The sequence below is a fragment of the Chitinophaga polysaccharea genome (genome assembly GCF_007829335.1).
GTDB lineage: Bacteria > Bacteroidota > Bacteroidia > Chitinophagales > Chitinophagaceae > Chitinophaga > Chitinophaga polysaccharea_B.
This window is the reverse complement of the sequence record NZ_VIWO01000010.1, coordinates 57,672-173,014: the sequence shown is the minus strand read 5'-3', so window position 1 is coordinate 173,014 and position 115,343 is coordinate 57,672. Positions and strand designations below refer to the sequence as shown.

The 115,343-nt window shown below is 47.9% G+C and carries 94 protein-coding genes, 1 tRNA gene and 1 riboswitch (2 of these 96 cut by a window edge); of the genes, 46 read left to right on the top strand and 49 right to left on the bottom strand.

Going from position 1 to position 115,343, the window contains the following annotated elements:
* The 4 genes from FHW36_RS26455 to FHW36_RS26440 all read right to left on the bottom strand — a co-directional run.
* A protein-coding gene (locus FHW36_RS26455) for an error-prone DNA polymerase (RefSeq protein WP_145673691.1) crosses the window boundary here: on the bottom strand, positions 1-155 show its start. The gene continues 3,028 nt to the left of window position 1, outside the view; only the first 155 of its 3,183 coding nucleotides appear in the window; the start codon lies at positions 153-155; its stop codon lies beyond the left edge, outside the window.
* Between the two features lie 18 nt (positions 156-173).
* Positions 174-1,676, bottom strand: coding sequence for a Y-family DNA polymerase (locus FHW36_RS26450; protein WP_145673689.1), 1,503 nt, complete (start codon positions 1,674-1,676; stop codon positions 174-176).
* Position 1,677: 1 nt separating this feature from the next.
* On the bottom strand, positions 1,678-2,412 hold the full coding sequence (locus FHW36_RS26445; RefSeq protein WP_145673687.1) for an ImuA family protein: 735 nt from the start codon (positions 2,410-2,412) through the stop codon (positions 1,678-1,680).
* Positions 2,413-2,595: 183 nt separating this feature from the next.
* Positions 2,596-5,466, bottom strand: coding sequence for a TonB-dependent receptor (locus tag FHW36_RS26440; RefSeq protein WP_145673685.1), 2,871 nt, complete (start codon positions 5,464-5,466; stop codon positions 2,596-2,598).
* Positions 5,467-5,576: 110 nt separating this feature from the next.
* Here FHW36_RS26440 and FHW36_RS26435 point away from each other — a divergent pair, with 110 nt between their 5' ends.
* Together FHW36_RS26435 and FHW36_RS26430 are read left to right on the top strand one after the other, a co-directional pair.
* Positions 5,577-6,296, top strand: a complete 720-nt coding sequence (locus FHW36_RS26435; protein WP_145673683.1) for a DUF6882 domain-containing protein — start codon at positions 5,577-5,579, stop codon at positions 6,294-6,296.
* A 12-nt stretch (positions 6,297-6,308) separates the two neighbouring features.
* Positions 6,309-7,367, top strand: coding sequence for an ankyrin repeat domain-containing protein (locus FHW36_RS26430; RefSeq protein WP_145673681.1), 1,059 nt, complete (start codon positions 6,309-6,311; stop codon positions 7,365-7,367).
* A 107-nt stretch (positions 7,368-7,474) separates the two neighbouring features.
* Here the strand turns inward: FHW36_RS26430 and FHW36_RS26425 are convergent, their stop codons facing one another.
* Positions 7,475-7,759: a DUF6138 family protein gene (locus FHW36_RS26425; RefSeq protein ID WP_145673679.1), complete on the bottom strand. Its 285-nt coding sequence runs from the start codon at positions 7,757-7,759 to the stop codon at positions 7,475-7,477.
* 337 nt (positions 7,760-8,096) lie between these two features.
* Here FHW36_RS26425 and FHW36_RS26420 point away from each other — a divergent pair, with 337 nt between their 5' ends.
* The 4 genes from FHW36_RS26420 to FHW36_RS26405 all read left to right on the top strand — a co-directional run bounded on the left by FHW36_RS26420 (position 8,097) and on the right by FHW36_RS26405 (position 13,178).
* A complete protein-coding gene (locus FHW36_RS26420; RefSeq protein WP_145673677.1) occupies positions 8,097-9,239 on the top strand; it encodes an FIST signal transduction protein in 1,143 nt (380 codons plus the stop codon).
* Positions 9,226-11,877 carry a PAS domain S-box protein gene (locus tag FHW36_RS26415; RefSeq protein ID WP_145673676.1) on the top strand — a complete coding sequence of 884 codons (2,652 nt, stop codon included), beginning with the start codon at positions 9,226-9,228 and terminating at the stop codon, positions 11,875-11,877. The genes FHW36_RS26420 and FHW36_RS26415 overlap by 14 nt, the downstream gene beginning before the upstream one ends.
* A gap of 61 nt (positions 11,878-11,938) precedes the next feature.
* On the top strand, positions 11,939-12,748 hold the full coding sequence (locus FHW36_RS26410) for a response regulator (RefSeq protein ID WP_186452609.1): 810 nt from the start codon (positions 11,939-11,941) through the stop codon (positions 12,746-12,748).
* A gap of 67 nt (positions 12,749-12,815) precedes the next feature.
* On the top strand, positions 12,816-13,178 hold the full coding sequence (locus FHW36_RS26405; protein WP_145673672.1) for a hypothetical protein: 363 nt from the start codon (positions 12,816-12,818) through the stop codon (positions 13,176-13,178).
* A 93-nt stretch (positions 13,179-13,271) separates the two neighbouring features.
* On the opposite strand, the gene FHW36_RS26400 is transcribed toward FHW36_RS26405, so the two are convergent.
* Positions 13,272-13,769 (bottom strand): YciE/YciF ferroxidase family protein, encoded by a 498-nt coding sequence (locus FHW36_RS26400; protein ID WP_145673671.1) that lies wholly within the window; start codon positions 13,767-13,769, stop codon positions 13,272-13,274.
* Between the two features lie 250 nt (positions 13,770-14,019).
* Between FHW36_RS26400 and FHW36_RS26395 the strand changes: the two genes are divergently transcribed.
* Complete coding sequence (locus FHW36_RS26395) at positions 14,020-14,421, top strand: VOC family protein (RefSeq protein WP_145673669.1); 402 nt, start codon at positions 14,020-14,022, stop codon at positions 14,419-14,421.
* Between the two features lie 85 nt (positions 14,422-14,506).
* On the opposite strand, the gene FHW36_RS26390 is transcribed toward FHW36_RS26395, so the two are convergent.
* The 4 genes from FHW36_RS26390 to FHW36_RS26375 form a co-directional block, all read right to left on the bottom strand.
* Positions 14,507-15,892 (bottom strand): RagB/SusD family nutrient uptake outer membrane protein, encoded by a 1,386-nt coding sequence (locus FHW36_RS26390; RefSeq protein WP_145673667.1) that lies wholly within the window; start codon positions 15,890-15,892, stop codon positions 14,507-14,509.
* Between the two features lie 11 nt (positions 15,893-15,903).
* A complete protein-coding gene (locus FHW36_RS26385) occupies positions 15,904-19,125 on the bottom strand; it encodes a SusC/RagA family TonB-linked outer membrane protein (protein ID WP_145673665.1) in 3,222 nt (1,073 codons plus the stop codon).
* A gap of 96 nt (positions 19,126-19,221) precedes the next feature.
* The gene (locus tag FHW36_RS26380) at positions 19,222-20,271 is read right to left on the bottom strand and encodes a FecR family protein (protein WP_145673663.1); all 1,050 of its coding nucleotides are present in this window, start codon (positions 20,269-20,271) and stop codon (positions 19,222-19,224) included.
* Between the two features lie 77 nt (positions 20,272-20,348).
* Positions 20,349-20,909, bottom strand: coding sequence for an RNA polymerase sigma factor (locus tag FHW36_RS26375; RefSeq protein ID WP_186452608.1), 561 nt, complete (start codon positions 20,907-20,909; stop codon positions 20,349-20,351).
* Between the two features lie 255 nt (positions 20,910-21,164).
* Here FHW36_RS26375 and FHW36_RS26370 point away from each other — a divergent pair, with 255 nt between their 5' ends.
* The 3 genes from FHW36_RS26370 to FHW36_RS26360 are packed head-to-tail and all read left to right on the top strand — an operon-like array spanning position 21,165 to position 25,734.
* Positions 21,165-22,124, top strand: a complete 960-nt coding sequence (locus FHW36_RS26370) for a peroxiredoxin family protein (RefSeq protein WP_145673659.1) — start codon at positions 21,165-21,167, stop codon at positions 22,122-22,124.
* A 29-nt stretch (positions 22,125-22,153) separates the two neighbouring features.
* A complete protein-coding gene (locus tag FHW36_RS26365) occupies positions 22,154-22,960 on the top strand; it encodes a hypothetical protein (RefSeq protein ID WP_145673657.1) in 807 nt (268 codons plus the stop codon).
* 5 nt (positions 22,961-22,965) lie between these two features.
* Positions 22,966-25,734, top strand: a complete 2,769-nt coding sequence (locus FHW36_RS26360) for a TonB-dependent receptor (protein WP_145673655.1) — start codon at positions 22,966-22,968, stop codon at positions 25,732-25,734.
* A gap of 50 nt (positions 25,735-25,784) precedes the next feature.
* Here FHW36_RS26360 and FHW36_RS26355 read toward each other — a convergent pair whose 3' ends face one another.
* Entirely contained in the window at positions 25,785-26,567 is a 783-nt protein-coding gene (locus FHW36_RS26355) for an alpha/beta hydrolase (RefSeq protein ID WP_145673653.1), read from the bottom strand.
* 168 nt (positions 26,568-26,735) lie between these two features.
* Here FHW36_RS26355 and FHW36_RS26350 point away from each other — a divergent pair, with 168 nt between their 5' ends.
* Positions 26,736-27,008 carry a DUF4242 domain-containing protein gene (locus tag FHW36_RS26350; RefSeq protein ID WP_145673650.1) on the top strand — a complete coding sequence of 91 codons (273 nt, stop codon included), beginning with the start codon at positions 26,736-26,738 and terminating at the stop codon, positions 27,006-27,008.
* 176 nt (positions 27,009-27,184) lie between these two features.
* Complete coding sequence (locus FHW36_RS26345; RefSeq protein ID WP_145673648.1) at positions 27,185-27,736, top strand: dihydrofolate reductase family protein; 552 nt, start codon at positions 27,185-27,187, stop codon at positions 27,734-27,736.
* On the opposite strand, the gene FHW36_RS26340 is transcribed toward FHW36_RS26345, so the two are convergent.
* Positions 27,733-28,605 (bottom strand): alpha/beta fold hydrolase, encoded by an 873-nt coding sequence (locus FHW36_RS26340; protein ID WP_145673646.1) that lies wholly within the window; start codon positions 28,603-28,605, stop codon positions 27,733-27,735. The two genes, FHW36_RS26345 and FHW36_RS26340, sit on opposite strands and share 4 nt — an antisense overlap.
* A gap of 219 nt (positions 28,606-28,824) precedes the next feature.
* On the opposite strand from FHW36_RS26340, the gene FHW36_RS26335 reads away from it, so the two are divergent.
* Positions 28,825-31,263 (top strand): ABC transporter permease, encoded by a 2,439-nt coding sequence (locus FHW36_RS26335; protein WP_145673644.1) that lies wholly within the window; start codon positions 28,825-28,827, stop codon positions 31,261-31,263.
* A gap of 69 nt (positions 31,264-31,332) precedes the next feature.
* On the opposite strand, the gene FHW36_RS26330 is transcribed toward FHW36_RS26335, so the two are convergent.
* The 3 genes from FHW36_RS26330 to FHW36_RS26320 form a co-directional block, all read right to left on the bottom strand.
* Positions 31,333-31,998, bottom strand: a complete 666-nt coding sequence (locus FHW36_RS26330; RefSeq protein WP_145673642.1) for a Type 1 glutamine amidotransferase-like domain-containing protein — start codon at positions 31,996-31,998, stop codon at positions 31,333-31,335.
* Between the two features lie 144 nt (positions 31,999-32,142).
* On the bottom strand, positions 32,143-33,852 hold the full coding sequence (locus FHW36_RS26325) for a hypothetical protein (protein WP_145673640.1): 1,710 nt from the start codon (positions 33,850-33,852) through the stop codon (positions 32,143-32,145).
* A gap of 457 nt (positions 33,853-34,309) precedes the next feature.
* Entirely contained in the window at positions 34,310-34,954 is a 645-nt protein-coding gene (locus FHW36_RS26320; protein ID WP_246121233.1) for a hypothetical protein, read from the bottom strand.
* Between the two features lie 102 nt (positions 34,955-35,056).
* On the opposite strand from FHW36_RS26320, the gene FHW36_RS26315 reads away from it, so the two are divergent.
* The 4 genes from FHW36_RS26315 (at position 35,057) to FHW36_RS26300 (ending at position 41,325) form a co-directional block, all read left to right on the top strand.
* The gene (locus FHW36_RS26315; protein WP_145673638.1) at positions 35,057-35,947 is read left to right on the top strand and encodes a winged helix-turn-helix domain-containing protein; all 891 of its coding nucleotides are present in this window, start codon (positions 35,057-35,059) and stop codon (positions 35,945-35,947) included.
* Positions 35,948-36,128: 181 nt separating this feature from the next.
* Positions 36,129-36,962, top strand: a complete 834-nt coding sequence (locus FHW36_RS26310; RefSeq protein WP_145673636.1) for an AraC family transcriptional regulator — start codon at positions 36,129-36,131, stop codon at positions 36,960-36,962.
* Between the two features lie 94 nt (positions 36,963-37,056).
* The gene (locus tag FHW36_RS26305; protein WP_145673634.1) at positions 37,057-38,247 is read left to right on the top strand and encodes an FAD-dependent oxidoreductase; all 1,191 of its coding nucleotides are present in this window, start codon (positions 37,057-37,059) and stop codon (positions 38,245-38,247) included.
* Between the two features lie 690 nt (positions 38,248-38,937).
* Positions 38,938-41,325 (top strand): ABC transporter permease, encoded by a 2,388-nt coding sequence (locus FHW36_RS26300; RefSeq protein WP_145673632.1) that lies wholly within the window; start codon positions 38,938-38,940, stop codon positions 41,323-41,325.
* 272 nt (positions 41,326-41,597) lie between these two features.
* Here the strand turns inward: FHW36_RS26300 and FHW36_RS26295 are convergent.
* The 3 genes from FHW36_RS26295 to FHW36_RS26285 form a co-directional block, all read right to left on the bottom strand.
* A tRNA-Pro gene (locus FHW36_RS26295) sits at positions 41,598-41,671 on the bottom strand.
* Positions 41,672-41,793: 122 nt separating this feature from the next.
* A complete protein-coding gene (locus tag FHW36_RS26290) occupies positions 41,794-43,311 on the bottom strand; it encodes a glycoside hydrolase (protein WP_222429193.1) in 1,518 nt (505 codons plus the stop codon).
* A 319-nt stretch (positions 43,312-43,630) separates the two neighbouring features.
* Positions 43,631-43,798 (bottom strand): phosphatidate cytidylyltransferase, encoded by a 168-nt coding sequence (locus tag FHW36_RS26285; protein WP_145673630.1) that lies wholly within the window; start codon positions 43,796-43,798, stop codon positions 43,631-43,633.
* Between the two features lie 105 nt (positions 43,799-43,903).
* Here FHW36_RS26285 and FHW36_RS26280 point away from each other — a divergent pair, with 105 nt between their 5' ends.
* The 4 genes from FHW36_RS26280 to FHW36_RS26265 all read left to right on the top strand — a co-directional run bounded on the left by FHW36_RS26280 (position 43,904) and on the right by FHW36_RS26265 (position 51,044).
* Complete coding sequence (locus tag FHW36_RS26280) at positions 43,904-44,515, top strand: RNA polymerase sigma factor (protein ID WP_145673628.1); 612 nt, start codon at positions 43,904-43,906, stop codon at positions 44,513-44,515.
* A gap of 67 nt (positions 44,516-44,582) precedes the next feature.
* A complete protein-coding gene (locus FHW36_RS26275) occupies positions 44,583-45,611 on the top strand; it encodes a FecR family protein (protein WP_145673627.1) in 1,029 nt (342 codons plus the stop codon).
* A 57-nt stretch (positions 45,612-45,668) separates the two neighbouring features.
* Positions 45,669-49,208 carry a SusC/RagA family TonB-linked outer membrane protein gene (locus FHW36_RS26270; RefSeq protein WP_145673625.1) on the top strand — a complete coding sequence of 1,180 codons (3,540 nt, stop codon included), beginning with the start codon at positions 45,669-45,671 and terminating at the stop codon, positions 49,206-49,208.
* 27 nt (positions 49,209-49,235) lie between these two features.
* Complete coding sequence (locus tag FHW36_RS26265; RefSeq protein WP_145673623.1) at positions 49,236-51,044, top strand: RagB/SusD family nutrient uptake outer membrane protein; 1,809 nt, start codon at positions 49,236-49,238, stop codon at positions 51,042-51,044.
* Here FHW36_RS26265 and FHW36_RS26260 read toward each other — a convergent pair.
* The 3 genes from FHW36_RS26260 to FHW36_RS26250 all read right to left on the bottom strand — a co-directional run bounded on the left by FHW36_RS26260 (position 51,041) and on the right by FHW36_RS26250 (position 56,934).
* Positions 51,041-51,763 carry a phytanoyl-CoA dioxygenase family protein gene (locus FHW36_RS26260; protein ID WP_145673621.1) on the bottom strand — a complete coding sequence of 241 codons (723 nt, stop codon included), beginning with the start codon at positions 51,761-51,763 and terminating at the stop codon, positions 51,041-51,043. The genes FHW36_RS26265 and FHW36_RS26260 overlap by 4 nt on opposite strands.
* A gap of 5 nt (positions 51,764-51,768) precedes the next feature.
* On the bottom strand, positions 51,769-51,990 hold the full coding sequence (locus FHW36_RS26255; protein WP_145673619.1) for a hypothetical protein: 222 nt from the start codon (positions 51,988-51,990) through the stop codon (positions 51,769-51,771).
* Positions 51,991-52,104: 114 nt separating this feature from the next.
* Positions 52,105-56,934 carry a PKD domain-containing protein gene (locus FHW36_RS26250; RefSeq protein WP_186452606.1) on the bottom strand — a complete coding sequence of 1,610 codons (4,830 nt, stop codon included), beginning with the start codon at positions 56,932-56,934 and terminating at the stop codon, positions 52,105-52,107.
* Positions 56,935-57,119: 185 nt separating this feature from the next.
* Here FHW36_RS26250 and FHW36_RS26245 point away from each other — a divergent pair, with 185 nt between their 5' ends.
* On the top strand, positions 57,120-58,190 hold the full coding sequence (locus tag FHW36_RS26245; protein ID WP_145673616.1) for an NADH:flavin oxidoreductase/NADH oxidase: 1,071 nt from the start codon (positions 57,120-57,122) through the stop codon (positions 58,188-58,190).
* A gap of 192 nt (positions 58,191-58,382) precedes the next feature.
* Here the strand turns inward: FHW36_RS26245 and FHW36_RS26240 are convergent, their stop codons facing one another.
* From FHW36_RS26240 to FHW36_RS26225, 4 genes are all read right to left on the bottom strand, one after another.
* Positions 58,383-58,787, bottom strand: coding sequence for a DUF4267 domain-containing protein (locus tag FHW36_RS26240; protein ID WP_145673614.1), 405 nt, complete (start codon positions 58,785-58,787; stop codon positions 58,383-58,385).
* 84 nt (positions 58,788-58,871) lie between these two features.
* A complete protein-coding gene (locus FHW36_RS26235) occupies positions 58,872-59,447 on the bottom strand; it encodes a Crp/Fnr family transcriptional regulator (RefSeq protein WP_145673612.1) in 576 nt (191 codons plus the stop codon).
* Positions 59,448-59,756: 309 nt separating this feature from the next.
* Positions 59,757-60,749, bottom strand: a complete 993-nt coding sequence (mgrA, locus tag FHW36_RS26230) for an L-glyceraldehyde 3-phosphate reductase (protein WP_145673610.1) — start codon at positions 60,747-60,749, stop codon at positions 59,757-59,759.
* 89 nt (positions 60,750-60,838) lie between these two features.
* Positions 60,839-61,753, bottom strand: a complete 915-nt coding sequence (locus FHW36_RS26225) for an acyl-CoA desaturase (RefSeq protein WP_145673608.1) — start codon at positions 61,751-61,753, stop codon at positions 60,839-60,841.
* A 167-nt stretch (positions 61,754-61,920) separates the two neighbouring features.
* Between FHW36_RS26225 and FHW36_RS26220 the strand changes: the two genes are divergently transcribed.
* From FHW36_RS26220 to FHW36_RS26175, 10 genes are all read left to right on the top strand, one after another.
* A complete protein-coding gene (locus FHW36_RS26220) occupies positions 61,921-62,490 on the top strand; it encodes an HdeD family acid-resistance protein (protein ID WP_145673606.1) in 570 nt (189 codons plus the stop codon).
* A gap of 138 nt (positions 62,491-62,628) precedes the next feature.
* Positions 62,629-65,241, top strand: coding sequence for a M1 family metallopeptidase (locus FHW36_RS26215; protein WP_186452605.1), 2,613 nt, complete (start codon positions 62,629-62,631; stop codon positions 65,239-65,241).
* Positions 65,242-65,332: 91 nt separating this feature from the next.
* Positions 65,333-66,265 carry a hypothetical protein gene (locus FHW36_RS26210; RefSeq protein WP_145673604.1) on the top strand — a complete coding sequence of 311 codons (933 nt, stop codon included), beginning with the start codon at positions 65,333-65,335 and terminating at the stop codon, positions 66,263-66,265.
* A 204-nt stretch (positions 66,266-66,469) separates the two neighbouring features.
* Positions 66,470-67,939 carry a cobyric acid synthase gene (locus FHW36_RS26205; protein WP_145673602.1) on the top strand — a complete coding sequence of 490 codons (1,470 nt, stop codon included), beginning with the start codon at positions 66,470-66,472 and terminating at the stop codon, positions 67,937-67,939.
* A gap of 12 nt (positions 67,940-67,951) precedes the next feature.
* Positions 67,952-68,974: a pyridoxal phosphate-dependent aminotransferase gene (locus tag FHW36_RS26200; protein ID WP_145673599.1), complete on the top strand. Its 1,023-nt coding sequence runs from the start codon at positions 67,952-67,954 to the stop codon at positions 68,972-68,974.
* Entirely contained in the window at positions 68,959-69,915 is a 957-nt protein-coding gene (cbiB, locus tag FHW36_RS26195; RefSeq protein WP_145673596.1) for an adenosylcobinamide-phosphate synthase CbiB, read from the top strand. Before FHW36_RS26200 ends, cbiB begins: the two co-directional genes overlap by 16 nt.
* 392 nt (positions 69,916-70,307) lie before the next feature.
* Positions 70,308-71,141, top strand: a complete 834-nt coding sequence (locus FHW36_RS26190; RefSeq protein ID WP_145673594.1) for a Rossmann-fold NAD(P)-binding domain-containing protein — start codon at positions 70,308-70,310, stop codon at positions 71,139-71,141.
* A gap of 141 nt (positions 71,142-71,282) precedes the next feature.
* On the top strand, positions 71,283-71,648 hold the full coding sequence (locus FHW36_RS26185) for a hypothetical protein (RefSeq protein ID WP_186452604.1): 366 nt from the start codon (positions 71,283-71,285) through the stop codon (positions 71,646-71,648).
* A 3-nt stretch (positions 71,649-71,651) separates the two neighbouring features.
* Entirely contained in the window at positions 71,652-71,936 is a 285-nt protein-coding gene (locus FHW36_RS26180; RefSeq protein WP_145673589.1) for a DUF6881 domain-containing protein, read from the top strand.
* Positions 71,937-71,984: 48 nt separating this feature from the next.
* Positions 71,985-72,200, top strand: a complete 216-nt coding sequence (locus FHW36_RS26175; RefSeq protein WP_145673587.1) for a hypothetical protein — start codon at positions 71,985-71,987, stop codon at positions 72,198-72,200.
* Between the two features lie 18 nt (positions 72,201-72,218).
* Here FHW36_RS26175 and FHW36_RS26170 read toward each other — a convergent pair whose 3' ends face one another.
* Both FHW36_RS26170 and FHW36_RS26165 read right to left on the bottom strand, forming a co-directional pair.
* Positions 72,219-72,911, bottom strand: a complete 693-nt coding sequence (locus FHW36_RS26170) for a uracil-DNA glycosylase family protein (protein WP_145673585.1) — start codon at positions 72,909-72,911, stop codon at positions 72,219-72,221.
* 8 nt (positions 72,912-72,919) lie between these two features.
* A complete protein-coding gene (locus tag FHW36_RS26165) occupies positions 72,920-75,034 on the bottom strand; it encodes an ATP-binding protein (protein WP_145673584.1) in 2,115 nt (704 codons plus the stop codon).
* Between the two features lie 302 nt (positions 75,035-75,336).
* On the opposite strand from FHW36_RS26165, the gene FHW36_RS26160 reads away from it, so the two are divergent.
* From FHW36_RS26160 to FHW36_RS26150, 3 genes are all read left to right on the top strand, one after another.
* Positions 75,337-76,569, top strand: coding sequence for a YdcF family protein (locus FHW36_RS26160; protein WP_222429191.1), 1,233 nt, complete (start codon positions 75,337-75,339; stop codon positions 76,567-76,569).
* Positions 76,570-76,628: 59 nt separating this feature from the next.
* Positions 76,629-77,564, top strand: a complete 936-nt coding sequence (locus FHW36_RS26155; RefSeq protein ID WP_145673579.1) for an NAD-dependent epimerase/dehydratase family protein — start codon at positions 76,629-76,631, stop codon at positions 77,562-77,564.
* Positions 77,565-77,635: 71 nt separating this feature from the next.
* A riboswitch (SAM riboswitch) is annotated at positions 77,636-77,747 on the top strand.
* A 153-nt stretch (positions 77,748-77,900) separates the two neighbouring features.
* Positions 77,901-79,079, top strand: a complete 1,179-nt coding sequence (locus tag FHW36_RS26150) for a trans-sulfuration enzyme family protein (RefSeq protein WP_145673577.1) — start codon at positions 77,901-77,903, stop codon at positions 79,077-79,079.
* On the opposite strand, the gene FHW36_RS26145 is transcribed toward FHW36_RS26150, so the two are convergent.
* Positions 79,030-80,241, bottom strand: a complete 1,212-nt coding sequence (locus FHW36_RS26145) for a dicarboxylate/amino acid:cation symporter (protein WP_145673575.1) — start codon at positions 80,239-80,241, stop codon at positions 79,030-79,032. The two genes, FHW36_RS26150 and FHW36_RS26145, sit on opposite strands and share 50 nt — an antisense overlap.
* A gap of 99 nt (positions 80,242-80,340) precedes the next feature.
* Here FHW36_RS26145 and FHW36_RS26140 point away from each other — a divergent pair, with 99 nt between their 5' ends.
* Complete coding sequence (locus tag FHW36_RS26140; protein WP_145673573.1) at positions 80,341-80,661, top strand: NirD/YgiW/YdeI family stress tolerance protein; 321 nt, start codon at positions 80,341-80,343, stop codon at positions 80,659-80,661.
* A gap of 9 nt (positions 80,662-80,670) precedes the next feature.
* Here FHW36_RS26140 and FHW36_RS26135 read toward each other — a convergent pair whose 3' ends face one another.
* Complete coding sequence (locus FHW36_RS26135) at positions 80,671-81,648, bottom strand: sulfite exporter TauE/SafE family protein (RefSeq protein WP_145673571.1); 978 nt, start codon at positions 81,646-81,648, stop codon at positions 80,671-80,673.
* 175 nt (positions 81,649-81,823) lie between these two features.
* Here FHW36_RS26135 and FHW36_RS26130 point away from each other — a divergent pair, with 175 nt between their 5' ends.
* Entirely contained in the window at positions 81,824-83,110 is a 1,287-nt protein-coding gene (locus tag FHW36_RS26130) for a hemolysin family protein (protein WP_145673569.1), read from the top strand.
* Between the two features lie 10 nt (positions 83,111-83,120).
* Positions 83,121-83,984 (top strand): pirin family protein, encoded by an 864-nt coding sequence (locus FHW36_RS26125; protein WP_145673567.1) that lies wholly within the window; start codon positions 83,121-83,123, stop codon positions 83,982-83,984.
* 49 nt (positions 83,985-84,033) lie between these two features.
* Here the strand turns inward: FHW36_RS26125 and FHW36_RS26120 are convergent, their stop codons facing one another.
* Positions 84,034-84,288 carry a hypothetical protein gene (locus FHW36_RS26120; RefSeq protein WP_145673565.1) on the bottom strand — a complete coding sequence of 85 codons (255 nt, stop codon included), beginning with the start codon at positions 84,286-84,288 and terminating at the stop codon, positions 84,034-84,036.
* 258 nt (positions 84,289-84,546) lie between these two features.
* On the opposite strand from FHW36_RS26120, the gene FHW36_RS30610 reads away from it, so the two are divergent.
* Both FHW36_RS30610 and FHW36_RS26115 read left to right on the top strand, forming a co-directional pair.
* Complete coding sequence (locus FHW36_RS30610; protein ID WP_186452603.1) at positions 84,547-84,720, top strand: hypothetical protein; 174 nt, start codon at positions 84,547-84,549, stop codon at positions 84,718-84,720.
* Positions 84,720-85,346, top strand: coding sequence for a PliI family lysozyme inhibitor of I-type lysozyme (locus FHW36_RS26115; protein ID WP_145673563.1), 627 nt, complete (start codon positions 84,720-84,722; stop codon positions 85,344-85,346). Before FHW36_RS30610 ends, FHW36_RS26115 begins: the two co-directional genes overlap by 1 nt.
* Positions 85,347-85,441: 95 nt before the next feature.
* Here the strand turns inward: FHW36_RS26115 and FHW36_RS26110 are convergent, their stop codons facing one another.
* The 15 genes from FHW36_RS26110 to FHW36_RS26040 all read right to left on the bottom strand — a co-directional run bounded on the left by FHW36_RS26110 (position 85,442) and on the right by FHW36_RS26040 (position 104,199).
* Positions 85,442-87,034, bottom strand: coding sequence for a beta-N-acetylhexosaminidase (locus FHW36_RS26110; protein ID WP_145673561.1), 1,593 nt, complete (start codon positions 87,032-87,034; stop codon positions 85,442-85,444).
* Positions 87,035-87,100: 66 nt separating this feature from the next.
* Positions 87,101-89,998, bottom strand: coding sequence for a DUF4132 domain-containing protein (locus FHW36_RS26105; RefSeq protein WP_145673559.1), 2,898 nt, complete (start codon positions 89,996-89,998; stop codon positions 87,101-87,103).
* Between the two features lie 19 nt (positions 89,999-90,017).
* Positions 90,018-91,157: a VWA domain-containing protein gene (locus tag FHW36_RS26100; RefSeq protein ID WP_145673557.1), complete on the bottom strand. Its 1,140-nt coding sequence runs from the start codon at positions 91,155-91,157 to the stop codon at positions 90,018-90,020.
* Positions 91,147-93,525, bottom strand: coding sequence for a DUF5682 family protein (locus tag FHW36_RS30780; protein WP_222429190.1), 2,379 nt, complete (start codon positions 93,523-93,525; stop codon positions 91,147-91,149). The genes FHW36_RS26100 and FHW36_RS30780 overlap by 11 nt, the downstream gene beginning before the upstream one ends.
* 135 nt (positions 93,526-93,660) lie before the next feature.
* Complete coding sequence (locus FHW36_RS26090) at positions 93,661-94,740, bottom strand: ATP-binding protein (RefSeq protein WP_145673555.1); 1,080 nt, start codon at positions 94,738-94,740, stop codon at positions 93,661-93,663.
* Between the two features lie 10 nt (positions 94,741-94,750).
* The gene (locus tag FHW36_RS26085; RefSeq protein ID WP_145673553.1) at positions 94,751-96,217 is read right to left on the bottom strand and encodes a DUF5691 domain-containing protein; all 1,467 of its coding nucleotides are present in this window, start codon (positions 96,215-96,217) and stop codon (positions 94,751-94,753) included.
* Positions 96,217-97,527, bottom strand: coding sequence for an SWIM zinc finger family protein (locus FHW36_RS26080; RefSeq protein ID WP_145673551.1), 1,311 nt, complete (start codon positions 97,525-97,527; stop codon positions 96,217-96,219). The genes FHW36_RS26085 and FHW36_RS26080 overlap by 1 nt, the downstream gene beginning before the upstream one ends.
* A 116-nt stretch (positions 97,528-97,643) precedes the next feature.
* Positions 97,644-97,970 (bottom strand): iron-sulfur cluster assembly protein, encoded by a 327-nt coding sequence (locus FHW36_RS26075; RefSeq protein ID WP_186452602.1) that lies wholly within the window; start codon positions 97,968-97,970, stop codon positions 97,644-97,646.
* A complete protein-coding gene (locus FHW36_RS26070) occupies positions 97,967-98,395 on the bottom strand; it encodes a SufE family protein (protein WP_145673549.1) in 429 nt (142 codons plus the stop codon). Before FHW36_RS26070 ends, FHW36_RS26075 begins: the two co-directional genes overlap by 4 nt.
* 10 nt (positions 98,396-98,405) lie before the next feature.
* Complete coding sequence (locus FHW36_RS26065) at positions 98,406-99,650, bottom strand: aminotransferase class V-fold PLP-dependent enzyme (RefSeq protein ID WP_145673548.1); 1,245 nt, start codon at positions 99,648-99,650, stop codon at positions 98,406-98,408.
* A gap of 8 nt (positions 99,651-99,658) precedes the next feature.
* Positions 99,659-100,978: a Fe-S cluster assembly protein SufD gene (sufD, locus tag FHW36_RS26060; protein ID WP_145673546.1), complete on the bottom strand. Its 1,320-nt coding sequence runs from the start codon at positions 100,976-100,978 to the stop codon at positions 99,659-99,661.
* 10 nt (positions 100,979-100,988) lie between these two features.
* Entirely contained in the window at positions 100,989-101,753 is a 765-nt protein-coding gene (sufC, locus tag FHW36_RS26055) for a Fe-S cluster assembly ATPase SufC (protein ID WP_145673544.1), read from the bottom strand.
* A gap of 42 nt (positions 101,754-101,795) precedes the next feature.
* Positions 101,796-103,241, bottom strand: coding sequence for a Fe-S cluster assembly protein SufB (gene sufB / locus FHW36_RS26050; RefSeq protein WP_145673542.1), 1,446 nt, complete (start codon positions 103,239-103,241; stop codon positions 101,796-101,798).
* Between the two features lie 13 nt (positions 103,242-103,254).
* Positions 103,255-103,581, bottom strand: coding sequence for a HesB/IscA family protein (locus tag FHW36_RS26045; RefSeq protein ID WP_145673541.1), 327 nt, complete (start codon positions 103,579-103,581; stop codon positions 103,255-103,257).
* Between the two features lie 48 nt (positions 103,582-103,629).
* Positions 103,630-104,199, bottom strand: coding sequence for an NADPH-dependent FMN reductase (locus tag FHW36_RS26040; RefSeq protein ID WP_145673539.1), 570 nt, complete (start codon positions 104,197-104,199; stop codon positions 103,630-103,632).
* A gap of 137 nt (positions 104,200-104,336) precedes the next feature.
* Here FHW36_RS26040 and FHW36_RS26035 point away from each other — a divergent pair, with 137 nt between their 5' ends.
* Positions 104,337-104,993, top strand: coding sequence for a helix-turn-helix transcriptional regulator (locus tag FHW36_RS26035; RefSeq protein ID WP_145673537.1), 657 nt, complete (start codon positions 104,337-104,339; stop codon positions 104,991-104,993).
* Here FHW36_RS26035 and FHW36_RS26030 read toward each other — a convergent pair.
* From FHW36_RS26030 to FHW36_RS26020, 3 genes are read right to left on the bottom strand one after another with little or no spacing between them, the layout of a single operon-like run.
* The gene (locus FHW36_RS26030; RefSeq protein WP_145673536.1) at positions 104,983-105,399 is read right to left on the bottom strand and encodes an EamA family transporter; all 417 of its coding nucleotides are present in this window, start codon (positions 105,397-105,399) and stop codon (positions 104,983-104,985) included. The two genes, FHW36_RS26035 and FHW36_RS26030, sit on opposite strands and share 11 nt — an antisense overlap.
* 60 nt (positions 105,400-105,459) lie before the next feature.
* Entirely contained in the window at positions 105,460-105,960 is a 501-nt protein-coding gene (locus FHW36_RS26025; RefSeq protein WP_145673534.1) for a GNAT family N-acetyltransferase, read from the bottom strand.
* 12 nt (positions 105,961-105,972) lie between these two features.
* The gene (locus FHW36_RS26020; RefSeq protein WP_145673533.1) at positions 105,973-106,527 is read right to left on the bottom strand and encodes a GNAT family N-acetyltransferase; all 555 of its coding nucleotides are present in this window, start codon (positions 106,525-106,527) and stop codon (positions 105,973-105,975) included.
* Between the two features lie 132 nt (positions 106,528-106,659).
* Between FHW36_RS26020 and FHW36_RS26015 the strand changes: the two genes are divergently transcribed.
* The 5 genes from FHW36_RS26015 (at position 106,660) to FHW36_RS25995 (ending at position 114,450) form a co-directional block, all read left to right on the top strand.
* Complete coding sequence (locus tag FHW36_RS26015; protein WP_145673531.1) at positions 106,660-107,340, top strand: response regulator transcription factor; 681 nt, start codon at positions 106,660-106,662, stop codon at positions 107,338-107,340.
* Positions 107,341-107,377: 37 nt separating this feature from the next.
* Entirely contained in the window at positions 107,378-108,742 is a 1,365-nt protein-coding gene (locus FHW36_RS26010) for a sensor histidine kinase (protein WP_145673530.1), read from the top strand.
* 77 nt (positions 108,743-108,819) lie between these two features.
* Entirely contained in the window at positions 108,820-110,127 is a 1,308-nt protein-coding gene (locus FHW36_RS26005) for a TolC family protein (protein ID WP_145673528.1), read from the top strand.
* Positions 110,128-110,145: 18 nt separating this feature from the next.
* Positions 110,146-111,255 carry an efflux RND transporter periplasmic adaptor subunit gene (locus FHW36_RS26000; protein WP_222429189.1) on the top strand — a complete coding sequence of 370 codons (1,110 nt, stop codon included), beginning with the start codon at positions 110,146-110,148 and terminating at the stop codon, positions 111,253-111,255.
* 39 nt (positions 111,256-111,294) lie between these two features.
* On the top strand, positions 111,295-114,450 hold the full coding sequence (locus FHW36_RS25995; protein WP_145673527.1) for an efflux RND transporter permease subunit: 3,156 nt from the start codon (positions 111,295-111,297) through the stop codon (positions 114,448-114,450).
* Between the two features lie 74 nt (positions 114,451-114,524).
* Here FHW36_RS25995 and FHW36_RS25990 read toward each other — a convergent pair whose 3' ends face one another.
* Positions 114,525-115,343, bottom strand: partial view of an AI-2E family transporter gene (locus FHW36_RS25990; protein ID WP_145673526.1) — the 3' portion only. The gene runs 285 nt beyond the window's last position; the window shows 819 of its 1,104 coding nt (coding positions 286-1,104); its start codon lies off the right edge, out of view; it ends in the stop codon at positions 114,525-114,527.

Sequence of the window (115,343 nt, the reverse complement as noted above, 5' to 3'; positions counted from 1 at the left end):
GTATGTGCACGTACAATGCCTGCCAGGCTGTTGATGTCTGTAATGGCGATGGCCGTATATCCCAGTTCTATAGCCTGTTCTACCAGTTCCTCGGGATGAGAACCGCCACGCAGGAAGCTGAAGTTGGTGGTGACTTGTAACTCTGTGTAATGCATACGCTGCTATTTCATTCATCACGCAAAAAATCCATGAATAAACCATTGATGTGGCTGGTCTACATCATAATGCCCCAGCCGAAAAAGCCAGTAGCGCTGGCCTTTTTCATCTTCCACACAATAATAATCGCGGTGGGCGCCTGTTTCCAGCCACCATTCCCGCTCTATCCGTTCGGGGCCGTCTGCTTTTTTTACGCGGTGTAGTTCTCCTTTGTAGCGGAATAGCATAGGAGGATAATCCGGAATGGGAGCGGAGACTTCAATAAGCGCCGGTTCTGCTAATAGCCGGATAGGCCTTGGGCGGTCTGTTCTCCAGGCAATGCCCGGGCTCTCCTGTAGGCTGGGCGCTTGTTTGAAAGAACGTTCCGGCCAGTGATGCTGATCGGGCAAATACCGGTGTACAATACCGGCGCCTATTTTACCGGTAAGGCGGTCGAGCAGTTCTGCCACCATCCTGTCATCGAGGTTGCCGGCGCGCGACCACAGCGCTTCCTGCGCTGTCGATACCGCTTCCACCCTGGAAGCTTCCAGTACAAATAATTCGATGCCCAGCCCTGGTGCAATCTGCGAAATATGCTGGTCAAACAGTTTGAAGAGGTGCCGGCTGTTGTGGGAAGGACGATTGGTGCCGATACTCACTTCCTGCACCTCGTTGTCTACCCGGTAACATTTGAGCCGGGCATTACGCAACCCTTTTTCTTCTTTTTGTAATCGCCTGCAAAGTGCTTCCAGCAGCCGTTCTAAGGCGATTGTGATACCGGTGGCGGTCATAATAGGCTCCAGGCTGGGCAGCCGTTCTTCATAAGGCTCTGGGCGTTGCAGTGGCGCTGGAATTTCGGGTTCCATGCCCAGCGCCTGGTCAAGCCGTTGCAGTAAACCTTGCCCGAAACGCCTGCGTAGGGCGGATCTGGGCATGTTAATGAAACTGCCTACCTGGTAAAGTCCCAGTTTATGTAAGCGCTCCAATACTTCCGGGTCCAGTCGCAATGCAGCAGGCGGCAACGGTAAAAGGTGGGCCTGTTGTTCATACGGAGGTACTACCGGTGTTACACGTCCATAGCGGGCTACCGCCCAGGCAGCGCCGATGGTGTCGGCGATGGCAGCTCTTACATCATAGCCGAAATCTCTCAGCCGGGAGCGTATGTCTTCCAGGTAAGGTACTTCACCACCCCAGAGGTGTGAGCATCCGGAAATATCCAGTATTAGTCCATCGGGTGGATCTATGGCTGCTACCGGCGTATAACGGATACACCAGTGCCCCAGCGCGGTCAGTAATTTTTCGGACAGGCCGGCTACTTCATCCAATACCTGTAAGGAGGGGACCAGGGCGCGGGCATCTGCCACCGCCATGCCGGTATCTATTCCCTGGGCTTGCGCGGGGATGTTGGCCGCGGTAATTTTCATCCGGCCATGATCCGGCGCTGCCAGCACAAAAGGTACCTCGCGTAACTCCGGCTGCCGGCGGATAGACCAATCCGTTTGCAAATGGCGGAACCATATGGCAATAAAGCGGGTCGGCATATTATCCTATTTTACGAAGCGGTGTTAGCGGAAGTGCTGTAACAGCTTCAGGAATGATGTGAAAGCGGTTATCATACCAGGTAAGCCGCCAGGTGCCAGGTTTGCCGCTGCGCATTTTCAACAGCGCTACCTGCCAGGAAGGAAAGCCCGGTCCGGGCATGCGTTCTTCCTGTTCACTCACCAGGGGCGTAATCTGCCACCGGGCTACACAGGTGGTGCTGGTCAACTGCCGGGGCTGGTGCCGGTGCACAAAGCCCGTTACTTTACTCTGTTCTACCGCCAGCTGCAAACGCCGGGAGGCCGTAAAACTGATTTCTTTCAGCTCACCTACTACTGCTGCCAGTCCATTACACTTCAAGGCTTCTTCCATAGCCCACAACGCATCTTTATCGCGGGATACATCTACAAAAACCACCTGGTCAGGTGCAATACCAAAATGCTGCAAGGCTGGTGGGAAAATCATCCGGTTAGTACTAATCCAGATACAGATACCGCCTTCCTGCATCAGGCAGCCCAGTATGCCACTAAGAAAACCTGAAGTGGCTGCCGCATCTTCGGCGCCCATGCTGATCAATTCATGTATATAACCGGTAGGAAATACTCCCCCCGGAAAAGCTTCTCTCAACGGCCCAAGTCCTACATCCACCGCGGCATTATTTAATGTCGGTTGGTGCCCCTGTAAAAGAAGAATATCTTTTTGCAATTGTGCGATGATATCTGCTTTCGTGGTAGGCATCTCTAAAATTATAAGCTAATTATTTTAGCAAAAATACTAATTATTTTAGTTTAAATTGAATATTATTTTTTGCCTTTTGATAGTGATTAGGAGAGAAGAATTTAGGCGGGCACGCAAAGAAAAGGAGCAAAGATTTTTATAAAATTCTTTGCTCCTTTTCTGCTTTACGAGAGAAAATATTATTTAAAAACTAAACGCTACTTTAGTAAACACCCGCATCCCATTAAATCCCATCTGCACAGCATCCCAGGGACCGCCGGTTTCTCCGTCGTAAGCAGACAACTTGGCGCCGGGAACATATCCGAGGGCAGGATGTACATTGAAAATATTGTCAGCGCCCAGGAACCAGCTGATATGTGAAGAAAACCGGAAGCTGGCATACAGGTCGGTCACTGCTTTACCATTGTAGTTGAACTGCTCCGGCACCAGGGTACCGTCGCTATCCAGCGCTACAAGGGGACTAATACCGGTGCCTTCCAGGTTAGGATCGCCGGGCAGCCCGGTACCTTCTTTCGCTGGATCGCCGGCAAAGCCGTATCCCAGCAATACAATTTTACCGTAGTAGGTAACGCGGGCGCCCACACTGAATTTATGAATACCATATTCCAGGTTTAAGCCCAGCTTTACCGGCGGCGCAGATGCCAGCACAAAATGCTGTTCCCGCTCACTGAAAAATTCTCCCCTGTGCAGGTAGCTGTCATTCAGTTTGTCAGGCACATTAATCTTGTCGATGTCCATATGTTGCAGGTTGCCGGTAAACAACGCCCGGAAGTGCTGATCGTTCCATTTCTTATTGTAGTCTATCACGATATCCACGCCATAGTTGGTGGTATTAACAGCATTGGCGAAGAACTGCGCATTGTTGATCCTAAGTGAATTGAGCGTATCCCGGAATTGCGGATCGAGTGTAGCATCACTGGCATCAAATTGCCCGGATAATACAATACGGTCTTTCACTTTTACGAGATAACCATCTATGGTGATGGTCAACGCATTGACCGGCTTCCACGAAAAGCCAAGGCTCGCGTTCACGGATTTTTCCTGCTTCAGATCAGGAATGCCGGCAGCTTTGGCAATAGAACTGTAGTTGGGCGCAATTTTTACTTCTGTGATACGGCCTCCCTGAACGTTGGTAAATTGAGAACTGTAATTGATCTGTTGCAGGGAAGGCGCCCGGTAGCCGGTACTAACGGAACCGCGTATATTAAAATGAGGCGCTACCTTGTAACGGGCTGCCAGCTTATAGTTGCTGGTAAACCCAAAGTCGCTGTAATTTTCGGCCCGGATCGCAGCGCCCAACAGGAACTTCGTAGTTATATCCCATTCTGCATCTACATAACCGGCTATGTTGGAGCGTTTGGCATTTACTACGTCAGTAGGCCGGTACCCTGGAAATCCCTGTGCACCGCTGGCCTGTAGCGTATCGGGGTCAAAGTTGCGCCAGGACTTTTCTTCGCCCGCATAAATCTTATAGTTTTCATACCTGTATTCTGCACCCAGCGCCAGGTTGAATCCGGCGCCCAGGTGAGGAATTTCTTTGGTGAAGGTGAGGTTGGCCGTATTTTGCAGGAAGGAAAAGCCGCCATCATCGAAATGAGTAGGACTGGCAGTACCTATCAATGAAGCATTGAAGGTCTTGTCGCCATAGAAGTGAAAATCATTTCTGCCAAATGTATTGCTGAGATCCCATTTCCAGTTGTTTCCCAGGCTACCCCTTACGCCGGCAGCCAGCGAAGCATCCTGTATATGTGTTTGTATATGCGGGTTGAAAATGGTATCTGGTTGATCGCCGGGAGTAGGAATACTTTCCATAATGCCGGGAACAAAAATAGCGTTGCCATTTTTCTGTGTAATGGGAAAACGGTTTGGATGCCCGCTGGCTAATGGGTTGTAGCCATGCAATGTTCTCGTATAGGCGTAGGCGTCGGATGCTTTATAATTATAACCACCAAACGCATATACCGTGGTATTGCTATGTGCTACGGGGATTTCCATATTCAGCATACCGCCGCCGGTGGTTACGGAGCCATCGCCATGAGCGCGCCGGCCGGTATTGATAGGCAGTCCGCCGGCACTCGTTAAGTTAGTATCCAATACCTGCCGGAATGTTTTGCCTTGTCGCAGGAAATTGCCCGACAGGTTAATAAATCCGCCATTTTTACCAATTGGGAAGCCGTAGTTGGCGCCAATGGTAATGGTATTACCGTCGATAGCGCCGGCAGACTCATATTGGTTTAAACTGCTCTTAAAATGCGTATTAAATTTATGATCGTAATAACCTGCATAGCCGGTATTGATGGTCAGATGATTCACATCTTTTTTGAGGATAATATTGATTACACCGGCAATAGCATCGGAGCCGTATTGTGCAGAGGCGCCATCGCGCAGGATTTCTACCCGGTCAATCGCTGACTCCGGGATGGCATTCAGATCGGTGCCGGAATTACCGCGACCACGTGTACCAAATACGGATACAAAAGCGGTTTGATGCCTTCGTTTTCCATTGATTAATACCAGCGTTTGATCGGGACCTAATCCCCGCAGTGTGGCCAGGTCTATCTGGTCGGCGCCATCACTACCGCTTTGTTTGTTGTAGTTAAAAGAAGGAGCGGCTGCATTGAGCAGAGAGGTGAGTTCCATTTTAGCGCTGGGTAGCCCTGCCTGGTTCACGCTGATCACATCTACCGGTACCGGGGTTTCTGTTTTGGCCCGGCCGCCGCTACGGCTACCCACTAATACCACCTGTGTAAGCTCCGCTACTGCGGGTACCAGTTGTACATTTATTTCCGTTCGCCCATTAATACTCACTTCCTGGGTATTGAAACCTACGGAACTGAATTCAAGTGTACCGGTCGATGGCGCATCGAGCGTGAAAATACCGTCTTTATTGGTTTGGGTTCCTTTAGGGGCAGACTTTACCCTAACGGTAATACCCTCCAATGGTGCGCCGCTGCCGGCATCGGTAACTTTCCCGCTGATTTTCTGATTTTGGCTGAATAAATAACCTGCACATAGCATGAGGATGGCCAGGCAAGGTAGCAGTTTGAGGTTCATATAAGGAGGATTTCAGATAAGTTAAGGAAAAAAAGCCAGACTAACGTAAAAAGTCGGAGAGAAAGCGCTATTTATTTCCCTAATTTTGAACGAGTCTAAATGACCATGCTATGAGTTTTTTAAAACATATTTCAGGAAAAGACCATCACCCCGGTAATCCTGCTACTACAGTACAAGCGCTGCTGGAGCAATACGGCGGCACCAGCCTCGATAAACAACATAATCTTTACGATGTCATTGGTGAACATAATTGGGATGCCGACCTGGATGCAGGCACTATCAGCTTCGGGGAAGGAAAAGTATTTCCTTTGCAGGTACTGGGTACTTTTTCACATAGCGCTCAAACCTGGTTATGGGCCTGGGCCAATGCCCAGTCGGCCATTCCGCCGGCTGTGCTGGAACAAGCCTTACAGTTAAAAGCATATGGTGTGCAACACAATATCGACCTGTTTACCCGCCCCGATTTTGATGCGGAAGAAAACGACCTTCACCGCATTGGTATGATTGCCGCCGGGATATTCGATGCCAGCGCCTACTACCTGGCCGATTATGGACAGGGCATTTTGCTGGCAACGATCAACAGCGAACAGGTAGACCTCGCAGAACGCAATAATCTCGCACGCCCCCTGTCTGTTTTTCCCCAATTGATCAGCTTTTTTGAAATGAATCATAAAAACGCGTTCTCCAATTACCTGGCCCAGATAGGCTATACCATTGAAGAACGGCCCGACGCGTTAACAGCTACCTGGAATGGTCACACCATTACCGCTTCTTTTGATGAGCAGTCGAGGCTTACACAGCTGAACGGCCAAAACCAGTCTATTGCATAAAAGATATCAGCTATGAAATTATTTGGTCCCGGCGCCGAGCTAACGGAACTGGCTACACGAATCATGAATGAAGACCTGGCAGCACTGGAAAATGAGCGCTCGGCAGGATGGGATGTGAATGCCGTCTTTCACGTAACCCGGCATGTAGATGTGCCGCCCCTGACCCTGGCCCTGTCAGCGCATAAAATCAAAGTGATTCACTGGCTACTGGAAAAAAATGCAGACGTTAACAACAATGATTATCCTGCACTGATTACCGCAACGGCCAGTTGTAAACCAGCCATCGTGCAATCGCTGATCGATAAAGGCGCAGTTGTAAATCAATCGGATAAAGTAGGTAAAACAGCCCTGAGCACAGCGTTATATGGAACACGATATGATAATATCCCCGTATTGCTGGCCAATGGCTATAACCTGGCAGCAGATGGCCGCTCATTGCGCCAGGCTGTTTCCAACCGGCAATACCCCGCTATTAAAATACTGCTGGAAGCTGGCGTGGATGTTAACCTGCACCAGCCCGATATGGTATTCCCTTACAATCCAACACCGGTATGCGTAGCCGCGCAGAACAACGATTTCAATACGGTGAAGTTACTGGTGGAAAAAGGTGCGGATGTAACCATTAAGGATAAGTATGGAGAAAGACCTTACAACGCCGCAGTAGCCAATAAAAATGAAGAAATGATCGCTTATCTCAGGGCCCTGGAACCCCCGGAATGGCACGAGGAAGCGCAAAGGCTGGCAGCGCTGAAAAAGTATAAAATTCCGGCTAAACTACTGGCGTTGCTGAAAAGCGACCATCGCCGTATGGAAATTCCGGGAAACGAGTATGTAAGTTATATTGAATTTAATCGCATTGTAGATCTCAAAGAAGTAAATTGGAACAAGCATACCTTCCTGGATCTCTTGTCAGACGCAGATAATTACGGCGCAGAGGGCCTGCTGGTCTGGTATCCCAAAAAGAAATGCCTGGCATCTGCGGATTATGAACATGGGGAGTTAAAAGAATTGGGAAGCGTGGAAGATTTTCTTCGCAATCCGGGAGAACAGCTGAATAGTATATTTGAATAGTTGTTTTAGCAGGAGTGCTGGTCATCCGGTCGGCACTCCCGCTAAAGCACTTCTATTTGGCCGCCGCAACCAGTATGCCTTCCAGGGCTGGATCTGCACCTTTCTTTTTAGCACATCGGTAGTTCGATATATTGTGCTATCACCGGTTGTAAAGCTGCGTGCAGCAAAGGTATCAGTTGTTTTACTTCCTCAGGATCGGTAAGTGCGCCGATGGTATCGCTGCCTTTATAATGCATATCGACATCGCTGAAATCATCATCAGACGTATACAGGTACATTTCCCCATTCTTATACACAAACCGGGCGAAGTCAAATATGCCCGCTTGTAACCCGGATTGTTTTATAATGGCGGCAGCATCCTTTTTTTGTTTAATTCCGTTAATAATACGCACATGCCATGAGCGATGTCTTTGGCAATGGTTTCCAGCTTGTTGGTCATTCACATTGGTTTGGGCTACAAATAGGGCGGCAATTTAGAGATTTATTGTTTGAAAGAGAAATAGGGCAGCGATGTATCCGTTTACCCGGTACCCGGCCGATATTTTTTTAAGCCGGTTAAATTTCATATTTTTAAGTATATAGGCTTTGATAATCCCTTTCATTTTATAATATTAACGTATATCGGAAAGTTTAGGAGAGTGAATAAAGCGTGGAAAGTTGATATAGATCATAACCTGGCTGCTATTAAGAGACTTTAGTATTTATTTGGTCATCTAAAAAAGTCCCGCCTTGAAAGCCGCATTATACAAATTTCAATCCGGTCAGTGGCAACGCCATCCCCAGAGTCAGCCGCTGAGTGAAGATGCGGCCCGGCTGGTGCTATGTTTTGCCTCCAGGTCTGCGCTGGAAACATATCCCATCTACTCCCTGCTGCACACCAGGTTTCCCCATGCAGAGATTGTGATCTCGTCTACAGCGGGAGAAATTTACCATACAGAGGTGTTAGACGATGGCTTGTCGCTGGTAGCACTCGATTTCGACGCCACGGAGGTAGTCACTCAGTCAGTGCACATCAGTAATTATTCCAATAGCTATGAGGCGGGAACAGCACTGATACAGGCTTTTGCCATGGAAAAGCTGTCGCATGTACTGGTTTTTTCCGACGGCAGCCATGTCAACGGCAGCGAGCTGGTACGTGGTATGAACGCCACCACTTCACAGAGCGTCCTGGTGACAGGAGGCCTGGCCGGTGATGGTAACCGGTTTGAGTCCACCTTTGTGGGGTTGAATGGTCATCCCGAACAAGGCCTGATAGTAGGTGTCGGTTTTTATGGTGATAAATTACAGGTGGGACATGGTTCCCAGGGAGGATGGGAAACTTTTGGCCTGGAGCGGATGGTAACCCGCTCAGATCGAAATGTACTGTTTGAAATGGACGGTAAAAATGCGCTGGAATTGTATAAACGCTATCTTGGTATGGAAGCAGAATCCCTGCCCGGGGCGGCCTTGCTGTTTCCGCTGGCGGTGAAGTTACCCGGTATTACCGCGCCTATTGTCCGTACTATTCTTTCCATCGATTCAGATAAAGGCAGTATGACTTTCGCCGGCGATATACCGGAGGGGGCGAGCGTACGGTTTATGCGGGCCAACTTCGATAAGCTGACTATTGCCGCTTCCGGCGCTGCTACACAGTCCTTCCGGCAAGGGAGCCAGCAACCGGTTTTTGCGCTTTTGATCAGCTGCATAGGCCGGAAAATGATCCTGAAGTCCCGCACGGAGGAAGAGGTAGAAGCTGTGGACGAAATATTTGGACACCGTACCTTGTTATCGGGTTTTTACTCCTATGGCGAGCTGTCTCCCCTCCTCGATGGTACGAGCTGTCAACTACATAACCAAACTATGACAATCACAACCTTTCATGAAGTGGAATAAGTTACTGGAAAGGCAGATAAAAAAGCATCTTCCGGCGGAGTTGCTTAACCATGAAGCACTCCGGTCATTCCTTAATACGGTGAATGAATCTTACAACGGATATGAACGGGATAGTTATCTCGCCGAAAATGCTTTTAAACTCAGCGAGGAAGAATTTATAGCGGTAAATAAACAGCTGGCCGAAGAATTGGCGCTGAAGAAAGTGTCTATCGATCAACTGAAAGAAGCTATTTCGGCATTCAGCGAGGAGGGTTGGAACCTTGATAGTGACCATCTGCTGGATGTTGTTGGTTTTCTCACCTTACAAATAGGCCGGCGTAAGGAAGCCGAAGCCCGGTTGTCTACCACGGCTAACCGCTTTTCTACCCTTATCAGCAACCTGCCAATGGGAATATTGGTGGAAGATGAACAGGGGAGAATAGGACTGACTAACCGCTTTTTTTGTAATATGTTTGGCATAACAGCGGCGCCTGCGACGCTCAGCGGTATGGACGGTGCTGTATTGGAAGCACAGTATAAACAGATATTTGCCGATCCGGATGCCTTCATCCTGCATATTAAAAGCCTGATTGAGAAAAAGGAATGGCGGGTAAATGAGGAAATCATGCTGGCGGATGGCCGCTACTGGGAAATGGACTATGTCCCTATCTTTATGGACAACACGTATAAAGGCCACCTGTGGAACTACCGCGATATCACCGACCGCAAACAGGCAGAGCAGGCCATGAGGATCAAAGAAGAAAAATACCGCAGCATCATCGAAAACATGAACCTGGGCTTGCTGGAATTGGATGCTGAGGAGCGTATCCAATATGCCAATCATAGTTTTTGTGAGATGTCGGGCTATGCGCTGGAGGAATTGTACGGTCAGCGTCCCGGGACCTTGTTTGCCGCACTGGCCGACCAGGAGTTGGTGGAGAATAAAAATGAACTCAGGAAAAAAGGCATCTCTGACGCTTATGAAATAGCGGTACACAACAAGAGCGGCGCACAGAAATGGTGGTTGGTGAGCGGCGCCCCCCGGTATGATGATTCCGGCCAGATAGTAGGATCTATAGGTATCCATCTCGATATAACAGAACAAAAAGAACTGGAGTTTAAACTCAATGATGCCAGCGAAGCCGCCGGGCAGTCAGGCAGGGCAAAAGAAGCCTTCCTGGCTAATATGAGCCACGAAATCAGAACTCCCCTGAATGCCATCCTGGGCATGAGCCGGCAATTGGAAAAATCATCCCTGGACGATAAACAGCGCTTCTTCCTCAATACCATCAATACCGCTACCGATCACCTCCTGATCGTGATCAACGATATCCTCGACATCTCCAAAATTGAAGCAGGTAAACTGAACCTGGAACATATAGGATTTAGCCTGGAAGAAGTAACCACGCATGCCCGGCAGGTTATGCAGCCCAGGGCCGATGAAAAGGGCCTCCAGCTCAATTGTGATATCGATGCGGGCATAGCTCCGGTGCTACTCGGTGATCCGCATCGCCTCAACCAGGTGCTGCTGAACCTGATGAGCAACGGCATCAAGTTTACAGAAACAGGCGCCGTAGAGGTACATTGCCTGCTGAAAGAAGAACGCCCCGGCATACAGGTACTGGATATCATTGTCAAAGATACCGGTATCGGCATGGACCAGGATTTCCTCGCCAACCTGTTTGAGAAATTTACCCAGGAGGACAGGACTACCGCCAGGAAATACGGAGGAACGGGCCTGGGGATGTCTATTTCCCGGCAGTTGGTGGAGTTAATGAGCGGGCAAATAACCGTAGAAAGTGCCAAAGGCCAGGGGACTACCATCCTGCTCAGTATCCCTTTTGAAACGGGTATCCCCGCCGATATTCCGGAGAAACGGCATAGCGAGGCAGATACCCGTTTATTGGCAGGAAAAAGCGTGTTGCTAGTAGAAGACAACGAAATGAATCGCCTCGTGGTCTCCACCATATTGGAAGGCTACGGAGTTGCTTTAACAGAATCGGTGAATGGCGCCGATGCCATAGCCCGGCTAAAACAACAGCCATTTGACGTAGTGCTGATGGACGTGCAGATGCCTGTGATGAGCGGATTGGAAGCAACCACGATTATCCGCAATGAATTAAAGCTAAATATTCCTATTATTGCACTTACTGCCAACGCTATCAAAGGAGAGAGTCAACGGTGCCTGGCAGCAGGAATGAACGATTTTGTTTCCAAGCCCTTTGAAGAAGAAGAGTTGCTCGGAAAGATTACGGAACAGCTGGAGGGAGGAAATAACGCCAGTAAAAATGCTTACCATTCGAATGGCCGGCAGCAAAACGGTGTACCGCCTTTGTTCAACCTTGCTAAAATCGAAAAAATCGGGAATGGGGACGATTCTTTCACAAAGAAAATAGTCAATTTATTTCTGCAGATGATGCCTGCATCCGTTGCAACCATGCAGGATGCCGCAGCTACCGGCAATTGGGAATTGATCAGGAAAACAGCCCATAAAATAAAACCAACTATTGAAAGCATGGACATCTTTTCATTGTTCCCGGTCATCCAGGCGCTGGAACACATCCCGGAAGAAAATATAGCAAAGGAACAGGTCATTTCAGAGATCAGTAAACTGGAAACTGTTCTCCATCATGTGGCGGTACAGCTGGAAAAAAGATAACAGACGTACAAAAGGCTATAGCCTGATGGCTGTTAATATAACAACGAAAAAGAACGATTCAATGTCAACAGAACATACAACAGTATCACCTGCCCAACCCCTTCGTATTCTCATTGCAGAAGATAACCCCGTCAATATGATGGTGGCAGTCACCATCCTGAACCGGGTTTTACCCGGTGCCACTATCCTGGAAGCAGCGAATGGCGTGGAGGCCGTGGAGAAATATAATGAGAGCCGGCCAGATCTTGTGTTTATGGACCTGCAAATGCCCGACAGGAATGGATTTGATGCGACGGAAATCATCCGGAAGACAGATCCCGCCGCCCAAATCCCCATCATCGCCATCACCGCCAGCGATATGAAGGAAGAAAGAGAAAGATGCCTCGAGCTGGGCATGAACGACTTTTTGCATAAGCCATTTGTGGAAAATGCCATGATAGCCTTGCTGAAAAAATGGATCCATCCATCGGCAGCAGAGATACAGACAATCACCCCCGATATACAAAGCAGCGATAGCCAGCACTTTAATATTGCTATCCTGAAACAATACCTGAGCGCCGATATTATTGGCTACACCTTCCTGTTGGAAATAATGGAAGCGACCATTACAGAGCTGAGAAAACTAAGTTCCCAGATCTGGCAACATGATGAACAATGGGAAGATACAGACCTGAAACGTATAGGGCATAAGTTATACGGAACCGCTACTACCGTGGGCTTGATGGAGCTATCCCGAATGGCGGCCGATATGCAGGTGAACCCCGGAACCCCGGGCGAACAGCAGAAATTGCTGTTAACCCAATTGAAAGAAGAACTCGATTATTGTATACACCTCCTCGAAGAGTCCACCGCCCATCTGCGTTATGGATGACGGGATAAGGCCACATTTTGATGGCTGTTATCAACAATTTATTTTTAGCTAAATACATCTGAAAGATATGAGCTTCGACATTCAGTTATTCAGCGCCCAAACCCGGGAGCGCGAACAGCAATCAGGCAATGATGGTTTTTTTGATAACCCCGATAACCTGGCACCCTTCACCGAAGAGCAATTCCAGGGATTGAAAGAGCGGTTGCAACAATATGAATATGTGATAAATACAGCCGGGAAAGACCAGGTAGAACTGGCGCATCCTGATTATAATATCCGCGTACTGTTAACGCGAAGGGGAGTGTATTTCACTGCTAGCTGGGACCAGGAGAGTATTTTTGAGGCAGGCATGACCGCTTCAGAATTTACCGACTCTGGCGAATTTTGGAAATATGATCCGCAGAATGGCGGCTGGGAGGAAATCGCATAGATGCTGTCCACATCAGTACACAAGTAAATGGAATACTTCGACAAGTATTCCATTTGCAATTTGGTCACTATTTACCGGCACCTGGTTGTTATACTATTCTTCGCTGGCCTCTTCATTTACCGCACCTTCTGCGAGGGCAGTCAATGCTTCGTCCGTAGCTTTCTCATTTTCCAGTGTCTGGGAAAGTAATTGTTCCACATCGGTATGCCCCATGGTGCTGGCAAAAACGCGTAAGCTGCCGTAGGTGGCAATCTCATAGTGTTCTGCCTTTTGCGCAGCCAGGATTAAGGCGGCATCGCGGACCCTAGACCCCGCTTCTGTTTCTTCAATGATGCTATTGGCTTCCTCAATGAGCCCCTGCATAGCATCACATTTTTTGGCGACAGCCTTTTCTCCCAATATCTCAAATATATTTTCAAGGGTGGATACATGCGTTTGGGTTTCTCCGGTATGTTTGTCAAAAGCCGCCGCCAGTTCGGGACTGGTAGACGCTTTTTTTAGTTTGGGTAAAGCTTTTACCAGGGCTTTCTCTGCCCAGTAAATGTCTTTTAATTCATCCAGGAAGAATTTGTGAAATTCGGAGCGAGGCATCTTTTCCGAACGTGTAGGCTGCTTATTGGCCGCCTTCTTTGCTAAGTGTGGCTGCTGACGGGTTGCGCCACTGTGAAGCCGGGTAAGGTTATACAACAGCGACTGGAAAAGAAGACTATTGATTAAACTGGGTTCGGTGGAAAGCGCGCTTCCGGTGGAATTAGAATAACGGAGCCTTAAAACCTACTGACATAGGGTTGTCATAACGGCTGTTTTACTTTGTTCTGTTGAACAAAATAAACGTTAGTGTATGAATTTATCATCTGTCCGCATCATTACCGCCGATATCCAGCGCCTGGTGCCATTTTATGAAAAAGTAACGGGCATGACCTGGACCTGGTATACCCCCGACTTTGCTGAGCTGCGTACTTCCCAGGCTACACTGGCTATTGGAAGCACTAATACGCTGGCACCATTTGGCGGCAGCGGGGTGGCTGTAGCTGCCAATAATCAATCTGTTATCATTGAATTCCGGGTGCATGATGTAGATAAAACGTATGAAGCATTGGCCGATTTTCTTATAGACGCCCTGATACAGCCGCCTACAACGATGCCTTGGGGAAACAGGTCGTTATTGTTCCGCGATCCCGACGGCAACCTGGTTAACTTCTTTGCACCGGTAACAGCGGAAGCAAGGCAACGGCTGAATTGACAAATGGGCGTGGAATACAAATAAAGAGGACAACAGGGAATCAATTCCTGTTGTCCTCTTTTGTACGGTTATTTAAAAAGCATGATCAATCATACCCCTGGTTCTGCGGAAAAGTAGCCTTATTGTTCATAATATCTATTTCCTGCTGTGGTATCGGGTAGATAAGCCGGAAGGACGGAAGTACCACCTTTTTATTGGCGAGGATCTCTGTTATTGCACGGTTGCTGCGTACCAGGTCGAACCAGCGGTCGCATTCAAATGGCAGTTCCAGGCGCCGCTGTAAGTATATTTCATTCCGGAAACTGGTTTGGTCTGGCAAATCGGTAGCGCTGAGTGTTGAAAGACCGGCACGGGTACGAATCATGTTCAGGTAAGTGAACGCATTGCCACCGGTGCTGTAACCAACTTCATTCAGCACTTCTGCCTGCATCAGTAACACATCTGCAAAGCGTAGCACGGGAAAGTCGTTGCCCGCGTTACCGTTAACCGGATCATCGACGAACTTACGCGGCATCATGTTGGCATTGCCGGTCGGCTTAACAGACTCCGATAAAGGTCTGCGCAGATCGGCCGCATTATAGGCCTTCAATAAGGTGGTATCTACCGTAATGGTTTGTGAATTGGCATACCAGAAGCCATGATCCTGGTTCGCCACTCCTTTGGCATAGCGTACGGCAAACAGTATTTCTGCGTTATACTTGTTGCTCGTGCTAAATACATCTGCTACTTTGGGTAATAAAGTAAACGCTTTGCTGTCTATTACTTCCTGTAATACCGTTTGAGCAGCAGTATATTTTTTCTGATAAAGATATACTTTGCCGAGTAGCCCTTTAGCCGCTCCACTGGTAACACGCCCTAAATCTGTGGCGGCATAGGTGGCGGGTAAATTGGCTGCTGCAAAAACGAGGTCTTCTTCTACCTGTTTGTACACCGCCGCAACATCATCCCGCTTGAGGGTGGCCGCCTGAACGGGATCAACGGCGGCAGTGAGCAGTGGTACGGGACCCCACAGCCGCACCAGGTTGAAATAGCTCAATGCGCGGATAAAGCGGGCCTCTCCCTTGATACGGTTCTTCAGCGATTCATCCATGTTGATACCATCTATGGCAGTCAATAAGGTATTGCAGCGGAAAATGCCGTTGTATACGCCCACCCAGGCATTATAGAAGTTGGTGTTGCCGGGGTTGTCGGAATAGCGATTGATCTGGTAGTTTTGCCCTGCATTGGAAGATGGGTCCTGGTCGGTGAAGTTATCCGCCCGCGCTTCCATGAGTACTTCGAAGGTGGCGCCGTATTGACTTCCCTGCGCCAGCGAAGCATAACAGCCATTGACCGCAGTGACGGCGTCGCTGGCGGTTTTAAAAAACTGCCCGGGTGCAATGGTGGATACGGGTGTCAGGTCCAGGAACTTTTTGTTGCAGGAGGCAAGTATCAATAACAATACAGGCAAATAAAATTTATATTTTTTCATGATGTAGCGCATTAAAAAGTGACGTTAAGACCAATCATATAAGTGCGGGCCAACGGGTAGGAGCCATAGTCTTCCCCGGCGGTGAGCGCATTTTCTGTGCGATTGCTGATCTCAGGATTGAACAGCGAATATTTGGAGAAAGTGAATGGGTTTTGAACGGCCCCATAGATCCTTGCTGATGGGATATGACTCCTGCGCAGCAGCGAGGCGGGTAAGTTATACCCTAATGCAATGTTCCGCACCCTGATATAAGAACCGTCTTCCACATGCCAGGAGGAGGTGATGCCATTTCCCCCGGTTGCCAGCCTGTTGGCCCGGTTTACAATGCCGTTACCCGGATTTTCCGAAGATACATAGTGATCCTTTACTTCGCTGAGGTTGTTGAAGTTTCCTTCTACGTTGGCGATGTAGCGCCTGAAAAGATTAAGGATCTTATTGCCCTGGCTGCCCTGTATAGAAAAGCTCAGGTCCAGGTTTTTATACCGCACCGTATTACTGAATCCAAAAATGTATTTCGGCTGAAAGCTGCCCACAATGGCCCTGTCGTTGGCATCAATCTTACCATCGCCATTGATATCCTTAAATTTCAGGTCGCCTATATGCGTAGGATTGCTGGTCTTGGGAGAGTTGTCGAGGTCGCGCTGGTCGCGGTAAATACCATCTGCCACATACAAATAATAAGACCCGATAGTTTCCCCGATCTTGGTAATAAAGTAGGTATTACCTGTACCGCCGGTCGCGATAATGGGTGCGCCGGAAGGCCCCAGTTTAGTTACTCTGTTGGTGTTAAATGCGATGTTGGCATTGCCTTCAATAGACCAGTCTTTCGCTATCTTTTTGTTGTAAGACAGGGAGATCTCCCAACCTTTGTTGTTCACGGCGCCGATATTTTGCAGATAGGTACTGAAACCGGATGCTCCCGGAACGGGGAGGTTCAGCAGCAGCTTGGTGGTTTTGGCGTTATAGTAATCAACGGTAATGTTGAGCAGTTCATTGAATAATCCGAATTCAAGCCCCGCATCAAAGCTGGCCATGCTCTCCCAGGTGAGGTTTGGGTTGGCGGGACTGGTAATAGACACGCCATTTACCAACGCCTGGTTGCCGAAAATGTAGTTGCTGTTGGTATTGCTCATCTGCGCGAGGGAGCCATAGTTCGGAATCTGGAAGTTGCCGGTAAGACCATAGCTGCTCCTGATTTTAAGGGAACTGATGGGTTTTATATTGCGGAAGAAAGGCTCGTTGGAAACCTGCCAGGCGCCTGATACCGCGGGAAAGGACGCCCACTTTTGATTGATGCCAAAGCGTGATGATCCGTCACGTCTTATGGAAGCAGTGAGGAAGTATTTATCGCTATAGCTATACTGCGCCCTGCCCAGCCAGGAATTAAGGCTCCACTGTTCGAGCGTGGAGCTGCCCGCGTTTACCTGTCCTGCATTCAGCGTGGTAACGATGTCTGTAGGAAAGTTGTTGGCGGTAAGGGAGTTGTGCTCCTGGTTTTCCTTTTGTACGGTGAACCCTGCCAGTACATCCAGTTTATGTTTACCAAAGGATTTATTGTAGGTAACGGTATGCTCGGTGAGCCAGTTGGTATACATATCTGTGTTGGAGAAACCTGTTGCTACAGAAGGAAGGGTACCCGATGGCAGCGGCAGGTTGGATGGCCGGTAATAATCCCTGCGGAAGCTGTTGAGGTCTGTACCTGCGGAGATACGATACTTCAGGTTAGGAAGGAATTCGTATTCCATATAGGCGTTAGCCGTTAACCGGAAATTTTTGATACGGTCTTTGATCAGCGTGGCTACGGCAACCGGGTTAAGCTGGTTAGTCTGACCATATCCCCACACATTTACTGAGTCGGCAAAGGTGCCGTCGGGATTACGAACCGGGAAGATGGGCGCATAGCCCAGGGCGAGTGCAATAACGCCTGAATTGGGCGCAAACCAGGGCCCTTCGGCATTTACCACCCGGTTGTCGGTATAGGAAGGCGTCATATTTACGCCGAACCGGAATTTCCCGGTGCCGCCGTCAACGCGGAAGCGGCTGGAGTAGCGTTTGTAGTTGTTGTTGATAACAATACCATCCTGGTTGAAGTAGTTGGCCGAAAAGTAATAGGAGAGGCTTTCGCTGCCGCCGGATACGCTTACGGTATGGCTTTGCATGGGCGCCTGACGGAATATTTCCTTCTGCCAGTCAGTATTGGTCAATCCGGGCTTGCCTTCCAGGTAGGGAAGTATTTGTGGCGGAATCCTGGTAGAAGGATTTTGAGGCCTTACACTATTGGGATCTGTGGGTTTACCGGAGGGCACCGCATCAAGATAGGCGTTGTTATGTCCTTCGTATACGAGCTTGGCATAATCGTAGGCATCCAGTACGTCTACATGTTTATTGACGTTTTGTATGCCGTAGCTACCGTCATAGCTTACGGTCATTTTTCCGGCTATACCTCTTTTAGTACGGATCAGTACTACGCCGTTAGAGCCCCTGGAGCCATAGATGGCAGCGGAGGCGGCGTCTTTCAGTACGTCGATGGAGGCAATATCATTCACATTGATAGATGCCAGCGGATTGAATGGCTGCTGGTAGTTGTTTACACCGGGTGAAGCGCTGCGGGTATCGTTGGTAATGGGTACGCCATCTATTACAAACAACGGGTTGTTGCCTGCACTGATAGAACCTACGCCACGTACACGGATAGATACGTTGCCCCCGGGGGCGCCATTGGTCTGCATCACCTGGATCCCCGCCATTTTACCGGCCAGGGCTTGGTCGAAAGAGGTGATCGCCTGTTGCTTAAGGTCTGAAGAGCGCAAAGAAGAAACGGAACCTGTCAGCTCCTTTTTGGTACGTGTGCCGTAGCCCACTACTACCAGTTCATTTAATCCTTTACTGGCCTCTTTCATACGGATCAGTAACAGGTTGCTGTTACCATCCCTGACTACGAAGCTATTTAATAAGTTGTTTTCATAGCCAATGAAGCTGAAAGTAAAATCGTACATCGCGCCGGGTTTCATTCCCTGCAGCCTGAAAAATCCTTTTTCATCGGTTGTTGTATTCATCCTGCCACTACCGTTATGCTGTTTAACCATTACAGACACGCCCGGCAGCGGGTCGCCGGCTTCACTCATTACACTACCTTTGATAGTCACCGTACCGCCCAAATCCTGTGCGCCGGCGCTTAATGCGATGGCCAGCACGAGGAATGCGAGGAGATAGCTTTTTAGAAGTCTGATCATTTTTTGACAGGTATTAATTAAAGTTTAAGAAATAGATGGTCCCACACGTGCATCGCTGCGCGTGTAAATGTTTTATATCAATACTGGTGAATGATGTTACTTTACCTTCCTGAGTGTTATTCCCTCGTCACCGGAGGTAAACTCAAGATTGTTCAGCTGGCAGATCGCTGATAAGATATGTTGCAGCGAATCCGTTTTTAATACTTGTCCTGTGAAATAGGCGCCTTCCACTTCGCTATCCGCAAAATGGATATCGGTATGATAGGCAGCTGCTAGTTTTTTGAACACTTTATCTAATGGCATGTTCGTAAAAGTCAGTAATACGGCATGTTTCACGGTAGTTCCCCCGGGAGCGTTATCTTCCGGTATGCCGGTAACTTTTGTTACCGCATATTGATGGGTGACGGGATTCAGGTGAAAGGCTTCTCCCGGCAGTAAATAAATACCATCTTTGGCCGTGCTGCCGTTGTGATGTACCAATACCTTCCCGCTTTCCAGTTTTACGGTTACTGCCTGCAACGCGCTGGCATCTACGGTAAACCGGGTGCCCAATGCAATGGTGGTGATATCGCCGGCGGTGACGGTGAATGGATGTTGATCGCTTGCCGTTACATTAAAAGAGGCCTTGCCCACTAAGGCGACGGTTCTTGCTGCCTTTTCATCGTACGATAAAACAGCGCCAGCATCCATCGTTACCTGGGAGCCTTCGGGCAGTGTCATGATAACCGCTTTGCCGGTGGTATTACGGATATGCTTCAAATGCGGCGTGGGTAAACTGGATAGAGGACGCGGCGCATGTTTTTGCAGGTGCGTATAATACATGGCAAACATTCCGGATAGCAGCAGTATGCCTGCAACGGCGGCGGCATAGGCGCGTATGTTGCTACGCAGGCGGATCACTTTCTGTTCGCGGGTATGTTGTTCGGAGGCCTCCATCCGGGTGTGCAACTGTACGAGCAGGGCGTTTGTTCGCTCCTGGCTCAATACCTGTTCTCCGGTTGTTAACGCCCGGTCAAACTCATTGCGCCATTGCTGCCGGAGCGCAGCATCTTCTTCCCGCTCCAGCATACTTTCAAGTAGCATCACTTCTGCCTCTGTAGCTGTTCCGTCTTTGAGTTTTTGTATTAATGCGATGATCTGTTCCATATCTTTCAATTATAAAAAGTAAGGCATGAATGAAAAGAGGGGGATGGGGCAGGTTACGGAATTGTTAACAAAGTACTTTACAGGTAGGAGCTGAGGAAAAGGGCGCCTAAAATGGGTAGGGCCGCCTGGCTGGAGGCGATGTACGAACGAATGGCCTCGGAAGAGGACTGTAAATATTCCTTGACGGTATGATGCGAAATCCCGAGGATACGCGCTGCTTCAACGGCAGATTTACCTTCCAGGCGGCATAGCTGGAACACTTCTTTTTTGCGGGGAGAAAGCTGGTCAATGGCTTCATTGAGCAGGGCCAACCTGCTTTCCCTAAGGAAAGCGTGATCATCTTCCACTGCATCGCGGATAGCCGGGTACACGGCGAGCCTTGATTGCTCGGTAGCCGCCTTTTTCAAATACTGGAGGGATTTATTATAACTCACTACAAAAAGCCAGTTGCCGGGCCCCTGGCGCAGGTCGAGCTGGTGGCGGCTGCTCCAGAAGGCAAGAAATACTTCCTGGAGAATGTCTTCTGCAATATCATGCTGGTCAATTAACCGTCGGATATTTTTAAAAACGGCATGGTGATATTGATGATAAATTTCATCAAAGGCTATCACATCTGCCGAATGCAAAAACGAAGTCAAAGCTGTTAGATTTATTTTACCGATGGATGAATAGACGAGCAAAAATACTATTCAAGCTATAAAGTAGGTGGCGGGCTATATTAAATAATGATTAATACCCACGCGGTTTCCGTGCCAATAAATAAATGACAGATAAATATAATGTAATTGTTTTGTTGGCGGATAATCACATTATTCCTGTTTTGCCTTCACCCTTTTTGGCGCAACCGATGCCTTATATATTAATATCAACCACCACCACATTTAGCTGTTAACATGAAAAGATTAATTCTATGGGGGATGCTGCTGCTCCCTTTAGCAGGAATTTGCCAGCAACAGGATACCGCGGTATCTACAAAAGGTATGTTTGACCTGGATCCGGGTTTGGTGATGGCGTTCCTTTCGAAGGACAGCGTAGATAAAAACGAGGTGCTACAGGATATTGGTGCTTTAAACGCTTTGCTGCGTATAGACATAGGGGAAGCCGCCATGATGAAAGAACTGGCTGCTATCGACAGGGAAAAGGACAGTACCAGGTTTTACAATTTTGTTACTACAAAGCCGGCAGCACTGTACCAGGAAAAACGGATCCTGATGCAGCAGTTTGTAGCCGAACATCCGGATTCTTATGTAAGCCTGTACGAGCTGAACGAAAACAACGGCATGTACAGCGCAGATAGCTATGCGGTGGCCTATGCCAAACTGAGCAACCGGCTCAAAAACATGCAGGCCGCGCAGAAAATCCGTGATCGTATCACGCAGCTGAAGAAGATATCGCTGCATGGGACACAGGCGGCCAACTTTACCAGGAAAAACCAATATGGCAAAACCATCAGGTTGAGCGACTATAAGGGAAAATTAATCATCCTGGATTTCTGGGGTAGCTGGTGTGGCGCCTGCCGGCAAAGCCATCCACATTTGAAAGAGCTTTATGAGGCGTATAAAGACAAAGGCCTGGAAATTATCGCCGTGGCCAATGAAAATGTACATGGCGATAAAACGCCATTAGTCAAAGCTAAGGCCGCCTGGCTGGCAGCTATTAAAAAAGATGGGGTGAATTGGGTACATGTACTCAACGATGAAGGCTCGGGCGGAATGGATATCGTAAAGGCTTTCCAGATAACTGCTTATCCAACCAAGTTCCTGCTGGACAAGGAGGGTAAAATATTACTGCGCATTGAGGATGGCTTGAACATAGAAATTGACCAGACGATTAAATCCATGCTGGATAAATAAGCATCGTATTAATAACCTGATTCCGTACAATGAAAAGAGTACCAGTTACTTTACTATATCTGCACCTTTATGCTTTGTTATTTTTCTGTAGCAGCCTTCCTGGCATTGTCCGGGCGCAATCTTCAGGGCCTGGCAACGTGATCGTTGATGGCCAGTTGAAGGAGTGGGGAGATACTTTATGCCACTACGACAAGGGCGCCCAGCTCTATTACGACGTGTACAACGATCATGATTTTCTCTATATCGCGCTGCGGCGCCCTAAGTATGCCTGGAAGATAGTGCTGGCAGGGCGCATGTCGTTTGAGATCGGCAAAGACAAAGATGACAGGAGCGGGATTAAAATTTTTTACCCCGGGCATTACAGCTTCAACAAAGACGACATGTGGAATTTTATGGAGATAAGGAAAGCAGGGGAACGTTCTTTTGATACGCTGACTGTCTACAATGATTACGGTATCCAGGCATCAGGGGGATTTTGGGAGAAACAGGAGCAGGGAGGCCGGAAGTCGTCGGCCAGTGATATGTTGCTTTCTACGGTTCCGACGGTAATTAACGGGATGCAGGTAGTGACGGGGATGTCTGGCGAGGACAGGTCCGGCGTGGCTACCAGTACTATAGTGGGAGCCGATTGTGAGCTGGCCATTCCCATGAAATTATTGCCGGTGACAAGTGGTACTGTTTATATACGGATCGTTATTCCCGGAGAAAAGGATATTGTGGCTGCCTTGAATGGAGTAGGATACTACGCCGGCTTTAATATGGAAAAGGGAACAGCCGACGCTGTAGAGGATCTCGCTGTAGAATCAAAGTTATCCATTACCTATCGCCTAAAATAAATCGCTTGCAGAAGATTTTATCACTCACTATATTTTTATTGTTGGCGCCGGGCGCTATGCTTTTGGCCCAAATTCCACAAAAGCCGGTGGCCAGGCAATTGCCGGTCAGAAGGGTCAATGGTATTGTCAGGGATAGCCTGGGTAGAAGTATTCCAGCGGCTGCAGTGCGGTTAACATCATCGAAAGACACCCTGCATGTTGTTACTTCTGAATATGGGGTATTTAATTTCCCGGCAGTACGTAGTGAAAGCTTTACCATCGAGGTACAGGTAATGAGTTATCGTCCTTACCGTAAAAAATATTTCCTGAACGATACCAGGCCTATCCTCGTATTGCCACCGGTAGTGATGGGATCCAGCCTGGTACAGTTGAAAGAGGTATCGGTAACTACAACGAAAGGACCACAGGAAAGGGGCGACACGACTGAGTTCTGGGCAAAGGATTATATTGTTCGCGATTATGCCCGGTTGGAAGATATGCTGAAGAAGATGGAAGGATTTAATACCGATGCCAACGGCCAGCTGAGTTACCAGGGAAAACCCATTAGCAGAGCGCTCTTTAACGGCGCGAAATACTTCGATGGTGATGTAGCTGCTGCTATTAAGGAATTGCCGGCAGATATTGTAGAACGCATCCAGGTGATCCAGGATAATGAAAGTGGCACCGGGCGCAGGTTATCTGCATCAGAAGCGTCTTCCCAAACATTGAATGTTGTCACCAAGGCAGATAAATCTGCCGGCCGGATGTACCAGGTGAATGCAGAAGGTGGTACACAGGATCGTTATAAAGGAGGAGTATCGGCCAGGTCTATCGATGGTTGGAAACAGTGGAGCTTATCGGCATCGGCCAACCAGGAACCCCAGGGGATCATGAATAATGAACCCATTGGCACCATTAGCGGTATGGGTACTTTGTTTTCCTCCCTGGGCGGTGGCGGTTCAGGAGGAATGCTAAAGAACGCATCCGCGCAGGTACATTACGGTAATACGTTTGGTAAATTGAAATTCGGTGCAGATTATAGCATTCACCGACTGCATAGTGTGAGCGAGATGGAAGCGTTCTCAGAAGAATTTTATAAAGAGGGGAGCCTGAAGCGAAATACTAAAAGAACCACCGACAATACGATGACGTCTCACGTGGTGACATTGAGCGCAAGTGCCAGTAAGGGCGATTTTAGCATGATGACAACTGCCACCGCCACGATGTCACGTAATGAGAATAAAAGTAATAGTGAGATACGTCAGTCGGGAATACTGGAAAATTTGCAGCGCATGTCGTTAGGTACTGCCACCGATATGCCTTCTTATAACCTGTACTCCCTGCTGACGTTTTTTACCAGCCGCAAAGTGCGCCTGAATGTAACCATTAGCAGCAGCAGCCGGACCACGAAGGGCGCTGGCCATGATAATACGGATACGTATGGCGCCGATATCACAAAACCGGATAGCTCCTTGTACCTGTTACAGCTGCAGAATAATAACACGTTATTCAACGCCGTAGATGTAGCTTTGACGCATTCCTGGCGGAATAAACTGACCTTCCTCCTGAAAGTAGCGCCTTCCATCAGCAAGAGCACAGATATCAACTACCGCGATCAGGTGATACCCGGACAGGAAGTAAAACGTTTGAATGATCTCAGCAATGATAATATGCTGACGGGGTACCGGTTACCTGCCAGTTTTTCGGTTACTTATGATTATCATCAAAAAATTTCAGTGGAAGTGGGAGGGAGATATGAAATTAACTGGCAGCATATGCGTTTGCCGTTAAAGGAACTGGATCTGTCCACCCAGACGGGCGCTTTCCTACCTGCTATCGCGGTTAAATATATACCTTCTACGGTTGCAAATTTATCAGCCAGTTTTAACCGGGACGTTAATTTACCTACGCTGTTGCAGCTCAATACAAAGCCCTACTATGCTACCCCATTTGATGTGGTAATTGGTAATAAAGATCTGACCAATGGCCTGGTAGACAATTGGCGTTTGCGTGCAACTTATACCTTCAGAAAGGTTGGAATATTTGCGACAGGCGAAGTCGCCTATAGCCAGAACTATAACAGCATTGGAGCCAACAGGCTGGTCCGGATAGATACAGTGACGAAAACGATACGTACAGAAACTTATTACCTGAATATGAAAGGTGGCAATAATAAGAACCTGAATTATTCTTTGTCCAAAAATTTACCAGGGATGAATACCACGCTCAAACTCGATGGTTTCTGGTCCTGGGGAAAGCAGCTATATTTTGCTGATGGCAGCCAGGAAACAACCCTGCAGCGGAATTGGAACCAGTCCATTATGGCTTCGTTCTCTCCCTGGAAATGGCTGGACATCGCTACCGCCCTGGCATACCGCTCTGATAATAACGAAAATTCATTGCAGCCAGGCCGCCCCTTGTATAACAATGAATTTAACGCACTGATAAAAGGAGCTGTCTTCCTCCCGGCAGATATTAAATTTAATGTGAGCGCCAGGCAAAATATGCTCAGGGCCAGCAGCTTCCTGGGCAATCAGCATCCGCTCGTCATCAATGCCAATATTGAAAAGCGTTTCCTGAAGAAAAAAGATGCCATCATCAGTTTTGTGGTGATGGATGCATTACAACAGAATAACAACAACATGATTGCACAAACAGTTACTGGCTATTCCAATGCGGTATCAAGTATGGAAAGCCGGTACTTTCTTTTGCAGCTGGCCTGGTATCCGCAGCAGTTTACGCGGAGTAAATCGGCTAAGGGCGCACGCAGGGGAGATGGTAGTTTTGTGCCGTAAGCATAGTCTATTTAATAAGCAAACAGGCTACCCACTGGTGGCTTGTTTGTTCACTTGCCAAAATAATTCATAATGATCTTACTAATTGCATTAGCCCGGTTGTATACCATGAGATGCCCTCCTCCTTTAATACGATAATCAGGATGCACCAGCCTGCTGGCTATAACTCTATCGGCTGTACCATGTATTTGAATGGCCCGTTCAGGAGGCACTTTATTATCCCAATAAGCAATGCTTTTCAGCGCCCAGCGAAAGAAGGTAACATCTGTATCCTCCAATAATCTCGTTAAGGCTTTCTTATCACTTTTTGAGTGAGCACCAAAATAGCGATAGGTAAGGAAATTGGTGCGCTTTATCAGTCCCCTGGGAATGATGCGGTATAACCCCAACTTCATGAAAAAGAATTGCCTTTTGTTCAATTCGTCCTTCGTTCTCGCCGAAGAGATCAACACCATCTTTTCTACCCTTATCTGCTTGGATACTTCCACCGCTACGATGCCTCCAAAAGAAACCCCGATGATATAAGGATTTTCCACCGTGATCTGGCTCTTTATCCGGCCGGCATATTCTGTGATGGATTCATTGGGTAAGGCGGGAATCCACCTGATGTAAACTTTATGATAACCTGGTAGTTTCAGGTTCTTGAATAAACTGGAGTCGGCCCCCAGGCCGCTAAAAAAATAAATCGTCTTCCGTTCATTTCTAGCCGAATCCTCCCGGGAGGTGGAGTGCCCGGGGAAGCTGCTGAGCATTAATAAAACAAAAAAAATCACTTTCACGCGCTGCGTCATAATATCCTGGCTTCTTGTCTGTTTGGTGAAATTAATGAACATTTTAGTCTATGCCAAGGTCATCCGTTTCCATGCGTTCGACAGTTCTTTTGAAATAATTGCTTATATTTAGTATGCATATTTTCTACTACTCCTTTGTCTTCCAGCAAACACCAATACCTATTAAAAACCCCGGCAAAGAATAACATCTAACTGTTTAAATCTACAATTATGCCTAAGTATGTTATTGAACGCGAAATTCCTGGCGCAGGTCAATTGTCACAAGAACAGTTGAAAGCCATTTCACAGGCTTCCTGTGGTGTGCTGAGTAATATGGGCCCGCAAATTCAATGGGTACATAGCTATGTAACAGGTGACAAGATTTATTGTGTGTATATCGCGCCTAATGAAGAAATGGTCCGGGAGCACGCCAGGCAGGGAGGATTCCCCGCTAATGCTGTCAACAAGGTGGCTAATGTAATTGACCCTACTACTGCGGAGTAATATAGCGATGATGCTACCACATCTTAGATAAGCAACGCCCGTAAGTGTATCTACTGGCGTAGAATACTTTTTGCGTTTTTAGGTGGTCTTGTCATAATATACCTCTACAATGTCTGATTCACCCCCTATGGTTGCAAAAATTGAGCGCTATCTTTATGAAATAACATTATAAGAAAATGAGGAAAGTAATTGCTGCCATCAATATGACGCTGGATGGGTATTGCGACCATACCGAGGGGATAGCGGATGATGAAATACACCAACATTACACCGAACTGTTACGCCATTCAGGCGCCGTCTTGTACGGAAGGATCACCTATCAGTTGATGGAAAGTTATTGGCCAAACGTGGTAAAGAATCCTACAGGCAACAAGACAATGGACGAATTTGCCGTAGCAATGGAAAATATTCCCAAGGTTGCTTTTTCTCATACACTGAAAAATGTGGAATGGGCGAATGCTACCCTGGCAAAGCGAAGCATTGAGGAAGAAGTGGCGGTGCTGAAACAACAACCAGGCAAAGATATACTGGTAGGCAGCCGGAGCTTAATCATCACCCTGATGAACAGTAACCTGGTTGATGAGTTCCAGCTCTGTGTACACCCGATTATAGCGGGTAAGGGCTTACCCTTGTTCGCAAACATAAACGACAGAATAATGCTTCGTCTCATAAAAACAAAAACCTTTAGCGCCGGTGTAGTAGCATTTTATTATGAGCTTCACCGTTAAGCGGACTTTAAGTCTAAGAAGTTATTCATCAGCTCCAACACCTCATCAAAATTTGTTTCCAGTAGCATATGCGATCCCTCAATAATATGGATCTGCGCATCAGGTAGGTCTCGCTTGTAACAATATGCTTCGGCCATGCTGAAAAACGGATCATATTTTCCCCATACAACCAGGGAGGGTGGCTGATATTTGCGGAAATATTCCTGGAAGGCAGGAAACATGTCGATATTGCTTTTATAAGTACAATTCAACTCATACTGCATTTCAATATTGCCGGGCCGGGACATGCGTTCCCAGTCCAGCCGCCAGGTTTCCGGACTGACGCGGGGGAGGAGGGCGTCTGGTACGCCGGCTGTGTATTGCATCTTTGTACCCTCTTCGCTCAAAAAAGCATACACCTTTTGTTTCTTTTCTTCCGTGGGATGTTCCCAATAATCTATTGTTTCATCCCAGTTTGAGCCGATACCTTCTGCATAGGCATTGCCATTCTGAACAATGATCCGCTCTATCTTTTCAGGATGGCTCACGGCTAATCGCAGTCCAATAGGGCAGCCATAGTCATGGAGATAGATGGTAAATGTTTTTAAACCGATTGTTTCCGTGAACCGGTTGATGCAGGCGGATAGATTTTGAAATGAGTATTCAAATTTACTCCTGCCGGGAAATGCGCTGAAACCAAAGCCAGGGTAATCGGGCGCAATGAGGTGAAATTTGCCGGAGAGTACCACCATCAGATTTTTAAACATGACGGACGAGGTAGGAAACCCATGTAGGAGTAGTATGGATGGATTTTTCCCATTGCCGGCCTCCCTGTAAAAAATGTCAATATTATCAACGTTGACGGACCTGTTGAAAATTTGCCTGCTCATGAATAACTGGAGCGACAAATTTTATACCGTGCTATTTCCTTACCATTAAGCTGAATGAAAAAGCATACGCTGGCCGTGATTAACAAAAATGAACGCATAGTGTATCGAAAATGAACAGTTTTAGGAAATATTTAATTTCAAAATGATTGATTTATAAGTGTCCCAGCGCCGGCATTTTCTTAGTGTGCTATAATCTATCCTATACGCAAAAAATATACTATGGTTTTCAATTATTTGAAAGTGGGACTCCGGAATATCTTGAGGTACAAGATATTTTCTTTTATTAACGCATTTGGATTGACTTCCGCCATGTCGGTTTGTATGTTGATCATGCTGATGTTGGCTGACCAACGGAGTTACGATCAGTTTAATATGAATAAACATAGCATCTATCGCATTCTCTGTGACAGAGCGGATTTCAGGCATCCTTATGCTACCAGCCCCTTTCCCCTGGCAGGAACACTGAAGAATGAGAATACTGTTGTCAAAGACGCTACTCATCTGGTGACGGGCATTGGCGGAGATGCCCTGTATAAAGGGAAATCCATAGAAATGCGTGGTTATTTTACCGACCCCTCTTTTTTCAATATATTCAGCTTCGAGCTGGGCAAAGGAAATAAGGAAGAGGCGCTGCGCGCTCCCAACTCGATGGTCATAACCGCCGGTATTGCCCGTCAATTGTTCGGGGATGAAGATGCTGTGGGCAAAACGGTGGAATTTACCGACCGGGGATTATCGATCTACACGGGACAGGGTGGAGCAGGAACACCGGTAAAATGGGGCACTTACACCATCACGGGTATTATCGCTGATAAAAAATATAAATCCCATCTGAAATTTGACGTGCTTGTTTCCAGTTCCTCTATGCAGGTACTTATCGATAGTAAGAAGTACGGTGATATCAGCACGGATTGGAAAGATTTGTATCACTGTTATACCTATGCCTTGATTAATCCGGGTAAAAGGGAGTCTGATCTGAATGCTTCACTGGATCGCCTGACATTGGCAACCTATAAGGATATCCCGGATTTTAGAAGTTTCAGATTAACAGGACAAAGACTCACCCATATGTCACCGGGAATTTTACTCGGCAATGAACCCAATATTACTTTGCCGCGGGTGGTGTATTATTTTTTATCACTTTTGGCGCTTGTGATCATGATTTCCGCCTGTTTGAACTATACTAACTTGTCTATTGCCAGGGCACTGACCAGGGCAAAAGAAATAGGTGTGCGCAAAGTGAACGGGGCCACCAGGAAAAATATTGTTTTTCAATTCTTAAGTGAATCAATATTGATCTCGTTATCAGCGCTCATCATGGCTCTTCTTTTTCTTTTTGTTCTCAAGACCGCCTTCCTGCACCTTTGGGTAAACCAATACCTGCATTTTGATCTCGAAGGAAATCTGACCGTTTATTTTAGCTTTATTGGGTTTGCCTTGTTGATCGGACTGTTGTCCGGTATTTACCCGGCCCTGTACCTGTCAGGATTCCAGCCTGCTAAAACACTCAGAAATTTAACGGGTATGCGCCCGGGAAAATTTGGAATGAGGAAGATATTGAGCGTTACACAATTTGTTATTTCACTGGTCTTTATTATCAGCTCATTACTAATATTGAATCAGTCGACGCATTTCCTTAAATTCAAATACGAATTCAATCCCAAAAATATTGTGAACGTCGACCTACAGGGTAATAGCTACACGGCAGTTTCAAGTGTACTGGGTATTGTACCGGGGGTAGTCAATGTTTCAGCCTGTGATTACATTCCAGTTACGGGTAGATCAGAAGGGATAAGCTTAAAGAGAGTAGGAGGCAAGGAAGAATATAAGAACCTTATTATCCTCCATACAGATGAAAATTTTACAGATAACCTGGAATTAAAGCTGGTAGCTGGTAGAAAACTGCCGGCCGGTAGTGCATCCGGACATTATTTATTGGTAAATGAGGCTGCCGTCAGGGCATTTGGTTATAAGTATCCCACCGAAATAATCGGGCAGGTATTAACATCAGAAGGTGATGACAGTACCTCACTGGAGGTGATTGGCGTACTTAAAGATTTTCATATGAACCTGGATCACGACCGGATTCAGCCTATGGTATTACAAAATTATCCCGGCCTGTTTAGATTTACTAATATAAAGATTGCATCCGGAGATACCAGGACTACGCTCGCCAACCTGGAAGCAAAATGGAAGACCATTGATCCGGTTCATCCCTTCAAGTATCAATTCTTCGATGATCAGCTGGCTGCCACCTCCCAGGGCTTCTTCGATATCGTTTCCATCCTCGGGTTCCTGGCTTTTATCGCCGTAACCATTGCCTGCCTGGGCATGTTAGGAATGGCCACCTATAACACTGAAAGAAGAATAAAAGAGGTGGGTATCCGAAAGGTGTTAGGGGCGAACAATACCGGGCTAGTGCTGCTGCTCTCCGCAGCATTCATTCGGATATTGCTGGCAGCCGTACTGATTGCTGCTCCGTTGAGCTACCTACTTAACAATTTATGGCTTCAGAAATTTCCTAACCGGGTAGAATTTGGTGCAGGAACTATTTTGTTGGGGACCCTCATATTACTTGTACTGGGACTCATCACTATTGGGTCGCAAACATTACGCGCGGCAAGACGTAATCCGGTAAATGCCATCCGAATAGATTAGATGACATATTATCCGATGACTTGCTCAATCTTATACCAAATTCCATACGAATGCATAGAGATTCCTGTGTCAGGGAACAAACAACTTCCAGTGTCCTTCAGAGATGACTTCAATCGCGCCGTCATTTACCTTAATGGCGGTTTGATCGTCAATCATATAGGAAGGCATGGGCAATGTAGCTGCTAACTTTTCCAGGTTGGCCAGCGAATTCTCCGGAAACCATTCATGATCCAGATGTGGATGCAGGGCAAAATCAAGCAATTCCAGCGACTTACTGCTTTCGGCCGGCAGTGTATGGTGGCCGTACGTTGTTCCAAAGCGGGTCATCACCATACTTCCCGCGCTCAATCCTACGCAGACTGTTTTGCGCAGCAGTGATGGCAAGAGAGCTGCCAACCCGGAGTGCTGTATCCAATAGGTCAGATACTGGCAGTCACCACCGCCCATCAGCAAAGCATCCGTTTCCTGGAGCATGGGAATCCAAAGCTCCGGTTTGATGCTGAGCAACGTGGTAAGCTCCAGTATACCTAATGACTTCCAACCCAATTCACAGAAAGGGTCACCGAGTGATCCGTTAATCACGCTTCGTGCTATGCCAGCACCGCCCGGCAGGGCGTATATCGCAGTGGGTACAAAAAGGGCGCTTGCTTCGGCAACCGGTTTTCCCAGGAGATCAACCAGCGCATTGTGAATGCTCGTGTTGCTAATGCCCGCGGAAGTGAGAAGAAGTTTCATAGTTTCTTTCTTTGGTCAAGAGATGGCGCTGCCTGTCTTCATGATATGCTTTCAGCAAGTCAGCAAGCAAAAATCGACTAATAAGATGTATTGGACAAGGGGCAAATACGACAGATTAAAACCGGAACGGGCGTCGGTCTTTGCCTACACCCAGAAATTAACCTGCAGCGCGCTTGATTTCAGTTGAATAAGATTACTGAGTCTGCCAAGGTCCATTTGTAAGAGGTTAATACCCTGCAATACTTTACTAAGGGCTTGTTTGCGGGTATCGGCAGCTTCAGTGAAATCAATGTTTTGCCACCATCCCGCAATCATGGGTATTTTGGGGGTGATCTCCCTGACCGCATTTCCCGCAATTCTTCTGGCCTGGTCGCTGGTCCAGGTATTGGTATTGATTTGCCCCTCCAGGGATTGGAACAGGTTGGTGGTATTCTGAAGCATCTCATCTACATACGGCCGTATATACTGCTCGTTGATCTTCTGATAGTCATAGGGCAGCTGGCCGTGGCCCGGATTAGGCGGGGTCTTGTAGGTAACTCCAAAGTTTTTGGCCATATCCATTACCTCATGTAAGGTGTGATAGGCAAAATCGCTGGTATGATTATATTCCAGGCGCCAGAAAGCAAAAATAGCTTGGGCCAGCGCGTTGAATTCAGCAGGACGTCCTCCTGCCCATTGCGCCATATTCAGCATCCGTACCGTTGTCATTGACTGGCCGGCCCAGACCGGCAGATTCAGCCGCCTGGCTAACTTGGTGCTGGGCGCATCTTCATCCCTGGAAGCAGTGGTTAATCCCATACCACGGGCGCGCTTGTCTTTGACCTTGTCTTTTTCTTTGGTTAACGCAGTTTCAGTCGCCGTGCGCTCACCGGTAGCGTCAACATCCGTAGTGACCATTGCGTCTGCATCGTTGTCTACCGGGATCAGGTGCTGACCGGCCGTGACCGGGTTCCAAGGCTGGTGTTTTCCGAAATATTCTGTGATATCATGAAGGAAAATGACCTTATCCCGTAGCCGGAATGCGCCTGGGTTTGTCAATATATCCCATTTGGTGTTGTAAGTTACTTTCAGTTCCTGGTGTCCGAATTCATCCGCTGCCTTACTCATTTCCTTTTCATAATGCCCATACAGTGTCTCCGACTGTTTTTCATTCCCTTTTATAGAACGGATCAGGGTTTTATTGGATTTCAGCTCTTTGGTGATCTCCAGGTACCTTTGCGGATGAGTATCTTTAAGGGCTTCAATTTTTAACCGTACTTTATGCACCAACCCGGTTAAAACTGCATCCAGCTCCGGATTCTGATATACTTCATTCGCCAGGGCCTTTTCCTGTTTACGGCCTGGTGCGGCGTTTACCCATCCTACCAGGGCCATTGCTACTTCGATCCAATTGTTATATTCCCGGTTCTGTTGCTTACGGCCATAAATAGGATGTTTACCATATCCTTTTACATTTCTGGGCCTGTCGTCCATCCATTTAGCCAGCTGGTCAAAATAACGGTAGCTGGAAAGCAACGTAACTTTCAGCGCTGTCATTTGTTGATGCCGCTCCTGTTGGGCAGGCAGATCTGCGGCTGCCTTGTTGATCTCGTCATCCAGAACATCCACCATCTCGATCCAGGCCATTTCCGCAAAATTCTGAAGGGTCTCCAGCGTATCTTTTTCACCTGATACTGTCCAGTCCTTTTCACCGGCTACAGCTAGCTTCCGCTGGATTACTTTAGGCTGGCCGGGAGTAAAGCGGGATGTAACGGCAGGCAGGGACCTGGCTGTGCTGCCGGCGCCTATATTTTCTGCAATACTACGGGAATTGGGAGACGGGATCCTCTCGTTTATGGGCGTTAGATAGGACATGAGGGAAAAGTTGAGGATTAATACGCTTATTATTTACTATATAAATATACCAAAAAGAATCACATCAAATTAATTTAGTATCCTCCTCGTTATAGCCTTGGATGGTGCGCCCACACTGTCCATGAAGGATGGCGCTCATCCCCAGGTTTCGACTTGATCCGACACCACAAGAAAAGAAAAATAAGAGGTAACAAAAAAGCCCTACAGTATGGAACCGTAAGGCTTTTTCTTTAATGCCGGCCTCACTGTACAAAATCAGCACCTTTTTCTATTCGATTTGAAATAATTTATAAATGCAAGTTTTTGATAATGAATTAATTGTGTCTTTTATTGTGATTCGAATCTAATAACGTCCTGCATAAGGATTTCAGTTTTGAGGTTTATCTTTATGCGGATCAGTGTGAAAACAAGCATCCAGAACAAAGTCTAGACGTGTACGGATTCATAATTTATTTACTCAGCAACCGCCTTTGTGAGGGGCACGTTTATAAATTATTTTATTATCTCGTTCTACATAATCGCCTGATACTATTGGGTATAAATATTTAGGCGCGTGCGATACACTATGGCTCCTTATAATTATTTTGTCGTTAACTTTCAGGCTATGCAATTGCTGAAATTCATTGTTAAAGTTGAAAAAATTCCCGTCAGACTTTTCCGGTCCAAAACTCAGAATATAGTCGTCACCATTAATCCTGGCCATCACTCCGAAACCTAATCGTGAACCTGGCGGAAGAGAAAGAGCAGTTACAACAGCCTCCATGTTGGTAAAAGCACTTATATACTTCCTTATTTTCGCTTCCCCGGCAAACACTTTTTTACCTTCGGGAGACGCTTCCCATTTTTTGTACTTTATACCCTCAGGGGTAGCCTCCCATTTTTCCCTTTCGGCTTTCATTTCGGCAGCAGAGAGCGGCTTTGGGGTTGATTTTTTAGAAGTTTCATTTTTCATTTCGCGATTAGCAAATACTAGTCCGCTTACCACAACCAGCGGTAAGACCAACGCATAAATAACTTTTTTCATATTTTTTGTAGGTTTAATTAACATAGATCTATCTCCTGATGAATCAGATCCGTTTAAGGCATTTTTTTTATTTTTCATATCTTATAAAATTGATTTCAACGAAATTAACTTCCTACTTTTCAGCCTGGAAATTTGGATTGTAAATAATAATGTAACCTTTGTAAATAAATTGTAAATGGTATGTCGGATAGCCGAAATCTCCTCTCCGGGAAACGCAAGTACCTGTTCGGATTGATATTACTCTCGTTTATCTCTATAATCTGTGTGGCTTTCAGCATGAAAGGAAACGACGATTTTGACATCGCCAGAAGGGAAGTTTTACTCCGCAGAATCGGACATGAACTGCTTTTACAGTCGGGCGACAGTACGTCAAGGGTACTTCCGGTAAAAACGATTGGAGAGAATGAATACCGGATCAGCTTTGAGAATGCTTTTACTTTTCAACCCGACTCACTTGTAAACATTACGCAACGTTTGTTAGCAAAAGACCCGCTCGCAGGTGATTATGTTGTTAACATGCTTAACTGTGGCAACGGCACTGTAGCCTATGGATTTGCTATTTCCGCAAGTAGAAAAGAGGATATTATAGCATGTAGAGGGAGAAAACAACCCACAGCATGTTATATGGTGGACATTAAGTTTAAACCAACGGACATAAATATTGCCCGGAAGGGATACCTTCTGGGCAGCCTATCAGTTTTAGCATTCGTTGGATTTATTTTTCTGAGGTCTGCTAAGCCGCGGAGAGTCCCGCCTGACAGTCAGCGTATTGGTGTGTTCACTTTGGGGTCGATGTTGTTCGATGTGGAGGCTCGCAGGCTTGTGATAAATGGGAAGACAATAGACTTAACTGCTACTGAAACGCGTGTACTGCACATTTTCGCGTTGTCTCCAAACGAGACTATAGAACGAAGCCGGTTGCAGAAAGAGATATGGGAAGATGAAGGGGTTATTGTAGGTCGCAGTCTGGATATGTTCATTTCAAAACTTAGAAAAAAACTGGAACCTGACCCTGACATCAATATTGTTGTTGTGCGCGGCAAAGGATATAAGCTTGAAATTAGCTCTTAGGTGCGTAATTGCATTCGTATCACAAAGCAATTATATTTTGATAAGAATTAAAAGTGGTGACGCTGATTTCTTACAAGAATCAGTACAAATACGCCTACACCAGTAGAAACCCGGATACACTAAAACCAATCATTATGAAATGTAAACAATGACTTATCATAATACATCTTAACTTCATCTCATGATCCCCATACATTCACTTCCGGAGGAGCAGGAGATAAAAAAGTTGACCGCTGTAAATTCCCACAGCATCTACCGGAAAAATTCGCACCGCGACAGCCACTACCAGTTTGTGATCCTGGAGAAAGGCAGCTGCGTGGTGGCCGTAGATTTTAAAACCATCCCGCTGAAAGCCGGTCAGGTACTATGTATCCTGCCTGGACAGGTACATCGTGCTTTGTCTGCGCGGCAATGCCACGCCTGGATATTTTCTGTCAGACGGGAATGGGTACACGAAAATTACCAGTTCGTGTTTAATAGCGCGGTACCTTTCACCGGCGCTATCAGGCTGCATAAACAAAAGGCCGCCGCACTCTCTCATAGTATCTCCCTTTTATATGAGTTCTATACCAGCAGGAAACATTTTCATTTTTCATCTCAACTGCTGCACGCCACTACTGACCTCTGCACAGGTATCTGTGCAGATGCCTATAGCGAGCATGGGCCTGCACGTCAGCAACCTGGCTCCCGGCCAGCACAGCTGCTCCACCAGTTCAGGCAATTGCTTTCACAACATTATATTACCATGAAAAGTCCTGCTGACTACGCCGCCCGTCTCCACATCTCCCTCTCCTATCTCAACGAAGTGGTAAAAGAGCAAACCGGTATACCCCTAAGCCGGCACATACAGGACCAGGTCATCACAGAAGCCAGGCGCATATTGTATTATACCGATATCTCCATCAAAGAACTGGCCTACAAGCTGGGATACGATGACTACTCTTATTTCTGCCGCTTATTTAAACAGATCAGCGGCATGACGCCCGCCCAAGCCAGGAAAAGTTCCCGCGAATAATCCTATTCTTCCCCTGATTCCTGTCTTGCCTCACACCCCTTGTTGAATGACCTTTGCACCGTTTAACTGACCAAACAGTTCTTCAACGCAAAGCATGAAAAAAATACAGGTAGCTATTACAGGTGCAGGCATCAGCGGCTTATGCCTGGCGCAGGGATTACATCAGCAGGGAATAGATTTCGAGGTATTTGAAAGAGATGAAGCACCGGACAGCAGAACACAGGGCTACAGGATCAGGATAGACCTGAACGGCCAGGAGGCGCTCCGCTTCTGCCTTTCCCCGGATACATATACCTTGTTCCGCGATACCTGTGCTATCCCTCATCCCGGCGTGCGCACGCTGCAGCCAACGTTGGACACTGTTAATGATAAATGGATTTACTCCTGGATGGACAGCAGCAGCGATGATGCCGCAGACCTGAAGGCGCACCGGCTCACACTGCGGGAGATACTGATGGGCGGTATCAGGGAACATATTCACTTCAATCACAATGCCGTAAACTGGGAAGTGCGCAATGACGGGAAGATAGCGCTATACTTCCCGGATGGCAACATGCATGTATGCGATGTGCTGGTAGCCGCGGATGGCGTCAATTCTGCCATTGCCCGGCAGCTCTTCCCCGGCTCTGCACCTGTGGATACAGGTAATATCTGCATCTACGGGAAAACCTTACAGCACAACAATGCCGTTGCTGATATACTGAAAACCGGCACCTCTACCATATTTGACGCCGGCCTGGCGGTGATCATCGATGCCATGAAATTTAAAGCCTCTCCGCAAACACTGGCCGATGAATCCGGAAGCGGCATCCGGCTTACTCACGTTGACGACTATATGTACTGGGCCATCATCGGCCATCGTTCAGCACTCAACATCAGCCCGGCGCATCCGTTGAGATACACGCCTGAAGCACTGCATAGTATGATAGGTGAACGTATTCGTAACTGGGCGCCGTCTTTGCGGGCGCTGTTTGAACAAGCCGATATGTCCATGGCCACCATTATCCCCGTGAGAAGCGCCGGCACACTGCAACCAAGGCTGCCCAACACAATAACCGGCATGGGAGATGCACTGCATGTGATGAGTCCCGCCGCCGGACTGGGTGCCAACACCGCACTACAGGATGCGGCCCTGCTCGCTGCCAACCTGGGAAAGGCCGCGAGTGGAACATGGCCCTTGACAACTGCCATCGCAGATTATGAGCAGCGCATGATCAGCTACAGCAGCGCAGCCGTGCATGCATCAACAGCAGGAGGGAAACAATTGTTTGGAGAAGCTGACTAACTCTGTATTTTAGTCCCCGATATTTATGTGCAAAAGTTCGGTAGTTTTTAAGCGGCCATAGCGCCGATATTAAAGCATTTGGAATAGAGTCGTTTTATTTTATTACAACTCAGCTCCAGACCTAAGTTTGAAAAAATAGTTTCTGTGAGAAACGTGTTATAGAACGAGGTTTTGATGCTCCGTATGGAAAAGGGGGTATGCTCCTTTTCGGGTAACCCGGCCCAACAAGTAAGTTTCATTAATGATACCGTCATGAGCGGAAAATTAAAATGGTTATATAATTTGGGTTCACTAACAGCCGGCATTCTTCCAGGCCCATGTATTGTTTGGCGTCCCGGATCAAAAATTCAATCTGGAACCGTAAACTATAATAACGTATGATCTACCGGCTTCCATATCGATGTACGGTGTTATCATTTAGTAAACGCTATTTTTTCGTGTAAACAGATCTACTGCAACTACAGCTGTTGCGCTATATGGCGCTGTACAGGTACTATTACAAAATCGTTCAGTTTTGAACAGAGAAATGTCCGTATGCGAACAATTGTCTACCGCCCAAAATACGTAATTGGCCCAGCAATCGCATTTTTTAGATATGGCAACTTATTTGCAGCACGCAGGTGCCTTCAGGTATGCGCGTTTGAGGAAATTGGCCGGCAGCATTAACATCCTTATAGAAAAAAACGATTTATGTTAAGAAACTATTTCAGGATTGCCTGGCGGAATTTAATACGCCGTAAGGGTTACTCGGTAATCAACATACTTGGCTTTGCCCTGGGAATTGCATGCGCAATACTCATCTTTACGCTGGTAAAATATCACCTCAACTTCGACCATTTCCACCCGAGCGAGGACAGGATATACCGTGTGTATTCCGAGCTTCATGAAGACCAGGTAAGTTATAGCCCAGGCGTGCCCTCCCCGTTGCCTGAAATATTCAGGGATGATTATACCGTAGCCGAAAAGGTGGCCAGGATAACCATGCTGTCAAAGAAGATCATATCCACCACAATAGACCAGAAGTTTGAAGAGGAGATCGTTTTTGCTGAACCAGCATTTTTCGACATCTTCAACTTCCCGTTACTGCGCGGCGATAAAAAAACGATGCTGGCTGATCCCAATGCTGCTGTTATTACTGAGCGGATGGCTAAGAAATATTTTGGATCAGCGGATCCAATTGGCAAGACCCTGTACCTGGATGATACGCTGGCCTTCACTGTTTCTGGCATATTAAAGGATTTGCCGGCTAGTACTGACTTCCGGTCGGAGGTATACCTGCCTTTCCAAACCCTTAAAAATCATAGCCCCTCGATGGCCAGGAAGTGGTGGTTTAACGTGAACGAGGAGTTCCAGGTGTACCTGCTGTTACGCCCGGGCGTTACCCCTGCAGCGGTAGACAAACAGGTGCTGGCAGATATTTCCACGAGGCACTATGATAAAAAGATGGCACAGGTGTTCCGGTTCAAACTGCAGGCGCTCTCCGATATACATTTCAACCCGGATCTGAACGGCATTAAGCTAAACGGGCATGTGGACAAGAAGAATCTGTGGGCATTGATGTTCATAGGTTTCCTGCTCATTGTCTCCACCTGCATCAACTTTATTAATATGAGTATTGCCCAGGCGCAGGGGCGGTCTAAGGAAATTGGCGTAAGGAAGGTATTGGGAAGCCTACGTGGGCAACTGTTCAGCCAGTTCATTATAGAGACAGCCCTGATAGCAGGTATTGCCATGTTACTGGCATTTGTAATAGCGCAGCTGGCACTTCCCTCTCTGAACGTGCTTTTTGGTACGCAGGTAGAGATCAATATTATCCATGACCCGGTCCTGCTCATATTCCTGTTGCTGTTGTTAATAATAATTGTATTCATTTCCGGAGGATACCCCGGCCTGATCATAGCGACCTCACAGCCGGTGCTTGCACTTAAGAACACGTTGTCCAAAAAACAAATGGGCGGTTTTTCATTGCGAAAAGGACTGGTAGTTACACAGTTTGCCATCTCGCAGCTGCTAATCATCGGCACCATTGTTATTGCTAACCAGATGCGTTATACCAGGCAGGCAAACCTGGGTTTTAAACAGGACGCCATCGTAATGCTGCCCGTTCCGGATAATCATATTACAACCATAAGCACGCTACGGTCGCAATTCTCCCAGATAGCAGGGATTGAAAAGGTGACCTTCTGTGCAGACGCGCCTGCTTCAGAAAATACGCCCAGTACCGGTGTACGCTTTGCCTCCCGTCCGGAGATGGAGAACTTTTCCATCTTCTTTAAGGCAGGGGACGACCAGTATATATCCACCTTTGGACTGAAAATACTGGCTGGACGTAACATTTTTGCGTCTGATACCGTGCGTGAATTCCTGTTCAATGAAGAAACGGTAAAGAAATTAGGGCTCAAGAGCTTCAAGGAAGCGCTGGGGCAAACGGCTGTCATTAATGGTAAAACGGGTACGGTAGTAGGCATTGTGAAGAATTTTCATAACCAGTCTTTACACGGCGGAATAGACCCTATTTACATCTCTACCTCAGATCACCACTACCACAATTGCGCATTAAAGATCAATATAGCGAACCTACGGCCTATCATGGCCTCTCTTGAAAGCACCTGGAAAACGGTAAATCCCAATTACATCTACAAATACAGTTTCCTGGATGACCGCATTGCACAATTCTATAAGTCTGATGATATGTTCTTTAAGCTTATCCAGGTCTTTACCATTGTTTCTATCATTATCGGCTGTTTTGGCTTATATGGACTGATCTCTTTTATGGCAGCAAGGAAGACAAAGGAAATAGGTATCAGGAAAGCGCTGGGGGCAAGTGTGGAAAACATTGTGTGGTTATTTGGCAAGGAATTCCTGTCTATGTTATTTATGGCATTTATGATTGCCGCCCCGCTGGCATGGTGGACCATGACTAAGTGGCTGGATACGTTTGCATATCGGATAGGGCTTGGATTAGGCGTGTTCGTGCTTGCGATCCTTATTTCATTGCTAATTGTAACCTTCACCATAGGATACAGATCTATAAAAGCAGCACTGACAGACCCGGTAAAATCGTTGAGGTCTGAGTAAGTCAATGCTTACAATGTCTTATGTCACCATTTGAAACGCATTGAAATGGAATGTAATGAATTGTAATACAAATCACTACATATGACGAGGAATCTACGTAGAGTGGGTGAAGTTACCCTATAACCTACTCACTGGATTACTCTATAGCTAAGTTGAATTCAGATGCAATTAGGTGGTGTGTGAGAAAAAACAAAAAAGCCCGCAGATCTACGATCTACGGGCTTTTGCGACTTATTTTGTAATAAAGCATTACAAAGGAAATGTCTAAAAAGTCGGGACGACTGGATTCGAACCAGCGACCTCTTGCACCCCATGCAAGCGCGCTACCGGGCTGCGCTACGTCCCGTATTGACGGGATGCAAAAGTAGGCAATTATTTCATTTTTCAAAATTATAAGTATACTTTTTTTGAAAAATGTTTAAGCAGTTAATTATTAAGAGGAAAAGACCGGCACAGTCTTTTCACTGGTTAATTGGCGATACCCGTAAAGGTGATTACGCTGGAAGGCGGCACGGTCAACACATAGCTGCCGTTGCCTTGCGGTGCAGCGGCGCTGCCCTGCTGCCAATGTGTACTGGAGTTGTCAGCAGTGAGGTAGGAGCTGATGGCTCCCGCGGTAAAACCAGACAAGTTTAGTCGGCAGTGGGTTTCATTACTGCCCGGGTTGATCACCACTACGCTGAATTTACCTGTCGCAGGATCTTTATAGGCAGATACTTTCAGGGTGGAGTTATTGGCCAGGCCGGCGTTGAAACGATAATAGCCGGCATGTACGAAGCGGGTGAACTGCCCCATGACGTCGAACGTTTTCGGATATACGAGACTGCCATCTGCATTGGCGCCTATCAGCGATTCATTGTTATTGAATGCCAGCATACCAAGCCAGTAAACGTAAGCGTTTACGTTGCATACCGCCAGGAATTGATGCATGTTTACGGCCAGCTTAAGACCTCCCACCATGGTGCCGTCGTATACGCCGCTGTCGTCGCAGGCTTCGGTCATCCATACAGGTTTGTTACCGGTAGCATAATTCCAGGTGACGGGATTGGGATTCAATCCTCTTTTTCCTAAGATCAGGTCGCCGATTTCTACATATCCATGACCCGCGAGGATGTCTACATTACTTTTGTCCATGCTGGAAAGGAAGGTGTTAGCGGTACCCCAGGCGGCATTCTCGGAAGAAATGATCCTGGTGGAGGTAAGCCCTTTGGCATTTAAAGCGGGACGGAGATTATTGGTGATAAACTGTCCCAGGTGCGCGGCAGTCCAGTAGGACGATGCCCAGGATGAAAAAACATTTTCAGGTTCATTGCTGGGAGATACGCCATAAAAGTTAATGCCTTCATCCTGGTAGGCTTTGGTAAATCCTGCTACGTAGTTGGCAAAGTCCGTGGAGCAGCAACTGTAATTGAGTCCATTGAAATTTTGGCCACTTACACTGCTGGTGTTGGTTTTCATGTACAGTGGCGGTGTCCAGGTGCTGGCAAACATAATCGGTACCTGGTAACGTTCTTTTACTTTTTTGAAGATCCAGAGCTGCGCGATTTGTGCTTTTTGATCGCTGGTTAACGCCTGGTAGGCAGCGCTGTTAACATCCATGTCTACACTGCTACCCGCCGGCTTGATGGTCACTGCGCCGCTGGGTTTGTCGAAGGGATAAGTGTACAGCACTTCGCCGCGGATCATGTTCAGCTGCAATCCATCGGCGCCCCAGATTTGTTGCATGATCGAATCCCGCTTGGGCGATTCAAAGAAAGGAGTAGCGCGACCGGCAAACGAACCAAAACCATCAATGCGTTGATAGGTGGTGGTCCAGTTGAGGGTGATGGTGGCAGTGTCGATAGTGGCCAGGGTTGTAGTGGCGCTGGCGCTTAATTTTTCGGTGTTGGCAAGGGTAGGGTTTTCCTGCATGTTTTTCGTACAGCTGCTGCCAGCCACGAACATAACAAAGAGAGAAACGCTGATTGCCGTCAGGTTTTTTTTCATTTGTTTAGCGGATTTGGGTTTGTGAATGTTTATTTAACAGAAAATACAAGACATGTAAACCTGTTTACACCGGTTAACAATCACACCTCATCACGTGGCAACAGGAGGTAAAGGCACACCGCAAATAATAAAACCGCAATGGAAAAGGTAAGATTAAGGGTTTAGGATAACTATACTTTTCCTTCAATGTTCACTGAGGTAAACGTTTTAATTTCCAGGTAACGCTTACGCGAATACCAAGATAAGAATAATTTGTTTAGAATAAATATACTGTATTGAAATTTTTTTTATTGCAATAAAGAGGGGATGCGGGACCGGATTAATCCCGCTTCCCGCCGCGGCTTACCAGGTATATAATGAGGCCTGCAACTACTGCTACGGCGAATATACCTGTCCATACACCAGCCTTGAATATACCGCCTATTACTTCACAGCTGCTGAGAAAAAAGACCAGGCACAAGAAAAACCAATAAGGAAAGCGTTTCATAGTATTCAGTTTTAGTGATATATCTCATCGGACATATCCTGTACCAAAATATATTTGTACTTGTCGAAATAATTCACAAGCTTTAACAGATCAACCAAAATAGCTATGAATACAGGGAAAGCCCACAAATCAGGTTTACGCGTGGTGGCTTCCCATTCCTCACTTTGGGGACGCTTTCTACAAGGTGACCGCCACGCATTCGCCGAAATATATGAGGCCCACATCAATGACCTCTTTCACTATGGAATGCACTTTTGCCAGGAAAAGGAAAGGGTGAAAGACTGCCTGCAGGACCTGTTCCAGGACTTATGGAGCAGCCGCACCCACCTGTCGCCCAACGTACAGCATATACGTTATTACCTCCTCAGCAGCCTGCGCAGGCGACTGCTCCGCGCATTGCGTAAAGACCGCCGCTACCAGCACCGCGAATCCTGGGAAGCATTCGAGTTTGAATATACCCTGCCACAGGAAAACCAGTTGATCATTAATGAAACCATAGAAGAACAAAAACGCCTTCTCCAGAAAGCCCTGTCAGCCCTTACCCGCCGTCAGCGGGAAGCTATCTACCTGCGCTTCTTTCAGAACCTGCGCTACGACGAAGTGGCCGACATCATGTCTATGCAGGTCGACTCCGTTTATAACACCATCTCCAAAGCCATCGGCTTGCTTAAAAAACAGCTCCCATTACCGCTCCTGTTGCTATTATTGGGAAAATAAAAAAAAAGTTGACGAAAAGTGATGAGATTTCATCGGCGACCTGCTCTTTAATGGAAAGCAGGTTCCTTTGACAGTCCGTAACTATTTATCATATACAGCCTCTGAGCTGGCCATGGATGAAGACTTCCAGGACTGGGTGTTGCATCCCGGGCAACAAAATTTGTTCTGGGAAACATGGTTGCAACAACACCCGGAAAAGGAAAGTATCGTCAACGATGCCCGTCAGCTGGTACAGGGTATCCGCTTCCGCGCCTATAGCCTCACCACTGCCGATAAAGAGCAGTTGTGGGAGGCCGTCTGGAACGGGCTGGAAGAAACAGAGCCCACTGCGCCGGCTAACGTCTCCTGGTGGAAACATGCATGGAAATATGCAGCGGTCCTGCTCCTGGGAATAGCGCTGGGCGCTGCCTGGTGGGGCATACAAGCTGCCCGGCACCGGCAAACGCTCCTCAGCACCTACACCCGCCTGGGAGAAACGAAGGCCCTGCAATTGCCCGACGGATCAGCCGTTACCCTCAACGCCGACTCCCGCCTGCTATACGCCGTTTCCGGCGATGCCCGCGAAGTATGGCTCGATGGAGAAGCCTTCTTCCAGGTAAAACATACCGCCAACGCACAACAATTTATAGTGCATACCTACGCTAATCTCAACGTGGAAGTATTAGGCACGCAGTTTAATGTCAACAGCAAGGGGAAGAACATCGTAGTGGTACTGCAACAGGGAAGTATTTTGCTCAACATCGCTGCACCCCGGCAGGGAAAGGCGGCTGCACTGTACCTGCAGCCGGGCGAAATGCTTACCTACAACAAAGCCGATGGCGACTATTCCAAGAAAAGTGTAGCTGCCGATACCTACACCTCCTGGCATACCGGCCGCCTCACTATGGAAGATTATACACTCCGCGATGCGGCTGCCTTTATGCAGCAGGTATTCGGTAAAAAATTAATTGTATCCGATACAACGCTATACAATGATAAAGTATCAGGCTCCATGCCGATCATCTATAACCCTGATACCATGATGACACAGCTGGGAAAAGTATTCCGTATGCAATTCAACCAAAGAGGCGATGAAGTTTGGATCCATAAGAAGTAAGGATCGCCGCTTATCAGTATAAGTAGTCTTATTCTTAATCGTTAAAACCTATTCAAAATGAAAAAAGGTTTACGTGTTTTGCTAATGCAAGCATTGGCCCTGTATTTCCTGTCCCAAACCGTGTCGGCCGAAACGCTGGCCCCTGAATTCCCGCAGCTCCCCCCGGAAAATGTCAACAACACCGCCCCCGGAGCCGATTTGAAAATAGTATTGCACCAGATCGAAGAAAAATTCAGCGTATCCATTGCTTACAAAAGCAACCTGGTGAAAAATAAAAAAGTACAACTGGCAGTGGCCAGCTGCCAGTCGCCCGAAGAAGCCCTGGATAAAGCCCTGCTGCCCTTTAACCTCCGCTATGAAAAAGTAAGGGACCATTTTTATATGATCAGTGAAAAAACACCGGCCGCCACGCCTGCCGGCTCCGCCATGGTACAGCAACAGCACCCGGTAAAGGGTATAGTGAGAGATGAAAAAGGCAACGCCTTCCCCGGCGCTATCATCCGGGTAACGGGCACGACTATAGGAACGGTATCCAATGCCGATGGTGCCTATGCCATCATGGCCCCGGGTAATAGCAATGATCAGCTGGAAATTACTTTTATTGGGTATGAATCACAGCGTATACCCGTTGGCGGTAGATCGGCTATTAATATAGTCATGAAAGAAGGAGCCAGCGCCCTCAATGAAATCGTGGTAACCGGCTATACTACCCAAAAGAAAAAGGACCTCACCGGATCCGTGGCAGTAGTAAATATTGATAACCTCATTAAGCAGCCTTCCGCGCAGATAACAGAGCAGCTGCAGGGACAAGCATCCGGCGTTACGGTGATAGGCTCCGGCCAACCCGGCGAAGCACCACAGATCCGCATCCGTGGGGTAAATACTTTTGGCGCCAACTCACCATTATACGTAGTAGACGGCGTACCCACCACCGATATCTCCGACCTCAATCCCAATGATGTAGCCAGCCTGCAGGTATTGAAAGATGCCGGCGCGGCGTCTATCTACGGCGCCCGCGCTTCCAATGGCGTCATCATCATCACTACCCGTCGTGGTAGCGGAAAGGTAAAAGTTGCCTACGATGGCTACTATGGCCGCCAATCTCCCAAACACGGCAATGTGTGGAATACCCTCAATCCACAGGAACAAGCCAACCTCCGCTGGCTGGCCTACAAAAATTCAGGCGCCGACCCCGGCACCGATCAGTACGGCCATGGCGCTACACCAGTGATCCCGGACTACATATTGCCCTCCGGCAAAATGGAAGGCGATCCGGCAGTAGATCCCTCTAAGTATTATCTGAACCCCAACTATACCGACCTCACCGACTATGGCAACTTTTACCAGATTGCAAAAGCCAACAAAGTAGGCACCGACTGGTACCACGAAGTTTTCCGTCCGGCACCCATCACCAGCCATAACATTGCCGTGAGCGGTGGGGGCGATAAAGGCAACTACCTCTTCTCTCTTAATTATTTTAATCAGCAAGGCACTTTAATCAATACTTACCTGAAAAGATATACGGTACGTTCCAACACTCAGTATAATGTCAGCGATCATATCAGGGTAGGGGAAAACCTGGCCTTTGCCATGTCGGAAAATCCTTCGGTGGAAATCAACTCTGCTGATGCCGCTATTGGTCACGCTATGCGCGAACAAAGTATTATACCGGTATACGATATCAAAGGCAACTATGCCGGTTCTGCCGGCGACGCCCTGGGCGACGCATTCAACCCCGTTGCCATGCAGGCCCGCACCCGCAACAACAAAGGGTTTAACAGCCGCCTGTTCGGAAATGTATATGGGGAGGTAGACTTCCTGAAATACCTCACCTTCCGCACCAGCTTCGGTGGAGAAGTGTCTTCCGGCTGGTCACATTCCTTTACCTACCCGCAATATGAAAACAAGGAAAACAGTACCAGCAACTCCTATACAGAAGGATCTACCAATGCGCATGCCTGGACCTGGACCAACACACTGACTTATCACCAGACGTTTCATAATACCCACGACCTGAAAATCATTGCCGGCACAGAAGCATTCGACAGCCGCAATCGCAGTGTAGGCGGTACTACCAAGGACTACTTCACCTTTGCGCCTTATTTCCCCGACCTGACTACCGGTACCGGTGTGCAAACGAACTACAGCACCCGGCAGGAAGAAGGCCTCTTTTCCCTGCTGGCCAGAGTAGACTATGCCTATAGAGATAAATACCTGCTGAGTGCCACCGTTCGCCGCGATGGCTCCTCCAAATTCCTGAATAACCCCTGGGGTACTTTCCCCGCTATATCAGCAGGATGGCGCATCTCGCAGGAAGAGTTCATGAAACCGGTCACCTGGATCAGTGACTTAAAGCTCCGTGGTGGATGGGGCATCATGGGCAACCAGCTCAATCTCGGCGTCAACAACGGCTATTTCCTCTACGGCGGTAAACGCAGTTCTTCCTATTACGACCTGGCCGGCGTCAACAATGGGCTCACAGCCGGTTTTGCCGGTACCCAGATCGGTAACCCGGATGCGAAATGGGAGAGTGATATCAACGCTAACGTAGGGATAGATGCAAGCTTGTTTAACGGACAATTTGATTTCTCGATAGACTATTACCGCAAAGACATCAAAGACCTGTTGTATAACCCCGAATTGCCCGGACTGGCGGGCACTTCAGCGCAACCCTTTGTTAATATTGCCCGCATGAAAAATGAGGGCGTCGACTTATCGGTAGGCTGGCATAAAACCATCAATAAAACATTACAGTTCAATGTAACCGGTACCTTCACCACCTATAAGAATAAAATCAGCAAGATCGCTGATGGCGTTGACTATTTTGATAGTGATGGCCGCCGTTTCGATGGCAGCAATATTATCCGCAATGCGGTTGGTCAACCGGTATCTTCTTTCTTCGGGTATAAAATCGTGGGCTTCTGGAATGAACAGGCGGAATTAACAGCTGCGGATGAACAAGCGCGGAAAGCCACCAGCGATCCCCAGGCTACCTACCAGGAAGGAGAAGGGCTGGGCCGATTCCGTTATGCCGATGTAAATGGCGATGGTATCATCACGCCCGATGACCGTACCTTCCTCGGCAATCCCAATCCTGATTTCTCCTATGGTATCAACATTGGCGTAGTGTACAAGGGATTCGACTTCAGCATGTTCTTCTTTGGAACACATGGCAACCAGATATGGAATAACGTACGCTGGTGGCGCGATTTCTATCCCTCTTTTGAAAGCGCTAAAAGCAAAACAGCCCTCTATGATTCCTGGCGCCCCGATCACCACAATGCTACGGCACCTATACAGGAAAGAGACGGATCTACCAGTACCCAAAACGTTCCCAACTCTTATATGGTGGAAAACGGCGCTTACCTCCGCTGCAAAAATATGCAGTTGGGATACACGCTGCCGGCAGGCTTGCTCACCCGCCTGCACGTAGAAAAACTGCGGGTATATCTACAGGCAGCCAACCTGTTTACCATCACAAAATATTCAGGACTCGATCCTGAAATCGGTGGTAGCAATATCACCGACTTCGGCGTAGATGAAGGCGCTTATCCCAACCAGCGCCAGTTTCTCATTGGCGTGAACCTGGGATTCTAAACATTGCTCATTTAAAAAAGTATGATCATGAAATCATTTTATCATATACTACTGGGCGCAACTACGGTTATCCTCCTGGCGCCGGGATGCAGCAAAAGCTTCCTGCAACGCACGCCGCAATCTTCCCTGGAAGAAGCTGCCCTCACCAATAAAAAAGGCGTAAATACCTTGTTGATAGGAGCCTATGGTGCGCTCGACGGACAGGATTTTAAAGATGGCGATATGGTTAACCTCTCGGGGGGCAGCGGCTATGCTGTGTCGCCCGACAACTGGATTTATGGCAGCGTGTGCGGTGGGGATGCCCATAAAGGCAGCGACCCAGGCGATGCATCGGCCATCCTGCAGATTGCTACATTCGTAGGCAATGCCACCAACGGTTTCTTTAACGATAAATGGAGGGTAGATTATGAAGGCGTACGCCGCTGCAACTTCGTGCTGCATGTACTCAACAACGTAACCGATATGACCGCCGATGAAAAGAAAGAACTGGCAGCGGAAGCCCGTTTTCTACGCGGACATTTTTATTCCGATCTGAAGAAGATGTTTGATCACGTCCCCTGGGTAGATGAAAACTCCGCCAGCTATTCCCAGCTGCATGTGGATGACTACAAGGTGCCCAACGATAAAGACATCTGGCCCATGATTGAAGCCGACTTCAAATTTGCCGCCGATAATCTCAACGAAATACAAGATGTGATAGGTCGCGCCAACAGCTGGGCCGCTAAAGCTTACCTGGCCAAAACTTATCTCTATGAGAAAAAATATGCGGAAGCCATGCCTATTTTTGAAGATGTGATAGCTAATGGCGTCACCGCCAAAGGAACGAAGTTTGCGCTGGTGACAAAGTTCCACGATAACTTCGATGCTTTCACCGAAAACAACAGCGAAGCCGTTTTTTCGATCCAGTACAGCGCTAACGATGGCTCCGGGGGCACCGGTAACGCTAACCAGGGAGAGATGCTGAATTACCCTTATAATGGTCCTTTTAGCTGTTGTGGTTTTTATCAGCCCTCACAAGACCTGGTCAACTCCTTCCGCACCGACCCGAATGGCTTGCCCTACCTGGATGATTTTAATCAGCATCCGGTGAAAAATGATATGGCCATTGGAAGCAATGAGCCATTTACACCAGATGCCGGAAACCTGGATCCACGGCTCGACTGGACCGTAGGTCGCCGGGGTATTCCCTTCCTGGACTGGGGCAATCACCCGGGTAATGACTGGGTACGTAACCAGCAATCTGCCGGCCCTTATGCTGCCATCAAGAATGTATATATGCAGGCTACCCAGGATAAATACTACGATGGCAACGGCTGGGCGCCGGGAAATGCCATTAACTATGTGCTCATCCGCTTCTCAGATGTATTGCTGATGGCGGCAGAGTGCCAGGCCATGGCCGGTAGCCTCGACATCGCACAGGATCATGTTAATGCGGTGAGAGAAAGAGCTGCCAACCCGGTAGGCTGGGTAAAAACCTACATCGATCCGGATCATCCGCTGGCTGGATATACCAACACTCCGGCAGCCAATTATAAAATGGAGGCCTGGCCGGCAGGTAAGTTCAGCGCAGGGGGACAAGCCTGGGCCATGAAGGCAATACGATTTGAGCGTAAGCTGGAACTGGCCATGGAAGGACATCGTTACTTCGACCTGGTACGCTGGGGCATTGCGCAAACAGAGCTCACCCGCTATTTTACGTATGAAAAAACGATCACGACAGACATTGCTACCGGTAGCTTTGCACCCAAAAATGTGAGATACCCGATTCCGCAAAGACAGATAGACCTGAGCGTAAAAGGCGGTAGCCCCACCTTAAAACAAAATGATGGTTATTAGGCCGGCCGTTCTGCCCATTGTAGCCCACCGGCCAGGGTACGGTTGCTGAATTCGAGATGGATCACCCGCCGGTTATGTCCATTGCTGCTACGCCCGGAGGCATGCATCAATAATGGACGCATCATCATCACGCCCCCTTTTTTAACGGCGCAACATACCTCCGGCGTTGCGCCGAAATCTATGCTATCTGCCCGGTATATCCCCTTGCGGTGTGTGCCGGGCAGTACTTTTAAAGCCCCGTTCTGTTCATCGGTATCATCAAGGTGAATACGTATCGTATAGTTGCTTTCCAGGATATCGGCAGGAGGCTGAACAGCATATTGCTCCTGCTTTACAGACCATCGATCATATCCCGGCACCGGCAGTTTTGCTGCTACGGAAATGGTTAAATCCTGGTGCCAGGCTACTAACCAATTCGAATCGCCGGGTTTATCGAAGTAAATAGATTTTACCAGGAAATAATCTTCCCCCAATAATTGCCGCACGATCTGTTGCAACGCAGGAGAAAATACCAGCGCTGCTATGGCCGGTACTTCCTGTAAAAAACTGCGGATGGCAAACAGGTCGGCGGTCCTCCTGAAATTGGGACCTGTCTGATCGGCGCCGGCAATAGTAGTCAACATCGCATCTACAGCAGCAGCAGAAAATACGTCCGGTATAATGGTAAACCCGGCTGTATCTAACCCGGCGGCATAAGTGGAAAGGTGGTGATCTTGCATGTACATTACCAGTTAAATGGATACTCGTTGACCCAATGAAAGCCACGGCTGATCAGCGGCATGGCATTCAGATCCTGCTGCTTCAGGGCTATATGCAGGCTATCCCCGTTCATTTTACTCTCCAGCATAAGTAGCCCATGAGCAGCCAGCTGGTCGCCGATCCGCAAATGTACCGTATCCCGCTCACTCCAGAAGGATAAAGTGTGGTGCACGGTATCCGTTTTCATGTTATAATATTCCTTGCTGTTGTCTTTTTTGCGGGCTACCAGGAGATTAAATTCGTCAACGTATATTTTCTGCCATTCCCGGAATTGGGTAAGCAGGGTATCTACCTCGTTAAATTATTTGATCAGGGTAATATTGCCTTTGAATTCAAATGTTTGCCCGTTTTCACAAACGGTTTGCATAAAGAAAACATAGGTGCCTATGGGCGCTCTATTGCTGCCCCGGCGTCCATCCCAGCCAGCGGAAGGTACATTCACCGGGAAGTGATGATTCTCAAATACCAGGGTGCCCCAACGGTCATAAATACGCAGCCAGGCTACTTCTTTCACACCCTTTCCTTTGGGATATATAAATTCATTTCTGCCATCCTGGTTAGGCGTAAAGGCATTCGGCATGTAGATGGCGCTTTGATTACACAGCAGGTGAATCGTTACGTCATCGCTGGCTTTACAGCCATAGCGGTTGGTAACTTCCAGCTGGTAACGGGTGGTAAGGTTGGGCAGCACCTGCACCTGCGCACAGGTAGGGCAATCTACGCCATCTGCCGGCGACCAGCGCCAGCTCACCACATCGTTGCTGGTAACACTCCGGAGATATACCGGGATGCCCGCCATAATTTCCCGGTCGGGTCCTACACTCACCGTAGGACTGGGATGTACTGCTACCGTCAGGGAAGTATGGTCGGAGAAACAGCCTTCTTTATCATAACCGGTTACCTCGTAAGGATAGTTGCCTGTAGCCGTTATGTTTGCCACCGGTGCGGCATCTGTCGATTGACTGATACCGGCGCCCTGCCACTTGTAATAGTCTGCCCCCGTAGCCCACAATGGAAGCTTATCTCCCAGGCATAATACGGTATCAGGAGTAGCTTGTATTTTAAATGGCTGTACTACCCGAAGGTCTACTTTATCCGTGTTCACACAGCCGTTGTTGTCAGTCACCTTTACCTCGTAGGTGGTGGTCGTCAGGGGGGTGGCCTTTGGCTCGGCGATATTGGCATGATCCAGCCCCAGCGCGGGCGTCCATTCATAGGTGCTGCCACCGCCTGCGTGCAGTTGGGTGGTATTACCCAGGCATACAAATGGGGAAGGCGTACTTGCCTTGATATCGGGTAAAGCCAATACCTGCAATGGATGTACGATGTGGTCAGTACAGCCTTCTGCACTGGTAACGGTGAGCACTATGGAAGCTGCACCGGGCTGATCGTACGACTGGGCAACAGGTTGCTGTGAGGTGCTGCTATGGCCATTTCCCATGTCCCATGCCCAGGTTACATCTGTAGCCTTGGTAACGCTGCCGCTGAAACTGATCGATATATCTTTACATACCTGGTCGGGACCCGATATAGCGGCTAACGGTTTCGGGTATACGTTTACCGGCACTTCCACGGTTTGAGTGCAGCCATATTTGGTGCTGGCTATCATGCCAAATTTGTAGGTGCCAGGTTGGTCCAGGTAAAATTCAGGTGTAGTGGTCGTAATATTTTTAGGCGTCAGCGATGCATCATAAGTCCAGGTAAAAGTGGGAGGGATCTTCATCTCTTCCACGGAATAACTGTTGAACACCGGCGCAAAGGTAAGCGTACCCTGATCGCATATTTTATCCGGCGTAGGATGCAGCTTAATATCCAGCTGGTCGATCACAATAGGATGATCCAGCAAGGCGCTGCCTTTACAGCCGGCATCATCTTTCAACAGCAACCGTGGCTTGTATATACCGGGTGCCGTGAAATGGTGTTTTATTTCCAGCGCGGTGGTCTGCTCTACGTTACCATCAGCAAAGTCCCAGCTGAAGGTGGTAGCATTTTCGGGCTTAATTGTAAACAGAATTTCCTTTTCCAGGCAGCCTCCTTCGGCACTGGTTTGGATAGCGGCATACGGGCCTTTTACCACCATCACTTCACTGTATTCGTCTTCGGTGTCTGCATCACCCTTCACTTTCAGCGTCACTTTATAATGCCCCGATTCTACATAGGTATGATTGGGAGATACCTGGTCGGAAGTGGCGCCATCTCCAAAATCCCATACACAGGAGCTGAAGTTGGTAGAGGTATTGGTAAAACGGAACAGCATAGGCGCACAGGTGCCGCCATTCACAAACGAAGAAGTATAAGTGAATCCCGCAGCCACGGCAGATACTTTAATGCTCTTCGTTTTTTCATCGGTACATCCATTGTCATCGGTCAACTGCAGTTTCACGGGGTAAATACCCTTGTTTGGATATTGATGAGAAAGGGAATAGGCTTCATTACTGGTGGTGCCATCGCCCAGGTCCCACTTGTAACTGACAATAGTGCCACCGGTTTCAGTAGAGGAGTTATATAAATTCACGTAATCGCCTGGCTTGATCAGGTAGTAGTCGGCGGAGAAGTCAGCATTGGGTCCGTTTACCTGTAAATATTGCTGGTTATAGGTGTTCACGCAACCATCGTTATCAGTGACCGTAACGGAAGGCACAAAATAACTGCCGGCTTGTTGGTAGGTATGTTTAAAAGGTCCGCTGGTAAATGATTGAACGGGTGTGTTATCTCCCCAATTCCAATCCCACTTTTTAATGCCACTGCTATGGCTAACATCTGTATTGTCTGTAAAGGTTACTTCTGTTCCCCTGCATTGAATTTGTCCGGGGAGATGATAACCGGCAACAGGTCCTTTTACATTGATCTCAATATCATTGCTGGGATGGTAACATCCTACCTTATCCACGATTTGAAGGCCTATCACATGTTTGCCAGGGGCAAGTCCGCTATAGGTATAGGTTTTATAATCAGCGTATCCATAACCGCCGCCACCGTCCAGTTCCCAGCGGGCGGGATAATAGGAGTCATGAATGCTGGCATCTTCAGAAACGATACTGGCCACCACATTGTCATTGCTGCACAACTTTGTTTTATTGGTGGTAATCACCACCGGGGAAAGGGCAATGATAGTAACGGTATGACTGATATGTGTGGTGCAATGTCCATCAGAGGTAGTGAGCTGTATGGTATAGGTACCGCTTTTATCATATTCATGGGTAACGATATCCGTGTGTGTGGTGTAGCTGGTTTCTTTGCCGTCGCCCCAACTCCATTTCCAGCTGGTGGCGCCCAGGGAGTGCTCGGTAATGCTAACGGTAGTACGTTTGGAACAGTCAACCGGGTTGATATCAAAGCGGGGGAATGGGTTCACCGCGGTGATATAAGCCTTTTTGGTAATCTTATTGCGGCAGGTTTCATTGTTTACCACCAGGGTCACATCGTAGGTGCCAGGTTCGGAATAGCTATGGGTAACCGTGCTGCCGGAGGCATATCCGCCATCGCCAAATTCCCAGTACCAGTCGGTGCCTACATCTGACTTATTGATAAAGGTAGCGGGAGTATTGCCGCAAATCTCCGGTGCATCCGGAGAACTGAAGTCGGGGGTAGGCTTTTTATAAACAGCCACTTTATCGGTCAGGTAAGCCGTTCCGCTACAACCATTAACCGTAACATAGTCCATTGAAATGGTATAAAATCCGGCCTTGGCATATTCATATGTGGGCGTAGCTTCGGTAGAGGTGTTGCCATCTCCGAAATGCCATAAATAGGTCTTTACCTCGTCGCCGGTACTGGTATATGCGTAAAAGTTGGTAGACAGGTTTTCGCAGCCATTGGTCGCAGCTGAGTAGATGCGGACTTCTGTTTTGCGGATGTTCAGCCACAGGCTGTTACTGATACTACATCCGTCTTTACTGGTGGCCATCAATGTTACGTCGAAATAGCCCTCCTGGTTATATACGTGGGTAGCATTCGCAGTAGTAGCGGTACCACCGTCATTGAAATCCCATTTCCAGGCGATGGCGCCGGTGCTGTTTGCCTTGAAGTCCACGGTAGCCGGCACATTACAGATCAGCTTATTATCGGTAACCGGTTGTATCGTAGGACTTTGCTTTACATCCACTGTTTTTGTCACCACATCGGTACAGTTGCCATACTGGGCGGTTACCTTCACCGTGAGTGGGCCGGCAGCGCCGTTGTAATAAGTGGCGTAGTCGGAGTTAGACCAGTAAGGAGAGCCGTTAAATTCCCAGATGGTACTTTGTGGCTGCACAGGAGAAAAAACAGCCCTGTAATCACTGCTTTGGCCGCTGCAGGCCAGCGTGGGCACGGTCAGGGTGGTGGCATAGTTGGCCACATTGATATCGTTGACCGTTTTGGTGCCGGTGCAACCCCGTTCGTTCGTTACCGTTAGCTTGATCTGGTGAGTACCTTTGGTGGTAAAGGTATGCTTTCCCGGGTCTTTGAGAGTGCTGGTACTGCCATCATCAAACTCCCATTTATAGGAAAGGGTGCCCGTGCCAGTCGAAGTATTTTGAAACAGTACATCCACGGGGGCTTTACAAAGCATTTTATCTGTTACGGTGAAATCAGCCTGGATAGCCGGTGCTACATCAACGGCCTTTTCCATTGTCTTAAAGTTCGTACATCCGTAGCTGTTAGTTACCGTCAGGATAACATTATAGATGCCCGGTACGGTGTAAGTGTAATTGGCGGTGCTGCCTGCATTCAGTGCCACGCCGCCATCTCCGAAATCCCAGCTGAAGCTCTGGAGGGTACCATCGCCTGGTTGCGACTTATCGGTGAAAGAAGTGGCGAATGGCGCACAGCCCTTGTTGGCGGAAACTACAAAATCTACTTTGGGCTTAGACCTTACATGAATATAATCTGCTTTTGTTACTGTTTGGGTGCTGCCATCAGCGTAGGTTACTTTCAGGGTAACGGTATAGTTGCCCGTTTGTACATAGGTGGCGCCAGGGTTTTGTTTGGTAGCGGTATTGCCATTGCCGAAATCCCACTGCCAGGACACAGGACTGCCGGTGGACTGGTCGGTGAAGGTAGTCATCACAGACTCACAGTCGCTTGTTACCGAAGCGGTAAAATCAGCCTTTTGTTGTCCTTTTGCTGAAATAGCTAAACATAAACACACACATAAATTCAGAAAAAAAGAGGCAACAAATGAGTGCTTGACAGGGTACAGGACCATCGTACAATAGGTATATGCGCCAAAAGTAGGGTATTTTTACGGATAATTTCCGGGAGAAAGGGCCTAGAGGAGGCTGTCTTAACCATATAATTAATGCTTAATTTTAATCCACTTAAAAGCAGCCGATTATGTCACAATTGTTCAGTCCTCTGTCATTGAGGAAAATTACCCTGAGAAACCGTATCACGGTGTCGCCTATGTGTGAATATTCTTCTACGGATGGATTCGCCAACGATTGGCACCTGGTACATCTCGGTAGCCGGGCGGTAGGAGGTGCAGGACTGGTACTCACCGAAGCGGCGGCTGTTTCACCGGAAGGCCGCATCTCTATTCATGACCTGGGTATCTGGAGCGATGTACACATTCCGATGCTGCAACGCATTACCGCTTTCATCGCCGCCCAGGGGGCCATACCCGGGATGCAGCTGGCTCATGCGGGCAGGAAAGCCAGCACAGTACGCCCCTGGGAGGGCAGCCACGCTTTACCGCGCTCAGAAGGCGGATGGCAGGTAGTAGCCCCCAGCGCTATTCCGTTCAACGACGTATATCCCCAACCGGAGGCCCTTACGGAAACAGGCATACGTAAAATACAGGATGATTTCAAGGCCGCGGCTATACGTGTTTACCAGGCAGGCTTCCAGGTACTGGAACTACATGCAGCGCATGGCTACCTGTTGCATAACTTCTTATCTCCACTCAGTAATCAACGTACCGATGAATACGGTGGCTCCTTTGAAAACAGGATCCGTATGGTACTGGAAACCATCGCCGCACTGCGCAGCGTATGGCCGGAAGAATATCCTTTACTGCTGCGCATTTCCGCCACCGACTGGGCAGAAGGGGGGTGGAACCTGGATGAATCGGTGAAACTGGCCACTATCGTGAAAGATAAGGGAGTAGACCTGGTCGATTGTTCTTCCGGAGGCCTGGCCGCCCATCAGAAAATAAGTATTGGTCCGCTATATCAAACGCCTTTTGCAGAAAGGATCAGAAAAGAAGCGGGCATTGCCACCGGCGCGGTGGGACTGATCACTACGGCGCAACAGGCGGCGGGTATTATTGATGAGGGCAAAGCAGATATGGTGCTCATGGCGCGGGAACTGTTAAGAGATCCTTATTTCCCGTTAAGGGCCGCGCATGAATTGGATGCGGCGGTGAAATGGCCGGTGCAATACGAACGTGCGAAGTACCGGAAATAAAAAAGGGGCTGTATCATAAAATAAATGATGCAACCTCTTTTTTTATCAACATAATGTTGGTTTGTCAGGATCGTCTAAAGTGCTAAGCTGTTTTCCTCTTTGCTGCGTTTGCCTGCGCCCCTTTCATGCCAAAGAGCGCCCAGATAAATGAGATAGCTGGCGAAGGCGTCGAAATGAAGGGACAGGATAATATTAAAAAGCATTAACCGGTTTTTTAATTGTGAACAGATAGTAAGCGCCGAGCAGGAAGCAGAGGATCACCGCAATGGCATGGGCGTACAGCGCATTAGTAAACTGGTGCGCATCGTTCAGCACAATCAGGAAATCGGTTACAGGGATGATACCCATACAGATCATGAGCCAGCCTAGCGCCCTGAACTCCTTATTCAACAGTAATACTAGCATAAGCAAACCACTGGCAAAATCGCGGATCCCTTTGATGTAATGGAAGGCGAATACACTGTGTTGGCCGGTATGAACGCCGTAGCCGGCTTCGGCAGCAGCAGGTGTCAAGAAGAATAGTGTTCCAATGTAGATTAACATGGCACCGGAGAAGAAGCTGGCAATGTAAGCGGATTTACGAAGGGTGTTATTCATGGCTTTGTGTTTTAATTAGTGATTGTTTGTTTTCACAAAGCTATTGCGGCAAAAGTCCCGGTTTGTTCACCCTGGTTAATAAATTCACTCTGCCAGCCTTTTTCTGATGCGGCTCAATGATGGTGGTTTGATACCCACGTAAGATGATATGTAATATTGTGGTACGCGGGAAGCAATTTCGGCATACTGGTTCAGGAACTGTAGGTAGCGCTGCTCCGGACCGTTGTTGTACAGTGAGTTTACCTTTCTGATGGCCTGTACATATAGGAACTCGCATACCAGACGGCCAAACTTCTGCCCTTCGCGCACATGCGTATATAGCTCCTGCAAATCATTCCAAGAAATGCATAGGATGGTGGAGGATTCAAGACACTGGATGCCACTTGTGGAAGGCGAATGATCCAGAAAGCTAGCGTAGTTACAGGTAAACTCCATCTCTTTGTTGAAGTCGAGCGTTAAATCTTCTCCGTTTTCGCGGATGGAACAATACCTTACAAGGCCGCTTTGTATAAAGCCTACCTCGCGACATACCTGTCCCTCGCGGAGAAAGTAGTCATTTTTTTTATATTTTTTGATAATAAACCTGGAGGAGATCCATTCTTTTTCTTCTTCTTCCAAGTGAATAAAGTAAGATATGGCATTAATAAGCTGTAGGTGCATGTCCGTTAAGTTTCAGATGGTCAAGATTCGAAGATATGAATATCTTCCTCGCAACCAGCATGAGGTAATTAAAATCAGGGAGAGGTTCAATTTAGAATACCTTACATACAATACTGAAATCGACATCTATTTATAACCGTCAGTCCATCGAAGTAAAAAAATGCAAGTTCAAAAAGACAACCAGCAATGGCGATGAACAAACGATGGTGACCTACGGGGCTAAAACACACGAGGGGGTGTTCATTACGGCAGATATGCCATGAGAAGAGGCTGCATCATTTATTTATGATACAGCCTCTTCTTACCCGTTTATTTTAATATCGTTTCTATCGTGTCCAGTTCTTCTTTGCTGAAGCTGGTATTTTTCAGTGTATCAAGATTATCGTCCAGCTGCGCTACAGAGCTGGCGCCTATCAGTACGGTGGTGATCCGTTTGTCTTTCAGGATCCAGGCCAGCGCCATTTGTGCGAGGGATTGCCCGCGTTGCTGCGCCAGAGCATGGAGCTTTTTCACCTTCTCAATTTTCTCCGGTGTTATGTCGTTTTCTTGCAGGAAGCCGGAAGGCTTGCTGGCGCGGGATCCGGCAGGGATGCCGTGCAGGTAACGATCGGTTAGCAGGCCCTGGGCCAGCGGCGAAAATGGAATACAGCCTACGCCATTAGCTTCCAGTACATCCAGCAAACCGCCTTCTACCCAACGCTCAAACATGCTGTATTTCGGCTGATGAATTAAGCAGGGTGTACCAAGCGATTGCAGTACTGCCAGGGCGGCCTTGGTTTGCTCGGCGTTGTAGTTGGAAAGTCCCACGTACAACGCTTTCCCTTGCTGAACAACGCTGTGCAGCGCGCCCATGGTTTCTTCGATGGGCGTATTCGGGTCGGGGCGATGGGAATAAAAAATGTCTACATATTCCAGCTGCATACGTTGCAGGCTTTGATCGAGGCTGGAAATAAGATACTTGCGGGAGCCAAAGTCGCCGTAAGGGCCGGGCCACATGGTATAACCGGCTTTGGACGAGATGATCAGTTCATCGCGCAGGTGCCCGGAAAAATCTTTTTTCAGTATGCGGCCAAAGTTTTCTTCTGCACTGCCAGGTACCGGGCCGTAGTTGTTGGCCAGGTCAAAATGGGTAATCCCTTTATCGAAGGCATGCCGGATAATACTGCGTCCGTTCTCAAAATTATCTATTGAACCGAAGTTGTGCCATAAGCCGAGTGAAATAGCTGGCAGCTGGATACCGCTTTTACCACAACGCTGATAAGTCATGTTGTTGTATCTGTCGGCTGCAGGAGCGTAATGCATGGAATTTTAAATTTTAGGCAACCAAGATAAAAAATAAAAGGGAAACATACCAGCAGGTACATTTCCCTTTCTATACGATGGAAAACTGTTTAGTGCGTAACTTCTTCTACCGGTACCCGGGAAGAAGCAAGTTGCTTCAGTTTATTACTTTCTTTCAGCTTGGCAGGAATCGGGCGTATTTCCCATACAATGCCCAGTAAACCCAATACTTTGATAACATAGTAGGTAATATCTACTTCCCACCAGTAAAAACCTTGTCTGGCCGCGCTTTGGTAGTAGTGGTGATTATTATGCCAGCCTTCTCCCAGGGTAATCAGCGCCAGGATAGCACTGTTGCGGGATTCATCTCCGGTATAATATCTTTTATTACCAATTTTATGCATGAGTGAGTTAATGGTGAAAGTACCATGGTATAATAATACCGTGCTGAGGAAAAAGCCGATCAACAGGGTAGAGAGGCCGGCCGACCAATCAAACCAACCGGTACCATTTACTTTATTACCTACAAAGTATACGGCGATAGCCAATACAACAGCAGGCACCATATGCCATTTGTTGAGCCATAATAATTCTTTCGCTTTATGGTCTTTGATCAGGTCAAAACGGGTTGGCTTGTATTCCGGACCCATAATCCACCCAATATGGGCATACCAGATGCCATATACATTTGCCGAATGAGGATCTTCCGGCGTATCGCTATGCTTGTGATGGATACGGTGATTGGCAGACCACCATAATGCGCCCTTCTGTAAACTGCTCTGCGCTCCGCCCGCCAGGATAAACTGGAAGAATCGCGACGTCTTAAATGCGCGATGCGAGAAATACCGGTGATAGCCGGCTGTCACAAAAAACATGCGTACTACGTACAAAACTCCGCATAAAATCCAGTCAAATGCTGTTGTACCAGTGAAAAACGCTAACAAGGGCACTGCGTGAATACCCAAGAAGTCTACCTGATGCCACCAATTGGGTGGTTGTCTGTCTTGCTTGATCGCCTTATTCATTCCACAAAGATAATTTCCGTCTGTTGTTAATTCTATGATTTAAATCATTCGGGCAAAGTTAAGTGCTTTTCCCCGTTTTTTTGCGGTCATGTTCTGTCGAACTTTTTATACCCGGATGTGTTAGAGAAAAATGAATACGATCGTTTTATAACATTAAAATAATCTTTATGTCACAAATTATCTCCGGCATCCGGAACAACCTGAAGTATTGGTGGCTGTATTTGCTCAACGGTATTATATTCCTGATCGCAGGAGGTATTGTTTTTTCCAACCCTTTCAGCAGCTATGTGCTATTAAGTATCTTTTTTAGCATTACTTTTTTTGTGACAGGGATCTTTGAAGTATCCTTTGCGCTCAGCAACCGTAAACATCACACCGGATGGGGATGGTCCCTGACATCAGGTATTGTGGACGTAGTAATCGGCATTATCCTCATGCTGTACCCGGCGGTGAGCATGGCAGTAATCCCGTTATTCCTTGCTTTCTGGTTTATGTTTAAAGGTATTAGCCTGATAGGGTTTTCGATACAGCTGCAAACAGATGGTATCCCCAATTGGGGCTGGTTACTGGTAGGAGGGATAGTACTTATTATTATCGCCATTTTTATACTCGATAATCCCGCCCTCGGTATTGCCGCCATACTGGGCCTCATGGCCGCAGCTTTCTGGGCTACCGGTATCCTCAGCATTATTTTCGCCTTCCGGATAAAGGCTTTTAAAAAAGCGCACGATCTTTAGCGTAAAAGCAGAAAGCAAAAAGCTATTGTAGCGAATGACCAAAGCATAGTTTAACAATTCGCTAAGATCATTCGCTACAATAGCTTTTTGCTTTCCGCTTTTTCAGTATATTCGATTTAGTTAAATCTAATCGCTCCGATGAAAATCAACAAAATCTATGCTATCGCGTGCTTGTTACTGAGCACGGGAGTACAACAGAGCATGGCCCAAACGGCACCGGTATATGACCAGCATGAAGCTTTCGCTCCCCTGTTTTATCCTGCACCGGGCAATGAATACCGCAGCGCCGGCGGCCAGCCCGGCCCTAAGTATTGGCAAAATACGGCGGACTATAAAATGGAAGTGACCCTCGACACCACCCAACACCGGATCAGTGGTTCCGTACTCATCACCTACAAGAATAATAGCCCCGATCAACTGCCCTTTCTATGGTTGCAACTGGACCAGAACATTTACCGCGAAGGTTCCCGTGGTTCCGCTACAGTGGCTGCTACCGGTGAACGGTTTGCCAACCGCAGCTTTACACAGGGATTTGAATTGAAGGCCGTTAACCTGGTCGTAAATGGCAAAACAATGGCTGCCAACTACCTGGTAAATGATACCCGCATGCAGATACGCCTGGCAGACGCAATGAAAACAGGCGCCTCACTGCAAATAAAGATCGACTACGCCTATACGGTTCCCGAATACGGCACCGATCGCAACGGACGGCTACGTACACCCAACGGTTGGATCTACGAAATAGCCCAATGGTATCCCCGTATGGCAGTATACGATGATATCCTCGGCTGGAATAATATTCCTTACCTGGGAGCGTCTGAATTTTATCTCGAATACGGCAACTTCGACTACAGCATCACGGCTCCAGCCAATATGCTGCTGGGTGGTTCAGGTGAACTGGTAAATGAAGCGCAGGTATTGTCGCCCAAAGAAATCAGCCGCCTGGCCAAAGCCCGCAACAGCGAGGAGACGGTAATGATCCGTGATAGCGTCGAAGTAAAGAATAACACGGCTAAAGGCAACCGTACCTGGCATTTCGTCTGCAAAAACTCCCGCGACGTAGCCTGGGGCGCCTCTTCCGCATTCGTATGGGATGCTGCCCGCATCAACCTGCCCGGCGGTAAAAAAGCCCTGGCCCAGTCGCTTTATCCACCTGAAATTGGCGGCAGCAATGCCTGGGGCAGATCTACAGAATATGTGAAAGGCTGTATTGAACATTACTCTAAAACATGGTTCTCCTACACTTACCCCGTAGCTACCAACGTAGCCGGTATCGTAGGCGGAATGGAATATCCCGGTATTGTTTTTTGCTCCGCAAAATCCACCAGGGGCGGCCTCTGGGGCGTTACAGATCATGAATTCGGGCACAACTGGTTCCCCATGATCGTAGGCACCAATGAGCGTAAATATGCCTGGATGGATGAAGGCTTTAATACTTTCATCAACGGGATCTCTACAGCGCAATTCAACAAGGGAGAATACAACAGTCCGCAGAACGCTCAACGCATGGCCGCCCTGCTGTTTTCACCAAGGGCAGAAGCGATCATGAATACCCCTGATGTGATTGACTTGTCGTACAATGGCGTGGCAGCTTATTTTAAACCTGCTATGGGATTGAACTTGCTGCGCAATGAAATTTTAGGACCCGATCGTTTCGATTATGCTTTCCGGGAATACATTAAGCGCTGGGCATTTAAACATCCTACGCCGTGGGACTTCTTCCGCACTATCGAAAATGTTGCAGGAGAAGACCTCAGCTGGTTCTGGCGCGGCTGGTTCTTCAGCACCTGGAAACTGGATCAGGCAGTGAAAGGTGTACAGTATGTTAAAAATGATCCTGCACAAGGGGCGCTGATTACCATACAAAACCTGCAGCAAATGCCGATGCCGGTAGTTGTCGCAATAAAAGATGTAAACGGTAAAACAGATACGGTACGCCTGCCGGTAGAAATATGGCAACGTGGCGCCAGCTGGACTTTCCACTATCCGTCTACGGTAAAACTGAGTAGCGTAGTGATTGATCCTGCCGGTAACTTTCCTGACATTAAACCCGCTAACAACAGCTGGAAAGCAGATACCGGTATCCCTGTACCTGCCGGTACTACAGGTGCTACTGTGCTGAAGCGGTATATCGATGCCATTGGTGGCGCCGATAAATTAAAAGGAGTAAAAGACCTGGTGCTGGATGAAGAAGGAGATGTTTCCGGTACACAGATGGAGCTGCACATCAAAGCTACCCCCGACAAACGCCTCGAAACTGTATACATTCCCATTGCCAGTCTCACTGCCATGAAACTGTTGATCAATGGTAATGAAGTACGCATAGCCCGCAGCGGACAGGAAGTACCCCTTTCTGCCTCCGACAAGGCTATCCTGAAAGATAAAAACCTGCTCTTCCCGGAACTATATTTTGCAGCACCGGAGTATAATGCCAAGCTGGAATTATCGCCCACCATGGAAGATGTAAACGGTGCGCCGGCCTACGTGGTAAGCATTGCCACGCCCAATGGCGCCCTGGTAAAAAACTACTACGATGCCAAAACCGGATTTAAAGTAAGAAGCATCGCCCTGGTAGGCCAGGAAAGCGGCGGAGGTAGCGAAACCACCACCGATTATGCCGACTACCGAGAAGAAGGCGGTATCCTGATGCCGCATAAAATGCAGTCAAATATAGGGGGATATAATAATAGCCTCACCCTGAAAAAGGCCGTGATAAACGGTGGTTTGAGTGATGAGGTGTTTAAGTGGTAAGAAATTCTTTTTATAAGAAAAAGCAGTTGGTATATTGTTATACTAACTGCTTTTTTTATCTTCGGACTATTCTCTTATACCTAAAAAAATAATGATGATTGACCCTGTTACTGTTAGCCGTTTTTCATGGATGCTATTATTACTTTTTGTACTGAGTATTCCATCCACTTTTGCGCAAATTAATTTTACCGGAACCACCAATAATGCCACCCTGGGCCAGACAAGCTGGGTCAAAGCGGGAACGCTTACCTTGCAGCAAGGAGGGGCCGATGCTGTAATAACGATTTATGGAGGGAATGGTTTCAATGCAGGCCTGGATCAGATGGGATATACAGAATTGGTAATCAGAACGAGCAACGGAAGTAGTTTAGTGAATGGTTTTGCCTTTTCAGCTTATGCTACACGAACCGGTCGATCAATAGCGGGTGTTACGGCTATCCGTATTCTACCCAATGCCGCCGGTACGGCTGCCACCGCCTATGATGTTTATTTTAGTAATGGCAGCTATATTGGCATGGGTGTTTACCATGTATTAAGTGCCTATGGGAGCTGGGCACACAGCATGACCGCTGCCGCAGATCCCGGCACCACCGCTTACGAGGTACCGTTTGAATCCCGGACCCTCAATGATACCTACCTGGCCAATTCCTTGTTTGTATCCAATGCCACCGGAAACGTAGGTATCGGTACTTTTACACCTAAAGCCAAACTAGCCGTATATGGCGATATTCTCGCCACCAAAATAAAGGTTAGCCAAACCGGCTGGCCGGATTATGTATTTGGAAAAGATTATCACCTGCCCCGCATTGCAGAATTGGAACAGTATGTCCTGACACATCAGCATTTGCCTGAAATTCCTTCTGCAAAAGAAGTTGCAGACAATGGGCTCGACCTAGGAGATATCAATAAAAAACTGCTGCAGAAAATTGAAGAGCTGAGCTTGTACATTATACAGCTTGATAAAAAGAATAAGTCGCTGGAAGAAAGATTAGAGAAAGTGGAACAGACCACGAACAAACACTAGCTACTGTCTGGAAAAATATCGCCTGGAAATGCTCCAGGCGATACTTTTTTGTAAATGTAGCATCCTATAGGAAAATTGCCGGGCAGTGGTCGTTGCTGGCGCCGTATTGTGGCGCCAGCAAAGACCACTGCGATTTCATGCCATGCAAGAAAGAATTCTTTTATGAAAGTTAATATCTTCGTTCCCGTTTAAAGCGGGTAATATATGAAACAACTGCGGCCGGTTATGTTTGTGGGTACTGCCTCTGATGTAGGCAAGAGCGTGATCACTGTGGGATTTTGCCGTATATTTAAACAGGATGGCTATACGCCGGCGCCGTTTAAGGCGCAGAATATGTCGCTCAACAGCTATGCTACGCCCGAAGGCTTCGAAATAGGCCGTGCACAGGCCGTACAGGCAGAAGCGGCAGGCATTCCCTGTCACACAGATATGAACCCGGTACTGCTCAAACCTACTACCGATAAAACCGCCCAGCTGGTGCTGCATGGCAAACCCGCCGGTAACCAATCGGCCTGGGAATATTTCATGGAAGATGATAAACGTGCTTTGTTCGACGAGGTAAAGCAGGCATTTAACCGCCTCTCGCAACGGTTTAACCCGGTAGTGATGGAAGGCGCCGGCAGCATCTCAGAGCTCAACCTGCGGCACCGCGATATCACCAATATGCGCATCGCACTACACGCCGGTGCCGCGGTATACCTCGTAACCGACATCGATCGCGGCGGTATCTTCGGCAGCGTTTACGGCACTATCGCCCTGCTGCCGCTGGAAGAAAGACAATTAATCAAAGGCATCATTATCAATAAATTCCGCGGCGATATCCGCCTTTTTGCAGAAGGACGTACTATGTTGGAAGATATTACGGGTGTACCGGTAATCGGCGTGCTGCCTTACTTTCATGATATTCATATCGAAGAAGAAGACTCCTTGGGACTATCGTTGAAACAAAAAGGATGGAACACCGGCCGCATTAATATTGCGATAGTTTTATTGCGGCATATGTCTAACTTTACGGACTTTGATGCCCTGGAGAAAGATGAACGGGTAAATCTCTTTTATACAGACAACCCGGCTGTATTAGCTGAAGCAGATATCATTATTTTGCCGGGAAGTAAAAATACAATTGGCGACCTGGTGGCGATAAGGAACAATGGCACCGCTGCTGCTGTAACGGAAGCGTACAAACGAAATAAGGTAGTCATTGGCATTTGCGGAGGCTACCAGATGATGGGATTACAGGTAGCCGACCCGGATGGGGTGGAAGGAGCACCAGCTACCATACCGGGATTGGGTATTTTGCCGGTAACCACGGTACTTACCCCGGAAAAGGTCACCCGGCAACGCAGCTTTTATTACCGTCAGCAAAATAAGTTATGTGAAGGATATGAAATACATATGGGAGATACCAGCTGTGAAAACCGCGCGCCGCTTAATGAATTCACGGATGGCACTACCGATGGGTATTTCCTCCATGCAAAATGCTGGGGCACATACCTGCACGGCATACTTGACAACGATACAGTGGTAAATGATTTACTGGCCCAATGTGGCAAAGATACTGCCGTAAAGGATTTTGACTATCGCGCATTCAAAGAAATACAATATAACAAACTGGCAACACATATCCGTGAACATCTCGATATTCCGGCTGTTTATAAGGCGCTGGAATTATAATTTAATTGCATTATGATACAAGGACACGGGGACGATGGCTACCTGTTTGACCGGCCCATCAAAGCCGACTTCAGCTCCAATGTCTGGTATGGAGGTTTATCCGAAGGGTTAAAAGCACATCTGGCCGGCAAAGTGAGCGATATAGATCATTATCCGGATGCGGGAGGCGTGAAATTGCAAACCCTGCTGGAGAAACAGGCTGGGCTGACTCCCGGTACTGTTATGGTCACCAACGGCGGTACGGAAGCTATTTACCTCGTGGCGCAGGCCTTTACCGGCGCTACTGCCACCATTATAGCGCCTACCTTCGCAGAATATGCCGACGCCTGCAAGCTGTATCGCCACCAGGTGCAATACCTGTTCTGGGACAAGCTGACCCGGGATACCGTTTTTATGACGGATATGGTATTTATCTGTAATCCCAACAATCCAACCGGGCATGCATTCGATGAACAGTCGCTGCAACACCTGGTAAACCGGAATAAACACACCATTTTCATCATTGACGAAGCCTATATCCAGTTCACCCGCGATGCGGCCACCATGTTGCCGCACCTGCACCGTTTGCCGAATGTATTGGTGATACGTTCTCTTACCAAAACCTGTTGTATTCCGGGCTTGAGACTGGGATATCTTGCCGGCAGGAAACAGCTGGTAGACCGGGTGCGGGCGTATAGAATGCCCTGGTCGGTCAATAGCCTGGCCCTGGAGGCAGGCTACTATATTGTAGCGCATCCTGGTCAGTTCCAGCTGCCAACAGATACTTTGCTGGAACAAACTTACCGGTTCCGCGAAAGCATCCGGAAAATGCCGGAGTTCAAAGTCTGGCCCACCCATACGCATTATTTTCTTTTTGAAACATTGACGGGTACTGCTGCGGCGCTGAAGGCCTGGCTGCTCGAAAATCATGGTATTCTTATCCGCGATGCAACCAATTTTTATGGACTGGAACAGGGCCATTGCCGTGTTGCCTGTCGCAGCGTTGCCGACAATACATTACTGACTACTGCTTTGCGCCAATGGACCTTATACTGAAATTCGTATTGCCATTACTGTTAGGGTATCTGCTGGATCTTGTATTAGGAGATCCCCAAAGCTGGCCACACCCGGTAAAAGGCTATGGTAAACTGATTCACTACGGCACACAAAGGCTGAATAAAGGAGGCGCCCGTTTCTGGAAAGGTGCTTTATTGACGGTGGCCAGTTGTACTGCAGTTTATCTCTTTTTTTATGGTATGCAGAAAGCGCTGATGCCATGGCCCCTGGCTTATTACAGTTTCAGCACTATTTTCATCTTTTTTGCATTAGCTAATAAAAGCTTGTTGAAGGAGGGCCGGGAGGTATTTGATGCCCTGCAATACAATGGACTGGAGGCGGGGCGCCAGCGCTTGTCGCGGATCGTAGGTCGGGACACCACCGAGCTGACACCCGACCAGGTGCGGATAGCGGTGATGGAGTCGATGTCGGAAAACCTGAGCGATGGGGTAGTGGCGCCATTGTGCTTTTATGCGGTACTGGGGCTCCCTGGTATGATGATGTATAAAATGATCAATACCCTCGACTCGATGATTGGTTATAAGAACGAAAAATACCTGCATTTCGGGCGCTTTGCTGCGAGACTGGATGATGTAGCCAATTACATTCCTGCGCGCCTTACCGCCGGGTTGATGATCATTTTGTATGGCAGCAGCCGTGCCTGGTATTTCGTCGTAAAATATGGCGCCGCACATACCAGTCCCAATGCAGGATACCCTGAAGCCGCGTTAGCGGGCATTCTCGATTGCCGTTTCGGTGGTCCTAACACTTACCAGGGAAAGCTGGTAGATAAGCCGTATATCGGGGAAAATGACCGCAGCATTGCCCATGAAGAATTCCGGACTGTAGCGCTCCTGAATCATGCCGTGACCTTTACGGTGGTGATTTGTATCGCCGCCATAAAATACTACCTGCTGTGGCAGGTACAACAAGCGGGGTAGTATTTTGTAGGGGTACGCCGGGCAGGGGTTTTCATAGTCTTTAAAATCAGGGGTGTAAACAGTGATGAGAGGCCGGCTAAATACCTTGATGGCTGCTGGGCTGTTGCCCACTCCTGGGCCGCGAATTGTTAATTTCCATGTAAAGACATTTATAGGTTCTGTAATTGTAATCATCATTTGAATACGGGTGCAAGGTAAAAGGAGTCATCCAGGGGAAAAGGGGGGAACCTATATCCGCGGCGATATTTTATATATTCGACGGATTTGGAAAGATGCCATCAAATGTTTTTATCTTCGCGGCCACCTGAGGGAAGGTTGTTTACGGGCAGGAAATCCGGTGGAAATTGGTACTCCTGGCCATGTAACGTGTAGTGTAAACGTAAAGTAGTGATATGATTCAACAAACTAAGATCAGTGTTTTGAGTTGCGGCTGGCTCGGAAAACCGTTGGCTCTGCATCTGCAGGCAGCAGGTTACAGCATAAAAGGAGCCAGAACCTCGGCTGCCGGCGTTAGGGAGCTGGAAGCGCTGGGATTGGAGGCCTACGAAATAATGTTGTCTGGAGAGGTGTTGTCTGGCCCCGATGTCTTCTGGGATGCAGATATCCTCATTGTGAATATCCCACCCCGCAAGGAAAGAGGAAAAGAAGCACATATCGCCGAAATAGCCCTGCTGCGCAGTTTTGTTGAAACAACCGCTATCCGTAAAGTATTATTTGTGAGTTCTACTTCCGTATACGCCGATATCAACGGGCTGGTGACGGAAGACAACGAGGAAACGCCAGATACCCCCAATGGACAGGCGTTAAAGGCGGTGGAAGCTCTGTTGATGGAGTCGCCCGTATTTGAAACCACCGTGCTGCGTTTCGGAGGCCTGATCGGTTACGACCGGGTACCAGACGAACGCCGGTTGCTGGAAGGGAAGCGGGTAAACGAACAACCGATGAATGTCATTCACCGGGATGATTGTATTGGCGTTATCCAAATGGTGATTGAGAAAGAGGCCTGGGGAGAAGTATTCAATGCCTGTGCTACCCGGCATCCATTGCGCTGCGCCTACTACAAGGCGGCTGCACAGGCCATAGGACTGCAATTGCCGCGGCGCATGCCCGCCGAAGAGCAACCCTATAAAATAGTGGGGTCCAGTAAACTGAGAAATAAGCTGGGCTATACTTTTATCTACGATGACCCACTGCTGATTTTTAATCAACCCTCCAGACAGGTATAGGTAGTTTTTCGTCAGTTGCACGTCCACAGGCCGGTGTACCGGGAAAAGCGCAGGAATACCGCGGTAGGCATCTCCGGAGAAATAAAAATAATTGTTTACATATATTAAAATCACTATATTGTAAGACCTCTGCCAGTTACTATGCCAACGGAGAGGCGTATTCAACCATATATTGATCACTACCTAAACCTGAAAAAAGCCGTGAATCTCCTGTTACTTAGCCTGTTTGCCATAGCAATCTGGCTGATGTTCTCCCTCTACCGGGATCACAATCGCAAAAAGGTTGCATTTATGACACCCGTAAGATCTGCGAACATCGTGAAAATCCATAGCTATAAATCTTTCGGTATCCTTGCCACGATCCGGTTTAAAGACTCGCTGACGCCGCAGATAGGCGACCGTTTACATGAAGAAGGAAATATCTACCAGATAACCGGGGTGGTAATACCCGACCCGGTAGAGGAACATCCTAAAGATACCTGGGACTGCCGGTTGGTAAAAATGTAAGCGATGGAATACCTCAAGATATCCTGGCTGCATCCTTTTAAAGATGAACCCGAACTCCTGTATAGCGAAATCGATGCCCAGCGCTTTGAAAGCCGGAAAATAGAGATATACCCGGATGGTAGCTTCGGCATTGCCAGCCCCCAGTTTCATTTTGGCGGCACCGCTTTATCAGGCCTGGTAATACCCGAAATAGAAGAATTTTCGGCAGACACCCAGTTGATCTCTGAACAGATTTCAGCAGCCGAATTTGAAGGGATCTGGAACAAATATTTTAATTTTTTGTCCTGACATTGCTGGTCTGCGATTTGCGCTAAGATCTCTTAAAAAAGGGATCTTATGAATGCTTTTATGATTAAAACAACCGGCGGCCGGTTTTATGTAAGACCTTGTACGCATGGGCGTTTCCTGGTGGATGTAGACGGGGAGGAGGTTGCCATGGAAAAAGATGAAGATGGATATGTGCGGGCGCCCGGCGCTACCGACAGCGGACACCGGTTGGATATGCGATTGCTGAACAATATTGCGGAACAAATTGCCAGGCAAACAGCGTAATAAATCCACAATCTGGGGTCAGGCGAAGTCGGCAAATGCCTGTAGGTATTTGTCGATATAAACTGCCTTGGTTTTGGATTTGTACTGCATCACAAACCTGGGGTGTTCCAGTGGAACCACTTTTTTGAAAAAGTGTTCCTTGTCGTTCAGGGCCTGCAAAAAGGCCGCGTTCTTGCCTGTTCCCATCACATAACAGATTTCCCGGCTGATATTCCATTCCAGCTGTTTTTTCAGGCTTTTGATAATAAAGTCGTAGGCGGCTTTGGTCAGTGCGGTACTGTCATAATAATTATAGTTGATTTCCTTGCCTCCAGGCTGTACAGCGGTAAATCCTAACGGGCATACGGAGCTGATATAAAATTGCTGGTAGAACTTCTTCACGCCGCCATAAGCATCAATCACATCATATATAAATACAGAAGAGGGTTCATGGGTTTTCAGCCCCTGAATTTCAATACCGCACTTCTCCCACATCCTTTTGGTATCTGTAAAAGGTACGCCGGTAGCGCCGGAGCCCAGCCGGCCAGGGTTGATACCCAGGATTAGCTGCCGGGGCTTTTTATCGTCGTAAAATTTTTTATAAAACTGCGTCATAATATCCATAATGCCAGGGCCCTCTTTAAAGGGATTCATGACACGGATACCAGCGGGTAACTTACCAGGAAAATGCAGATGGCTGTTGAAGTTAATAATCTGATCGGCGATAGTCATGCTGCAATTTAGACCATTTGGCGATGCCTGGTTATTTTTTCCAGGATATCTTCTTCGCGGTAAGGCTTCATAATATAATCGTTTAGCCCTGAACGTAAGTACAACGAAATATCATCTTCCATTACGTTGCCCGTAATGGCGATAATGGTTACGCTGGCTTTTTTCTTGTCGGGCAGTTCACGGATCATGGCGGTGAGCATCAGCCCGTCGATACCAGGAAGATCAATGTCGGTAAGGATAAAATCGAAGGCTTCACGCTGGTATACTTCCAGGGCTTCTTCTGCAGAAGAAACAATGTGGAAGGAAGCCTGCATTCTGTTGAGCATCAGCGCCAACAGTTTCTGGTTAAGGATACTGTCTTCTACCACCAGTAATCGGATTCCTGCAGGAATGGTGGCATTGGTAGGTGTATTACTCACGGGGGCGATAATTTTTTTGGTAGCCGGAGATGCGGGCATCGCCTGGTACCGGATTTCAAAATAAAAAGTGGTGCCTTTACCTGGAAGGCTCTCCACATGAATTTTACCGTTATGCAGATCGATGATTTTCTTTGTAATGTGTAATCCCAATCCGCTTCCTTTATGATGATGGTTATTTCCCTGAGAGAAAGCGTTGAATAACAAAGGTAGTTCTTTATGGGAAATACCAGGGCCAGTATCTTTTACACTTACCTGCAACAGGTTGTTGTCACGCATATGCGCCGTAACGGTAATGTTCCCTTTTTCGGTAAACTTAATGGCGTTCGCTACCAGGTTGATCAATACCTGTTTCAGCCTGAAATCGTCGCCTATTACCTGTAAGGTGCTGGGGAAATAGATGTTAACGACCAGGGGCAGTGACTTCATTTCGGCCTGGATGGACAAGGCCTGGCATACCTCTTCGATGGCAGTGCGGGGTGCAAATTTTTCCTGGCGCAACACGGGAGTAACGCTTTCCATCTGCGTGTAGTCCAATACGTTATTGACGACCTGCAACAGCATTTGTGCCGAATGACGCAGGGCGGATATGTTTTCGGGCGACTGGTCCCGCTCCAGCTGGGAGGAAAACCCGAGTATCGACTGCACCGGCGTACGGATCTCATGACTCACCGTGGCCGCAAAATCACTTTTCTGCTGGGCAAATTTCTCTGCCTGTTGCTTGGCCTTTAACAAAGCAAGGTCGTATCGGTACAGGCGGATAATGCCATAGATCACAATGCCTACCATCAGCAGTATCAGGGGGATCTCCCAGGAGTTATGCTTGTCGAGCCGGTACAGCGAATGGTCGATATCCTGCCCAAGCTGCAGCCGCCGTTTGTCCGTTTCCGTTGTAATGTTTTGTTTTAGTGCCGCCATCAGGTGGAGCAGCTCGGAAAACAGGCGTTCATTGGCCACCACCAGGGCGTACTCTTTTTGTTTCAGGTTATTATGACTTTCCGTGGCATTCTTTAAAAAGTTAGCATAGGTATCCTGTATCTTTTTCAGTTGCTCTTTCGTAAAAGCCCGGTTGCTGTTGGTATCGCGTTGCACAATGGTTACCTGGCGATTGGTTTGCTGAATGCTGGACTTATTGCTGATCGCATCTTTCAGGCGGCCAAACAACTTTTTCTTCCCCCGGGTGGTGGCTACCTGGGTAGCGACTATCGTGTCTGCTGCCGGTTTTATTTGCGGGAGTTTAATCTGGCTTAACTGCTTTTCAGGAGAAGGAATATCAGTAGTATCCCATACCCGCGACAACTGCAGGAGAGAGTCCACATATTGCCGTGTTTCCAGGAACAGGGATGATTTCCGGGCTTTGTCGGTCATCAGGACTTCCAGTTGCTGCTCATCTTTTTCTGATGTTAGGGCGCTGTCCAGGTGTGCGGTAATGCTATTTAACTGCGAGATATAGGTATGCAGGTATTTGCGGTCGTAAGTGAGGGTATAGATACGAAAATTATTATCGGCGGCATACAACAGCTGTACGGCCTGGTCAATATGACCAACATCGGCTTTAGTGGCAACGAGATGTTTTACAACGATACCCAGTTGTGTTGACTCCTTTTTCTTTAAAAAGAAGATCATGAAAAATGTCATCAGCACCAGTACCATGATGGTTAACACTACGTAACGGGTAAACGTCTTTTTTTCGGGTAATTTGTACATTGTTAGACTATAATAATTGGGTCGGCGGGAGTGGCTTTCCCGGCCAAAGAACGAAAATAGATGATTTTATTTTCCATAACTAATAGATTATCAATTGAAAACAATGAATATGGGTATGTATTTTCGATTGAATTAGCTATATATTAGCAGATTTAATACATTAATATTTTCCATATAATAAAAGCCAGACTTCCCAGCCGATTACCGTTGGTATAATAAATTTTGAATATCTTTTAGTCCTGCAAAATTCAGGCGTGTTTTTGTATTATTATTGCGGTAGTAATATCATCTCCATGCGTCTTATGAGAATCTGCTTAATAAATATCCTGCTGTTATTCATTTTCTTACCGGCCGTTTATAGTCAACCCAGCGCACCAGATCCGCACTACCGGTTCATTGCCGGTCCCTCGCTGCTGCAGGACAGGAATTTCTACCTTTTTACGCTGATGGAGCGTTTACCAGGCCTGCCCGCGCTGCTGGAGAAAGATAGTACGCTGCAGTATATACTTGTTACCTGCCAGGAACGTATAGCTCATCCTATGAGTAAGGAGGCCCCCGCCGAAGCGTTACTGTTTTCGGACGATGCTATCCGGGAGGTAACAGGCGCATTGCTGCGTTTATGGCGGCAGCATCCGGGGGAGCTGGCGCCCTTGTTTCATGAAATGCGCGCCAGTGGCCTATTTCAGCTGTATGCCGGCAAAGGCGATAATGAACTGCTGGAAGCAGCCTGGAAAGATGCCGCCAACGGTATCAACTATATCATTAACGGCTATACGACAGGAAAGGGGCAACGCTATCCGACCATCGATTCCGCCGCATTTTACGTAGAGGCGCCTGCGTATAAGAGCGCGGTGCTGCGATTGGTAGCGAAAGCGGGAGAGAAGAATACTCTTTTCTTTCAACCCTCCCTGCGACTGGCACTGGGGTTGCTCACCCTCAACCGGCGGGAAGAAGCTACCCGTTATGAGCCCTTGTCGGCGCTCAATGCCGCCGCCTGGAAGCAGATAAAGAAAACCGATTGGAGTAAATATACGTATCCGGCCATGGTGATCCTGGGCGCCAGCCCAAAATCGACAGAACGCATCAGCGAAATCGGTAAAAACCGCTGCCGTATGGGCGCCGACTTATACCGTAAAGGACAGGTGCCTTTCATTATTGTATCCGGAGGGCATGTAAGACCGGTGTTCACCAAATTTTCAGAAGGAGTGGAAATGAAAAAATACCTGGTAGAAGAATTGAAAATCCCCGCGTCTGCGGTGCTGGTAGATCCCTATGCGCGGCATACCACCACCAATTTACGTAACGCTGTGCGACTGGCCTGGAGAAGCGGTATGCCGGTCAACAAGCGCATGTTGTGCGTGTCTGATGCCATGCACCTGGTGTATGTAAACAGCCCTGTGTTTGCACAACGCTGTAACACCGAACTAGGTTATGTGCCGGTAGCAAATATCCAGCAAACAGACCTTTACTTTTTGTCATTTATGCCTGATCTCCGCTCCCTGCAGGCTAACGCTATGGACCCACTGGATCCCTGATCGGGGAACGCAATATTTTAATCACTTGTTCGTCTTACTTACATCTACAATTATCATTTATGTCTGAGTCACCTTTGTATACCATCCTCGGCGCAGGAGGTATTATTGCCAATGAACTGGCCACCATACTGGTCAGCAACCAGAAAAGGGTACGCCTCGTGAGTCGCTCCCCTCAATCCATTGCCGGCATCACCGACCTGGTATCTGCAGATATCACCGATGCTGCGCAAACACTCAATGCCGTGAAGGGAAGCGCCGTCGTATTCCTCACAGCGGGACTCAAATATGACATTAAGGTATGGTCCGATGCATGGCCCCGGATCATGAATAATGTTATCGCAGCTTGTAAAGCTACTGGCGCTAAACTGATCTTCTTCGACAACGTATACTCGTACGGGTTAGTAAACGGTCCTATGAAAGAAGATACTCCGTATCAACCCAGCAGTAAAAAAGGGAAGGTACGTGCAGCGATCGCCACCCAATTAATGAACGAAGTAAAAGCGGGGAATATCACCGCTACCATTGCCAGGGCTGCGGATTTCTACGGTCCGGGCGCTGATAAAACCGGCTTCCTCAACCTCCTTATCATCGACAAATTCAAGAATAAAAGCTCCGCGATGTGGCTGGGAAAAGATACCCTCACACATAGTTATACCTTTACGCCGGATGCCGCCAAAGGACTTTACCTGTTGTCGCAGGATGACAGCTCCTGGAACCAGGTGTGGCACCTGCCTACAGCCAGCCCTGCACCCGACGGCAAAGGTTATATGCAGATGATTGCCGCACAAATGGGCGTAAAACCCCGGTACATGAAGCTGGGTGGCTTTATGCTCACGATCTCCGGTTTGTTTGATTCCACCATCCGGGAAATGAAGGAAATGCTTTACCAGAACAATTATCCCTATATATTGGATTCGTCAAAATTTGAAAATCATTTTCATGTTACACCTACGCCTTATGAAGAAGGCATACGTTTAACACTGGCAAAACAATAGTCTACTAATTTTGTAGGAAATAAATTTGGTAATTAAATTTTCTGCCCTATCTTTGCACCAGTTCTTTAAATAGCTTATCAAGAAAGGAGGAGGGAAATGGCCCTGCGAATCCTTAGCAACCATCGCGCGAAAGCGGGAAAGGTGCTGCATCCATCCTGGTAAAGTAACCAGGAAAGATAAGTCAGATTACATGTTTTTAATCGCATTATCATATAATGTAAAAACTCATCTGGCATCCAGGTGAGTTTTTTTTTGCTCCCACCTGCCACTTCTTGATACGCTCATTTAACCGGACCTGTCTAACCAATTTTTCATCAAACTAAAAATCAAACGAAGATGAGCACTATCACCCAATTGATTCATTCTATTCCGGTAGACCCGCAAACAGGCGCTATTGCCGTACCTATTTATCAGACCTCTACTTTTGTACAGGACGCACCCGGCGTTAACAAGGGATATGACTATGCCCGGTCTAACAATCCTACCCGGGAAGCAGCCGAAAAAATTATCGCTCAACTCGAAGGTGGCGCCGCTGCATCTGCCTTTGCCAGCGGACTTGCTGCCATCGATGCGGTGATTAAACTGTTAAAGTCTGGTGATGAAATCGTAGCTGTAGACGATATTTATGGCGGCGCTTTCCGCCTGTTTCATAAGGTGTATGAAAAATTTGGTATCAAAGTAAAATATGTTGATACTTCCGATATACAGACGGTATTCAACGCCATTACACCGGCCACCCGCCTCATCTGGCTGGAAACGCCTACCAACCCAACGCTGAAGATCTCTGACATTGCAGCGATAGGACGCATCGCCAAAGCACATAACTGCCTGTTTTGCGTCGATAATACCTTTGCTTCCCCCATATTACAAAAGCCGTTGCAATTGGGCGCCGACCTCGTCATACACAGCGCTACCAAATACCTCGGGGGCCATAGCGACTTAATTGCCGGCGTGGTTATCTCAAAAACGCCGCAACTGGGTGAAGAAATCAAGTTCTACCAAAATGCCTGTGGAGCCATTCTTTCGCCGTTCGACAGCTTCCTCCTGATCAGGGGCATAGAAACCCTGCCACTGCGCATCAAACAGCATGGCATCAACGCACAGGCATTGGCCGAATACCTGGAGCAACATCCTGCCGTGGAGAAAGTATTTTATCCGGGACTACCATCGCATCCGGGTCATGAGCTGGCAAAGCAGCAGAGCAAAGGATTTGGAGGAATCATTTCTTTCACGCTCAAAGACGATACCACCGAAGCAGCAACCGCTTTCGTAACAGGTACGCACTACTTCAAGCTGGCAGAAAGCCTGGGCGGCATTAAGAGCCTGGTATGTCACCCTGCGGCAATGACCCATAAATCTATTCCTGCTGAAAAGAGAAAGGCGGCAGGTGTAAGCGATAGCCTCATCCGGTTGTCGGTAGGACTGGAAGAAACAGCCGACCTGCTGGCCGACCTGGAACAGGCGTTTAAGAAACTGCCGGTGACCGCCCGCGAAGAAACCGCGTTGTCAGCATAGCGGCTACATTATCGCCCGTGGCATTAAGAATGGTGGCCAGCGGATCTACGAGGGTACCGATAATCATCAGTGGGGGCAAGGCCTCTATCGGGAAGCCGTAGATGCTCATCACCAGCATCTCCCCAATATAACCTCCATTGGGAATACCACCTTCTACAATGCTGGCAATAACGGTAACACCGAGCGCCATCAGGATAATACCCGGTCCGTCGAAGCTCTTGCCAAACATGGCGAATACCACCGCCATCTTGATAATGGAAGAAATACTGGAGCCATCTTTATGCAGGGTGGCTCCCAGGGGAACGACCACGCCGCCTATATCCTCGGGTACGCCCATCGCTTTTACGGCATTGAGATTGGCGGGAATGGTAGCAATGCTGCTACCGGTGCCCACTGCGGTAAGCGTAGGTATAATATTATTTTTCCAGAAGATGCGAATGCCCGGAATACCACCGGCAATGAAGGCATATAAGGTGAAGCCAACAAGAAAATACAGGGAGCCGAAGCCATAATAAATACCCAGGGAATGCGCGTAGGTGCCAAACAATTTTGGACCTACAGTGCCCACCTGGTAAGCGAAATAAGCGCCTAAACCAACAGGCCCCAGATTCATAATTACAATGAGCACATCTTTCATTACCTCGTTGCCGGAATACAAAAACTGCCGGAATGCTTTACCATGCTCGCCTGCGCGCATAGCCGCCAAACCGGTGATGCCTGAAAATATGATAAACGGTAACATATTTTTGCGGGACAATATCTCGTAGAACTCATTTACAGTAAGGAGTTTAACAAGCTGCTCTCCCCAGTTGCCCGGCTGCTCCAGGTTGATATCATGACTCAGCGTTACCTGTTGATGTATCGGGAAAATCCACACTGCCACAATAGTTAAGAAAGCGGAGAGTAGAATGGTAGACAGGAATACCAGCGACATCACACCCAGTATACGCCCCAGCTTATTACCGGCTTCAATATGGGCAATGGCGCTGGCAATACAAAAAAATACCAGCGGTATAATGGCGGTAAATAAAAGGTTCAGGAAGATGTCGGCGATGGGCTTTATCACAACAACTTTTTCACCGAATATAAGCCCTGCGATACTGCCAGCTATAATGCCGGCCAGCAGCGTAACCATGCTGCGGTACGTCTTAAAAAATCCCATGCCTGAAGTTTATAGGGTACAAGTTAACCAAATGTAATTGATCCGTGAACAATCAGGGCTGATTATTGTTTAATGAAATTTGTATCTTAATTTTAGTATATGAAAAGCTGGTTGTTGGGTTTGTTGCTTCCCTTTGCTCTGGTACAGGATAAAACCTATACCGTAGGAGAAGTGATGCGTAATGCCCGCCGGCTGCATAACGATAGCACTACCGTGCAGCTCATCGGCTACTTCACCAAAAAATTGAATAACAATAACTACGTGTTTGAAGACCGTACCGCAGAAATTCACGTAAATGTACCACCCAAATTCCTGCCCGAACGCCCGCTGAGCGATAGGGAAGCGGTAACCATTAAAGTATGGGTAGAATATGAAATGGACAAACCTATTACGTTAACGGTTAACCAGCCGATTAATTAACGGTGAGGACTATATGATTTTTCCCACAAAGGTATAAATGCTCTTCATACTCACCAGGATCACAATCACGGCCACGGCCACCATAATGGTTTTAGCGGAAATTTTATTGGACACCCTGGCAGCAATCGGGGAAGCAATGGCGCTGCCCAATACCAGGCCCAGTACAGCATCCCAGTGTACGTGGGAAAGTACGGTAACAAATGTGAGGGAACTGAGCATGGCAATAAAAAAGCGGGTAGCCTTTACCGTGCCTAAAGAAAAGCGGGGATGTCTGCCACCCGCAATGAGCGAAGATAACACGATAGAGCCCCAGCCTCCGCCTCCAATCGCGTCTATAAATCCGCCGCCAAATCCCAGGAAACCGATACGTTTTATTTTGTTAGTCACTACCTTTTTGCGTTGTGCCTGGATAGCCCGTTTCAGGATCACGATTCCGAGGATTAGGGTATATAAGGATACCAGGGGTTTGGTATACTGGGCATAATGTTCGAGCGAGGATAATAGGTAGGCGCCGATCACCGCGCCCGCAATACCCGGTAATATCAGGAGTTTAAAGAGTTTCTTGTTGACATTTCCCATTCTCAGGTGCATCCAGCCGGCAATGCCGCAACTCAGGATCTCCGAAATATGCACCGCGGTACTGGCCGATGCCGGCGGTATCCCCATCGACAACGAAAAGGTAGTAGACGTAATACCATACGACATGCCGATGGCGCCATCGATCATGGCAAAAATAAACCCGGCAACGAGGAAATAATAGAAAGTAGGAGGAATATCTTCTACATACACGCGAAAATCGGGCGACTGCCACCAGGCAATGCCCAATCCCGTTACCAGGAGCAGTAGTCCGGCCAACCCATATATCCAGCGCTGTTGTCTAAACGTGCTGTTTTCCGTATTGTTGCCGTTTTCTTTTGGCGCTACCGCCTTCGATTCCGCTGTGATAGTGGCTGCAGGGGCAACCAGGGTAGTAGTATCTTTCTCCATTTTTTTGATATGCCTGCCTTAATTCACCACAAAATACATAAACTCTATGAAATAAGTAGACTATTTGCAAAAAAATACCCCGGGAGCGTCAATAAATAAGTTATTCATAAAATAGCAACAACGTATAAAAATTGATTTACCTATATTTGGGGTTGCGAACCAATTTACGAACTACATGCTTTGGCAACTTTTCTGGACCATTATATTAGTGCTTTTAAACGGATTCTTTGTGGCGGCAGAATTTGCCATTGTCAAAGTCCGCTCCTCCCAGATCGCCAGTAAAAGCGGCGCGGGCAAGCGAACCACCGCGGCGGCCAAGAGTATTTTAAGTAACCTCGATGGGTACCTGGCTGCTACCCAGCTGGGTATTACCCTGGCTTCCCTGGGCCTGGGCTGGGTGGGCGAGTCGGTGATGACCACCATCGTACTCACAGTAATGGATAAACTGGGTATTCACATCGCCGAATCTGCCGTACATGTAATCGCAGTAGCCATCGCCTTCACCATTATCACTATCTTACATATCGTTTTCGGGGAACTGGCGCCTAAATCAATGGCCATCCGTAAGCCGCTGCCTACCACGTTGGTGGTTGCCGTTCCGCTAAGGGCGCTGTTCGTCATTTTCCGCCCTTTTATCTGGATGCTCAACGGGTTAGCCAATAGTATTCTCCGCCTGATCGGTATTACCCCGGCGGGGGAGTCTGAAATTCACTCTGAAGAAGAGCTGAAACTGATTATCTCTGAAAGCCAGGAAGGAGGCGCTATCGAAGAAACGGAACGGGAACTGATCCAGAACGTATTTGAATTCGATGACAGCCGGGTAAAGGAAATCCTTACCCACCGCAAAGATATTTCCGCCCTCGACATTAACCTGCCCCTGGCAGAATTGATCGACCAGGTTATCCGCGATGGCTATTCCCGCTACCCCGTATACAGCAACTCCCTCGATCACCTCCAGGGCGTGGTATATACCAAAGATGTGGTAAAAGGTATGCACGAGAAAACGCTGGTCAATATAAAAGATATCATGAAGCCGGTATTTTATGTACCGGATAGCATGAAGATCAAAGACCTCCTGCGTACTTTCCAGTTGCAACGCCTGCAAATGGCCGTTGTAACCAACGAATTTGGCGACACAGAAGGGATTGTAACCATGGAAGATATCCTGGAAGAACTGGTAGGGGATATCCAGGATGAGCACGACCATGAGGCGCCTATCGTGGAACAAAAAGATGGTAACTTTATCGTCAACGCACACGAATACCTGGCCGACATCAATGAGCTGCTGCCTTACCCGCTTCCTGAAAGTGAACATTATGAAACACTTTCCGGTTTAATCAATTACATACATGGTAATATCCCCCGTGAAGGAGAAGTGATCATCATCGAAAACTACGAAGTACTGATCCTGAAAATGTTCCGTAGTTCCGTGGAGAAAGCGAGACTGAAACTGATCCGTTAATATAATTTTTATGGAGAAGAAGATACTGCACGTGCTGGAAGGACGTGAAAAACACATTACCGATACCGAAGTGGTCAGGCAATCGCTGCCCACCATGCAGTTCCGGTTTGCCAGTCCCTTCATCGTGGTACATCATATGCCGGCTAAATATTTTGCCCCGGGATCGCCGGAAGACAGGCTGCATCCGCATCCGCACCGCGGCTTTGCCCCGGTTACCTTTATGCTGCAGGGACAAGGCTTCCATCGCGATAATGCTGGTAATGCTATGACGGTGACTGGTGGGGATGTACAGTGGATGTTTGCCGGTAAAGGCATCCTTCACAGCGAAGGCCCTTCCCCCGAATTCCTGGAAAAGGGCGGTAACTACGAACTGCTGCAATTATGGTTTAATGTACCCGCCGCCCACAAGGGCGAAAATCCCTGGTACCAATACATTAAAGGCGCAGAAATGCCCGCCGTGGCAGTAAAGGAAGGTGTACACCTTACCCTGGTAGGCGGCGACTATGAAGGCAAAAAAGGCCCCCTGAAAAACTATACGCCTATTACCGCTATATGGGGAAAGGTAGATGCCGGCAGCCAGGTGACATTAACGGCTACGTTGGGCTACTGGACTTTATTGTATGTAGTAGATGGAAAAATAAATGTAAACGGAACGGATGTTACCGGGTACCACCTCGTCGTATTTGATAAAGAAGATACCGCCAGCGATATACATATGACCGCTGTTGAAAATACCCGCCTGTTATATCTTTGCGCCGAACCGATCGATGAACCGGTAGCCGCAAAAGATAACTTCGTGATGAATACCGCAGAAGAGGTGGACCAGGCAATAGCAGACTATAAAAACGGCCTATTCGGCACCCTGGAAAAATAGAAAAACTCCTGGCTCTTGCCAGGAGTACTGTACTATAACCATCTTATGCTTATTGAACGCTATCTTTCTTGGGTCTCCAGGTAGTGTCCTTTCCCATTCCTTTCCCTTTTTTCTTCCAATCCTTCTTTTCAGGGTGGTGCTTTTTAGGCATGGTATCCACCGACTGACGCAGAGCGTCTTCGGAAATAACGCTACCGTTAGTTGCTATCGGAGCGGCCTGTGCTGCATGATCCGGGTTTCCTTTAAAGAAAAAGAGCAGCATCAGTATTACGACAAGGCCAATGGTGGCGGGCAGGTTTTTCATAATGCTAAGTATTTTGTTCATGAAAAATGTAGACAGATATCTTGCCAATGCCTCTTGATTTGAGCTAATCCATTGAACATATTCAAGTTATACTTTATCTCAGCTGCCCCAGCCGCAGCTGTTAACTGTGGATATTGCCCGTCAATCAGTGGAACCCGGGTAACACGATTATTCCCACAAACACCCCACAGCCGCGCAAACGACTAGGGCACTGCTTTTGTGTCGCATATAATATTGTTTACTTTAAATCTATTGGCTATGAAGAACGTGAATAGCGCCAACAACCAGCGAAACCGACAACCACATTTACCCAAACCTGAAATCCGTGACCACCTGGATAGCCGCAAGAATGAAGAACAGGAGTTTAAAGGAAATGACGTGACTCATAACAGTAAAGACACCAAAGCACACAAAAACAAAAAACAAGGATGATGGACAGTAAAATAATAATAGGTTGCCTGATAGGGATGGTCGCTCTTTTTTCCTGTAACAGCCCCCTGCAAAATAAAAAGGAGCGGGCAATGCATGATTCCGCCAACGCCCCTCCCGAAGGGAATGCGCCGGAAGATAAAGAGAATGTAGCGAAAGATACCATCTATGAAGGGTATCACATCAGGGTTCGGACGGAAGGGACCAACAATATCAGGAACCTGGTGCTCATCGTCACTGATAAAAAGGATACTACCCGGCAAGACAGCGTAATGGAACGTGATATCAAAGGAATGCTGAAAGACTTGATGATAGCGGACCTGGATAAAGATGGCAAGCCGGAAATTTATTGCTCTACCTTGTCAGAAGGCTCGGGCCATTACGGGAAAATATACGCCTATAACCTGGGCAATAAAATAACTGGCATCAATACCGATGCTATCGATACCATGGAGCTGCCCTCCTACAGAGGAGAAGATACTTTTTATATAAAAGGAGACCGGCTGGTACGCAGTTTCCCGGTGTATAAACCGGATGATCCGGAGGCGCTTACCTCCAATACGAAAGGAATGCTGTTGTATTATCCAAGACGGGAACAGGATACATTGAGAATGGTACAACAGCCGTAGGGAGCAGAAAGTAAAAAGCTATTGTAGCAAATGACCAATGCGATTTATAGATATTCGCTAATATCATTTGCTACAATAGCTTTTTGCTTTCAGTGCTATTTATTATAACGAATAGCTTCCTTATCCCAGCGGGTATAGAAGTATTGCAATGCCTGCTGAAATTGGGTGAAATTCTTGCTGGCCACCTGGCTCCAGCCATCTTCCGCATAGGCTGCCAACCGAGGAAATACCTGGCGATTCATAGATTTTACATCGGGTATCCATTCTCCCCACATCTGGCAACCGGTGCCCAATATCTGTGCATGGTATTTAGGATCCAGTCCGGCGGGAATAGGATCAAAATTATACGCCTTTTCCAGCGAAATGTCCTGGTAGCTGTAGTCCAGGTAGGTGAGTGCATGATAGGAGTTCACTACATCATAGCCTTTGGACACCGCGTCGTTGATCAGGTTTAGTTCGCCTTTCCAGAATTGTACAATGGTGCCTGACGCCAGCTTTTCGGTTACTGTATTGTCTTTGTTGTCGGTATACTCATGCAGTTTGCTACCCATGATTTCATTCCAACCGGTCATCCGGCGGTTTTTTCCCGCCAGGTAGTTGGAAATGCTGTTGGTAAAGGCGATTTGCAGGTCGGCGGGAGAGCTGAGATGATGCGCTTTCATATAGGCATTCACACCGGGATCCGCCTTCCATTGGTCATACCTTACCTCGTCGCCGCCAATATGAATGACCTTAGAGGGGAATAAGGCAATCACTTCCTCCAATACATCCTGCAGGAAGGCAATCACTTTGGGGTCAGATACGTTGAAAACATCGTAATGCACGCCGAAGGTAGTCGGTACTTTGATGGCCTGGTGGGTGGTGCCCAGCCAGGGATAGGCGGCAATGGCGGCGCTGGAATGGCCCGGCATTTCTATTTCCGGGACCACTGTGATATGCCGGTCGGCCGCATATTTGATAATCTCTTTGATCTGCTCTTGAGTGTAATAGCCTTCATGGATTTTGCCATCAAATATTTTGCTGTTCCAGGTGCCTATCTGTGTGGAATCGCGCTTGCCGCCCACCTGCGTCAGCAGCGGATACTTTTTGATTTCTATGCGCCAGCCCTGGTCATCTGTCAGGTGCCAGTGAAACACATTCATCTTCAACAGGGCCATTTCATCCAACAGGCGCTTAACGGTTTCTCCGCCTTTGAAGTAACGGCCTTCGTCTAGCATGAAAGCGCGCCAGCCAAAGCGGGGCTTGTCTTTAATGGCAACGGCATTTATCGTATATACGTTGCCGTTGGTAGTGATTAGCTGGCGAAGGGACTGGGTACCATAGAAGATACCGGTATTAGTGGCGGCGGTAATGTCGACATGATCAGGGGTTACCTGCAACTGATAGCCTTCTTCTCCCAGCTCTTTTTTAAGAGCCGGATTGAGGGAAAGGCGGATGTAATTGTTTTTGGCACTGGGTTTCAGCGGGAGTACCATGCTATAACTCTCCTGTAGGGCCTGTGCCAGGAGATTGGCCTCGCCGGCGCTCTTGCCAGGAATAATGGCAGTGGCGCCGGATAATGTAAAGGTGCCGGTTAACATTTTTACTTCCGATGGCTGCGGAATGATGTTAATGGCATGCCCTGGAGTGGTGCGTGCCGATAGCAACAGCAGGAACGCGCCTGCCAGCGTGGAACGTAGTTTTGACATACAGCAATTTTAATTGTTCACTTGATTAACCGTGATAAAATACAAATAAAATCCCGTGATTTAAAACTACGCTTGCCCGCGGGACACGGTAATGTCCGTGATCGCTTCCGAATAAAATACCGGCGGCACGTTTTTCAGCGGCAACAGGCAGTCAGCTGCTTCTTTATCTGTACTGCGAAACCAACGTTGTGATGTTTTAGTTTTATCGATGAAGTACAGCTTGCCCAGCTTAGAGCGGAATTGATCGGCAGCAGTAATACTACTCATCTCCAGGATCACTTCCAGCTGGTGTACATCATCTGTTTTGTGCCAGGCATACATGAATTTACTATCGCTGCCCTCACTCAGTTTCCAGCCTTTCTGTTCCATATGGGCATGCAATACCTCGCTTTCCATGGATATATCCTCAAAATCATCTACCAGCGTAGTATATGCCTGTTGCGGCAATAAGGCACTTACCGGCCTGTTCAGTTGAGGAAAAACCGGTTCAATACCGCGTTCCACAAACTTATGCTTCCACTGTTGTAAAGTAGCCGTATCCAGCATCAGGGGATGCAGGATGCGTACACTGGTATTTTCGAGCAACGTAATCTCCGTATCCACTGCTGTAAGCAGGGCCATATTGTCCTGGCAGTAGAATGGGGTGATCAGCTGATCCTGCTCATCAAATAATCCCCACAGCAACCGTTTGGCGAAGACAAACATTAACGGATTTCCCAGGAACAACTGCTGCCAGGCGTGGCTACTCCATTTACGCTGTATCACCAGGAAATACTCCAGTCGCTGCGACTGCGATTTTACCGCATCTGTAATTTCTTTGGCCAGCAGCTTAAATGATTCTCTCATTTCGTTGGAAGTACCGGTTGGTATGGATTTGAAGCGGCGGTTATTTTCGTTGAGATAACCGGGTTTGAAGTGGTTATCGATAAATACGCGCCAGGTCTCGTTATTAATCTCCACATATTTAAACATGCCGGTAAAACCGAAATCAGGTGCAATACGATCTCCCAGTTCATGAATACTGATGCCGAGTTCAGCAGCGGTGCTTTGCAAGGTTGCCAATGCAGCTGCACCCACGGCCGATTTGCGGATCCGGTAGCGGCGCGACAGGAATTCAACAAAGCGGAGTGCATTGGCGCTGCCTTGCATGGCCAGCGCGGCAATGCCATGTTCCGCCATTTTGAAACGCTTGGATTCTATCCAGAAATGCATGGCGTCCTTGAGCTTTTCTACCAGCTGATCATCGCCCAGCATCGCCGCTACAATCAGCAGGTACCGGATACTGGCGTCGCCGCCCTGTTGCTGGTATTGCTGAAATAAGGCGGAAGCAAATTCCCCGCTGCGGGAACGGTCTATTAAACGCAGGAGGGGCTTCACTTCCATATCGGCGCGTACTTCCTTTACCCGCGACATGCGGTACAGCAGGAAACGCATCATTTCGATGCTCATCACCTGGCCGTCCAGTAAATATAAAAATGGCAGGGAGGTGTCATCCAGCCATTTCTCCGCCGGCCGGGAGAGTTTATGCCGTTTTTTGGCGTAAGCCACCAACCGGGTTACCACCGTAAGATCGTCGCCGTCTTCAATGGTCGGATAATTCAATGTTTCCAGCATCAGGTCGCGGGCATCATCATTTATTTCTTTCTGTACCGCCTCTTGCAGTAATGTTCTTGCATGGGCGTTATTTAGCCTGCACAGGATTTGCACGGCTGTCAGGCGCTGATCTGCTTTTTTATGCTCCAGCAATTCGCCCGCTTTCTCCAATGCTTGCGGGTGTTCCGCCAGGATAACGGCTACGAGTGAACGAACAGATTTTAATTTGTGCAGGGTAAACGGCCAGAGTTGATCCATGTACAACGACACCGGCAACTGGCTCAGTGCGGGCAATACCACCCTGGCATCGTAGTCGTTCGCCAGCGCTTGCAGCAATAGGCTGACCGCGTTTTCCTTCAGCTCCTCTGCCAGCACCTGGAAGGTATCCGGGTGCATATAGCGTTTGGCAGTAAGGTAGTTGCCCAGGTAGGAGAGCACCGCAGGCTGGTCGTATTGCAACAGGTCTTTTATGGCCAGTACCACCGGTGGCGGCATACTGGATGCCTGTATACCATTATGGGCCGGGGCTTCAATATTGGTATGGGGCGCCTCCAGGAAATCGTACGCGGCTGTTTTCAATACCGGCACATATTGCTCCGGCAATTGCGTCGCCAACAGGTGATAGCCCAATAAGGCAGCAGCGTATTGTTGACCTGCTGTGAATGTTCCCGTGATGCGCGCCACCAGGTCGGCATATTTCTGCACGTTATTTTGCAGCAATACCCGGCTCAGTTCATACCAGTCTGCCAGCGTGTAGCCCCGCAGCAACCTGTTTTCCAGGTATTCCATTTCCCTCTCGGGATGAGCTTTGGCCAACAGGCGGTAAAACAGGGAATTCCAGGGCTTGTCTCTCCAGGTATGAAGGTAGGCATCTACCACATGAGGTGCTGCACTCTTCATAAGGTCCTGTAAGAATTTACGCAGTGGCGTAAATTTCAGTGGCGCCAGATCAAAGTTGTGTCCATCGCCGGAATAGCTGATCAGGCGCGAGCCTATCTCTTCCGGCGTACAGCCCCGTTGTTGCAGGAAGCTGGTAAAATAACTGAATCGCAGTACAATAGACGAGGAAGTACCCGGCATGTCCATCATGGGTACAATCGTGCGCAGGAACCGGTCCTGGCACCTGGCCCAGGTATTGGGCGCAGAAATAAGCTGCAGTACCAGCCGGTCGTTATCGTCCCATAGCTCTGGTACGCGTAATAGTGTAATAAATAATCCGGGTGTATCCGCATGTTCATCTGTGAAGATGGGTGGCTGAAAGGTTACACCAGTAAGGAAATCTACCCCGGACCGTAAAGGTTCATTGTTTTCATAGTTAGTCAAGTTCAGTTTTTCAAGCAGAGGTAGTATCGTTTCCTTGTTGTACGGCATAAGGTATAGATAGATTCAATTATTTTTTCAGCACAATATCTTCTTTTGCGGCCCATTGCGCCACATCTTGTTTACTCAGCGCCATGGCCATCATATCCGGGAATTTGTCCGGAGAGCAGGCAAACACCGGGATGCCCAGTCCAGCGAGGAACTGTGCATTTTCCTGGTCATAGCTGGGTGCTCCTTCATCGTTTAGTGCCAGCAAAACGATCACTTGCACACCGGCCGCATGGAGCTCTACAAAGCGCTTCCTCATGCCCATTTCATCGCCGCCTTCCATCAGGTCGGTCACCAGCACCAATACGGTATCGGTAGGGCGGGAAATGATCTGGCTACAATATTTCAGCGCGGCATTGATATCGGTCCCTCCGCCCAGCTGTACGCCAAAGAGCAGGTCTACCGGGTCATTCAACTCTTCTGTCAGGTCCGCTACTGCGGTGTCAAATACCACCATCTGTGTTTTCAACGCCGGGATGGAGGCCATAACAGCGCCAAAGATACCGGAATATACAACAGATGTTCCCATAGAACCACTTTGATCCAGGCACAATACTACTTCTTTCAGCGCAGTGCGCTTCCGGCCATAGCCTATTAATGTTTCCGGGATAATTGTTTTATAGTCGGACTGGTAATGCCGGAGGTTTTTCTGTATCGTCAAGTGCCAGTTGATTTCATGATGGCGGGGACGGCGGTTACGCGTACTCCTGTTTAAGCTGCCATTGATGGCCTGTTGAGTGGGCTGGGCCAGCTTTTTGATCAGTTCATCCACCACTTTTTTTACCACCTGCCTGGCGGTATCTTTGGTTTTCTCTGGTATTACCCGGCTGAGTGTCATCAGCGTAGCTACCAGGTGTACATCTGTTTCCACATTTTCCAGCATCTCTTTTTCAAAGAGCATCTGGGTAAGATTCAGGCGTTTCAGTGCATCCTGCTGCATGACCTGTACTACGGAGGAAGGGAAGTAGTTGCGTATATCGCCCAGCCAGCGGCTTACATTGGGCGATGACGGGCCAAGGCCACCCCGCTTCGTACTGTCGTACAATGCTTCCAGTGTTTTGTCGATTTGCAGATCCGTTTTATCCAACGAATAAGCGGTGCCGTCATTTTCCGTTCCTCCCAACACCAACCGCCATCTGCGAACCTGTTCTTTATGCTCCATCTGATAACAATTTTGAGTCAACCAACCCCAGCATTTGCATTACCACCCGTATGCCCTGTTCTCCCCGCGCTGCATCTGTTTCTCCTGTTGCCACTATTTTAATGGAGGTATCACTACCTCCCTGTTTCACTTTAGCTCCCAGTTTTTTCCTTTCCGGGGCTGTAAAGTTAGAAAAGGTGCGGCGTAATAACGGCAATACCTGGATGAAAATATCATTTTCCAGTTGAGAAACCCAGCTGTACACCATTCCCCAGAGCGATTCATCCAGTAACAGCAAGGTGCCGCTGCCTTTAAGGAAGCCTTCCAGCCAGGAGGCCGCTACTGCCGGCGGATTGGCCACCGACATCGCCACACTGAAACCCTGCAGTAACGGTTCTCCCCTTAATATCCGGCCATCAAACAACAGGCGGGTAGCATAGCCCGCTATCATGGGGGCTGACTGGCGATTGCCGGCAATGGCCTGTAAGGTATTATGCCAGGAGCCGGTCAGCGCCGCGTGTTGCAGCAGCCCGATGGCGTCGTTCATGCCATAGAAGAGTTCCAGTAAGGCCAGCGCAGCATCTTCCGTAATGGAAGTACTGGCGGCGGGTAAACTGATGCAGATACGATCTATCATGCTTTCGATAATACCATTCACCAGTTCGGCGTCTGTTTTACGCACGTTCCCGAATTTGCTGATATTCACCAGCGGGGGAATCACCTGCATCAGCTGCAACACATCTCCGGAGGTGGCCGCGAGGTTATTGATACGATGTATCAATATATCTACCACCGCCGGTAGCTCGGCCGGTATGGCCGATTCCAGCATTTGGCATACCTGCTGCAAAGTGCCGGTATGATGGGCGGTATCTATCACGTAGTTGGATGCTGCTTCGGCTACCGTATTGCCCCAACTCCCTTTTTCGATAATGTCGATGGAATAGGAAGGATCCCATTGCAGGCGCCATTGTTCTTTAAAGGTACCCTTCCCCGACACTTCCTGCCTGGTTCCCCAACGGATTTCCAGCAGTTGTAACCGGTGGAGGAAGATACTGCGTTCCAGGTCATTCTCTTTACGCAGGTCGAGTTGGTAATCTTTGAAATCGGCTGTTTGCGGCAGCCGCAGTTTCTTCTGCCATTGCGTAATATCGGATTGCAGGGGAGGAGCCGGCACTTCATGGGGCACCTTACCGATGCGGTTGCGTATGATCAGTTGATCCCTGATCAACTGCATGAGCACCGGTTCCCCGTTACACAGCACGCTTAACGTAGCCTCGTTCAGTTCCTCCAGCCCCGGGCGGGAATATTGGCGCAGCGCTGCCAGCGCATTGGCCAGCCGTACTGCTTCCATTACATGTGCCACGGAGGTATCCTGTTGCTGTTCTCTGAAAAGCTTTGCCACCAGGGCCATCCAGCGGGTGCCATCATCGGTGGGATGTTCCCAGATATGCTCATACCAGCCGGGGGAAGGAATGCCGGCGCCATAACCGCTTTCATAACTCAAACGGCTATAGGTCCATGGTATCCAGGTGGTGGCCACTTTGGCTTTGGGTAAGCTTTTCAACAGGTCATTGTCTTCTTTTGGCTTAGGCATATTTTGTAGCGCCGGGCCGTGCCAGGCGCCGCAGATGACGGCAATTCGCTGAAACATTTCCTTTTCAGCGGCACGGATACATTTCCGCATCCAGGCTTCCCGCAGTTGTTCTACGTGATTATCCCGTTGGGGTAATTCTTCGCGGAGCGCCTGCATGGCATCATTCACCGCCTCAAATACCTGTTCCTGTTGCTGCCGGTATTCAAACATATGTTCCCACCATCTTTCTCCATCATCGTATCCTGCGGCCGCAGCCAGGTGGGAAATAGGATCCCGCCTCACCGGGAAAGGGACTACCTCGTCATCCTCCGCTACATGGTTATCCTGGCGGGCATGCTGCCTTGTTTGGAGGATAGATTGACGGGCGCTGTTCAGCAATGCTTTTTCATCTCCGTTATCTCCCGTCGTGTCGCCCGTGTTGTTTTCTCCCGCAGCACCCTCGTTGGCGGCTGCCGCTTTTGCCGCCGCTTCATTTTCCAGTCCGAATACATGCGCCAGGGGCAGATCCATAAACCGGGCAGGGATACGATGTTCTTTTGCATACAATATGGCCTGCCACTCGGGTGAGAAGGCGGCAAATGGATAGAAACAAGCCTTTCTGGGATTATCCGGCTGCCAGGCCAGGATGGCTACCGGTGGCTGTAAGTCGTCGTGCCCTGCCCATGGCAACAGCGCATCTGCTTCGGGAGGTCCCTCTATCAGCACAATATCCGGTTGCAATTCCTCCAGGAATGCTTTCACGTTCCTGGCAGAGCCAGGCCCATGGTGCCGGATACCTAAAATATGTACAGACATATGTCTATGTTAGATCGTTAAGTAATGAAGAAAAGTAGCAGGCACAAAGCTAAAGGCATAAAGCTTTTGACTTGTTTACAGGTTGGTTTCATTACAGCCAGTGCTTTCACCTTTTTGCTTTTTGCCTTCCGCCTTCTATGCCAGATCCCTGCAGGCGCGGTACACATCTTTCCAGTCTTCCCGTGTTTTCACAACGGTTTCAAGATATTCCTGCCATACCAGTTTATCCTGCACCGGGTCTTTCACCACGGCACCGATAACGCCTGCGGCCAGATCTGCGGCATTGAGGGTGCCATCGCCAAAGTAGGCAGCCAATGCCAGTCCATTGTTTACGACGGAAATAGCTTCTGCGGTGCTGAGCGTACTGCCGGGGGATTTTAGTTTCGTTTTGCCATCCAGTGTTACGCCATTGCGCAGTTCCCGGAAAATGGTCACGATACGGCGTATTTCTTCCAAAGCAGGTTTCTCTGCGGGAAGATCCATGGTCTTTTCAAAGCTTTCTACGCGTCTCCTTACAATATCTATTTCTTCTTCCATAGAATCCGGCACAGGAAGTATAACGGTATTGAACCTACGTTTTAGGGCGCTGGATAATTCATTCACGCCCTTATCGCGGTTGTTGGCGGTGGCAATCACGTTAAAGCCTTTATTAGCCTGGACTTCGGTATTCAGTTCCGGAACCGGCAACGTTTTTTCCGACAGGATTGTGATAAGGGTATCCTGTACATCCGCCCCGATACGGGTCAACTCTTCTATACGGGCAATTTTTCCATCCTGCATGGCCCTCATCACTGGTGTTTCCACCAACGCATTACGGGAAGGTCCTTCTGCCAGCAGGCGGGCATAGTTCCAGCCGTAGCGGATACTTTCTTCACTGGTACCGGCGGTACCCTGTATGATCATGGTGGAATCGCCACTGATGGCGGCGGCCAGGTGTTCACTCACCCAGCTTTTGGCGGTGCCGGGTAAGCCATAGAGCAATAAGGCCCGGTCGGTAGCCAGTGTAGCCGCGGCTATTTCCATGAGGCGCTTACTGCCAATATATTTAGGGGTTACGTCAAATCCGTTTTTCAATTTTCCGCCTACCAGGTAGGTTACTACAGACTGGGGTGTTAACAGCCAGTTATGCGGGCGTTTCCCGGTATCCTGTTTCCGGAGTTCTTCCAGTTCTTCCGCGAAGAGTTGTTCTGCGTGATAGCGTAAAATGTCTGACATGGTATGTTTATTAAGCGTTGTTGTTAAGTGTGTTAATCAGGCTTTTGGCGTGCAACAGCCGGGCCAGGTGAGCCTTGATATTGTTCCAGTAGCCGGTATGATAAGTTTCGGTGGCGTTGATATCATCCAGTTTGCCTGCTATAGCTACTGGTATTTGCCGAACCACATTATTCATGAATAGCTGGTTATACGTATATGGCTGTGTGGCGGCATACCGCATAATGCGGGTGCATAATGGCATGCTCCACTCTTCCGGGCTGCCGGCCGCATATTTGATAATCGTTTCCGGCTGCTCATCGAAATATTTTTCGCTGAGCAGCTGTTGCTGTTCCACCGGCAACAGGGGAATCAGGTCGATATAAAACACCTCACTGTGTTGTATAAACGTCATAGCGCGCTGCCGGTCTTCAAACCATACAATGGCTTGTACGAGGGACGGAATAAAAATTTGCAGTGCGGCCTGTTGTTGAAACAGTTGCATCACTTCCGCCGTTGTTTTACCGAAATGGATTTCCCATTGAGCAGGAGGTATAAGGCCGATCAGCTGGAGCAGGATGTGCCAGTCATCCGATATTTTTTTATTGTTGCTAAGCTTTTCTATACCACTTTGAAAAATGATGTCATCTTTAATAACGGGGGCCACTACTTCCACTGTGCCATCCGGGTGTAGTTGCACTGCTGCTGATACCACCTGCCAGTATTGTGCCTGTAGGGAAGACGACGGTTGTTTTTTCAGCAGGTGTATCCAGGCTTCTTTTACCTGCTTACTTTTTTCGCCGCTGAGCGATTCCAGCCAGGGAACATCATCCGGATCAATGGGGTGTTCCAGTACTCCCAGCAGTTCAGTTTTTACCGTGGCGCTTTCTTTCGCCCAGGATTGCTGTAACCAGGTACGGGCCAATACGGGGTTGGCTATACGTAGTTCTTTTAAGGCCTCTACCCGTTGGGCGGTAGCACCATTCTGCCATCTTTCTTCGATGGTATCTGCTACGCGGGAAAAGTTCCAGTCGGGATTAAATTGCCCCAGCCATTCTGCCCGGTATCCGCCGGCTGCTGCGGTGAGTACTCGCAGCGACTTGTTTTTCCAGGCTTTGTCGAGCATTACCGGAAGCTGTGCTGGCGGCAACAGCAAGTTGGTGCTGGTACAGTATTCCAGCCAGAGCTGTACCAGCTGTATGCTATCGGTTTCCAGCACTGATTGTAGCACCCTCACCGCGGAGGGGGTACAATAACGTTTCGTTTCCGGTGTGGCCACCGGCGTAGGCGGAACACTGGCCGTTATGGCCTGCGTGCCGCACTGCCGGTAATTATAAATCACCGATGCCAGGTGCAGGAACTGATCTTCCCGATCCAGTGCGGGATTGCCCAGTATCGCGTCGGCGGCCTGCTCCAGCGGGCCGGTTAAGCCTTGCTTGTCGGCCGGTTTTTTGGCGGTACCCAGCAATACGCTGTTAATAATGTTGTTCCAATGCTCCATTATAATATTTTATATTCCTGTTCATGCCAGACTCCCAGGGGTTCGTACTGTTTTTCGCGACCGGTAACGGCCATAGGAAGGGGGGCGCCGCCACTGAAGGCCAGCAGTTTCCAGATATGTGGAAACCCTTTTTTAATAGGCATCAGCTGTTGCCGGGCATCCTGCAGCCACCATTGTTCCTGGTACCATACCGGCGTAAGGGCCGTTATCGTATATACCTGGTCGTTATACAGGGGAAATACGTTACCTATATTGGTTTGCGCCTGTACCACTTCCTGCCAGCTTCCCAGGCCCTGGAAAGTATGATTCATTGGCACCTGGATTTGTTGCTTGATCAATGCCCGCAGCGGTGCTGCGGAAGGATAATACACCAGTTCTGCTTCCAGGCAGGTGCCGGGCGTCAGTGAAAGAGCAGCTGCCTGTTGGCCGCGGACAAAGAATTGCAGGACCAGGGCACTGCGCCGGGTATGAATGCCGTATAGCCAGTACCGTTCTGTTACCAGCTTGTCTTCTTCGCTGGTTTGTTTCCCTAATACCTGCCAGGTATCGGTAATCCCCATTTGCGCTTTCAGCTCTTCCTGCGATTGAGAAAACCCTATCAGGGTGCGCAAATCCTGCTGCAATGCGGCAGGTAATCGATCCTGGTGCCGGTAGCCCTGGATAACGAGATAAATGCGCAGTAGCTGGTTCAGGAAAACGGTTTGCCAGCCATCATGGAAATAGCTGATATCTGCCAGCTCGCGCATCATGGCGGCCAGGCCGGGGGCTTGGGCATCCACCATGCGGCGGATCATATTTTCGAAGAAGGAAAAATCTTTTTCGGGGAGATCCAATATGCCGTTGTATACCAGGTGTTTGATCCAGCGGAGCAATTCATCCGTACCATCGGCTACCTTCTGTTGACGGGCCTGCTGCCGTTTGGCCTGGGCTGTCGTATCCGTTGTTTTTTCTGCCGTGGGCGCCGCCGCTTTTTTCTCATCCCGCTCCGCACGTTTGGCCAACCAGTCGCGCACCCAGGCAGGCGGCGTCTGCATGTCAAAAGAACCAGGTTGCCGTGAATAAAGGAGCAACAGCCCCAAACCATGTTTACAGGGAAATTTACGACTGGGACAACTGCACTTAAAGGCCATATTGCCCGTATCTATCTGTGTTTGGTAGGGTTTACTGCCGCTGCCCTGGCACTCGCCCCATAACGCCTGTTCGCCTATGCCCTTACTCACCCATTTAGCCGGATTGGCCAGGTCTTTCCCCGATTTACGGGAGGAATCATCAGGCGCCATGGCCAGCACTTGTTCGTCGGATAGGTTCAATGGATTAACGATTTAAACCACAAATTAAAGAATTAAGCAAAATAAAAAACCAAATATCAAATAACACTACGCAGTGTATTTGGTATTTGGTTTTAATATTGCGAAATTTCTTTCTCTTATAAAAATCCCAGCTCCAGCTTGGCTTCTTCACTCATCATATCCCGGGTCCAGGGTGGATCAAAGGTGAGGTGTACATCTACATCAGACACGCCTTCTATGTTCCTTACCTTCTCATCTACTTCCCGGATAATATCTCCGGCTACCGGGCAACCAGGCGCCGTTAATGTCATATCTATACCTACCCGGTTATTAGCCTTGATCTTTACTTCATATACCAGTCCCAGTTCCCAGATATTGACCGGGATTTCCGGATCATATACTGTTTTTAGCTGGGCTTCTATCTGTTCTCTTAATGTTGCTTCACTAATAGGTGCTTCACTCATTGCTGGTTAATTTTAGCCTGGTAAGCGATGGAATACAGCTTCATTTGTTTCAGCATACTCAGTAACCCGTTGGAGCGGGTAGGGGAAAGGTGACTGCTTAAACCAATGGCATCGATGAAATAAATATCCGCGGCGGCAATTTCCTGCGGCGTATGACCGGAAAGCACATAAATCATCAGGCTAACCAGTCCCTTGGTGATCACCGCATCACTGTCGCCGGTGAAAAACAGTTTCCCGTCTTTCAGCTCCGTATGCAGCCATACCCTGGATTGACAGCCTTTGATCAGGTTATCCGGTGTTTTATATTCTTCTGCAATGAGCGGTAACTCTTTGCCCAGCTGGATAATATATTCATATTTATCTTCCCAGCTACCCATCACCGAAAAATCGGATATTATTTCTTCCTGTATTTCCTGAATCGTCATATACACTCGTTTACAAAAGCATGGAAGCGGCTCTTTTAACACCGGCTACCAGTTTGTCTATTTCCTCCTTGGTGTTATAAAATGTCAGTGATGCCCTTACGGTACCAGGTACCTGGAACAGGTCCATCAATGGTTCGGTACAGTGGTGGCCGGTTCTCACCGCTATTCCTTGCTGATCCAGCAATTCTCCCATATCAAACGGGTGAATATTATGTACCAGGAAGGAAATAACGCCACTTCTGTTTTGGGCATCACCAATGAAACGGATACCATCTATTTTACGCAGCTCCTGCATAGCGTAAGCCATCAGGGCTTCTTCCCGTTGTTGAATTTCAGGGAGACCAATCTGCTGCAGGTATTCAATAGCCGTACCCAGTGCAATGGAACCAGCGATATTCGGCGTACCTGCTTCAAATTTATAAGGCAGTTCGTTGTAAATAGTTTTGGCAAAAGTAACGGTCTTGATCATATCGCCGCCACCCTGGTAGGGAGGCAGTTTATTTAACCATTCCGTGGTGCCGTATAACACACCGGTGCCGGTAGGCCCGTAAATTTTATGCCCCGAAAATACCAGGAAATCCGGCTGTAAGGCCTGCACATCAATGCTGATGTGCTGAATGGCCTGGGCGGCATCTATCAGCACGGGAATATTCCGTGCATGTGCCAGCGCAATGATATCCTGTACCGGGTTTACGGTACCCAGGGTATTGGAAACATAGGTAACAGCCACCATCTTCACCGTGTCGTCCAGCATGCTTTCATACACATCCATCCGCAGTTCCCCTTTCTCTGTAATCGGTATTACCTTCAGGGTAGCGCCGGCCTCTTCACAGGCAATCTGCCAGGGCACGATATTACTATGGTGCTCCATGGAAGAGATGATCACACTGTCGCCTGCTTTCAGGAAACGGCGGCTCATGGTATTGGCTACCAGGTTGATACCATCGGTAGTGCCTTTGGTAAAGATGATTTCATGGGAATGGGCGGCATTGATATAACCGGCCACAATGTGACGGGCTTTCTCATATGCATCCGTTGCCACCTGGCTTAGGTGGTGTACTCCCCGGTGCACATTGCTGTTATATTCCTCGTAATAGCGTGCTTCTGCATCTATTACAACCTGTGGTTTCTGCGTGGTAGCGCCGTTATCAAAATATACCAGCGGCTTACCATGCACCTGTTGCTGCAGGATAGGAAAATCCTTTCTTATCTGTGCGATATCCAGGCCGGTGGTAATGTTAGCAATATGTTCCATCGTTAATTTTAATTATTCATGATCTCCGCAATCTGCTCCTGCAGGAAATGCTGCAGGGCCGGTACATGTATTGCATCGGTAATATCGTGCGAGAAAGCATTTACCATCAGGGCTTTCGCCGCTTCTTCACCTATGCCACGGGAGCGCAGGTAAAACATAGACTCCTCGCTGAACTGACCGGCAGTAAAACCATGGCTGCACTTTACATCGTCGGCATAAATTTCCAGCTGTGGCTGGGAATTGATATCCGCTTTGCTACCCAGCAACAGGTTATTGTTTTGCTGGAAGGCATTGGTTTTCTGCGCCTCCTGGTGTACCAGGATTTTACCGGTAAATACGCCGTTGGAATCGTCCAGCAGTACGCCTTTATACAGTTCATTACTGTTACAATCCGGCATGATATGATCCATAAAAGTATGGTTGTCTACATGCTGGTGTTTGTTGGTAATGTATAAACCGTTCAGGTTAGTCTCGGTATGACTGCCATTCAGTGCCACGCTGGTATTATTGCGGGTAAACGGTGTACCAGGCAGGGTAACACTGAAATGATGGTAACGACTGTCTTTAAATTGCTGTGCCGCAGTGGTGCTTACTTCACGGAAGCTGTCTTCTCCCTGTTGTACACAGTAATGCCATAATTCAGCATTTTCCTGTACTACGGTTTCTACTACGCTGTTGGCAAAAGCTACAGCAGTAGTTTCCGGGTGTACAGAACTTTCTATAATCGTTGCAGCGGCGCTTCGGTTCAGCACCCACAGGTGGCGGGGCTGGATAAAGGAATGCGCGGTACAGGAGTATACGTGTATTACATGGATAGGTTTATCCAGTACCGTGTTGGCAGCCAGCTCAATATACAGGCCATCTGCAAAGAGGGCGGTGTTCAGCTGGGCCAGGGATTCTGTTTCCAGGTGATGCTGCTGGTTGAAGTAGGTTACAAAACCAGGGGCGTCGGCATAGGTGCTCATAGCGCCTATAGTGATGCCTTTACCTTCTGGCAGGGTAGACTGATCTGCCTGCAGGTGACCATTTACCAGTACTACCCGGTAGCAGTCCAGCTCAGGGATGGCAGCCTGTTGTGCCACTGTTGGTGCTACAGGAGCAGCATTATTCAGCAGCTCATAGGGAAATTCCTTCAGGTAGCGCTGAATATTTGAATAGCGCCATGCTTCCGTTTTCAGCGTAGGTAAGCCCATCGCTGTAAAACGCTCCAACGCCTTGCGGCGGATGCTTTGTACTGCATCGGTCGACGGAACAGTTGCCTGCGCCGCTAATGCAGTTACATCGGCTGTTAAAGCCTGGTAAAATGGCAGTATCATATCGCTTGTCATAAATTCTTTCTTATACAGATTCTTTCAAATGTAATTCCTCTTTCAGCCAGTCGTATCCTCTTTCTTCCAGTTCCAGTGCCAGTTCTTTGGTACCGGTCTTGATGATACGGCCATTGTACAGTACGTGTACAAAGTCGGGTATGATATACTCCAGCAGGCGTTGGTAGTGGGTAATCACTACAAAAGATTTTTCCGCATCGCGTAATTTATTTACGCCATTGGAAACAATACGCAGTGCGTCAATGTCTAATCCGGAATCTGTTTCGTCCAAAATAGCCAGCTGAGGATCCAGCATTGCCAGTTGGAAAATTTCGTTACGTTTCTTTTCTCCACCGCTGAAGCCCTCGTTCAGGGAACGGTTCATCAGGTTAGAATGAAAATCTACCAGCTGCTGTTTTTCTTTGGTCAGTTTCAGGAACTCTCTGGCTTCCAGCGCAGGGAGACCTTTATACGCCCTGATTTCGTTCAGCGCTGTTTTCAGGAAGTTGAGGTTGGAAACACCAGGTATTTCCACCGGGTATTGGAAAGCAAGGAATACACCTTCACGGGCGCGATCTTCCGGAGATAAGTCCAGCAGATTCTTACCATTGAACCAAACTTCACCTTCGGTCACTGTATAGTTATCACGACCAGCCAGCACAGAAGCCAGTGAGCTTTTACCGGAACCGTTAGGCCCCATGATAGCGTGCATTTCTCCTTTGTTTATTTCGAGATTGATGCCCTTCAGAATTTTTTTCCCTTCTACTTCTGCGTGCAGATTTTTAATCGTCAGCATGTTTGTTTTATTTCGTTCTGTATGTATTAGTTGAATAATGAATTATCCAACGCTTCCTTCAAGTGTAATAGATAATAATTTTTGTGCTTCCACCGCAAATTCCATTGGCAGCTGGTTCAGTACTTCCTTCACGTAACCATTTACAATGAGGGCTACTGCCTTTTCACTGTCAATACCACGTTGATTCAGGTAAAAGATCTGGTCTTCCCCGATTTTGGAAGTGGTAGCTTCGTGCTCAATCATGGCGGATTTGTTCCTCGACTCAATGTAAGGGAACGTATGGGATCCGCATTGGTTACCGATCAGCAGGGAATCGCACTGGGTAAAGTTACGCGCGTTATCCGCACGTGGCCCTACAGATACCAGACCGCGATAGCTATTGTCGCCATGGCCGGCAGAAATACCTTTGGAAATGATACGGCTCTTCGTGCCTTTACCGATATGGTGAATTTTGGTACCGGTATCCGCAATTTGCTTATTGCGTACTACGGCTACGGAATAGAACTCGCCTTCGGAGTGATCGCCCTGCAGGATTACGCTGGGATATTTCCAGGTAATCGCAGAACCGGTTTCTACCTGTGTCCAGGAAATCTTGCTGGCTGCGCCTTTACAGATTCCTCTTTTGGTCACGAAGTTGTAGATACCGCCTTTACCGTCTTTATCACCGGGATACCAGTTTTGTACGGTAGAATATTTTATTTCAGCATGTTCGAGGGCTACCAGTTCTACAACGGCCGCATGCAGCTGATTTTCATCACGCATGGGGGCAGTACAACCTTCCAGGTAGCTCACGTAACTGTTATCGTCTGCGATGATCAGGGTACGTTCAAACTGGCCGGTGTTCTGGGCATTGATACGGAAGTAGGTGCTCAGTTCCATTGGGCAACGTACGCCTTTGGGAATGTAAACGAAAGAACCGTCAGAGAATACAGCGGAGTTCAGTGCAGCGAAAATGTTGTCGGTATGCGGTACCACGCTGCCCAGGTATTTCTTCACCAGTTCAGGATGTTCTTGTACGGCTTCTCCGAAAGAGCAGAAGATAACACCCATTTCCTTTAACTTACCTTTAAAGGTAGTAGCTACGGAAACGCTGTCAAATACGGCATCTACGGCTACCCCGGTCAGTGCTTTCTGTTCGTTCAGCGGAATACCCAGCTTTTCGAAAGTAGCCAGCAGTTCAGGATCTACTTCATCCAGGCTGTTGAGCTGTTTTTTCTTACGCGGTGCAGCATAGTAAGAAACGGCCTGCAGGTCGAGTGCCGGCATTTCAAAGTGCTGCCATTTCGGAAATTCCATTTTCTTAAAGGCTGCAAAGCCTTTCAAACGCCATTCCAGCAACCATTCAGGTTCATTTTTCTTTGCCGAAATAAAACGGATGATATCTTCATTCAGCCCGGGAGGGGCGATATCCATTTCAATATCGGTGGTAAAGCCAAACTCGTACTCCTTATTGGCTATATCATCAATTATTTCGTTACTGTTGATCATACAAGTTTAAAATTTAAACTGCAAAGCTTTCGCCGCAGCTGCAGGTTCTCGTCGCATTAGGATTGTTAAAGTAAAGGCCTTTTCCGTTCAGCCCATCTGAATAGTCCAGCTCTGTACCATACAGGTACAACAGGCTCTTCATCTGTACTACTACTTTTACACCTTTGTCTTCAAATACCTGGTCGCCTTCTTCTTCTGTTGATTCAAATTTCATCACATATTCAAGACCTGAACAACCACCACCTTTTACGCCTACACGTACAAAGGTACCTGGCGCATGGTGTTCTTTTTCCATGAGATCTTTTATATATGCTCCTGCTTTTTCTGAAACGGTTATCATACTCAGAATTTTTTTTAATGACTAATACCGGTTGCCCGGTGTAACGCTTTATCCTTCAATACCTGCTACTACGTGCGATTTAGCCGCACATAATAACTGCACCATCGTATCCAGCTTGTTTTTATAAAATGCAGTAAACCCACGGGTTTGCGGGTCATACAGATTGTCTTTCAAAATGGGTAGGGAATAAGGTAATACCCAGGCCCTTAATGCTTTTGCCACTGCATCCATCGCATTGATACCCTGCATGGCCTGCGTCCCGTCTGCCCAGGACAGCAAAGCTACAACCTTTCCTGTTAAATAAGGACGTTGGTTCTTACTGGTCATCTCCAGCCAGTCCAGGCAATTCTTCATGGCGCCGGTCATACTGCCATGATAGAGGGGTGTCATCCATATATGAAGATCTGCTTTGCAAAATGCCTTGCACATGGCATCTACTGCTGCCGGTTTATTACCTGCTTCCTGTTGAGAGAAAAAAGGGATATCTGCATTACCCAAACTAAAAATCTCCGGGGAAAATCCCTTTTCTTTTAACTGCTCCGTCAGATACACCGCCAACTGGTTGGAGGTAGCATATGGCCGGTCATCTATAGCGCCATTAAATATCAGGACGTTCATTAATATTTAATTTTTAGAGATTGAGCTGATTGTGAGATTAAGTTTTAATGAACAACCGCTCATAACCATCAAAATCCCAAAAATCTTTTTTTAGCTCCCACAAATTTACGACATTTGAGAATAAAACAAGTAAGAACTTGGAAAATTATCCAATCCGTACGAAACATGCTGCCGACAGGTTTTTGACATTGCTCAAGACCCGGGGCCCGCTGTCTGCCGCCGTGCTGGCGGGCGAATTGGGTATTACCGGTGAAGGAGCCCGGTTGCAGCTGGTAAAGCTGGCCGAAGAAGGATTAGTGCAGTCTGAAAGTACCTCTAAGGGCGTTGGACGTCCCGTATTAATATGGAGCCTTACCCCCCTGGGTAATGCCCGTTTCCCCGACACACATACAGAACTAACCCGCGAACTGATCCAGACCATTAAGAATGTGTTGGGTAAGGAAGCATTGGATAATGTAGTGAATGCCCGGGAAAAAAATCAACTGGAGAAATATAATAACGCCCTGCAAGGCGTTACCGGCCTCGAAAACCGGCTCACCTCGTTTGCTGCCATCCGCTCGGGAGAAGGCTACCTGGCTGAATGGAAAAAAGAAGGTAATACCTATTATTTTATTGAAAATCACTGTCCTATCTGTTGCGCCGCCACTGAATGCGATAATATCTGTACCTCAGAAATGAGGACTTTTGTCAGCATCCTGGGGGAAGCCACCAACGTGTCCCGCGCAGAACACATCATCAATGGCGCCCGCCGCTGTGTATACAAGATAGAACAGGTAGCTGCTCCTACTTTATAATCAATACCAATGTACCGGAAATAATCAGCAGGGCGCCGATCGCCGTCTTCCAGGTAATCGCCTCCTGGAGGAAAACAGCCGATAAAATAATCGTCAGCGCCACACTGAGCTTGTCTACCGGCGCCACCTGCGATACCTTCCCGATCTGTATGGCCTTGAAATAAAAAATCCAGGAACAGCCAGTCGCCAACCCCGATAATACAAGGAATATCAGACTGTGACGGGAAATAGCCTGCATCCCTTTATATTCTCCACGGGCCAGCACAATGGCCCAGGCCATGATGAGAATAATAACGGTACGGATAGCTGTGGCCAGGTCCGAAGAAATATTGGCTACGCCCACCTTGGCGAAAATAGCCGTGAGTGCTGCAAAGCCAGCTGATAGTAACGCGTAAATCCACCACATAGCACCATATTTAAAGATTCGAATGTAGCTGGGGAATCTGACGGAATCCTGAAGCGATACTTATTTTACCTTGTAACCCAGTATCTTCAGGCTCCGGGCTTCGCCATCCAGTATGGCAATATCCGGCAAATGCGCCCACTCTTCAAAGCCCATGGCCCTAAAGAGTTTCACACTGGGTTCATTATGCGCAAAGATGAATCCCAGTAAGGTATGTACACCGAATTGCGGGGCCGCTTTCATGGCATAATGCAGCACTTCTTTTCCTAAACCCTTCCCCCGTGCATTTTCAGCCAGGTAAATACTCACTTCCACGGTGCCGCTATACGCCGGCCGGCCATAAAATGACTGGAAACTCATCCAGCCCACATTTTGGCCATCGAGATCTATCATCCATAAAGGACGTAGCGAGGGATGATGCGCCTCGAACCAGGGAATACGGCTTTCTACGGTAACAGGATTCGTATCTGCCGTCACCATCCGTCCCGCTATGGTACTGTTATAAATTTCTACTATCCTCGGTAAATCAGCCATGGTGGCCTGCCTGTAGACTAAATTCATCATCGGTATAAAATATTAATAAATAGATTCCCTGCTGTGCTCCCGTCGTAAAAGACTATATATCTCCGCATCCACAAATTTACCTTTCTCAAAGAACGCATCTCTTAAAAAACCTTCATGGCGAAAGCCCAGCCGCGCCAGTAGTTTGGAAGATGCGATATTGGCAGGATCTACAAAAGCCTCGATACGGTTGAATTGCAATACATCGTAACCATAAGCCAGCATAGCGCTCACGGCTTCTTTCATGATACCTTGTCCCCAGTATAAAGGCCGGAGATCGTACCCGATCTCCGCTTTAAAATGCGGTTTATTGATCTTGTGAAATCCGCAGGTACCAACCAACTCGTCGCTACCGGCCACTGTAATGCCCCAACGCATGCCTTCTTCTTTTTCCAGGCTCTCCCGGAAAAACTGAATGATCTGTATAGCATCACTGATATTGGTAAAGGAGTCGATGTCCATAAATTGGGTAACTGCATCGTCCGAAAAATGACGGAAAAGGGCAGCAGTATCTTTCTCTTCGATAGGCCTCAGTACCAGGGCGCCAGTACTTAAAACGGGTAAATGCATGATACGGTTGCCGGTTTAGGTGGAGACAAAGCTAATAGTTATTCGGAAAATGTCTGATTTTAATCTGTCTTTAATGCCCGCGCATGGAAACAATCCTACTTTTGTAAGGGTTATTGCTTTTAATATATTACTATGAAAATATTGGTTATTGAAGATGAGACTAAAGTAGGCGCTTTTATCAAAAGGGGCCTGGAAGAACATCATCACCAGGTAGAAGTATATGCAGATGGTATTGGCGGACAACAGGCAGCGTTGGAGCATGACTATGATTTGATCATTCTCGACCTCATGTTGCCCGGCATCAATGGCATCACCCTGTGCAGAAATTTGCGTGCCCTGGAAGTTGGCACTCCTATATTAATGCTTACGGCCCTCAATGCCACCCAGGATATCGTGGATGGGCTCAATGCTGGCGCTGACGATTACCTGGCAAAGCCTTTTCATTTTTCAGAGCTGATAGCCCGGCTACAGGCGCTTGCCCGAAGGAAAAGCCCGTTCCACCAGGACCAGGCCATCCTGGCATTTGCTGATCTGCAGTTGAATACCAATACCAAAATGGCGAGGCGGGGTGGACAGGATATTACGCTCACTGCCAAGGAATACGCCCTGCTGGAACTACTGCTGAAAAACACTGGCAAGGTGCTTTCCCGTGCCCTGATCTCGGAAGCGGTATGGGGACTCGAGTTCGATACCGGTACCAATACGATTGACGTCTATGTAAATTATCTCCGCAATAAAATCGAAAAGGGCTTCAGCGGCGAAAAGTTAATCCACACCGTAGTAGGCATGGGTTACGTTATGAAGCATAAGTAAATCATCATCAAACAAACAGGCCAGGTAACCCGCACTTATGAAGATACGGCATCGCTTATCCCTCCAGTTTACGCTGATATCAGGTATTATCCTGACGATCGTTTTTGTATTGATATACCTGTTGTCTGCCCAGTATATTCAGAACAGCTTCTATAAGCTGCTACAGATGCGTGCATTGGTAACCGCCCAGGTATACCTGGAGAAAGATGAGCTCACCAAAAAGAAATTCCTCGATATAGAAAAAAGTTACCGGGAACGTATACCTGATGAATCCAGTAATATTTATGATGCGCATAACCAGCCGGCCTTCATTGAAAAAACGCGGTACGACTGGCCGGTATCTATGTTGGAAACTATCCGCCATAAAGAAGTATACCGCTTTCGTTTTCAGGATGAGTCAGGACTGGGGATCTATTATCCCGACAACCAGGGCGATTTTGTGGTGATTGTAACGGCTCGCAATAGCATGGGTATCCAACAGTTGAATTACCTGATGTGGATATTGATCGTGATGTTCCTGGTGGCGCTGCTGATAGTATTCCTGATGGGGCAGTGGTATGCCAGCAGGGCACTGGAGCCAATCAAGAACATTAACCGGCAGGTGAAAAACATCCGCTCCAATAACCTGCACATGCGGGTACAGCATGGCAGGAATAAAGATGAAATAGACGAACTGGCGACTAATTTCAATAGTTTGCTGCAACATATGGAACAGGCTTTTGATATGCAACGCTCCTTCGTTTCCAATGCCTCTCATGAATTGCGTACGCCGTTGACCACCATCATAGGCGAAATAGAAGTGACCCTGCAGAATGACCGGCAGCCGGAAGAATACGTACAGTCGCTGGGTACCGTACTGGGAGAGTCGGAAAAACTGAAGATCATTACAGATGGCCTGTTACAGCTTACCCGGCTGGATGCTATCATCACCGACGCCAACGCCGAAATGATACGCGTTGATGAGCTCCTGTGGGAAATGCAGGAATACTGGCGCCACAAGGCGCCACCGACAAGATTGATTGTAAAGCTCAACGATCTGCCCGAAGAAGCAACCCTGCTCTGTATCCGGGGAAACCGCTCCCTGCTCATGCTGGCACTGCAAAATATTGTCCGGAATGCCTTTAAGTTTTCGTATAACCGTGATGTTAATTGTTTGCTTACCTGGCATAAGTCGGGGATGACACTCTCCATCAGCGACCATGGTATTGGCATTGAAGCCGACGACCTGGATAAAATATTCATGCCGCTTTACCGCGCCGGTAACGCCCATGCCTTTGATGGGTATGGAATAGGATTGTCTATGACCGGCAAAATTCTCCAACTCCATGGCGCCGGGATTACCGTTAGCAGCGTACCCGGTCAGGGCACTACTTTTAATATATTCTTTCCGCCTGCCCCATAAATTCTAATTTTGTTTTAACTTCATTCTAATATGTAGCTAATAGCCTATTGCCATCTTTGCACTGAAAAATCAGATGTATGGTTAATAGACTAGTATTAAGTTCCTATTTTGTACTGTTCGCCGTCTTTCTACCTGTGATGGTGTTTGCTCAGCTAACAGCTCCTCCCGCTGCTGCCACCATGCAGCAGGATACCCTTCACCTTACTTTAGACAGCGCTGAAAATATTTTTTTACGGCAAAACCTGTCACTGCTCGCACAGCGATATAATATTGATGCGCAGAAAGCCCTGGTAATCCAGTCAAAGCTATACGCCAATCCTAATTTTAATATTGAACATGGGCTGTATAATACGGAAACACATAAAGTTTTTCCTTTTGGCAGCCAGGGGGAAACTTCCGCGGGATTATCGCAACTCGTAATGCTGGCAGGTAAGCGGAATAAGCAGATCAAAATAGCCCGGGCCAATGTAAAGCTCTCCGAATTTGAATTTTATGACCTGTTACGCACGCTTAAATTTACCCTGAGAGATGATTTCTATAACATCTATTACCTGCAGCAATCTGCCAAAGCCTATGATGAAGAAATTACTTCCCTTCAAAAAGTAGTGGATGCCTTTGTAGAACAAAAAGGAAAGGGTTATATCTCCCAGAAAGAGGTGGTAAGGATCCAGGCCCAGTTATATAGTCTCAAAAGCGAATACCGGGATCTGTTGGAACAGATTGCAGACCAGCAGAGTGAAATGAGGCTTGTATTACAGGTAAAGCCTGTATATATCGACCCATTGGTAGATACCACTTCCCTGGTAGCCCTCAATCCCCGGCAGTATCCCTTGCCGGTGCTGCTCGATTCTGCGTATAGCCGCCGGAGTGACCTCATGATTGCCAGGGCCAACACAGAAATCAGTAAACTAAATTATAGTTACCAGAAAGCACTGGGCGTGCCGGATGTGACCTTTAACCTCGCTTACGATCAGCAAGGCAGTTACATTAAAAACTATACCGCTGCCGGCGTAGCCATCGACCTCCCCGTATTTAACCGGAACCAGGGGAATATTAAATCGGCGAAGGCAATGATCGACGTAAATACCGCCACCCAAAAAAGTACGGAAGCCACGGTAGAAGAACAGGTGTACCGTGTAGTGGAGAAGGCTACTGCGGCGGATAAACTGTACCGGAATATAGATGCCTCTTTTGCATCGGATTTTCAGCGACTCATGCGCGAAGTATTGATTAATTACCAGAAGAGAAATATCAGCATGCTGGATTTCCTGGATTTCTATGACTCCTACAAGCAGAACGTATTGCAGCTAAACAGCATCCAATACAACCGGGTACGGGCTTTTGAAGAGCTCAACTTCGTTACGGGAACCAACTTTTTTAACTAAGACTAATCTATAACACAGATGCAAAACTTTATGAAGGCAGGTAGTATGAGCCGTTTCTTTTTCTTCATTGCCGGAATACTCCTGGCGCAGGGCTGTAATACCCAACCCGACAAAGTAGCGGATGAAAAGCAGAAATATATCATCCCTGATACCGTATTACGTTCCCTGAAAATTGATACTGTACAAAAAGGTGCGCTGGTAAATGACCTTACACTGACCGGTAAAGTGACTACCAACGACGATAACGTATCTAAGATTTATCCGCTGGTGAGTGGTAAGATCCGGGATATTAAAGTGGCATTGGGCGATTATGTTAACAAAGGTCAAACCCTGGCCGTCATGAATAGTACTGAGATGGCCGGCTATAGCGCTGACCTGGTAAATGCAGAAGCAGGATTGTCGGTAGCAAAGAAAAATATGGAAGCTACACAGGATATGTATAAAAGCGGCATCGCTTCCCAGAAAGATCTCCTGTCGGCCGAAACCGATTACCAGAAAGCACAATCTGAACTGGGCCGCGTAAAAAGGGTATTGAATATCAATGGTGGCAATACTGGTGGTGAATACGTGATTACCTCGCCGATCAGTGGGTTTGTAGTAGAAAAGCTGGTCACCAACAATACGATGGTACGCGCCGATGCCGGTACGCAATTGTTTACCATCTCCGACCTGAAAAATGTATGGATCATGGCCAACGTATATGAATCCAACATCGGGCAGGTGCATATGGGCGACAACGTGGAGGTAACCACCTTATCCTATCCCGGCAAGGTTTTTCATGGCACGGTTGATAAGATGTATAACGTACTCGATCCTACGAATAAAGTGATGAAGGTACGAATCGTTATGTCTAACGAAGATTATTCCCTGAAGCCGGAAATGTTTGCCAGCATCCGGGTAGTGTATAAAGATGGGGGGCAGGCCCTGAGTATTCCTTCTTCCGCCCTGATATTCGATAACAGCCGTTACTATGTGCTTATTTACCATAGCAAATCTGATGTGAAGATTACGCCGGTAAGCGTGATCAATTCCATTGGCGACAGAACATATATTTCAGCAGGTGTGAACGCAGGCGACCAGGTCATTGCATCCCAGGCGATCCTGATTTATGATGCACTGAATAACTAGGTGAACCCTGCTAACTAATCATAGTATAATTGTTTTTAGATGAATAAAGTTCTCAGAAGTATAATAGGCTTTTCGCTGAAGAATAAATATTTCATTTTCTTCGCCACGTTGCTGTTGCTGGTATCGGGCATCATCTGTTTTAAAAATATGCCAATTGAGGCATTTCCTGATGTTACCAACACGGAAATCAGTATTATTACCCAGTGGCCGGGAAGAAGTGCGGAGGAGGTGGAGAAATTTGTGACCATCCCGATAGAAATCGCGATGAACCCCGTACAAAAGAAAACCAGCCTACGCTCCACGAGTATTTTCGGGCTGTCTTATGTGAAGCTGATTTTTGATGATAAAGTTACCGACAATGAGGCCAGGATACAGGTAAATAACCTCCTGGCCAATGCCAGCCTGCCGGAGAATGTTAACCCTTCCGTACAGCCGCCTACAGGGCCTACGGGCGAAATTTACCGCTATTCGCTGAGGAGTTCCTTCCGCGATGTTCGGGAGCTGAAAACCATACAAGACTGGACGATCGACCGGCAGCTGCGTGCTGTACCGGGTGTGGCAGATATTGTTAGTTTTGGGGGAGAAGTAAAAACCTACGAAATACGGGTAGATCCGGGCAAACTGACCAATCTTGGCATTACGCCACTGGACGTATATTCTGCCGTTACCAAAAGCAATATCAACATCGGTGGGGATGTGATCGTGAAAAACGACCAGGCCTATGTAGTGCGTGGTATCGGTTTACTGAATGATATCAATGAGATCAAAAATATCATCGTAGAGAACGTAAACGGTATCCCTGTACTGGTGAAAGACGTGGCATCGGTAGAAATATCCAATATGCCCAGGTTGGGGCACGTAGGCCGCACAGATGCCATCGTGGATTCAACTGGCCGCAGAACCGTTACAGATGAAGATGATGTGGTTCAGGCCATCGTGATTATGCGCAAAGGAGAGAATCCTTCGGAGGTAGTACAGGCCGTAAAAGCGAAAATTAATAAACTCAATGCCTCCGTGTTGCCGGCGGATACCAAAATTATTCCTTTTTACGACCGGGAAGATTTGATCCACTTTGCCACCGAAACGGTGATGCATAATCTCGTGGAAGGCATACTGTTGGTAACACTGCTGGTATCGATCTTCATGTTCAACTGGCGCACCACGCTGATTGTTTCCATTATCATTCCATTAGCACTGCTGTTTGCATTCATCTGCCTGCGCCTGATGGGCATGTCGGCTAACCTGTTGTCCCTGGGTGCGGTGGATTTTGGAATTATCATAGACGGCGCCGTGGTCATGGTAGAAGGGCTATTTGTCGTCCTTGACCACCAGGCGCGGGATGTGGGCATGGAACGATTTAATAAGATGGCCAAAATGGGCCTGATCCGGAAACACGGTGCACAGCTGGGGAAGGCCATCTTCTTTGCCAAAGTCATCATTATTACCGGCTTACTACCCATCTTCGCTTTCCAGAAAGTGGAAGGGAAAATGTTTTCGCCGCTGGCCTATACCCTTGGCTTCGCCTTGCTGGGCGCCTTGATTACTACGCTTACCCTGGTGCCGGTATTGATTAACCTGTTGCTCCGGAAAAATGTGCATGAAAAACACAATCCTATTCTGCACGCGCTCACCGGGTTTATGCTGGGATGGTTTGCATTTACCTTTAAGCATAAAAAGAAGGCGGTTTTCTCTTCGTTTCTCATTATTGGTCTCGGGTTATATTCTTTCAAATTTTTGGGGACAGAGTTCTTGCCTGAGCTGAATGAAGGTTCTATCTGGCTAAGGGTACAGCTGCCCTACAGCGTATCGCTGGATAAGTCGGTACAAACATCCCGGCAGGTAAGGGCCACGTTGATGCAATTCCCGCAGGTGAAGAATATTGTATCACAAACCGGGCGGCCGGATGATGGTACCGATGTGGCGGGATTCTATAATAATGAGTTTGACGTGATGTTGTACCCGGAAAAGGAGTGGAAACCGAACATTACCAAGGAAGAGCTGATCAACCGCATGAGTGAAAAATTGTCGGTGATACCAGGTGCATCGCTCAACTTCTCGCAGCCCATTATGGATAACATTGAAGAAGCCGTATCCGGGGTGAAGGGGTCTATCTGCGTAAAGATCTTCGGGGATTCCCTGAACTATATGGAATCGCAGATCACGCAGGTGCAGAATGTATTAAGAACGGTGAGAGGTATTGAAGACCTGGGTGTGATCAAGAATATTGGTCAGCCGGAACTGAATATCGACCTGGACCAGCAGAAGATGGCGTTGTATGGCGTAGCCACGGCAGATGCCAATGCTGTGATTGAAATGGCGATCGGAGGAAAGGCTGCCAGCACTTTATATGAGGGTATTAAGAAGTTTGACATTCGCTTACGTTTCCCGGAAGAATACCGTAAGAATGCGGAGGATATCGGCAATCTGATGGTGCCTACCCAAAGTGGATCTAAAGTACCGGTGAAAGAGATTGCGAAGATTGTGATGAAAACAGGGCCATGCCTGATTTTCCGGGATGCCAATGAGCGGTATTCTGCCGTGAAATTTTCTATAAGAGGCCGGGACATGGGTAGTACCATTGCGGAAGCCCAGGAAAAAGTAGGTAAGGTGGTGAACCTGAAAGGAGGCTATACGATGGTATGGCAGGGCGACTTTGAAAATGAGCAACGGGCCACCCACCGCTTACAACAGGTGGTGCCCATCAGCCTGATGCTGATTTTCCTGCTGCTCTTTGTGATGTTTGGTAATTTAATGGATGCTGGCCTGGTATTCCTCAATGTACCCTTCGCGATCGTAGGAGGCTTGCTGGCGCTGCATATCACCGGTACCAACTTCAGTATCTCTGCCGGTATTGGTTTCATCGCGTTGTTTGGAATTTGTATACAGGATGGGGTGTTACTGATTACCGTGTTTAAACAAAACCTGGAGAAAATGCGGGGACAAAACGCGTCCCTCTATACCGCTATTAAGCTGGGGGTTAACTCCCGCATCCGGCCGGTAATGATGACGGCATTGATGGCGGCAATAGGGCTGTTTCCTGCAGCAATTTCCCATGGTATCGGTTCTGAAAGTTCACGGCCACTGGCCAGGGTAGTAATTGGAGGAATCCTTTGCGCTATGGTGTTTTCCCTGATTATCTTCCCCCTGATTTTTGGTTGGGTGTACCGGAAATTTGATACCCGGCACCAGGAATAAAGAAGGTTGTTTTATAAGTTTAATTGGTGCGGCTGCCTTTCGTTTTATCGGAAAGGCAGCCTTTTTATTTTTATTTATCCGGCAGCGTTTTCATCGCTGTTTTTTTGTTTTAGCCGCTTCACTTTTTTGTCTTTGGCTTCATCTCCCAGGAGGATGGCCCAGGGCTGCATTTCCTCAATATTCTCGCAAATGATTTTAATGATGGCAATGGCAGGAATGGCGAGAAACATACCGGGAATACCCCAGAGCATATTGCCCAATACCACGCCTATAATGGTAATGAGGGCATTGATTTTCACTTTGGAGCCTACAATGCTGGGAAACAGCACATTGCTGTCGAATACGTGTACCAGGAACAGGACGACACCAGCCTGCAGGGCCTGGATTGGCGCGCCGGTGGCCAGCGTAACCAGGATGATCAGGATGGCGGCAGAGAGTATACCTACATAGGGAATAATATTGAAGATAGCCGCCATTACCCCCAATAAAATGGCATATTTAATACCGAGTATCAGGAATAAAACGGTGTTGAGAACCGCTACTATTACCATCTCAATCATTAATCCGCCTACATAGCTTTTAATGATACTGCGGGTGCTGCCGATCACTGTCAACAGCTTTCCGCGATGTTCTTCCCTGAAATTTTTTATCAGGAATTTTACCAGTAACCTCCGGTAGAAGAGAATAAAAAATGCATATAGGAATACAAATACGATGAATACCAGCAGGGAAGAGAGTGACAGGAATGTTTGGCTGATAAAGCTGGTAGCGCTACCCAGGGTGCCCATCAGCGCCTTTTCCACATAACTTAACTGGTCGCTGGAGTTGACATGAAACTTTTCGTTTACCCAGTCCTGTGTGGAACTAACCACCAGCAATAGTTTTTGCTGCAG

What these genes read in the sequence shown, in the direction of transcription:
- FHW36_RS25995 (WP_145673527.1), top strand. Translation starts at nt 111,295, where the DNA reads ATGAATAAAGTTCTCAGAAGTATAATAGGCTTTTCGCTGAAGAATAAA.
- FHW36_RS26165 (WP_145673584.1), bottom strand. Translation starts at nt 75,034, where the DNA reads ATGTACAAATTACCCGAAAAAAAGACGTTTACCCGTTACGTAGTGTTA.
- FHW36_RS26350 (WP_145673650.1), top strand. Translation starts at nt 26,736, where the DNA reads ATGCCTAAGTATGTTATTGAACGCGAAATTCCTGGCGCAGGTCAATTG.
- FHW36_RS26220 (WP_145673606.1), top strand. Translation starts at nt 61,921, where the DNA reads ATGTCACAAATTATCTCCGGCATCCGGAACAACCTGAAGTATTGGTGG.
- FHW36_RS26340 (WP_145673646.1), bottom strand. Translation starts at nt 28,605, where the DNA reads ATGAGCAGGCAAATTTTCAACAGGTCCGTCAACGTTGATAATATTGAC.
- FHW36_RS26135 (WP_145673571.1), bottom strand. Translation starts at nt 81,648, where the DNA reads ATGGAGAAAGATACTACTACCCTGGTTGCCCCTGCAGCCACTATCACA.
- FHW36_RS26105 (WP_145673559.1), bottom strand. Translation starts at nt 89,998, where the DNA reads ATGCCGTACAACAAGGAAACGATACTACCTCTGCTTGAAAAACTGAAC.
- FHW36_RS26070 (WP_145673549.1), bottom strand. Translation starts at nt 98,395, where the DNA reads ATGACGATTCAGGAAATACAGGAAGAAATAATATCCGATTTTTCGGTG.
- mgrA (WP_145673610.1), bottom strand. Translation starts at nt 60,749, where the DNA reads ATGCATTACGCTCCTGCAGCCGACAGATACAACAACATGACTTATCAG.
- FHW36_RS26325 (WP_145673640.1), bottom strand. Translation starts at nt 33,852, where the DNA reads ATGTCCTATCTAACGCCCATAAACGAGAGGATCCCGTCTCCCAATTCC.
- FHW36_RS26410 (WP_186452609.1), top strand. Translation starts at nt 11,939, where the DNA reads ATGTCAACAGAACATACAACAGTATCACCTGCCCAACCCCTTCGTATT.
- FHW36_RS26200 (WP_145673599.1), top strand. Translation starts at nt 67,952, where the DNA reads ATGATACAAGGACACGGGGACGATGGCTACCTGTTTGACCGGCCCATC.
- FHW36_RS26370 (WP_145673659.1), top strand. Translation starts at nt 21,165, where the DNA reads ATGAAAAGATTAATTCTATGGGGGATGCTGCTGCTCCCTTTAGCAGGA.
- sufB (WP_145673542.1), bottom strand. Translation starts at nt 103,241, where the DNA reads ATGATCAACAGTAACGAAATAATTGATGATATAGCCAATAAGGAGTAC.
- FHW36_RS26155 (WP_145673579.1), top strand. Translation starts at nt 76,629, where the DNA reads ATGTCTGAGTCACCTTTGTATACCATCCTCGGCGCAGGAGGTATTATT.
- FHW36_RS26210 (WP_145673604.1), top strand. Translation starts at nt 65,333, where the DNA reads ATGATGATTGACCCTGTTACTGTTAGCCGTTTTTCATGGATGCTATTA.
- FHW36_RS26300 (WP_145673632.1), top strand. Translation starts at nt 38,938, where the DNA reads ATGTTAAGAAACTATTTCAGGATTGCCTGGCGGAATTTAATACGCCGT.
- FHW36_RS26315 (WP_145673638.1), top strand. Translation starts at nt 35,057, where the DNA reads ATGTCGGATAGCCGAAATCTCCTCTCCGGGAAACGCAAGTACCTGTTC.
- FHW36_RS26435 (WP_145673683.1), top strand. Translation starts at nt 5,577, where the DNA reads ATGAGTTTTTTAAAACATATTTCAGGAAAAGACCATCACCCCGGTAAT.
- FHW36_RS26180 (WP_145673589.1), top strand. Translation starts at nt 71,652, where the DNA reads ATGGAATACCTCAAGATATCCTGGCTGCATCCTTTTAAAGATGAACCC.
- FHW36_RS26170 (WP_145673585.1), bottom strand. Translation starts at nt 72,911, where the DNA reads ATGACTATCGCCGATCAGATTATTAACTTCAACAGCCATCTGCATTTT.
- FHW36_RS26395 (WP_145673669.1), top strand. Translation starts at nt 14,020, where the DNA reads ATGAATTTATCATCTGTCCGCATCATTACCGCCGATATCCAGCGCCTG.
- FHW36_RS26450 (WP_145673689.1), bottom strand. Translation starts at nt 1,676, where the DNA reads ATGCCGACCCGCTTTATTGCCATATGGTTCCGCCATTTGCAAACGGAT.
- cbiB (WP_145673596.1), top strand. Translation starts at nt 68,959, where the DNA reads ATGGACCTTATACTGAAATTCGTATTGCCATTACTGTTAGGGTATCTG.
- FHW36_RS26110 (WP_145673561.1), bottom strand. Translation starts at nt 87,034, where the DNA reads ATGTCAAAACTACGTTCCACGCTGGCAGGCGCGTTCCTGCTGTTGCTA.
- FHW36_RS26115 (WP_145673563.1), top strand. Translation starts at nt 84,720, where the DNA reads ATGGACAGTAAAATAATAATAGGTTGCCTGATAGGGATGGTCGCTCTT.
- FHW36_RS26290 (WP_222429193.1), bottom strand. Translation starts at nt 43,311, where the DNA reads ATGAAAAAAAACCTGACGGCAATCAGCGTTTCTCTCTTTGTTATGTTC.
- FHW36_RS26150 (WP_145673577.1), top strand. Translation starts at nt 77,901, where the DNA reads ATGAGCACTATCACCCAATTGATTCATTCTATTCCGGTAGACCCGCAA.
- FHW36_RS26175 (WP_145673587.1), top strand. Translation starts at nt 71,985, where the DNA reads ATGAATGCTTTTATGATTAAAACAACCGGCGGCCGGTTTTATGTAAGA.
- FHW36_RS26355 (WP_145673653.1), bottom strand. Translation starts at nt 26,567, where the DNA reads ATGTTCATTAATTTCACCAAACAGACAAGAAGCCAGGATATTATGACG.
- FHW36_RS26140 (WP_145673573.1), top strand. Translation starts at nt 80,341, where the DNA reads ATGAAAAGCTGGTTGTTGGGTTTGTTGCTTCCCTTTGCTCTGGTACAG.
- FHW36_RS26185 (WP_186452604.1), top strand. Translation starts at nt 71,283, where the DNA reads ATGCCAACGGAGAGGCGTATTCAACCATATATTGATCACTACCTAAAC.
- FHW36_RS26025 (WP_145673534.1), bottom strand. Translation starts at nt 105,960, where the DNA reads ATGATGAATTTAGTCTACAGGCAGGCCACCATGGCTGATTTACCGAGG.
- FHW36_RS30610 (WP_186452603.1), top strand. Translation starts at nt 84,547, where the DNA reads ATGAAGAACGTGAATAGCGCCAACAACCAGCGAAACCGACAACCACAT.
- FHW36_RS26065 (WP_145673548.1), bottom strand. Translation starts at nt 99,650, where the DNA reads ATGGAACATATTGCTAACATTACCACCGGCCTGGATATCGCACAGATA.
- FHW36_RS26405 (WP_145673672.1), top strand. Translation starts at nt 12,816, where the DNA reads ATGAGCTTCGACATTCAGTTATTCAGCGCCCAAACCCGGGAGCGCGAA.
- FHW36_RS26125 (WP_145673567.1), top strand. Translation starts at nt 83,121, where the DNA reads ATGGAGAAGAAGATACTGCACGTGCTGGAAGGACGTGAAAAACACATT.
- FHW36_RS26020 (WP_145673533.1), bottom strand. Translation starts at nt 106,527, where the DNA reads ATGCATTTACCCGTTTTAAGTACTGGCGCCCTGGTACTGAGGCCTATC.
- FHW36_RS26270 (WP_145673625.1), top strand. Translation starts at nt 45,669, where the DNA reads ATGAAAAAAGGTTTACGTGTTTTGCTAATGCAAGCATTGGCCCTGTAT.
- FHW36_RS26225 (WP_145673608.1), bottom strand. Translation starts at nt 61,753, where the DNA reads ATGAATAAGGCGATCAAGCAAGACAGACAACCACCCAATTGGTGGCAT.
- sufC (WP_145673544.1), bottom strand. Translation starts at nt 101,753, where the DNA reads ATGCTGACGATTAAAAATCTGCACGCAGAAGTAGAAGGGAAAAAAATT.
- FHW36_RS26400 (WP_145673671.1), bottom strand. Translation starts at nt 13,769, where the DNA reads ATGCCTCGCTCCGAATTTCACAAATTCTTCCTGGATGAATTAAAAGAC.
- FHW36_RS26365 (WP_145673657.1), top strand. Translation starts at nt 22,154, where the DNA reads ATGAAAAGAGTACCAGTTACTTTACTATATCTGCACCTTTATGCTTTG.
- FHW36_RS26260 (WP_145673621.1), bottom strand. Translation starts at nt 51,763, where the DNA reads ATGCAAGATCACCACCTTTCCACTTATGCCGCCGGGTTAGATACAGCC.
- FHW36_RS26380 (WP_145673663.1), bottom strand. Translation starts at nt 20,271, where the DNA reads ATGGAACAGATCATCGCATTAATACAAAAACTCAAAGACGGAACAGCT.
- FHW36_RS26190 (WP_145673594.1), top strand. Translation starts at nt 70,308, where the DNA reads ATGATTCAACAAACTAAGATCAGTGTTTTGAGTTGCGGCTGGCTCGGA.
- FHW36_RS26205 (WP_145673602.1), top strand. Translation starts at nt 66,470, where the DNA reads ATGAAACAACTGCGGCCGGTTATGTTTGTGGGTACTGCCTCTGATGTA.
- FHW36_RS26030 (WP_145673536.1), bottom strand. Translation starts at nt 105,399, where the DNA reads ATGTGGTGGATTTACGCGTTACTATCAGCTGGCTTTGCAGCACTCACG.
- FHW36_RS26430 (WP_145673681.1), top strand. Translation starts at nt 6,309, where the DNA reads ATGAAATTATTTGGTCCCGGCGCCGAGCTAACGGAACTGGCTACACGA.
- FHW36_RS26255 (WP_145673619.1), bottom strand. Translation starts at nt 51,990, where the DNA reads ATGAAAACGGATACCGTGCACCACACTTTATCCTTCTGGAGTGAGCGG.
- FHW36_RS26010 (WP_145673530.1), top strand. Translation starts at nt 107,378, where the DNA reads ATGAAGATACGGCATCGCTTATCCCTCCAGTTTACGCTGATATCAGGT.
- FHW36_RS26280 (WP_145673628.1), top strand. Translation starts at nt 43,904, where the DNA reads ATGAATACAGGGAAAGCCCACAAATCAGGTTTACGCGTGGTGGCTTCC.
- FHW36_RS26385 (WP_145673665.1), bottom strand. Translation starts at nt 19,125, where the DNA reads ATGATCAGACTTCTAAAAAGCTATCTCCTCGCATTCCTCGTGCTGGCC.
- FHW36_RS26000 (WP_222429189.1), top strand. Translation starts at nt 110,146, where the DNA reads ATGCAAAACTTTATGAAGGCAGGTAGTATGAGCCGTTTCTTTTTCTTC.
- FHW36_RS26130 (WP_145673569.1), top strand. Translation starts at nt 81,824, where the DNA reads ATGCTTTGGCAACTTTTCTGGACCATTATATTAGTGCTTTTAAACGGA.
- FHW36_RS26215 (WP_186452605.1), top strand. Translation starts at nt 62,629, where the DNA reads ATGAAAATCAACAAAATCTATGCTATCGCGTGCTTGTTACTGAGCACG.
- sufD (WP_145673546.1), bottom strand. Translation starts at nt 100,978, where the DNA reads ATGACAAGCGATATGATACTGCCATTTTACCAGGCTTTAACAGCCGAT.
- FHW36_RS26345 (WP_145673648.1), top strand. Translation starts at nt 27,185, where the DNA reads ATGAGGAAAGTAATTGCTGCCATCAATATGACGCTGGATGGGTATTGC.
- FHW36_RS30780 (WP_222429190.1), bottom strand. Translation starts at nt 93,525, where the DNA reads ATGTCTGTACATATTTTAGGTATCCGGCACCATGGGCCTGGCTCTGCC.
- FHW36_RS26415 (WP_145673676.1), top strand. Translation starts at nt 9,226, where the DNA reads ATGAAGTGGAATAAGTTACTGGAAAGGCAGATAAAAAAGCATCTTCCG.
- FHW36_RS26285 (WP_145673630.1), bottom strand. Translation starts at nt 43,798, where the DNA reads ATGAAACGCTTTCCTTATTGGTTTTTCTTGTGCCTGGTCTTTTTTCTC.
- FHW36_RS26390 (WP_145673667.1), bottom strand. Translation starts at nt 15,892, where the DNA reads ATGAAAAAATATAAATTTTATTTGCCTGTATTGTTATTGATACTTGCC.
- FHW36_RS26265 (WP_145673623.1), top strand. Translation starts at nt 49,236, where the DNA reads ATGAAATCATTTTATCATATACTACTGGGCGCAACTACGGTTATCCTC.
- FHW36_RS26160 (WP_222429191.1), top strand. Translation starts at nt 75,337, where the DNA reads ATGAGAATCTGCTTAATAAATATCCTGCTGTTATTCATTTTCTTACCG.
- FHW36_RS26320 (WP_246121233.1), bottom strand. Translation starts at nt 34,954, where the DNA reads ATGAAAAATAAAAAAAATGCCTTAAACGGATCTGATTCATCAGGAGAT.
- FHW36_RS26015 (WP_145673531.1), top strand. Translation starts at nt 106,660, where the DNA reads ATGAAAATATTGGTTATTGAAGATGAGACTAAAGTAGGCGCTTTTATC.
- FHW36_RS26240 (WP_145673614.1), bottom strand. Translation starts at nt 58,787, where the DNA reads ATGAATAACACCCTTCGTAAATCCGCTTACATTGCCAGCTTCTTCTCC.
- FHW36_RS26085 (WP_145673553.1), bottom strand. Translation starts at nt 96,217, where the DNA reads ATGGAGCATTGGAACAACATTATTAACAGCGTATTGCTGGGTACCGCC.
- FHW36_RS26075 (WP_186452602.1), bottom strand. Translation starts at nt 97,970, where the DNA reads ATGAGTGAAGCACCTATTAGTGAAGCAACATTAAGAGAACAGATAGAA.
- FHW36_RS26040 (WP_145673539.1), bottom strand. Translation starts at nt 104,199, where the DNA reads ATGAACGTCCTGATATTTAATGGCGCTATAGATGACCGGCCATATGCT.
- FHW36_RS26335 (WP_145673644.1), top strand. Translation starts at nt 28,825, where the DNA reads ATGGTTTTCAATTATTTGAAAGTGGGACTCCGGAATATCTTGAGGTAC.
- FHW36_RS26090 (WP_145673555.1), bottom strand. Translation starts at nt 94,740, where the DNA reads ATGTCAGACATTTTACGCTATCACGCAGAACAACTCTTCGCGGAAGAA.
- FHW36_RS26045 (WP_145673541.1), bottom strand. Translation starts at nt 103,581, where the DNA reads ATGATAACCGTTTCAGAAAAAGCAGGAGCATATATAAAAGATCTCATG.
- FHW36_RS26310 (WP_145673636.1), top strand. Translation starts at nt 36,129, where the DNA reads ATGATCCCCATACATTCACTTCCGGAGGAGCAGGAGATAAAAAAGTTG.
- FHW36_RS26120 (WP_145673565.1), bottom strand. Translation starts at nt 84,288, where the DNA reads ATGAAAAACCTGCCCGCCACCATTGGCCTTGTCGTAATACTGATGCTG.
- FHW36_RS26005 (WP_145673528.1), top strand. Translation starts at nt 108,820, where the DNA reads ATGGTTAATAGACTAGTATTAAGTTCCTATTTTGTACTGTTCGCCGTC.
- FHW36_RS26440 (WP_145673685.1), bottom strand. Translation starts at nt 5,466, where the DNA reads ATGAACCTCAAACTGCTACCTTGCCTGGCCATCCTCATGCTATGTGCA.
- FHW36_RS26330 (WP_145673642.1), bottom strand. Translation starts at nt 31,998, where the DNA reads ATGAAACTTCTTCTCACTTCCGCGGGCATTAGCAACACGAGCATTCAC.
- FHW36_RS26235 (WP_145673612.1), bottom strand. Translation starts at nt 59,447, where the DNA reads ATGCACCTACAGCTTATTAATGCCATATCTTACTTTATTCACTTGGAA.
- FHW36_RS26305 (WP_145673634.1), top strand. Translation starts at nt 37,057, where the DNA reads ATGAAAAAAATACAGGTAGCTATTACAGGTGCAGGCATCAGCGGCTTA.
- FHW36_RS26445 (WP_145673687.1), bottom strand. Translation starts at nt 2,412, where the DNA reads ATGCCTACCACGAAAGCAGATATCATCGCACAATTGCAAAAAGATATT.
- FHW36_RS26100 (WP_145673557.1), bottom strand. Translation starts at nt 91,157, where the DNA reads ATGGAGCATAAAGAACAGGTTCGCAGATGGCGGTTGGTGTTGGGAGGA.
- FHW36_RS26145 (WP_145673575.1), bottom strand. Translation starts at nt 80,241, where the DNA reads ATGGGATTTTTTAAGACGTACCGCAGCATGGTTACGCTGCTGGCCGGC.
- FHW36_RS26245 (WP_145673616.1), top strand. Translation starts at nt 57,120, where the DNA reads ATGTCACAATTGTTCAGTCCTCTGTCATTGAGGAAAATTACCCTGAGA.